Genomic DNA, 115,343 nt, shown 5'->3' on the forward strand with positions numbered 1-115,343 from the left:
GGTTTTGCCCAACGATTTTGTGATTCAGATGGTGGGCATTAAAGATAAAAACGTTGTTAGCCAATTTATTGCACAGCATAACTTGCAAGCAGTTACCCGGCAGTATGTGACTACACGGTATGGCGGTGATTGGCATGTGGTGGTTTTTCATCAACCATTTAAATCACTCACTGACGCGCGTGCTGCGCTATCCGCTTTACCGGATTATCCGACTAAAAACGAAGCGTTCATTAAACGTGGGCAGCAAATTTTAGACGAAATGGCGCTGGAAGCTGGCGAATAATAGTACGTTGTGCCCATTGTACTGACTTCAAACAAAAGAAAAGCCGTCAGCTTTACGTTTCATGGTTGTTCCATCGTATGAGGAAAGATACAATCTATCTTTAGCGTGGTATTGCGAGATAATTGCAGCGCCACTCCCCAGAATTACGCCAAACTCGGCGAGTACCGGAATGACAACCGTCTATATTCCGTGCAGGTAGTAACGTTTACGCATGATGCAGAAAAAAAACCGGGCCTTTTTAAAGTGGGCCGGTGGCAAGTACAGCCTAGTAGAGCATATTCAGGCAAGGTTACCTCAAGCAAACAAACTTATTGAACCGTTTGTAGGCGCGGGGTCAGTGTTTCTGAATACTCAGTATAAGCGGTATTTGCTGAACGACATCAATCCTGACCTTATAAACCTGTACAACTTCTTAAAAGTTCAGCCCGATGCCATCATCCACGACGCACGCAGTTTTTTTAGCGGCGAGCGTAACGATGAGAAAATGTACTATGCATTGCGAGAAGAATTTAATGCAACCGAAGACGAGTACTACCGCGCTATTTTATTCCTATACCTTAATAGGCATGGGTACAATGGATTATGTCGCTATAGTTTAGCGGGCAGGTTCAACGTACCATTTGGGCGCTATAAAAAGCCCTACTTCCCTGAGCATGAAATGTTTGTGTTTGCCGAGAAGGCGCAAAAAGCCACGTTCACTTGTTTACCCTTTGAAAAAGTCTTTACTCGCGCTCGCCGTGGAAATGTCATTTATTGTGACCCGCCCTACGCGCCTATCAGTAAAACCGCTGCGTTTACCAGCTATGCTGCACGTAGTTTTGGGCAAGAATCGCAAGAAAAGCTAGCAGAATTAGCCATGCGTGCAGCGAAGAAGCGTGGCATACCGGTATTGGTATCGAATCACGATCTACCTCTCACTCGTTCTTTATATAAAGGCGCAGACTTTAGCATGTTGTCGGTAAAGCGCTCCATTAGTCAAAATGGTGCGACTAGAAAGCCCGTAGATGAAATTTTGGCGTACTTCCCACCTAGCGCAGTAGTAAAAAAGCCAAAACGAATCCAACGCAAAAGTGTTGAAGCGAAAAAATAACTAATAACCGGTTAGCCACTTCACAAACATCATTAAAGATACCACCATCATGGCAACTAAAATTATGCCAATGATCAGAAAGCTAACGAAGGTTCCTTTGGTAAAATCACGCTCATAGTTTTTATGGCTTTGCACACCGAACACACCAGCAACAACACTCATAAGCACTGACCAGAAGCCGGTACCCGGTTGTTGACTCATTACTGATAAGTCTTTTGTTGGGAAACTGCGATGCTACTTGCTGTCATCATTATGAAGTAACTCAAGCAAATCGAGAAAATGAAACTGAAATGAAGGAGACTTTCCAGCAATCCATGACAGCCAACTGACTTCAGCAACACCGTCTCTGTCTCTGGCGCACTGATTCTGTACATGACTAGCAGGTAACTTAGGGTTAAAACTAGAAGAGGGTTGAAACTCGCACACTGAGGCTTCCGAGCCCGAACGTGGATAGACTGCTACGCTAACTAGCGCAACCATGCCGCATACTGCATAAAATGGAAGTACTTTCATCCTGAACACTCCTTGCGCTATTTTGCATTGAACTTCATTATAAATAAAACCTTATTAGTCACAAGATAATATTCACTAATGATGAATATAATTACTGTTTCCAACAGTAAAAAAAGCCTGACACGTACGCATCAGGCTTTTAATTTCAGACATCAACAACAATTAATTCATTGTTTTCGAGGTCATTTTGAACTTACAGTTCGAAGTCCATGCTGTAAGCAACAGTGAATTTAACCGCATCGTTATCTAGTGAATCATCATCACCACTATCATCTAAATCAGTACCAGTTACCGCAAAGCTAAATCCATCTTTCGCAATAGACACACCCCAATCTGCGTAACCGCCAACTACACCGTTGAAATCTTCCGCAAAATCACCTTGGTGGTAACCAACGTGGAAACCTAGTTCCGAACCATTTAGTACTTCTAAACCATAATCGAGAGAAACATAAGTCGCTTCACCAAAACCGTAATCACGGTTATCAGCTTCATCCGCTTCGGTATGAGCAAGAACAGAAAGGGTCAGGCTTAGTCCACCCATACCAACAGAGCCGTAAACTTCAGCAAAATCGAAGTTCGCTGCAGCATCATAGTTGTAATAAAGGTAACCGAAGTCGTAGGAGATATCGTTAGATTCACCAGAGAATCCGAAATACATATCGTGCTCATACGAATAATTGTCGTCTGAACCGTATTTCACGTTCGATGCCCAAGTACCTGCATAAAAGCCACTTTCGTGTGCGTAGTCAATTCCGCCCTGAACGGCAGCTTCATTCATTGTTTGCGTTAAACCACGCCAAATGTAGTTACTTGTCGCGCCGGCGTTAGCCGTAACTTCTGCGTAACTAGGTAGCGCAGTAAATAGGCAAGCTGACGATACAGCAACGGCAAGCAGTGTGCTTTTAGTAGATAATTTCATGTGTGTGTTCTCCGTGAAGTTCCAAAACTTGTTGTAATTAATTTTTCTGTCTTGATTTTTCTTATATTTGGGTTGGTTTACGCAAGAGTGATGCCCACTTAATGCACAAATACCACAATGGCCAAAATACACATAACAACTTGATTTTAGTAACAAAAACAAAAATAAAAAAATTAGATATAATTTTACCGCAAAGTTTAAGGGCGCTAAATTGCACCAATAATAGGCACAACACCCAACATGGTGCAATTATTTTAATCTTTTTAACCCCTTATTTTTACTTACCTTTAACACTAGTGGTAATGTAATCAGCGCTGTTTTCAACTGCTAACTTTCGGTAAACTTCCCCTTTAGAAGTACGCTCCTCACCATGAACAGGGAAAACTAATGAAACCATTTTTGATTGCCCCCTCTATTCTTTCAGCCGATTTCGCTCGACTAGGAGAAGAAGTAGAGAATGTACTCAACTCTGGTGCAGATGTAGTCCATTTTGATGTAATGGATAATCACTATGTGCCCAACCTCACATTTGGTCCTATGATATGCGAGGCTTTACGAAAGTATGGCATTACTGCACCTATTGATGTGCATTTGATGGTGAAGCCGGTTGATGACTTAATCGAAAAATTTGCCGATGCCGGTGCCAGTTATATTAGTTTTCACCCTGAAGCATCCGAGCATATCGATCGCTCATTACAGCTTATAATTGATGCTGGCTGTAAACCTGGGTTGGTGTTTAACCCTGCCACGCCTTTGCATTATCTGGATCATGTCATGGACAAGTTACACCATATCCTTATTATGTCGGTCAATCCGGGCTTTGGTGGACAAAAGTTTATCCCTAGCACATTAGATAAAGTGCGCGCCGTTAAGCAACGCGTGTTAGAAAGTGGTCACGATATAAGAATAGAAATTGACGGTGGCGTAAAAGTCGATAACATTCGCGACATTGCTGAAGCTGGCGCGGATATGTTCGTAGCCGGTTCTGCTATTTTTTCTGAAGCCGATTATCGCGCAGTTATTGATGACATGCGCACTGAATTATCTCGCCTTTCTAAGGCGTAACTAAACAACGTTAACGTACAGGTACACATTATGAGTAACAAGCCTATTGTATTAAGTGGCTGTCAGCCTTCTGGACAACTTACCCTTGGTAATTACATGGGTGCGCTTAAGCAGTGGGTTTCCATGCAAGACGATCATGATTGCCTATACATGTTAGTGGATTTGCATGCCATAACGGTTAGGCAAGATCCTAAGCAATTGTTTGAGGCCTGCCTCGATGGCTTGGCGTTATACCTAGCTTGCGGTATCGATCCAGAAAAAAGCACCTTATTCGTGCAGTCTCATGTACCTCAACATGCCCAGCTTTCATGGGTACTTAATTGCTACACCCAAATGGGTGAGCTAAATCGCATGACGCAATTTAAAGATAAGTCAGCGAAGAACGAAAACAATATTAATGTTGGCCTTTATGGCTATCCGGTATTGATGGCAGCAGACATTCTAATGTACCAAGCTGATAAAGTGCCTGTAGGTGATGATCAAAAACAGCATTTAGAGCTTACCCGTGATATCGCTAACCGTATGAACAACTTGTATGGCGACATTTTACGTGTACCAGAACCTCATATTCCTGAGTTTGGTGCTCGTATCATGAGCCTACAAGAGCCAGAAAAGAAAATGTCGAAGTCTGACGTTAATCCAAACAACTTCATTGGCTTGCTTGAAGATCCTAAAAAGATTACCAAGAAAATTAAACGTGCGGTAACCGATTCAGACGAACAAGCCAACATTTACTTCAACCCACAAGAAAAGCCTGGGGTATCAAACCTGCTTACCCTATTGTCATTATCGACAGGAAAGTCGATAGATGAATTAGTACCGGCATACGAAGATAAAATGTATGGTCACTTGAAGGGTGATGTAGCGGAAGCGGTAGTGGGCCTATTAGAGCCAATTCAGCAACGCTATGCCGACATTCGCACCAATCGTGACTACTTAAACGATGTGATGCGAAATGGCGCTGAAAAAGCATCGGCCCGCGCAGAAGAAACCCTTAAAAAGGTTTATGAAGCCGTTGGTTTTATTCCAAAGCCTTAATTAGCGTTGTATTGAACAGGTCAGGTTGTCGTGTTGCTGTTAATTGATAATTTCGATTCATTTACTCACAACCTTGCCCGTTATCTTACCGAATTAGGTGCATGCGTTAAGGTGATGAGAAACAATGCCCTTACTATTGCCGATATAGAAGCCTTATCACCAAGTCATTTAGTGATTTCACCAGGCCCCTGTACACCCAATGAGTCGGGAATTAGCGTAGAGGCTATTAAGCATTTTGCTGGGAAGATCCCCTTACTTGGCGTGTGCTTAGGCCATCAAGCCATAGGGCAGGTATTTGGCGCTTCAGTTATTGGAGCAAAAGAAATTAAGCACGGCAAAACTTCCGCGCTCTTTCATAAAAATCGAGGCTTATTTAACGGGTTTGAGCAAGGTTACGCGGTAACCCGCTATCACTCGTTAGTGCTTGATGAAAGCCAATTTCCTGAAACCTTAAATATCGATGCGTGGTGCGTAACTGATGACGGGGAAAAAGAGATTATGGGGATCTCTCATAACGCTCTCCCTATATGGGGTGTACAATTTCACCCTGAATCTCTGCTCACCGAATACGGCCATGACATTTTAAGTGCTTTTCTAAACGCCTAGGGTGTAACCCTTATTTATTCTGCCAACGCTTCAGAATAAACTTAAGCTATAGGGCTTCCTGCCGATAAAAAGTTCTGTAATTATTCGCATTGGGCGTTGTTTTTGTTTACTTTTTATAGGTTAATCAACAAAGCGCCTTTGTAAGTATATATTTAGGAAGTAGGGCGACCCAATGCACGGCATCTATGAACAGACGCACGAACAGTTACTTAGCAGGAGCTACTTTAAGATGACGACCCAAGCATCGACCCCGCCGCCTATCGATGAGCGCTTTGAGAGCCTATTAATCTCTCCAGAACTCGCGATGAAAATGCTGGGGAAACGTGGTCCTGGTGAAGTCAGCTTTGAGCAATCTGAACAAGGTGACGCCCGCAGACAATTACTTCACGTCGAAAAAGTCGCTATCGAGAATAAGCGCCTAAAAGCGCAGTCTGATGCTTCATATACCGAAACCGTTAATCATTACTTACATGAAGTTTTGTTAGGTGAGCTTACTGAGCAGTTATCGTTTACCTCAGACGTATTTAACAACACATTGAATTTAAGTGACGACACCGGTGCATTACTCGATGCGCTTTCGGTACGCGCGGCATCGGTATCTAAACTAGAACCTATTGCAGCTAATTTACCTTGGCTTTATGACGAGTTAATGCAAGTCGTGAACTCTCCCGCTTTTAGAAGACGGGATTCCAAAGGCCGGGTAATCGTGGTTGAAACCTTCAGGACGGCGCTTAGCTTTTTAGGCATTGAGAATTTACGCCTGCTTATTCCTTCTCTTGTAGTAAAACGCGCCATGCCTCAGGTAACCGACCCATACCCTTGCATCAAACTTAAACTCACTCAGTTTGCGCACGGCACGGCGGTTACGGCTAGGCATCTTGCACCACACTACAAGCTCAACCCCGTTCAGGCTTATAGTTTCGGTATGCTCAGTCAATTAGGTCGCTGTGCCATCATCCGATTGTACTTCAAGTTATTTGATAAGGTGCAGCTTCACCTTTTAACCGAATGCCAAAAAGACAAAGAGCGCATGCGCCATGAAGCCTTGTTAAAGCTGGCGCCGTCGGCAAATTACCTGATTGCATTACAAGATGAATATGCCGATGCGGTATCAGCCGACCTCATTGAAAATATGATGTTGAAACGCTTATTTATTGGTGATGCGATGCGCCAATGTGCCACCAGAGAACCCTGTGAAGTAGGCTCGATGCCCAAACTTCTACACCAAGCTCGCACTTATTCGAAAGTAAGAATGCTACACCAATCACGCATGGTTGAAGTAGCAGAGGTAAAACCAATGATTAAAGAGCAGGAATATCCATCAGGAGCATTGGAACAACTAAGATCTGTTGATATTTTCACCCTTCCCTTATCTCGGGAAGAAGAAAGCAGCTAATTTTTTGTGGATATTCATGCAAAGTCGCCAAATATCTTCTTTTACCCTTATTTGACCCACGCTAGATCAGCGCGCTCTGGCTGTGAGATTACACACCTAATTCACCTTTTAATTACACTATTCCTAAACAATATGGCTTAGTAGTAAATAGTTATTCACTTTTCCTGCAAATTAAGCCAGAGTCCTTGTATATAAAGGGCTGCAGCCATTCACAAACAAGACAAACCCTTAAAAAAATGGCATACTCATCGGTAATTTCGTTTATTTTTCCGCCTGTTCGAGGTCTATTGTACCGACACAGGCGCTTAAAACAGAGGTAACAAAAATGACAGTAACTCGCGCAACGTTTGATGAAGTGATGGTGCCTAACTACAATCCTGCGGGCATGGTACCCGTACGCGGTGAAGGTTCACGTGTATGGGATCAAGATGGTGCTGAGTATATCGACTTCGCTGGCGGTATTGCCGTGAACGTACTAGGTCATTGTCACCCTGAGCTCGTTAAGGCGCTTAACGAACAAGGCAACAAGTTGTGGCACTTGAGCAACGTATTCACCAATGAACCAGCACTTCGCTTAGCGTCTAAACTGGTCAATGCTACGTTTGCAGAGAAAGTATACTTTGCTAACTCAGGCGCAGAAGCCAATGAAGCCGCATTAAAATTGGCCCGTCGTTTCGCATTAGATAACTACGGTGAAGACAAAAACCAAATCATCGCTTTCAACAAAGGTTTTCACGGTCGTACTTTCTTTACCGTAACCGTTGGTGGACAAGCTGCATATTCTGATGGTTTTGGCCCTAAGCCTGGCGCTGTTGAGCATTGCGATTATAACGATTTAGCTGCATTTGAAGCACTAATCTCTGACAAGACATGTGCCGTTATGATGGAGCCGCTTCAAGGTGAAGGCGGAATCATCTCTCCTGACGTTGAATTTATCAAAGGTGTGCGTGAGTTGTGTGATAAGCACAATGCCTTGCTCATTTTTGATGAAGTGCAATCGGGTGTTGGTCGTACTGGTCACCTATATGCTTACATGGGCTTAGGTGTAACACCTGACATTTTAACTACCGCAAAATCGTTAGGCGGTGGCTTCCCTATTGGTGCCATGTTAACGACGACTGCGATTGCCGCGCATTTAAAAGCGGGGACTCACGGCAGCACTTACGGTGGTAATCCGCTAGCTTGCGCCGTGGCTGAAAAAGCCTTTGATATTGTTAACCAGCCTGAAGTACTTGAAGGCGTGTTACACAAAGAAGCCTTGTACCGTGAGCTACTTACAGCCATTAACGACAAGTATGATGTATTTTCTGAAGTACGTGGACAAGGCATGTTGCTTGGTTGCGCGTTAAACGAAAAATACCAAGGCCGCGCTCGCGACTTTATGATGGCGGCAACGAAAGAGCATCTTATGTGCTTAATTGCCGGTGCTAATGTTATTCGTTTCGCCCCTTCACTGGTAATTCCTGATGAAGATATCAAAGAAGGCTTAGCCCGATTTGAACGTGCCGTTGCCGCTGTTGTGAACGCCGAATAAACGCCAAATTAGCGAGTAGCGAACATGAATATAATTCGCCCTATTACACAAGCTGATTACAAGGCCTTGTACGACATTGCAGTGGAATCAGGTATCGGATTTACCTCGTTACCTGTTAACGATGATCTGCTGCATAGGAAAGTCGACCGTGCGCAAGACGCTTTCACTAAAGCTAACGTGACCCAACCGGGTGATGAGTCGTACCTTTTTGTTATGGAAGATACGACCACTGGTGAAGTAGTAGGTACGTCAGGTATTGAAGCCGCTGTTGGTATTGATGATGCGTTTTACCACTATCATTTGAGTAAAGTGGTGCACGCCTCTCGCGAGCTAAACATTCACAATACGGTTGAAATTCTCACCTTTTGTAATGACTACACGGGCGTAACTGAGATTTGTACGTTGTTTTTAAGAGAGCAGGCCCGTGGTGGCATTAACGGCCGTTTTCTATCGAAAGTACGCTTCTTATTTATGATGGAGCACCGTGAGCGCTTCTCTGAAACTATCATTGCCGAAATGCGTGGTGTGAGTGATGAAGAAGGTCGTTCGCCTTTCTGGGAATGGCTTGAAACCCACTTTTTCTCAATGGACTTCCCTACGGCTGATTACCTTACCGGTATTGGCAATAAGGTGTTTATTGCAGAACTGATGCCTAAATACCCTATATACGTCAATCTATTGAGCAAAGAAGCACAGGCGGTTATTGGACAGGTTCATGAAAAAACCCGCCCCGCCTTGCAATTGCTTGAAGGTGAAGGGTTTAGCTGTCGCGGTTACGTTGATATTTTTGATGCGGGCCCTACGGTAGAGGCCAACCTCAGTCATATCCGAACGGCGCAATCTAGCTTAAAAATGCCAATTGTTATTGATGATGCGGCGGCCGCACAAGGCCAAACCCATTACATCATAAACACCTCTGTTGCAGATTTTCGCGCGGTAGCCACCGAAATAGGTGTTAACGAAGAGCAAAATATTGCCGTGCTTTCGCGTCAGGCCGCTGCTGCTCTGAATGTGCAAGAGGGCGACCACGTTCGTCTTGCACCTGTAAAGTTCAGAGATTAATTGAAGGACACTTTTTATGTTACATACACATTTTATCGACGGACAATGGGTTACCGGTGAAGGGCACGACTTAGCTTCAATCGACCCAGCTAAGAACCAAGTTATTTGGGAAGGTAAGTCAGCCTCCCCTAGCCAGATTGACTTAGCGGTAAAAGCCGCTCGCGCTGCGGCTCCTGCTTGGGGAATGATGACAGTTGAAGAACGTTTAAACATCATTAAAGTTTACGGCGAAAAGCTAGGCGAAGCGAAAGAGCACCTAGCTAAAGTGATGGCGAAAGAAACCGGTAAACCAGAGTGGGAAACTGCCACAGAAGTAGGTGCCATGATGGGTAAAATCGCTATTTCTGAAAAAGCTTATTTCGAGCGTACCGGCAACGTTGAAAATCCTATGCCTGTAGGTAAAGCTTTCATTCGCCATAAAGCCCATGGTGTTGTAGCAGTATTCGGCCCGTATAATTTCCCAGGCCACTTGCCCAATGGTCACATTGTACCTGCGCTTATTGCTGGTAATACTGTGGTATTTAAACCTAGCGATCTTACCCCTATGGTTGCCGAAGAAATGGTTAAGCTATGGGAACAAGCGGGCTTGCCTGCCGGCGTACTTAACCTGGTTCAAGGTGAAGTTGAAACCGGTAAAGCACTAGCGTCGCACAATGGTATTGATGGGTTATTCTTTACCGGAAGTTCACGCACTGGCAAAATTTTGCACGAACAGTTTGCGGGACACCCAGGCAAAATTTTGGCCCTTGAAATGGGCGGAAATAACCCGTTAATCGTGAAAGACGTTGCCGATATTGATGGTGCGGTTCACGATATCGTGCAGTCAGCCTTTATTACGTCGGGTCAACGCTGCACCTGTGCGCGCCGTTTGTTTTTACCTGCCAATGCTCAAGGTGATGCCACATTAGCTCGTCTGCTTGAAGTCACTAAAAATATCAAAATTGATGACTATGATGCCGATGATCAGCCTTTCATGGGGGCAATGATTTCAGCAAACGCTGCAGCATCTATGGTTAAAGCGCAGCAAGAACTTGAAGCCCTAGGCGGCAAGGTGTTATTGCGATTAGAACAGCCTGATACCCAAAAGGGTTTCGCCACCCCAGGTATTATTGATGTGACTGACATGCTATCTGAATTGCCTGATGAAGAGCACTTCGGCCCATTGCTTAAGGTTATTCGCTACACCGACTTTGATAGCGCAATTGAAGAAGCGAACAACACGAGCTTTGGCTTATCTGCAGGATTGCTAGCGGATAACGAAGAAGACTACCGTTATTTCTTTGCACGTATTCGTGCAGGTATCGTTAACTGGAACCGCCCTATAACGGGTGCAAGCAGTGCAGCACCCTTTGGTGGCATTGGTGAAAGTGGAAATCATCGCGCCAGTGCATTTTATGCCGCCGACTATTGTGCGTTCCCAGTCGCCTCGGTAGAGCTTGAAAAAGTAACCTTGCCAGGTAAGTTAAGCCCAGGTCTAACACTTTAAATAAACCAATACAGACAAAGCCGCTATTAATAGCGGCTTTATTTATAGGACACCCCTCATGCATAACAATATCGATACACTCTTTGCCAATATGTGGGACGATTATGTTGCAATTACCCCTTCAGCTCACAAAATCCATGCCCTTCTTGCCGATGAAGAAAGCACGAATAACATTGTGAACGACCATGTTGCTTTTAGAACCTTTGCATTAGATAAAACCGCGCTTGAAAAATTGGCTGCTCACTTTCTTGCCCTTGGTTATAGCGAAATGGGTGATTACAATTTTAAAGCGAAGAAGCTAACCGCTAAGCACTTCGAACACCCTGATGACACTAAACCAAAAGTTTTCATCAGTGAGTTGAGAGTGAACGAACTGTCTGACAATGCACAAGCTATAATTCAAAAGCTCGTAACACAAATGGATGCCGATGTAGTGACCGCCGACAATTTCCTTTATTCAGGACGTCACTGGGATATCAGTAAAGCCGATTATGATGCCCTGCTCAGCGAATCAGAATATGCTGCATGGTTAGCGGCATGGGGCTTTCGCGCTAATCACTTTACGGTGAGCGTTAATCATTTGGGGCAAACTGATGAGCTTTCAGACGTCAATACGCGTCTTAAAGAAGCCGGTTTTCTGCTAAATACCTCTGGCGGCGAAATAAAAGGCGGACCTGAGGTCTTCCTCGCGCAGTCTTCTACTATGGCCGACCGCGCTCCTGTGGGTTTTTCTGATGAGACCGCCGCTATTCCTAGCTGCTTTTACGAATTCGCTCAGCGTTATAACATGCCTAATGGCAAGCGTTACCAAGGCTTTGTGGCAGCGTCTGCAGATAAGATTTTTGAAAGCACTAACGCCAGTTAAGTTATTTACGCGTTAAATTAGCGCGCATTGAACGAAAAACAAGAACAGATATGCGACAAATAAAAGGGCGAACGCCCTTTTATTTTCTGTCAGGAAAAGTATCTGACGGGTTCGTATGCCTTGCCAGGAACTGATCATAGGGCATGGGTTTATCGAAATAGAAACCCTGCATTAAATTCACGTCAGCATTTTCCATAAAGGGCAAGTAAGACTCCTGCTCTACCCCTTCCACCACAATTTCAATCTGCAATCTATTGAGCATGGCCACCAATCCGCAAAAAAGCGAATTCGCTTTACTGTTGTTATGAATATCCTTAACCAAGCTTCTATCCACTTTAACGACTTCAAAATGAAAGTTTCGAAGATAACTTAAGGAAGAAAACCCACTGCCAAAATCGTCTAGTGAAAGGCGAAAGCCGACTTCACGCAGACTATTTAGCGCAACAAGCGCAGCTTTCTCATCACGGATAAAAATAGACTCAGTAAGCTCAAGTTCAATCATGTCAGTGCGCACTGAACAGTCACCACAAATTTTGGTGGCTTGGGCGGGGAAATCGGTGTCGAGCATTTGGTTAACGCTGATATTAATTGAAAGCGGTATGCTCTCTCCTTGCTGCGCTTCCATCATGGCGATATAGTCGCATGCAGCTTCCAGCGCTTGCAACCCAATCTGGCGGTCTAGGTCGTGCTCTTCCGCAATAGGAATGAATACCACAGGAGGTACAACACCGTGTAAACCAGATATCCACCTACAAAGTACTTCTCCGCCTTTCAAAGTACCCTGCAAGTCATACTTGCCTTGAATATAGTAATCGAGCAAATTGTTTTCAATAGCCTTACGCAAGTCATTCACCATACTGACCTGTTGCGACATTCTCTCGTGAAGCCCTTCTTCGTATACATTCACTTGGCCTTTGCCAAGCTTTTTGGCTTGATACATCGCTGCATCTGCACATTGGACAACGCCTTCAATACTGTCATTGTCTTCGGGAAATTTGGCAATACCAATACTTGCTGACAGTTTTAATTCGACCTTTTTGGTCACCACAAAATCTTCTTCTATGAGCCCAATAAGCGCTTCGGATTGCTCCACCGCCCAGTCAATATCTTGTCGTGGAAGTACAGCGATAAACTCATCGCCTCCCCACCGCGCCACATCGCCGTGCGGACCAAAAGAAGCAGTTAGCAGAGCAGCAACACGCTGAAGCTCGGTATCTCCTTTCTCGTGCCCAGCGGTATCATTAATAGCTTTGAACCCATCAAGGTCGATAAACACCACTAAAAAGTTTGTTTGGCTGTCGAAAAGGTGCCGGAAAATATCTCGTAGGGCGCTGCGATTATTGAGCCCGGTTAATTCATCGTACAGGGCAAGTTGCTGCAACCGCGCTTCGCTTCGTTTACGTTCACTGATATCCCGCATAGTAGCGATAAGCGACGACGAAGCTTGTAGGTAATTATCGAAAACCGATACAGAAATATCTACCGGAGTGTTTTTACCGACTCTAGGCACAATAACAGATTCAAACCTAAGCTGTTTGTTGTGGTGCAGGCTGTTTGTATTAACTTTTTCCCCCATCAGCAAATCATTGAGATTAAGATTGATACAAGCCTTCTTATCTGCTGCGCCCACTAACTTCACAAACGCCTCATTGCACTCGTTTATGCTTAAGCTAGGTGATAATACCAACATGGGTTCGCGGGAATTCGCAAAGGCTGATGCCATTAGTTGGAAGGATTGTTCTGCTTGCCTTTGCTGCGTAATGTCTCTGGTGGTGCCCACTATTTGCAAGGCTTCACCGCTACTACCACGCTTAAGCACACGCCCTCTCAAACGAATCCATTGCAACTTACCTTGTATGCTCATACGAAAGGAAAGTTCTATGCGTTCGCGGCCGCCATGAAGCGCCATCGTCCATTGAAACTGTAAGTTTTCCATGTCGTCTTCATGCACTAACGCCATTAAGTCGATTGGCGTTCCTGACCAGGTAGATTCACTTTCTGAATTGAGCGAAAACGCTCGAATATCAATGATGTCATGGCTTGCTTGCCAATCCCAAAATGACGCTTGCGATGCCCACAAAGCGAGCTCTAATTTTTTCTGTGATTGCTGACTGAAAAGTAGTGCGTTATATAGCTCGTCAGACTTTAGCAGCAGCAAGGATTCAGCGTTTTCTCTGGCCGCTTTTTCACGCTGAAGCCGCCTTTCTAAGCTCTGTAGTTTTTTCTCTAGAGGATCTAGATTGGCGCCCACCGGCTACACAACCTGAATACTAAATTCGTACGTATGAGGGAATGACATCTGATGAGTTTCACGTTCTAGGGTGCAGCCGAAATGTACCGCTGCGGCATCCATTAGCCCTTCAGCAAGGGGATATAACTCTCGTTCAGAGAAGTAGCGCAAGCGCATACCGGTATCAGTTCTAGATATCACGGTAAAGCGCGGTAAATCAGCATCTGGATAGAGTTTTCGCACTTGTACATGAATGTCACCATCTAGGTGTTCTAGCAACTGCAAAATGTCTTTTGTGTCTGCAAGTACATTGCCGTGTACTGCTGCTAACTTACCAAAAAGGTAAACCCCAAAATCGTAAAGCAGTTCATTGACTGACTTACCGGTTTTCGCGGCAAGAATAGATAAAATTTTCTGCATTTCTTCAAAAGGGTAATAGCCGACCGCAGTATAGGCACCATCATTAGTTAACTCAGCTTCTACTATCACTTCGTCAGCAAATTCAGGCGATACCTTTTCTTCTAGCATGTCTATAAGCGAAGTAAATACAATCCCTAACATACGGTCTCCTTATACGATTAATAATAGTGTAGTTCAGTCCCACTCAACGACAACCATTGTTTAGGAAATATCGTTGTCCTGGCCCTCTGGACTATCATCACTTGGGGCACTTTGACTTTGTACCACTTCAACACCATCAACCCGCTGTAAACCGCGTGGTAATTTGTTTCCTCTGCGTCCTCGCTCTCCATAATAATGTTCCAAATCTGAAGCAGATAAGGTCATATTACGTTTACCCGCAGTCACTTTTAATGAAGCCCCATCAGGCACTACAGCTAACACCGTCACAAATTCTTCGCGGGATTGTGCTTTGGCACCAGGAATATTAATTAGTTTGTTCCCTTTTCCTTTACCTAAGCTAGGTAAGTCTTTAAGCGGGAACAACAACATACGCCCTTCGTTAGAAATGGTTAAGCACCAATCTGATTCAGGGTTAGTAACAGGTTTAGGGATCATTACCTTGGCTGCGGTTGGCAAAGAAAGGTAGGCTTTCCCTGCTTTATTCTTGCTCACCATGTCTTTAAATGTGCCAAGGAAGCCGTAGCCTGCATCGGAGCCTACCAAAAACTTAGCTTCGTCGGATGCCATAATAACGTGCTCAAACGACTCACCACCTACCAAGGAAAAACGCCCGGTAAGCGGTTCTCCCTGACTTCGCGCCGATGGCAAACCATGGGCATCACATGAGAAAGTCCGTCCCGAGGTATCCATAAATACCGCAGGCTGATTACTTTTCCCTTCTGCGCTTGATAGATATCCATCACCCGCTTTATAGCTCAATCCTTCGGCATCAATGTCATGGCCTTTAGCACAACGTGCCCAACCCTTTTCCGATAACACCACGGTAACCGATTCGGCTGGCACAAGTTCTTTTTCAGATAATGCTTTCGCTTCACCGCGCTCAACAATAGGTGAACGTCTATCATCACCATACTTTTCAGCATCCGCTAAAATTTCTTTCTTGATAAGGGTTTTTAAGCGGCAATCTGAACCTAACAAGGTTTGCAATTTATCACGCTCTGCTGCCAGTTCGTCTTGCTCACCCTTAATTTTCATTTCTTCAAGCTTGGCTAAATGACGAAGCTTTAATTCTAGTATTGCTTCTGCTTGCTTATCGCTAAGCGAGAATCGTGAGATTAATTCTTGCTTGGGTTTTTCGTAAGTACGAATAATTTCGATAACTTCGTCGATATTCAAAAAGGCAATGAGCAAACCTTCAAGAATGTGTAAGCGAGCGAGTACTTTGTCTAGGCGGTACTGAAGACGGCGCGTCACCGTCTCTTTTCGGTAAATCAACCATTCAGATAATATAGTACGAAGGTCTTTAACTTTAGGGCGACCGTCCAAACCAATCATGTTTAGGTTTACGCGATAGTTCTTTTCTAAATCCGTAGTTGCAAACAAATGCTGCATTAACTGCGCGGTATCGATACGGTTTGAACGCGGCGTAATAATTAAACGGGTAGGATTTTCGTGGTCTGACTCGTCACGCAAGTCACTCACCATTGGCAGCTTCTTAGCTTGCATCTGCCCTGCAATTTGCTCTAGGATTTTACCGCCTGAAGCTTGGTGAGGTAGCGCAGTGACAACAATATCGCCATTTTCTTCATGGAATACCGCACGCATTTTAATTGAGCCGCGACCGGTTTCATACAGTTTACGAATATCAGCTTTAGGCGTAATAACTTCAGCTTCGGTAGGGTAATCCGGCCCGTTAACGTGCTCTAACACGTCGCTAAGCTCTGCTTTGCTGTTATCGAGCAACATGGCACAGGCATAGGCCAATTCACGCACATTATGTGGTGGAATATCTGTTGCCATACCAACAGCAATACCCGTTACGCCATTAAGCAAGATATGCGGCAAACGAGCGGGTAACACACAAGGCTCTTCTAATGTGCCATCGAAATTGGGGGTCCAATCAACGGTGCCTTGGCCTAATTCATCCAGTAATACTTCTGAAAAACGAGAAAGTTTAGCCTCGGTGTATCGCATGGCAGCGAAAGATTTAGGATCGTCCGGTGCTCCCCAGTTTCCTTGCCCATCGACTAGCGGATAGCGGTAAGAAAAGGGCTGCGCCATCAAAACCATCGCTTCATAACACGCGGAATCGCCATGAGGGTGAAACTTACCTAGTACATCACCTACCGTTCTGGCTGACTTTTTATATTTAGCATTGGCGCTCAGTCCTAAGTCAGACATAGCGTATATAATGCGTCTTTGTACGGGTTTTAGGCCATCTGCAATATGAGGTAGGGCACGGTCCATGATGACGTACATGGAATAATTTAAGTAAGCGTCTTCGGTAAAGCGCCTTAAAGGCAGTTGTTCTACACCGTCACGGTTAATAATAATGTCGTCGCTCATGATAATTTTTTCGTTTTGTTATTTTCACAATACAGCGTTAATGCAAAGCCTTTAGTTTTTTAGACAGGTGGCAGCGTTAACGAACGGCGTGTTTATGTGGAAGAGTTTAACCACAAAGGAGGACTTTTTATTAAGCCTTCAATGTTTCTATTGTGGGGGAAACTAGGGGCTAGTGCAATAATCACTATTAGGTTAACTCACTATGACGATAGACGTTAATGCCTCAATCTTTTGTACAATTGTCCGCCAGAGTGGTTTAATAACAATAGAAGAAGATTAAGAAGCTATTCAGGATGTATTTGTTTCGAATTTTTACACTGCTGTGCGCACTACTTTGGCTTATCGCCCCTCAACCAAGTCACGCTCAGCACATTGAGCAACTTTTCGATGAAGATGCTTCTTTAGACCTCTCCGACTCCCTGTACTATTTATACGAAGCCAATCTACCACTCACAATAAATGATGTGAGTAGAAGACGCAGCGACTTTCGCATGCATCCTTATAGCAACCCCAACTTCGGCTTTAGAGACAAAGGAATGTGGTTGTTAACTTCATTTTCCAACGTGTCAAACCAAGAGAACTGGGTATTTTCTATCAATTTTAGTCAACTAGACAAGGTCGACTTCTATTTGGTTAAAAATGGCGAAGTATTGCAACAAAGCCATCAGGGTAAATCTCAAAAAGAACAAATTTTTCGCATACCCACATTACGGGTAACGCTAGCCAACGCCGAACGGGTCGATCTATTTATACGTGTTGAAAGCCAATCATCAAGCCTTATTACACCATTAAAAGTGCAACCTGAGCCTGTTCACAGCAGTTCGTTCCAAATGGACAGCCTGATGTGGGGGCTCTTTTACGGCGGCTTGCTGATACTGGCTGTTTATAACCTTGTGCTTTATTTCGGGGTTCACGAGCGCAGCCTGATTGCTTACGTAGGCTATATATGCGCCGTTATTCTTTGGCAGTTTGTTTGGGGCGGCCATATACACCTGTTGTTTTCAGGGGGGATACCCTATTGGCTTGTTGGTCACACCGAACTGATTTTTGTGATTATAGGTATTTCGTCCGGTTTGTTTACCGTGAGCTTCCTAGAGACCAAGAAGAACGCCAAGGCCGCACACCCCGTCATTGTGCTGTTATTGGCGGTGCAAATAGTTATTGGGGTAATTTGTTTTCTGGGGTTACTTCCCTCAATTTGGAAGAACAACCTAGTTTACGGCGTAGGTCTTATTGCTATTTGTAGTTATATATTTGCCGGTATCGAGGCCTTCGTTAACCGTTTCCAACCTGCTCGGTACTTTATATTTGCATGGGGAATGCTGGCAACAGGTGCCATTATTGGCATGCTAAGTCTAGTTGGGGTACTCCCTTCAAACGACTTCACCACATACTGTTTCCAAGTGGGCGTATTTTTAGAATCTGGGCTGTTTTCATTCGCGCTAATGGAAAAAAGCAGAAGCCAACTTGAACACGAAGTTGAGCAAGCTACCGATGATCTACGCAACAATATGGAGCTCATTGAAGAGCAAAATGCGCGCTTAGATATTGCTCGTAAAGATGCCATTAAAGCCAGTAATGTGAAATCGCAATTTCTTGCCAATATGAGCCATGAAATACGTACGCCTCTTAACGGTATTCTAGGGTTTAGCCGAGAACTGACCCATGCTTCTTTACCATCCGATCAACAAGAGCAAGTGCGAATTATTAATACTGCCGCTGATAACTTGCTGACTATAGTCAACGATGTATTAGACTTCTCTAAGATTGAAGCGGGTAAACTTCAAATTAACAACCAACCATTTTCACCCAATACTTTATTGGAAGAAATGGTGACGATTATGGCGAAGTCTTCCCATAGTAAAAAGTTAGAATTTGTTTTCGACCTGTCGCCTTTACCGGAAAAATTAATCGGTGATGTTTTCAGAATAAAGCAAATTTTGAATAACCTGCTTAGCAACGCCTTAAAATTCACGCCTTCGGGTACTATTACCCTTGCGGTCAAAGGCCGCCCGCTTTTACACGGAATTCATGAAATTGAAATCATCGTTGAAGATACGGGTATAGGCATAAACCGACAGGACAGAAAGAAACTCTTCAATGCGTTTTCCCAAGTGGATGACTCAATAAACCGCAATTATCAAGGTACAGGATTAGGCTTGGTGATTAGTCGTGAGCTAGTTCGACTCATGCGAGGCGACTTAACCCTCAAAAGTACGCCAAGGCAAGGCTCCACCTTTGTGGTTACCCTTAGAACCAATCATTTAAGCCAGAAATATGCATTAAGTGCTGATACTGAATGGCATGGAAAGCATGTGGTTATCTTCGACCCCATTCCTGCCACGCGCCGAGCCAGTGCCTCTATGTTGAAGCAACTGGGAGCTAAAGTGACCACTGTTGAATCCGTTGATTATCTTTCTAGACTGTCGCTACAGTCATCTTCCACTGACTTCTTTATGGCAACAGTGCCGGTATCAAAAATGGACAAGCGGGATGAGTTCTTAAGCCGCTTTGTACAGTTTAATGCGACTAAGCGCGTACTTTGGTATTCGGGCCCTGAGCCTTTTACTCAATACCCGAGTTTGTCTCAGCATTTTCATACTCAAATACGCATGCCGATGACGTTGAGTAAACTCGATGGCTTAGTGAACAATAAGAAAGCAGTACCACGAAACCCCCTTCAAGATAAGTTGAATTCCCTTCCACGGGCAAGAATTTTAGCCGTGGATGATATGGATATGAACCTCAAGTTACTGCATACCTGGCTTGATAATTCACCGATATCATTAGTAACCACAACAAGTGGCGAAGACGCGGTTAATCAATGCCAAACCCAAGAGTTCGACTTGATATTAATGGATGTGCAAATGCCCATCATGGATGGGCTTCAAGCGTCCCGTGCAATTAGAAAAACCACGCTGAATATGGGCACGCCAATTATTGCGGTAACCGCCCATGCATTTAAAGAAGAGCAAGAAAGGTTATTGGCTTCGGGTATGGACGACTATTTGCCCAAACCCATTGAGATTGGGTTACTGGTAGACCTTATTCGTTCTTGGTGCCATACCACTGAGCCGGGGCACATATTACTGCCTTCATTAGACTGGCAGCTGGCCTTAAAGCGCGCACATCAGAACCATGAAGCGGCCAAAGAGCTACTTGAAGACTTTATTACCATGGCGCCAGACATGCTGACGACTTTAAAAGCGCTGTGGAATGAAAAAGATTACGCTGAGCTTAAGCTCGAAATTCACAAATTACATGGGGCCTGCTGTTACATAGGTGCGCCGCGACTGCAAAGCTTAGCCGATGAGCTAGAAAGCGCCCTAAAATTAGGGCAACATTTTTTAGTGGCTGAACATCTGCCGTTGTTACTCGATGAAATTGAGCGAGTCTGTTCAGAAGGCCAGACACGCACAGGCTAGCCTAACTAAAGTTATTCAGCGTTATTGGTTCTACGGGCGGCTTGGCATTGAGAGATAAGCGCAGCAAACTCTTCTGGAGTTCTGTCTATATCAGAGGTGGCAATAAACACGTCATAACCAAGGCGCTTGCGAAGCTCTGCCATGCGATTGGCCAACATGGCTTTTACGCCGGTGAGTACAGTGCCATTGTTTAACGTAAAATGATTGTCATCGAACATAGACTCTTCGTAGCAACTTCCCGTGGCACACCCTTCATTCGTGTTATGCAGCAACAAAGGCCGCTGCTCCATCAGCAAATGGGTGGCTAAACGTGGCGATATACTGGTTAGAAACTCGGTATAGTCTTTTAATTTGAAGCCCACGGTTTCAAGCCCTACATGATCTAAACCTTGTCGTACTCTAGGGCAGTCTGCCCGCTGTAGGTTTTCCCAATGTATTCGCCAGCTGCCTAAACGATGGCGATAGGTGATAACGTCCGTGGTCATTTCTAGGCTGAATTCAGGTTCGCGAATTTTAAAGTAGCCCACCAGCAAGGTAACTAACGCCGCACTGGTGATCAGAATACCCGCTAAAAATAGCCAATCAGGGAGCAATACAAACCAAAGCGCAGCAAACACTAACCCTGCGCAACCAATAACAATACTGGTTATGCCGTTACTTTTTGACGCGGCTCGAATAAGAATAGGTTCAGGGTTATTGCCAGACATACAGGTACACAACCAACATAATTAAGGCCCACAGCACATAAAGTCGAATTCGCTGGCAGACGGCACAGTCTGTCTTCCACCAGCTAAAATGGCGTGTTGGCGCATTTCGTTTATTCTGATCTTTACGCATAAACAGGCAAACAGATTAATAATAAATACAGTTTACCTGTTTATAACTCGTGTTGTTAGGCCAGATGTCGATAGCGGTATCGCTGAAATGCTGCCACCAAGGTGGGTGTGAACACTAACGATAATATGACAGAAAAGCCTACGCCACCGGCTAGCACGACCGCAAGGGGCGGCCAGAAGCTGCCTTCGCTGAAGAGTAATAGCGGGATTAACCCACCTACTGTCGTAAAGGTGGTGGAAAGAATGTGCCTGCTACAGCCCATAGTTTCCTGCACGATAGCAGCAATGTTTCCATGTTTAGCTTCTGTGTTTGCATTTATCGCCGCAATAACCACGATGGAGCCATTTATTGCAACCCCAATTAGCCCTGCAGATCCTAATAGGGGGTTAAAGCCTATCGGTAAACCTGATAACCATAAGCTAAACATGCCAAGTCCTACCGAGAGTATGGCTACCAATACAATCACCCCTGCCATACGCAAGCTCGTAAAGGTTAGAATTAGGGTAGTTAGCATAAGTACAAGGAGCACTGGCGCGTAAGTTCCTAGCTGCCCCATTGCCCGTCGCTGTTCGTCGGCATCTCCTGCAAGATGAATACGATACCCTTCTGGCAAGGCTAAGCTTTCGTTTAGCTTCTGTCTTAAAGTATTACTGGCATCAACAGGAGGAATATTCGGCAATAGGTAAGCCTGAATACGATTGACCCGCTCACCATCTTGGCGGGTAATACTGCTGATAGATGGTGCGAGTGTTAACGAAGCCACCGCACCTAACGACGACCAATTTATAGCGCTGTTTACCGAACTGTCCCCCGCCACGGGAATAGGCATGGCGTTTATGCCCGCGACATCTTGCCTGAAACTATCTGATAATCTCACCCGCACAGGAATTTCTTCCGTACTTTCCAACACTGAACCACCAGCAAGCCCTGAAAAGTTAATTTGCATCTGACTGGCTAAATCGGACAGGCTCAGGCCAAGGTACGACAATGTATCACTTGAAGCATCCACATTTAGTTCCGGCTCACCCATAGTGATACTCGCTGTTGATTGGGAAATTCCGGGCACTTGTGACATTAAAAATCGAACCTGCTGACCCAATTCATTCAAGATGTCTAAATCAGGCCCGAAGATTTCTACTTCTACCGGCGCAGCAATAGGCGGTCCTTGTCCAAAGGCGCGCACCACAATTTGAACTTCAGGGAAGGTATCATCAAGGTGACGTTGCAAACGGCTGATTAAATTCGCGGCCTCTTCTACTGTGTGTGTCGTGACTACAGCATTAGAAAAGTTGGGTAAATTATCCCGTGTCATGACTTGGTTGTAATATACCGATGGGGCAGAACCTCCTACTAACCATGTCACCTGCTTCACCCCTTCACTTTCGCGGATAACACTGTCGACTTTGTGGGTGTAAGTGAGGGTGTTATCTATGCTGCTACCCTCTTTTGTCCACATGTAAACTTCGAACTGATCTCTATCAGCACTAGGGAAAAATACGTTAGCCAGCGTGCCTGAAAGTACAAAACCAGAGATACAAAAAACAAGCACTAGCGGTAGAACTAAAATGGGTCGTGCAATCCACGCGGCTAAATGTACGCGAAACGCTTGGCTTAATTTAGGGGCTTGTAACCCTACTTGCCACCAATGTTTATTCCCTACATTCTCAGCTTCTTCTCCTTTAGGAAGAAAGCGAGCCGCTAATGCCGCTATTACGGTTAGGGATATAAACAACGAGCCAATTAATGCCATCACCACGCTTATAGCAATAGGCCCAACAAAATCACCAATATTACCGTTTAGCAGGAAAATAGGCATGAAGCCTAATATGGTGGTAAGTGTTGAGGCGAGTAAAGGCGCAAAAAGGTGAGAAACGCTTTTGGCCATCGCTCCAACGCGAGTAGCAGATGGGTCTTGTAAGTTAATCCGAATTTCATCGGTAATAACAATGGCGTTGTCGATTAACAGTCCGATGGCGATAATCATGCCGAAAATGGACATTTGGTGAATTTGTTCGTTATAAAAGTTTAAAGAGAACAGCGCAAAAGATGCACACAAAGGAAGCGCTAACCCCACAATCCATGACGCTTTAAACCCCATAAAGAGTAAAATAACTAACATGACTACCGCACAGCCCATCAATAGGTTGCCCGATAGTTCGGCTAGGCGATTGCCGGTATATTTATTCTGCTCAAAAGCGATGTCAGCTGTTACCGTGCCTTTGAATTCCTGATTAAAGCTATCCACCACGCTTAGCACATCGTTAGTCCATACATCGGCACGTAGCGAGGTTTGCATACGGGCAGCAACAAAGATAACTTCTTCTCCGTCGAGCACACCAATGTCAGAACGTGGCGTTACATAGCCGCGGGATACCTTTGCAACGTCTTCTACCCGTAAATAACGCCCCTCTTGATTAACCAATGGAATAGCAGACACCATCGCCACTCCGTCTAATCCTTTCGCCACAGTGAAGCGTAAATTTGTGCTTTCAGTGTCAAGCACACCTGCAGGAAGTTTAGGATCGGCGCTACTAATAATATTGCTGACTTGTCCAAGATTTAGGCCGGTGGCCGCGAGTTTATCCGGGGAGATACTTACGCTAATTTCTTCTTCCGGCGCACCATAAATACGCACTAACTCGGTGCCATGTACATTACGAAGTCTATCGGTGAGTTCTTCCGCTAACCGCCCCGTAAGAGTAAGCGATGTGGTATCGGGGTGTGAGGCTTTTAAAGCCAGTAATAACGTGAATGCCGTGGCTCCGCGCTTTTCATCAAAAATAGGCGAGCCTATACCTTCAGGGAAACCTGCTGATGCTTCGCCTATAGCGTCTCGTATTTCACTGAATAACTGTTCGTTACTACTGCTATCAATCCAATCTTGAGTTTCAATATTGATGACCGATATACCAGCTCTTGAAGTTGATTTAACTTCCTTTATTTCAAAGATTTCGCGTAGCTTATCTTCTATTACATCACTGACAAGGGCTTCCACCCTTTCTGCCGAAGCACCTGGGTAGGCAGTAATTACTAAGGCATTTCGGGTATCAATTCTAGGGTCTTCTAAACGCGGTAAGTTACCTAGCGCAGACATACCTGCGACAAGTAATATCACTAAGCTTAAAACGAGTAAGTGAGGGCGCCGGTAAAATAACGTATACCATGGATATTTTTTATCAGTATCAAATAGCATAGGGTTCATTGCGTTGCTCCCTCGGCGCTATTCACACTCCCCTCACTTAATTTAACCGATTGCCCTGGCGACAGCTTATGCGTACCACCTGTTACTAAGCGGTCGCCATCACTTAAGGCACCGCGTACAAAGGCACGCTCACCGTTGGTGTAAATAACTTCAACGGTTCTGCTTTCAAGGGTAAGTCCTTCTTGTTCTGTCACGACAAAGACTCGCCATAGGCCTCGTAAACCATTGCTAAGGGCACTAGCAGGTATCCAACTGCCGGTGCTATCGCCGTGACGTTGCCCTAATAAGGTAGCAAGATCGCCTGGTCTTAGGCCTGCATTGCTCGATAGATTTACGAGGATATCAACAGTACGGGTTTGTCTGTTGCGCACAGGGGAAAGCTGGCTCACCGTTGCTTCAATATTTAACGCATCAACATTAAGGGCTACCTTTTCACCTACCCGAAATAGAGAGACCATATCTGCTGGCACCGCAAAGCGAGCTTGTAAGGGAGCATCGCTAGTAAGACTCAGCAAGGCAGTCCCTGCCGCAACAACACTACCTTCATCAAAGTAACGCGCGCTAATTGTGCCTGAGAAAGGCGCGAGCAATTTTGTTTTAGTTTGCTCTACATCTAGACTTTCAATGCTTGCTTCAATTTCTTTTACCTGCGCACTGGCAGCAGCGGTATTGGCTTTAACCTCATCTAATCGTTGCGACGATTCTAGTTTTTTCTCCACCAGCACAGTGACCCGCTTTTCGCTTAGCTCTGCCAAGGTTAAATCTGCACGGGTACGTTCTAATGTTGCGTTTAATTCCACAAGGCGCGCAGTCAATCTGTCATTGTCTAGCTTGGCTAGTACCTCACCTTTTTGAACCGTATCCCCTTCATCAACGAAAATTGCCATGACTTGGCCACTGGTATCAAAAGACACATCAGCTGCTTTGGGAGATTCAATTAATCCATAAATTTTTACCGGCATTTCAAAACCGCTTTGCAGCGTAACTCGCTGAGTGGAAACCGCGGTAGGTGGATGGTCGGTGAGTGTTTGTGTGGCGCCATTAAGCCCGGCAGCAAACAGCAGAAGCGTTAATCCAACAACGAAGATAGTGATAGCAGCATACAATGCTGTCGATGCCCCTTTTCCTTGTTCAGTGGACTCAATTGTCATTTCATTTTCCTTGCTTCTGCAGGCCTATTAGCCGAGGCATATTTGGTATACTATTTTTACTATGCTAGATTATAAATACTAGACCGTCTAGTTTGATATTATAAATTTAAGTGAGATTCCATTGTCTGAGCAAAAAAACAAACGACAAGGCCGCCCAAAAAGCGAAGAAAAACATAACCTTATTCTTCATTCAGCGTCGTGCTTATTTATAGAGAATGGTTTCGCAAATACTTCAATGGACAATATTGCTAAGGCATCTGGGGTATCAAAACAAACGGTTTACTCTCATTTCGATAATAAAGACGCCTTGTTTAAGGCTGCTATTACAAAGAAGTGCCAATCTTACCAACTCGATACCAACCAATTGATGCAGGGCACAAATGCTAACCTACCGCTAAACCATTATTTAAAGCAGGTAGGTGCGCAATTCATCAGGTTAATTCAAGACCCAGAAGCGGTTGCTGTTTTCAGGCTGGTCATTGGTGAAGCGCAAAGCACCCCTCATGTAGCAAAACTATTTTATGATGCTGGGCCTGGTGCATCGATAGAAGCTTTCTCTGAAATGTTTTTCTTTTATGGCAAAGGCGCGCTAACGAAAGCTAACAGCGTACAGTTGGCCATAGACTATTGTTCATTGCTACAAAGTGAATTTCACAACAAATTGCTGTGCGGTGTACAGGTGGCAATGCCCGATAAAGCCATTAGCGCCCATGTAGAAATTGCTGTCGAGAAAACCTTACTGCTATTTAATACTTATTGTACAAATAAAGACGAATAACTCCCCCTCAAGACGGCGACGAAGGATTACTTATTTCCTCGTTTGTTATACACTACAGCCGTTTTCGTTGATGATTGAGTGACATATGTCTGACTTTACCGGTAACCACATTCTTTCGGTTAATCAATTCGATCGTGAGGCTATTGAGAAAGTATTCTCAGTTGCAGATTCTATGCAGCCTTATGCGAAACGCCAAAAGCGCACCACTGTGCTTGAAGGCGCTATTCTTGGTAATTTATTTTTCGAACCTAGCACCCGTACTCGCGTCAGTTTCGGTACTGCGTTTAACCTTTTAGGTGGCGAAGTACGTGAGACCACCGGCATGGCGAGTTCAGCTTTAGCTAAAGGCGAATCACTCTATGATACCGCCCGCGTACTAAGCGGTTACTCAGACATTATTGCCATGCGTCACCCTGCTGCCGGATCGGTAGCCGAGTTTGCAGAAGGCAGTCGTGTACCAGTGATTAACGGTGGTGATGGCGCTAATGAACACCCTACTCAAGCCTTGCTCGACCTATTCACCATTAAACGTGAACTGGAATATCATGGGCATGGTATTGACGGATTGCATATCGCCATGATTGGCGACCTTCGTTATGGCAGAACCGTACACTCGTTATCTCGCCTATTGTGCTTATTTAAAAATGTGCGCTTTACGCTAATATCTCCCAAAGAGTTAGCCATGCCACAGCCGATTATCGATACAATTGAAAATGCGGGGCATCAGCTCAATATTACTGAAACACTTGAAGGCAGTATGGATGCCGACATTTGTTACCAAACCCGCATTCAGGAAGAGCGCTTTCCTTCTCAAGAAGAAGCGAATAAATACCGTGGAAAATTTCGTTTAAACCACTCTATTTATACTCGCCATTTCCAGTCTAAAACCGTCATTATGCATCCACTTCCTCGGGATTCTCGTATAGAGGCTAACGAGTTAGATAACGACCTAAATTTAAATCCAAACCTTGCCATATTCAGACAAACTGACAACGGTGTTCTAGTACGCATGGCGCTATTTGCGCTTACGTTAGGCGTTGAAGAGTTATTGACTAAATATGAACGTGAAGTGGTATGGTTCAGCAACAAGAGCAATGAATTACATGCAAAAATCTGAAGTCCTTTTTACCCGCGCCCAAAAAACAATTCCTGGCGGTGTTAATTCTCCCGTTCGCGCCTTTAAAGCCGTTGGCGGAACACCTCGCTTTATTACCAAGGCTGATGGCCCTTACATGTGGGACGCCGACGGTAAACAGTATATCGATTACGTGCAATCATGGGGTCCCATGGTATTGGGTCATAACAACCCACAAATTCGTCAAGCAGTCATCGATGCCTCTGAATTCGGCCTTTCATTCGGTGCGCCTACCGAGGCTGAAATCATTATGGCTGAAACAGTCAGTAAATTGGTGCCGTCGATGGAAATGGTACGCATGGTAAATTCAGGAACTGAAGCCACCATGTCGGCTATTCGCTTATCTCGTGGCTACACGGGTCGCAATAAAATCGTTAAATTTGAAGGCTGTTACCACGGCCATGCCGACTCTTTGCTAGTAAAAGCAGGTTCTGGGGCATTGACCATGGGCGTGCCAAGCTCTCCTGGGGTACCCGCTAACGTGGCCGAGCACACCCTTACTGTCGAATATAACAATATCGATAGTGTAAAAGAGGTGTTTAATGCTCACGGAAACGACATTGCCTGTATAATTGTTGAGCCAGTTGCTGGTAATATGAACTGTATTCCACCTGTTGAAGGCTTTTTAGAAGGTCTTCGTGAAGTGTGTGACGAATACGGTAGTCTTCTGATATTTGATGAAGTGATGACTGGTTTTCGGGTATCCCGCGGCGGAGCCCAAGAACGTTATGGCATAAAACCCGACTTAACTTGCTTAGGTAAAGTAATTGGCGGCGGAATGCCGGTAGGTTGCTTTGGTGGTAGAAGAGACATTCTTACCCATATTGCCCCTACAGGTCCTGTTTACCAAGCTGGTACGCTTTCTGGTAACCCAGTGGCGATGGCAGCCGGTTTGGCCGCCATGCAGCAAATTCAAGAAGAAGGTCTTTACGAAGGCATCTTTGAAAATACCCAAGCGCTCGCTGATGGTATGCAAGCTCTTGCCAATAAGCATGGCATTAAACTAAGTACTAATGTTGCCGGCAGTATGTTTGGGATATTCTTTACCGACATTGAGCGCGTTACTAATTATCAGCAGGCCATTAACTGCAACACAGAGCAGTTCAACAAATTTTACCACGGCATGTTGGAGCAAGGTGTTTACTTGGCACCTGCCTCATACGAAGCTGGATTTGTATCGAAAGCGCATGATAAGGATATCATTGCTAAAACTTTAGAAGCAGCTGACAAGGTGTTTGCAATGCTCAAATAACAATAATGGATAGGTATTTTGACGACAACGGATTGGTTACTACTAAGTGTCTTGTTTTTAGTTTTTGCTTACAGTGTTGTCGTTACCGCTGTGCTGGTGAAGTATCGCCGGCACAGACTCAATAGACTTGTATACCGACAACGAGTTAGAGCAAAATTAAAATCAGATCCCTCAACCGATCAGCATAATCAACACGTTGCTGATGAAGCGTTAAAGTTATCTCAAGCCTTTCAAAAGTTCGTCCCCCAACAGTTTATCGACCACATTACAAAAACCGGTTCAGGCCATATTGAGCTTGGTTATGCCGATGAGCAAGATGTGGCAATTCTTTTTTGCGACATCCGCGGGTTTACCGGCTTATCAGAAAAAATGCGTCCTCAGGAACTCATGGGTTTTCTCAACTCGTATTTTCTGCGTATGAATAAACCCATCCACGAGAACGGCGGGTTTATCGATAAGTTTATCGGCGATGCCATGATGGCATTGTTTGATCACCCTGGTGGTACTCCGCAAGATAAAGCAATTGACGCGATTAACGCTGCGATGGAATTACGCAAAACCCTCGATTTTTATAATATTCGTCGTAAACGTAAGGGCTTTGTTCCCATTAATGTGGGCGTGGGAATACATTATGGTCCTGTGGTAATGGGAACGGTAGGTTCCGACGATAGAATGGATACCACAGTTATTGGCGACAGCGTTAATATTGCCTGTCGTTTAGAAGCGCTAGCGCCAAAATACGGTGCTGACATTATTGTCAGTGCACAAGTACTTGAAGGAATGGGAGATAAGTTCCCTATTAAAACACGGCTTCTTGACTGGGTTCGGGTAAAAGGGCGCAAATCCCCCATCCGAATTTATGAAGTGCTTAGCCATTTGCCATATGAACAGCAGGAAGAACGGTTTTCGGTTCAATCTAAAATCGCCGCTGGCTTAGCTTGTCGAATAGATAAAGAGTGGGATTTGGCCATCGCGCACTTTGAAGCGGCGCTAGCTATTCTTCCTCAAGATTCCTTGGCAAAGCACCACATCGATGTGTGTCGTATATATCAAAACATGCTGCTGCCAGATGACTGGGATGGCGCGTTAAATATTCAGTAACGCCTCACCGAGGTTATTCAGATTCTGTATTTTTCGCCTGCTCGCGAATAAAGGTTACAGACGGCGCAAAAAAGGCAGCACCTGTTTCCGCATTGGTGAAATCTAACCAGCGGTCGTAATCTCCGTCACCATTGCCATATATTTGGCTATGCAGCATAGCTTTAAAGGGTCTAGCACTGGCCGAACAACTTACAAACAGCAGCCCTTGCGACACCATATCGCCATAAGGCATACCTTGTTTTATCAGCCCTGCTTTACCACTTTCAGTGGTAATTATGTTGGCGCGTACACTATGAGAAGATTCAGATTGTTCTGCACTCACCAAGTTATGCTGCTGAGTTGTCCCCATCACTTGTTCTTGCTGCCGTGATGAGAGGCTGTGCCAACGGCGTAAGTCATGCTTGTAGCGCTGTACGTGAAGATAACTTCCACCGCTAAAATCAGGATCGTTTTCGCTTACGATGGCAACCTCTCTGCGCTTCATTCCACGCGGGTTGTCAGCAGCATACAAGTACCCGGTAAGATCCCGTCCATCGAGGTAACGAAAACCACGTATTTGTTCTACCATTTCTACGTGTAATCGCAGTAAATCCATCACTTCGATACCGATGGCATGACAAATATCTAACCGATCAGCCCTAATTTGAATAAACAAATCACAGGGCATAGTAGGCGCACTTCTGTCCTCACACTGCATATCAGGGAAAGGCATCAGTTCTACTGGAATTAACCCTGGGTACACTTCAGTCCAATAACCGGTTCCAATTGCCACAACGCCGGTCACCATGGCTTCGTAGTGCTCTGACTCAAAGTGTTCGAATATATCCAACACCCGGGCAAGCTTCGCCCTTACCGCCTCACAATCGTCATCAATAACGTTAAGCAGTAAATATTGCGCATGTAAATTAGGTTCTGCGCAAATCCCTTTTTGTGGTTGTGTCATGGGCACTCTTATTGTTATTTAACCATGGCGAACAATGAAACAAGTGTGTATTAATAACCCGCTGCTTGTCCATCTTTTCGGCTTTCAGAAGCCCCAAAGTAAACCTTTCGCTTATCATCCCACATTATGGCTTGATAACCCCCAAAAGCGCCAACAACACGCTGCAATGTGTGTCCCCGCTCCATTAACTCTCGCTGCACTGTTTCATCGAAGCCAGATTCAAGGCTGATATAACCGCCATCACGCATCAACTTACCCGTTGGAGTACTAGAGCCACTATGTAAAATACGCGGCGCATCACCAGCTTCTTGTAAATTCATGCCGAAATCGAGCATATTCACGATAATTTGTGCATGCATTTGAGGCTGTGTGCCTCCGCCCATAACGCCAAAGCTTAAAAACGGCGCACCATTACGAGTAACAAATGCAGGGATAATTGTATGAAATGGGCGCTTTTCAGGCTTAAGTTCGTTGAAATGCCCTTCTTCTAGCGTAAACATCTCACCTCGATTTTGTAGTACAAAACCAAGCCCTGGCGGTGTCATACCTGACCCCATACCGCGATAATTACTTTGAATGAGCGATACCATGTTACCGTCTTTATCGGCCACCGTTAAATAAACTGTATCGCCATCGTAAATACCTGCATCTACACGCTTTGCGGCCCTATCATCGTTAATAAGCTGCTGGCGTTTGGTGGCGTAATCTTTGGAAATTAACCACTCAACGGGAATGTCATTAAATGCGGGATCAGCATAAAATTTTGCGCGATCTTCAAACGCTAACTTTTTAGCTTCTACGAAGGTGTGGATGTAATCAGCAGAATTAAACCCCATGCCTTCAATGTCGTAGCGCTCTAATACATTGAGTATTTGTAATGCCGCAATGCCCTGCCCATTAGGGGGAAGCTCCCATACATCGTAGCCACGATAATTCGCCGATACCGGTTCTACCCACTCTGACGTATGCGATGCTAAATCGGCATAAGAAAGATAGCCACCTTGGGATTTCATATAGGCATCAATATTTTGCGCAATGTCACCCTTATAAAAAGCATCTCGCCCACCAGTTGCAATTTTTTCGTAGGTTACCGCAAGACCAGGGTTCTTAAATACATCCCCTTTTTTAGGGACTTTTCCATTAATAAGAAACGTTTCTGCAAAACCATCGTAATGACCAATTCTGTCATTGTTCATTGCTAAATAATAAGCAACCAGTTCAGAAACTGGAAAGCCATTCTTTGCATATTCAATGGCCGGCGTAAGCAAAGCCGTCATAGGCAATTTGCCAAACTTTTCATGGAGCATAAACCAGCCATCTACTGCCCCAGGCACAGACACTGGCAGTGGGCCGAATTTAGGTATTTGCGCTAAACCTCTATCGTTAAACACTTGTTTGGTCAGTAGCTTTGGAGAGCGGCCCGATGCGTTCAACCCAACTAACTTGTTTTCCTTGGCATCCCATACCATTGCGAATAGATCGCCGCCTACACCTGCCCCTGTAGGTTCAACAAGCCCCAGCATAGCGTTCGCAGCAATGGCAGCATCTACGGCGCTTCCGCCGCGTTTAAGCACGTCCAGAGCCACTTGGGTTGCAAGCGGTTGGCTCGTAGCGGCCATACCATGTTGCGCAATAACTTCTGAACGACTCGCAAAAGGCGCGCCGGTAACTCTATCGTACCCATAAGCCATTTGACTGACACACAGTAGTAACAAACATCGCAACAGCATGATTTATTATCCTAATAAGAGAACAAACCTAATTTAGCATTATTGCTAACTAAGTAAATTATCAATAGTTTAGCGTTATTTTTAACTTTATGAAAAACGAAAAAAGCCCCGCAGATGCGGGGCTTAAGATTGGTGATACAGGCATTATCGTTATTATAAGTAATTTTGCCTGTTCAGACTTCCTTACGTACGGCCGTTGGTGAAGTCAGGATAAGCTTCCAGACCACATTCACTCATATCAACACCGTCGAATTCTTCTTCTTCAGTTACACGAACACCAATGACGGCTTTAATCGCTAACCAAACAACTAGGCTTACTACAAACACCCAAACAAAGATGGTAGCAGCACCAATTAACTGACCAACGATGCTTGAACCGTCGTTAGTGAATGGAACAAGGATAAGACCAAGTAGACCAACAACACCGTGAACAGAGATAGCACCTACTGGATCATCAATTTTAAGTTTATCTAACGCTACAATGCTTAGTACTACTAAGATACCACCAAGGCCGCCGAATAAGGTTGCTTGTAGTGGCGTAGGAGTAGAAGGCTCAGCAGTAATAGCAACCAAACCAGCTAGTGCACCGTTAAGGGCCATAGTTAGGTCGGCTTTGCCAAACATAATGCGTGCTAAGATAAGCGCTGCAATACAACCACCCGCTGCTGCTGCGTTAGTATTCATAAATACAATCGCTACCGCGTTTGCACTTTCAACTGTTGCAGTAGCTAGTACTGAACCACCGTTAAAGCCAAACCAACCCATCCATAAAATGAATGTACCTAGTGTAGCTAGTGGAAGGTTAGCACCTGGAATAGCGTTAACTTTACCATCAGCAGTATATTTGCCTTTACGAGCGCCAAGTACCAATACACCAGCTAATGCTGCGGCAGCACCTGCCATGTGAACAATACCCGAACCTGCAAAGTCAGAGAAGCCAAGGTCACCAAGGGTGTACATGCCAAATACAGCTTCGCCGCCCCACGTCCAAGCACCTTCCATAGGATAGATGAAACCAGTCATTACAACAGCAAACGCTAAGAAAGCCCAAAGCTTCATACGCTCAGCCACTGCACCCGAAACAATAGACATTGCCGTTGCAACGAATACCACTTGGAAGAAGAAATCAGCAGAAGGTGCATACGTTGCTGCATCTTCAGCAACACCTGTTGCGCCGTCACCCATAATTCCACCTAGGAACGGGCTCCACTCGCCGCCACCATACATGATGCCGTAGCCGCAAATCATATACATGGTGCTAGCAATGGCAAATAACGCGATATTTTTAGTTAGAATTTCTGTCGTGTTTTTAGCGCGTACCAAGCCAGCTTCTAGCATGGCGAAACCTGCCGCCATCCACATAACTAGTGCACCGCAGATTAAGAAGTAAAAGGTATCTAGTGCATACCCGAGTTCAAATGTAATTTCCATTATGCTTTTCTCCGCAAATTAATCGTTTTGGCTTACAACGCGTCTGTGTCTGACTCGCCAGTTCGAATACGTACGGCTTGTTCAAGGTTGTAAACAAATACCTTACCGTCACCAATCTTGCCAGTCTTGGCTGCGCCAACGATGGCTTCTACCAAGCGATCTACCTGGTCGTCCTGAACAGCAATTTCCAGTTTGACTTTAGGTAAGAAATCCACTTGATATTCCGCTCCGCGGTAAAGTTCAGTGTGTCCTTTTTGACGTCCGAAACCTTTCACTTCGGTAACGGTAAGACCGTCAATTCCGATTTCTGAAATGGCTTCACGAACATCATCTAGCTTGAACGGCTTGATGATCGCTGTGACTAGTTTCATGAGTTGCTCCCAGTTTTTGTAATGGTTGTTTTGCACATTTCGTGTCTTGTACAGGGAAGTAAACCAAGAGATGTGCCACAAATAATTAGCAATTAAAAACAATAAGTTAACTAAAACGTGATGCATTTTGTTTACATTTATCGCACCATCATGGTGCATTGCGCCATCAATGCCCGATTTTAGAGCGTGGTGAGTTAAATTAACTGAAAATAGCGATGAAATTAGGATGGAACTAATTGGTGACCTTGCGGGTCAGTTATTAGGTATGACAATTATCACACCTATTATAGCGCCTGAGTATGTGCCTGAACGTGCGCAGGTTTTTAATGCGAATAATAAGAGGAAGCTCGCAAAAGGCTTACTTATCTCAACCCTTTTACACCTGATTGGGTTAGTCATAGTGATCTTCTCTACTACGTTTGAAAGCGGTGTGACACCAGTACATAAACCTGCTCCCATTAGTGCAACCTTGTATTTCCCAAAAGTCAGTGTAGAAACAACCATTACTGAGACACCTGAACCCGAAAAAACCACGCCTCCCGTTAGTGAGGCTAAAGCACAAGAACGCCCTCCAGAAAAAGTGATTGAAACTACCGAACAGCTAAAAGTAGTAGAGACTCAGCCAGTTGAAGCAACACCTACTGACGCTAAACCCACAGAAGCTAAACAAGACAAGTCTGCACCAACAGAAGCACTCGCGCCCACCATTTCCAATACTCAAGCTACTATCGACTCCTCAACGAGGAATCAGCAAGCTGGCAGTTTAAACTTGTCTCCACGAGCCAGTGCCTCGCAATTTTTTAATCAAAGAGAGCAAGAAGAAATTGCTGAGGAAGGCTTAAGAGCGGCTGAAGCACATAGGCAGAAAATAGAAAGCCCAGATCTTGTTGATACGCGAAAAGGCGAAGAGGACAGAAGCTATTATGAAAGGCCGGTGAAAAAAGTAAATTGTTCTGGCACTACTAACAAAGCGCTTACCGTTTTAAGTGGTTGGACGGGCGGTACACTTGAATGTAGCAAGGGCAGCGACTACGACCGCTTTATTGAGGCTCGCGTCGCTAAAGAACCTGTGAAAGACTAGCCGCTTAGGCTCTAAAACCCTTTGAGTTCTTTTGATTAATTAGGCTCTTGTCGCTTGGCGAAGACGATGCTTCATAATAAGCGCAGGCACAGCATTGCTAATTAGCGCGCCAATCATAATAAGCACTATTGCCATTGAAATTGCGGCAGACAGTGTACTTATTCCAAACAAAAATAACGCAATACTGGAAATGACAGGCGTGGCGAAGCTTAAGCTCGCTAATAATTGTCGATTACCAAATTTGAGCCCAATGTCCCATAAGTAAAAGGCGCCTCCTACAGGCCCAAGCCCTAATAGTATTGCACTTACCCAGGCGTAAAATGAAAGATCCCAGTGGCTCGACTCTAGGGTTAGGTGGGAACCCAGCGCTAGCGCTGCCACGGCAATGGATATCCAGCCAATGTCTTCAACATCGCTCTTTGTGTCAGCCATAAACCACGAATAGCCAGACCAGATTAAGGCGCAGATTAATGCCAGCCCGTAGCCCAAAGTGTATTCGCTATTAAACTGAATGCTTTCACCCCCTGTGACTAAAATGCCGCAACCAATAAACCCTAATGCACCTCCTATCACTGCAAACACCCGTTGGTGCGCGTTAGCCACAGCAATACCCAGCATCAATGGCCAAAGGTAGGCAATAAGGCTTGCTTCAATGGGCGGTGCGTAGCGAAGGGCTAGGAAATAGCAAAAGTGAAACCCAAATAAACCACAGGTAGCCACTATCCATTGGGTAAGTGTTAATTTAGGTAATGTAAATAACGGCTCTCGCTTAATTAATCGCTTTAAAAAAAGTAATAACGCAGAAACTGAAAAGCAGATAAAAAGTAACTGGAAAGGCGGCACTGACGATGCGTAAACGCCCAACACTGCTAATACGCCCCATGAAATGATGGCTACAAGCCCTATAAACGTTGCCATTACTTGCTCATTGTTAAAATTAAAGAAGCCTAAGCATACCCGTAATTGCATATACATTCTGTGCAGAAAAGGCGGCATGATTGATTTGAAAGCCTGCTTTTCTGTTAAACGTTACTGTGTTTGTAAATGCTTCGCTTTAACCTATTTAGCCGCCAAATACTGCACTAATGAAAGGTGCTGATTAGAGTTAGCTACGAGGCTACTTTTATGGCTATCTTTGTGGCTATCGGCGTTTGAAGTGTGTAGGTGGCATGCCCACATGTTGTTTAAACCGACGAGTAAATGCCGACACATCGTCATACCCCACGTTTACAGCCACCGCAATAATAGGCATATCTGTGTTACTCAGTAAGGCCCGTGCTTTTTCCATACGCACATTAATCAGGTATTCCCTTAGCCCCATCCCCGTACTTGCGATAAAGCGCTTTTTGAATTGTGTTGCTCCCACACAGGCAATTTTAGCAAGCGACGCTATAGTGTGAGGATAAGCGACATCTTGGTGAATACAAGAAAGCACGGGAGTAATACGCTTATCAGTGGCAACACCCCGCTGCTGCTGGGCTAGAAGTGTCGAGAACAACCTTATCATGGCATCATTTTCATCATCACTTATATGATGCGTTAGCTGCACTTCCACGTACGCTAAAAACGCCTGCATGGGTGTGCTTATTCGAAAAGTGGGAGCGCCGCCAGCCAATAAAAAGCCTTTAGCGGGAAGAGAGCCATCAGCTGATATGGAGCCTTCAGCTGATATGGAGCCTTCAGCTGATATGGAGCCATCAGCAGATATGGAGCCATCTGCAATATTACTCGGCACTGTGTGTAAATCCGCTACAATAAATTTCGCCTGTTCATCAGCAGTAAAGCCATGTATGAACCCAGGTGCTATACAAATTCCCTCTCCTACTCCTACGCTCCCACTAAAAGTATCAAGTGCAATATCGATATGTCCGTTAAGCGGCAATACTAACTGGTAATAGTCATGAGCATGCTTACACATAGTGCGGGTATAGGAACGAATAGATAATGACGGCTTCACGTTACCTCACAGTCATGCATAGCGCTTTAAGTTTACGTGCCTCTTTTAAAAATCATTAGGGCACAAAACGCAATGCGTTAAAAATTAACGAATACTTTTTATACCTTAACATTGCCAAGCTATGACAGTGCAACGTATGCTGCATTTTTGGCTTTTTAAAGGAATGTGATGTGGCCGCTGCGAACTTATTAGCCCTTCTCGATGATATCGCGACATTAATGGATGACATTGCTGTTATGTCGAAAGTGGCAGCAAAGAAAACTGCTGGTGTTCTGGGTGATGATTTGGCGCTTAACGCTAACCAAGTACAGGGCGTGAAAGCTGACAGAGAATTACCCGTTGTGTGGGCCGTAGCGAAAGGCTCATTGCTGAACAAGGTTATCTTGGTTCCTGCCGCTTTGCTTATTAGCGCTTTTGTGCCTTCGTTGATCACCGTACTTCTTGTACTAGGTGGGCTGTATTTGTGCTTTGAAGGGGCTGAAAAGCTGCTTCATAAATACTTACCGCATGATGATGAGTCAGCAGAACGTGAAGCAAGAATAAACGCCCTAGCTGATGAAAAAGTAGATATGGTTGCGTTTGAAAAAGAGAAGATTAAAGGCGCTATTCGTACTGACTTCATACTTTCTGCGGAAATTATTGTTATTGCGCTAGGTAGCGTAACAGATGCGACTTTTACCACCCAAGTAGGCGTATTAGTAGCGCTTAGTATTGCTATTACGTTAGGGGTTTATGGGCTGGTGGCAGGTATTGTTAAGATGGATGATGTGGGGCTGTATTTACTGCGTAAATCACTCACGGGCACCATGAATAGCCTTCAACGCTTCTTTGGCCGTGCGCTATTAATTGCTGCGCCTATTTTAATGAAAACCCTTGCGATAGTCGGCACCATTGCCATGTTTTTGGTGGGCGGCGGCATTCTTACCCACAACATTGGTTTTTTGCATCACACCGCAGTGTGGTTCAGCGAACTCGCGCCATCGATTTTTACGGTAATGGCTATCATTGCTGATGGGCTTGCGGGCCTAATAGCAGGCGCTATTTTAGCAGTCACCTTCACCCTGGTTTCTCGGTTACGTAAAAACTAAATAGTTTGCTGAAGGGGCAAAGTCACCGCCCCTTCAGCTTATGTAGCCCACTATTAAACTACTTAGCTTGTCCATATTCTTTAATTTATTGTGTCCCGCTTTAATTTTCATTTCCCACCAGCCCAACGTTAGTCATTTTGACCAAAACATATTTATAAAATAACTAAATATTAGTTATTTCATTTATTTCAAAAACCCACCTAAAAATCATTAAAAATTAAAATTCATTGAAATCAGACACTTAATCCATTTTAAAAACATGGCACAACCCTCGCTATAAACTAATTGTTAATTGATAACGACTTAATAAATAACTGCCAAGCAGTCCGATTTAGTGCAGTGACTAACTTTTATTCATAGGAGATGAACCATGTTTACTAACAAAAAATTACTTACTGCGCTGATTCTAAGTACTGCATTTACTGCCACCACTGTGATGGCTGATGAACCAACAAGTAACCTAATATCGCAAACCGATTATTTAGTGGCTAATGCAATGGCTGATGTAAAGCAAGATATGACAATAGGTATCACTTACGACGTATTAACGGCCAGTCATACTTTTGAACCGAATGCAGCGAAAGCAAGCACGTTAATAGCAATAGCAGATATTACGATTACGCCAATGAAAAGTGACGAGTTTCAAAACGATAACGACGCGTAAGGAGGCAGGTATGCTAACCGCGAGCGCATTATTTATGCTGGTCTTAGCACCCGTAGCAGCATTTGCACTTAGCGTTGTCGTGTTTTCAACAGCGCGATACATGCTAGATCAGTTTTAGACCCAATTTTAAAGTTTAGCCTACTCCCTGGGGCTTTTTCAGGAGGCAATAAAAAGCATATTGAGTTGGATGCTTTTTACTGCCTACCTGTTTTTTTTATCCAAATATTCTTTCCCACCAGCTTTTCTTTTCGCCCTCTTTTTCTCCATCAGGCTTCACCGCTTTACCAGAGCAATCTTGTTGCGCAGGCGGCAACACATCGAGAATAGCAGGTACACTCATGCTGCCCGTACATCCGGCAATCACAACCGCGCCGGTCTTGGCATCAAAGTGCGCAATACCCAGTCCTTCAGGGAAGCGGCGAGATAAAGACTTAGGTGACTGAGACTTCATATAATTAATAAAAACTGGTAAGGCACCACTAGCACCGGTTAAATTCACTGGCAAGTTATCATCATTTCCTACCCACACAGTAACCACATTGTTGCGATCAAAGCCGCTGAACCAACTATCACGGTAATCATCTGTAGTACCGGTTTTACCTGCCATATTCACGTTACCAAAGTTCGCGCCTACTTGTTTTGCCGTCCCTTCTACTGTGACTTTATACAAGGCGTAATTTAGTAAATAAGTAGCGGCTTCATCGGTTCGCTGCGCGTAGAATTCAGCTTTTTTCCACAACAGTGCATTGTCAGCAGTGACAACGGAACTTACCGTATGCAGAGGCACATAGCGCCCACCGTTTGATAGCGTTTGGTACATTTGGTTAGTCACAAACGGCGTTAACTCAACTGCCCCTAACGTGAGAGAAGGCACCAAATTAACCTGAGAGGTAACGCCTAATCGCGCAATAGTGTCAGCAATAACATCAAGCCCCACTTGCATGCCTAAATTAACAGTAGGCACATTCAATGATTCAACCAACCCCTGAATAAGCGGCACCTGTCCTCTGAATTCTTTATCGTAATTTAACGGTGACCATTGCTGCCCATTGCGGCTTTCTAGCGTGATAGGTTGATCTTCCAGCGGCGTGGCTAAATTAAACTGGGTTGGATCTTCAAGTGCCGATAAATACACCGCAGGTTTTATTAATGAACCAATTGGACGCTTGGCCCCCAATGCTCGGTTAAACCCTTTAAATGAATAATCTTTACCACCCACTATCGCACGCACTTCCCCTTTCGCACTGTCGGTGACAACCATCGCGCCTTGAAGAGGATTTTTTCTATTCGTTTGTAAACTTGCAATCGTACCCGAAAGGGCTTTTTCAGCTCGGCGCTGGGCCACGATATCTAAGGTGGTAAACACTTTTACACCCGAGTCACGCAGGCTTGAGTCGGCTAGAATATCTGCAAGCTCTCGTCGTACTTGCTCCATAAAAGCAGGGTGTTTGCCGCTGGCTAAACTCGCGCCACTAGCCAAACCTAGCGGCATATTTATCGCCCGCTCATATTGGCTGCGGTCGATTTCATTTTCATCAAATAACATACGCAGCACCAAGTCTCGGCGCTCTTTAACGCGCTCGGGGTGTTTACGTGGATTATAATAAGAAGGGCCTTTGATAATCGCCACAAGTGTAGCAATTTCAGTTGTGCTCAATTCATTCGCTGGGCGGTCAAAATAAAAATAACTCGCCAGTCCGAAACCGTGTACCGCCATGTCACCATTTTGCCCTAAGAAAACTTCATTTAAATAGGCTTGAATGATTTCCGACTTGGAATATCTGGCATCTATAATCACCGCCATAATGGCTTCTTTCGCTTTACGCACAATTGAGCGCTCGCGAGTTAGAAACATATTTTTGACTAATTGCTGGGTAAGCGTGCTACCACCTTGTACGGTTCTGCCCGCTGCAATATTGGCTAATAGCGCCCGCAATATAGATAAAGGCGCCACACCATGGTGATTATAAAAGTTGCGATCTTCAACCAAGGTTAGCGCTTTTGGCAGCATGTCGGGAATAGTGTCCAGTGTGACCAACATTCTGTCTTCCTGACTACCACTTACCATGCGCGTAACTAACCATGGTTCAAGCTTTATCGTGCCGAAAGGACGAGTTTGAGTTCTATCCTGAATTAGGCTAATTCGACTGCCTTGCCACGTGATCTCTATATGACGAAGCCCTTCAGCGCCTTCTGGGAAGTGAAAAGCCCGGCGCTGAATATTTAAGATACCATTTCGATAACTGTATTCACCGCTACTATCTGCCTCGTTAACTTTGCGGTATCCCAACAAGGTTAATTCATCAATCACTTCTGTGGGGGTAATTTCTTGCCCTTTACTCAGCGCTAACGGGCGAGCAAAAATCTGAGCGGGGACTTCCCATTTGTTGCCTGAAAATTCATGTTTGATCTGCGCATCTAAATAAAAAGCATAGGCACCCAGTACCACTACGCCTATCAAAAATACGCGTAAGAATAGTTTCATTATTGAAAAAGATTTTGGTTTGGATGCCGCTTTAGTCTGTTTTTTTGCCACTTTTTTTGCCACTGAGAATGCCATGATATGAAGCTGAAAAAATTGTGCAGCTTTCTACACACAATTTCCAGCGAATGCTGAAGAATTTTGTAGCAGCATATGAACAACTACGTGCTGCACACTCTGAAGTTAGCGAACACTACCACTGCTCCCCCTCGGCAACAACTACAAAAATAGCACCACCTTAAAATCAATCGTTTCAATGATGCCACCCGTAGTAATGTTGAATGCTTACACTCAAGGAGTAATTATGACATCTGAAAATAGGGCGAGTTCTATTGCCAATATGGAAGGGTTACAATCGGCTATCGTAGCGGGAGAAACGGCCAGAGTGAAAGAGTTACTGGAGGGGCGTTCATTAGATGAACTCCAAAAAGGATATTTAATTGAGCTTGCTGAGTTAAATAATGATGGCGAAATTATTGGAATTCTAAAACAAGCGCCAACGGCATAGTTTCACACGGCAGGTTTACGTTTAATTGCCTCTTATCAGCCATAAACCTTAGGGCATCATTGAATTATACTCGCGTTTTACAGTCACATTGAGATAGCATGTGTGCTCGCAATACAGGAATTGAATTATGGGTTTTAAGGGTAAAGGGAAGCAGTGGGTTACTGCTGTATCAATGATGTCGGCACTGCTTTCAGGGCTTTGCAGCACTTCTGCAATAGCCGATGAGGCATTTTCCACGTGTACCACTGAACTTGCTAACAAAGCACTTGAGCAAGGTGTGAGTCAAGAAACTGTTGATGCCATTTTCCCCACATTAGCATACCAAGCACGTGTTATTGAGCTTGATAGAAGCCAACCAGAATTCGTTCAAACCTTTCCAGGCTACTTTAGTAAACGTGTAACCGATTGGCGCACGAACAAGGGCAAGGAAATGTATGAAAAGCACAAGGACTTGCTGCACAAATTAAGTGACAAGTACGGTGTGCCGCCACACTATTTGCTAGCGTTTTGGGGTCTTGAAACTAACTTTGGTAATTACAAAGGCAAAATGCCCGTTCTCGATTCGTTAGCCACGCTGGCTTGCGATCCCCGTAGAAGCAAATACTTTACACAAGAGCTTTTAGTGGCAGTAAAGTTATTTGAGCGTGAGTCACTCACCCGTGAAGAAATGGTCGGCTCTTGGGCTGGTGCTATGGGTCATACTCAATTTATGCCATCGGCTTATACCCATTACGCGGTAGATGGCGACAATGATGGTCAAATTAACTTATGGAACAGTGAAGAAGATGCCCTAACCTCTGCGGCCAACTTTCTTGCGAGTTTAGGCTGGCAACGAGGCTTTCGTTGGGGCCGTGAAGTGCAGCTTCCAGAGAATTTTGACTATCAACTCTCTGGGTATAAAAACCGCCGCACTATCGCTCAGTGGAATGAACTTGGCGTAAAGCAAGCCGATGCAAGCCCGTTGGGTGAAGACGACACCAAAGCGTACGTGGTAGTGCCTGCAGGTCATGCCGGCCCCGCGTTTGTGGGTTACCAAAACTTTCGCGTGATCATGCGTTGGAACAATTCAGAATTTTACGCCATTGCCGTAGGCGTGTTAGCCGATAGGATTTCTGGGGCATCCGGCATTATTGCTCCCCTGCCTGATTTACCGGCTTACAGCAGAAACGATATTATTGGTTTACAGAAAAAACTGAACGATCGCGGCTTCGATGTTGGCACCCCAGATGGAATAATTGGCCCTGCCACCCGTGAAGGTATTCGCAACTATCAAATTGCAAACGAGATGATTGCTGATGGCTTCCCAGGCCTTAACGTGATGCAGTCGTTAAACTTGGTTGATAAGAGTGCCTAGCGCCTTTTTAAAGAATTAACTTGCCCCGTTAACCCATCGCCTTCTTTGTTCTGGCGGTGGGTGTAGCTGTGGCCGGTTCATCTGGCCAAAAGTGCTTGGGATAACGCCCTTTCATTTCTTTTTGAATCGCTAAATAACTTCCCGTCCAAAATCCTGCTAAATCTTTAGTGGTTTGAAGCGGGCGCCCTGCTGGCGACAATAACTCATACACAATATTGGTTTTGCCACCGGCTACCGTAAGCGAAGCAGTTTGGCTATACATCTCTTGCATTCTAACTGCCAACACCACATCACCATTATCACGATACTCAAGTGCGGCATCTCGTCCTGTGGGTATAGCAATATGGGTTGGTAATAGTGAAGCTAGGGCATCTTGTTGCGGCCAGCTTAGTGCATTATTCAGCGTGTTTTTCCATGGCAATTTTTGTAGTTTCGTCAACGACTCACATCGGCTTAGAGGCTCAATTAATGCCTCTTTTGCGCTGTGCATTAATGCCGGCAAAGACTGTGGCCAAGGGTCTGACTTATCGAACGCCTGCGGCTGAGGTAAATTTAACGAGGCTGCCAGTTTGAGTCTATTCCACCATTGCCAGTCACCATCAGTTAGTGGCCACTCACTTACTGGGATATTCTCTAAATATTCAAACCAAGCATGAGCAGTCTGTTTTTTCCAAAAGCTATTATCTTGTTGCTTCTCTTGCCCTGACACAGGTTCACTGGCTAAGTCGATGGCGTGAAAACCGGTAATAACTCGTGCTTCCATGGCCTTTTTCGTTATATTGAAACGTACTTGTTTTTTATGAGTAAACTCATCTGGGAACACAGCGCGAAGCAGCGCTTCATCAATAGGCTGGGCCAACCTGAATTTCACCGTATTTCCGGTTTGCTGACCATGTAAAACTGCCAACCACTGAGGGGGAGAATGCTGCTCTAACTCACCGCCCTTGCCACTGGCGAGCTTATATCCGCTTTGTTGAAATTCACCTTGTGTAGTCTTTTGTCTAGCCCCTTGTCCTTTTTGTTTTCCATTTACCCCTCCGTTCGCCTTGTCAGAACCTAGACCGCGATAAAACGCCACCCGCTGAGGAAAGGCAATAGCAATACAAAGCGCCAATGCGTCTTCATCTATTCCGTTAATGTCCAAATCGTTCTGATTAACACCAACATATTTAGCATATTTAGATGCTTGCTGATGAAGCTGCTTGCGCGTTTGACCATCAAGATTCAACAGCGCATCAATAACATAAGTTTGTGTAAACTGCCCACCTAGGTTTTCGGCCAATGCCACCACGATGGGCGCAGCACATTTAAGTTTCCTTTGCATTGCTGGCCCTACCCCTTGCACACCTTGCTCGCAGCGTACTAATAAATTCGCCAAATTCGGATGACAGGGTATGTTAGACAATGTTCTGCCATAAGGGGTTATTATTTGGCTGTCATCATGGGCTTTAAGGGCATCAATGGCGGTTAAATTATAACGAGCCACCTTTAACTGCGCAGGGCTTGGCTGAGTTAACATTGCCAACGATGAGGGTGTAGCGCCCCATTGCAACGCATCAAGTAATAAGGACGACACATCTTCTCGTAATACCTGCGGGGCGTTATGTTGCGCCATACGCTCAAAACTGCTTTGGCTACATAGCCGGTAGCAATCACCTTCGCTAACTCGCCCTGCTCGCCCCGCCCGTTGAATAGCCGAGGCACGGGATATACGTTGCTGCATTAACTGAGTAAAGCCACTGGAAGGATTATATTGCGCTTGGTTCTCCCACATGCTGTCTACCACCACCTTAACCCCTTCTATGGTTAAACTAGTTTCGGCAATATTGGTGGCAAGAATAATCTTACGTCGCCCTTGTGGGTCGGGATTAATCGCAGCTTGCTGGGCGTCTTTGCCCATCGCGCCAAAGAGTGAGTGCAATGCCACGTCATATTTATCTACCAACGTAGAGAGTCGTTGTGCCACGCCTCGAATGGCCCCGCTTCCTGGCAAGAAAACCAACACATCACCTTGATGCTGAGAAAAGGCTCGGGTCGTCATTTCAGCGGTAGCGCTAACCACTTCATGGGCAAGCACATCTTTGCTGTAATGCATATTAACGGGGAAAGTTCGCCCTTCAGCATTGAGGTTAATTGCAGGCACAGCCCCGTGATTATCCATTAATGCAGTCAGCGGCTCTACATCAAGGGTGGCAGACATTACCACTAGGCGGAGATCTTCCCGCAAGCCCCCTTGCACATCGAGTGCTAAGGCTAAACCGAAGTCGCTATGAATGCTGCGTTCATGAAATTCATCAAATACAATGGCCGATACCCCAGTCAGTTCAGGGTCAGACTGAATCATTCTGGCGAGTATACCTTCGGTAATAAGTTCGAGGCGGGTGTTCTTTCCTACTTTGCTTTCACCTTTAATTCGATAACCTACTGTGTCGCCCACGTTTTCATTGAGTATACCTGCCAGGTAATTCGCCAAATTCCTTACGACTACGCGGCGAGGCTGCATCAACAACACTTTGCCCTGTGGTATCGCGCTTAATAGAGAAAGTGGGAGAACCGTCGACTTACCTGCACCCGGCGGGGCACCTATGATAAGGTTATTATTACTAATCGCCGTGTGAACGGGCTCTATTAGCTGGGCGGCAGGTAAATGTAGTAACGGCTGTAACATAAAGGTTTGCAATACCTAGATAAACTTCTCACACTATTGTACTTGAATTTACCCGTAGCAGAAGTTCTGCAGCGCCCTAAATAGGCTCGGCTAGATAAAGGCACCTGACGAAATGTCCATTGGGTTTGAATCATTTTCTATTAACCCGGGCGTGTCGACCTAATTGCACGTAGATAGAGGAGTGGGTATGCGTTGTTTCATTGGTTTAGATTTACATTCAACAGAAAAGTTAGCCCTTGATAGTTGGCGGCAACAAGCCCTTCCAGAGGTGACAGCCCGCAACATGTTCACTCTTTCTGAGGGCCGAGCCCAAAACGAAGGTAGAAGGAAAAAAGGTAAAGAAAGTAAAGGTAAAAGGCGTGACTCAGGTGCATCCCAACCTTATGCGGTAAACGCAGCCAATTACCATATGACCTTAAGTTTTCTTGGCCATATTACTCACCGTCAGCATGAGGCGTTAGTCGCTGAACTCGATACGCTAGTACATTCACCATTTTCCCTAACGTTAGACACTACCGGTATTTGGAATGGCCCAAAGATTCTCTTCGCCGCACCAGAGTCACCACCAGCAGAGCTTATGGCGTTGGCTAAATCGACTCGTAAAGCCGCCAGAGCGGCAGCGATAGAAGTGGATGGCAAAGGATTTTCGCCCCATGTCACTGTTATTCGAAAAGCCACAGTGGCGCTACCTGTGCCTTTGTATACACCTCATGTAGAAATGCACGCCTCGGCGTTTCACTTGTTTGAATCAGTCTCAACACCGCAAGGGGTTACGTACCCAATTAGGCAAAGTTGGAATTTAAGGCACAATATGTCGGTGCGTGAAAAGCTACGCCGAGGAATTAATGATGAGTAGTTCGGCAACCATCATTCATCGGGTGATATTATTTATAGCCAAATAGCCTATTTCAGTTAGGCTTTTTCACCCTAAAAGCCTTTACTTCACTGGCGTAGCTGGGTAAAAAGGGGGTCTTATTTAGTGAGACCTCAATTCCATGCAACAAACGTTTCGATTAGTAATAGATTGCCCTGACCAAATTGGCTTAGTTGCCAGTGTTTCTCAGTTTTTAGCTAGCCATGGTGCCACCATTGTTGAAGCTAACCATCACACCGATTTACAAACCGGTAGATTCTTTATGCGCCACGAAATTGGTGCCGATTCTATTGGGTTAGATTACGACAGCTTTTTAGCAGAATTTGCGCCTTTGGCTAACGAATTCCAAATGAATTGGAAGCTCTCTGATTCAGGCAAGAAGCAGCGCGTTGCCTTGCTAGGCAGTGTGGAATCTCACTGTATGGTTGATTTACTGCATCGCTGGCACACCGGTGAGCTTGATTGCGATATTCCGTGCATTATTGGTAACCACCCGCAAATGAAGCAATTTGCTGATTGGTACAAAGTACCGTTTCACTGGGTAGACTTTAAAGCTCTTGGTAAAGAAGCGGCGTTTGCGCAAATCTCAACCTTGTTGGAAGAGTATAAAATCGACCTGACGGTACTTGCCCGTTTTATGCAAATTTTGCCCGATACGCTATGCCAACAGCTTCAAGGTAAAGCCATTAATATTCACCATAGCTTTTTACCGAGCTTTGCTGGGGCTAAACCTTACCAACAGGCTTACGATCGCGGCGTTAAGTTAATTGGGGCAACCTGCCATTACGTCACAAAAGACCTAGACGAAGGCCCTATTATTGAGCAAAGCGTAAAGCGTATTAGTCACAGCGACAGCGCGGTTGATATGGTAAGAAAAGGCAAAGACTGTGAAGTAACCGCTCTTGCCCATGGCGTACGTTATCATTTAGAAGACCGCGTAATTATTCATCGCAATAAAACCGTGGTATTTGCGTAAGACACCGTTTTATCAATACGGCAATAAGATAAACAAAAAAGCCAGACGAGAGTGCAGTGTGTGAAGTGACTCGTCTGGCTTTTTTTAATTCTGCGCTTTAACGCGGCGCTGCCCCTTGATGTGAGGCTACCCCTTATTGTAATGCTAGTGCCGGGCACTTATTATAATTCTGGTCTGCCGCCTATCTAACGTTATACCGATAGCGCGGCAATTTGCCTGCGTAACTTAACGTAATACCACGCATTTGAAATAGCGAACAAGGCTTCGGTTATGGCCAGCCCCCAGGTTTGGGTAGCCACACCGTAAACCGTAAAGTTTATCGAGCCAATTATCATACAAATGCGCAACCCTGCTTCTTTGCAATGTAACTCGCCAAAGCGATACACCATAAACGTCAGTACTGGCATAAGTTCTAGCAAACCCGTCTTACCCGTAAGGGTATTGATACTTGCCACAAGCACCGTCATTAAAGCCAAAATAATGTAGGTGGCATAGGCAGGTAATAGCTTTTGAGTGACTACTCGATAGGTGGTACTCATCCCCGCCACCATAATCACTACTACCCCGCCCCAAGCTTGTTCAAAAGCAAGCAGGCTGGCTAGCGCCACACACAATCCTAAATTCAATAATAAAAGTTTGCGCTCTGTGTTGGACCAAAACGATCCAATAGCAAACAATACCGGAATTGCATGAAGCAACAATTCGAACACGCCAATACTCCTTACACGATGACAAATTAGTGATAAGTGGGAATTTCAATGGTGCGAAGTGTATTGGTTAAGGCAAAATTTTCAATTGGTTTTATTCTCTTTTCGATGAGTGTCATATAGGCGCTATTACTCGCATACTCGTTGGTCTAGCGGCTTAATACGTTAAGAGACATTTAAGTTAGTTTTGCTATGACATAGTATGGGTAGGGAATGAACGTAAGGTAGATAAAGCGAGAGTCTATCCTACCCTATAGTGGTGAAAACAAGCTTGCTTTACAGAGCGATAAGAAAAGATTAAAAAGAAAACATAACCATAATAAGACAGGAATAAATAATGGGAAAATTTAAAACTTCACTCACCGCCATGGCGGTAGTGGTTGCACTTAGTGCTTGTTCTGAGCAAAAAGCCCCTCAGACAACTTCAGTAGACACTACTGAAGCAGCCGCAACAGAAACTCAGCAGTTCGACAATGTGCTACTGCAAGAATTTAAAGGCCCGTACGGCGGCGTTCCCGCTTTCGATGAAATGAAACTCGAAGACCTAAAGCCGGCCCTTGAAAAAGCCATGGAACTCAATCTTAAAGAGATTGATGAAATTGCGAATAACCCTGAGCCTCCTACGTTTGAAAACGTTATTGTGGAGATGGAACGTTCAGGTAGCGAGCTTAGCCGCGTATTTCGTTACTACGGCATTTGGAGTGCGAATAAATCAAGCCCTGAATTTCGTGCTATCCAAGTAGAAATGTCACCCAAGTTGTCAGCATTTTCTACCAAAATAACCCAGAACGAAAAGTTGTTTGAACGTGTTAAAGCGGTATATGAGTCTGAAGAATTATCGACGCTTACCGAAGAAGAGCAGCGTATTGCCTGGATGACCTACAACGAATTCGCACGCAATGGCGCCACCTTAGACAGCGAAGCGAAAAAGCGCTATGCCGCAATCAACGAAGAGTTAGCTACCCTTTATACGTCGTTCTCAAATAACGTACTGGCGGATGAAGAAAATTACGTAACGTATATTACTGAAGACCAACTAGATGGCTTGCCTGAGTCTTTCGTAAAAGGCGCTAAATCTGCAGCAGAAAGTCGTGGTGAGTCGGGTAAATACGCAATTACCAATACCCGTTCTTCAATGGATCCTTTCCTAACGTACTCTACGAACCGTGAGCTACGTGAAAAAGTATGGAACACCTACTACAGTCGTGGCGACAACGCAGATGAGTTTGATAACAACGAAACCATTAAACGCATCCTCACATTGCGTGATGAGCGCGTAGAATTACTTGGGTATGAAAACTATGCCCAGTGGCGTTTAGAAGATCGCATGGCGAAGTCACCTGAAAACGCCATGGATCTTATGATGAAGGTTTGGCCTGCTGCCATTGCACGTGTTGAACAAGAAGTAGCCGATATGCAAGCCATAGCTGATGCTGAAGGTGCTGATATCACAATTGCACCTTGGGACTATCGCTTTTATGCAGAAAAAGTTCGCCAAGCAAAGTACGACCTAGACTCGAACGAAGTGAAGCAATACTTGCAGTTAGATAAGCTTCGCGATGCTATGTTCTATGTGGCTGGTCGTTTGTTTAACTTCAACTTTACGCCTGTAGAAGAAGGCAAAGTACCGGTATTCCACGAAGACGTTAAAGTATGGGAAGTGACCGACAAAGATTCTGGTGAACACATTGGTTTGTGGTACTTAGATCCGTTCTCTCGTAAAGGGAAGCGTTCTGGGGCATGGGCAACAACCTATCGTTCATCAACAACCTTCGACGGCAAAAAGACCGTGTTGTCTTCTAACAACTCTAACTTCGTAAAAGGGGCTGAAGGCGAACCTACACTTATTTCATTTGATGATGCAGAAACCTATTTCCACGAATTTGGACACGCACTGCATTTCTTATCTGCTGACGTGAAATACCCTTCTTCGCACTCGGGCGTACGTGATTACACTGAGTTCCAGTCGCAACTATTAGAGCGTTGGTTAACCACCGACGAAGTCATTAATCAGTTCTTAGTACATTATGAAACCGGTGAGCCTATCCCTGCTGAGCTGGTTGCTAAGATTAAGAAGGCATCAACCTTTAATGAAGGTTTCAAAACCACTGAGTATATGGCCTCTGCCATTATGGATTTGAAATACCATACGACTGATCCAGCTAATATTGAGCCAGATACCTTTGAACGTGAAGAGCTTACAAAGCTAGGCATGCCAGAAGAGATTGTTATGCGTCACCGCACACCTCACTTTGGTCACGTATTCTCGGGTGAAGGTTATGCCGCAGCCTATTACGGCTATATGTGGGCAGAAGTACTTACCGCTGATGCATCAGAAGCCTTTATGGAAGCACCGGGTGGATTTTACGACAAAGAAGTGGGCGATCGCTTAGTGAAGTATCTCTTTTCAGTTCGTAATGCGATGGATCCAGCAAAAGCCTATCGCAAATTCCGCGGCCGTGATGCCAAAGTTGACGCGTTAATGCGTGACCGAGGTTTCCCTATCCCTGAAGATAAAAGCGAAGATTAATCGCTAAACCTCTCTAAATAAGCCGCGATATTGAGAATATTCATCTCATTTCGCGGCTTTTTCTTGACCTTTCGGTCAATTTAACCTCAAAATCATCTTATCGGCTTTTATACGTCGAAAGTATAATAATTCGCGATTGTCAGCCGATATAAACACAATAATAAAAAAACTAGTGCGCACTACCTCTCCTCGTGTTTCATGAAGTGATTAATAACCTGCAACTAAGCAGCTACGTAGACGCTAACAGTAATAACCCAACGCCCAAGACGTGACTGTGCCTGCAGTGCAGCGTCGTTATTTCAGCAGTCAAAATATGGTCGGAAGTTATGACTTTGAGTATTAAACAAAAACTGATTATTTCACTAATGGTGGCCGTATTGGCAGCCTCTATCTTGGTAGGCTCGATTAGCCAATGGATAGCCCGAGACTTAGTAAAAGAAAACATGGAGCAGCTTCAACTTCCTTCACTGTTGAAGCAAATAGGTAATCAGGTAGACAGAGAAGCCAGTGTGATGCTTTCTGTTGCCCATGGCATTGCATCCAACCCTGATATTTTAGCTTGGTCGGCAGCAGGCGCTGATAGTTCAGGTGAAAGGCGACTTATCGCTTATCTGAACGATATCGTGAATTTCAACGACTTAACCGTTGCCTCTTTCGTCGATAGAAAAACCACCAAGTATTGGAACCAAGACGGTTTTTTACGGGTGCTGAAAAACGATGAATTCGACGGCTGGTTTTTCGCTTACCGTGATAGTGGTACGCCAATTTCACTTAGCTTGTACAACGAACCTGGACAAGGTTATAGATTGTTCGCAAACTTCCAACAAACTGCAGGCCGAGGCATGTCAGGGGTAGCTAAGTCAGTGGACGAGCTACTAGACATAATAAACGCGGTAAAAATTGCCCAAACCGGTTTCGTGTATTTGGTTGATGGTGAAGGCACTATTATTGCCCACCCTGACACTAGTCTATTGGGAAAATCCAAACTGAGCGCGATTAGTGGCACAGATGCGTCACGGTCGTTACTGCAACAGCGTGACTTTGCGATGGCAACCAGTGAAGTAAACTCCGATAACGTCCTTTTTGCTAGCACGTATGTAGAAAAATCCGGTTGGTACGTGGTTGCCCAAGTACCAGAACAAGAGCTTTATGCCTCGTTAAATGCCGGCAGTCGACAAATCATTTTATGGTCTATTGCCATTGCGGGCTTGTTTGCCCTGCTTGGTATTTGGCTGGCATCGTCTCTTACAAAACCTATCGAATCACTGGCTGATATTTTCCAGCAACTTGGAAAAGGGCAAGGCGATTTACGTTCAAGAATTGACGTACCAGAACAAAAAGAAACCGCTCGACTGGTTGAAGGCTTCAATAGCTTTATTGATCACCTTCACAGTACGATTGCATCGGTAGCTAAAACTAGCCAAGCTCTTAAAGCGTCGGCTAAAGAAGTGGCTAGCCAATCGCAGCAAAATGAACGCTCTACGCGTAGTCAGCGTGACCAAACCATTCAGGCAGCAACAGCATTAACTGAAATGGGTAGTACGGTAACCGAGGTCGCACAGTCTGCTACTTATGCGGCGCAAAATGCGAATCGTGCCACTGAAAGCTCGCAAGAAGGCCGCCTATTTACCCAAAAAGCGGTGCACGCAATATCGAATCTTTCTACCCAAGTAGAAAGTGTGTCTGAGGTTATTCAATCTCTTGATGAGCACACTGCGGCTATTGGCGGCATACTTGATACTATTCGTAGTATTTCAGAGCAAACGAACTTGCTTGCGCTGAATGCAGCTATAGAAGCCGCTCGGGCTGGCGATCATGGTAGAGGCTTCTCAGTTGTGGCCGATGAAGTTCGTACCCTTGCTCAGCGTGCAGCTGTCGCCACTGATGAAATTCAGATCAAGATTGATAAGTTCCAGCTAGACTCCAAAACGGCAGTTTCTCAAATGCAAGACAGCAAAGCCCAAACCAAAGAAGTGGTTGGCGCTACCGATGATATCGATAAGCTGTTGCAGAAAATTGCCGAGGAAATCGTGCTGATTAACGATGTGAATACCCAAGTGGCCACCGCCACAGAACAACAAGCTACCGTCGTTGAAGATATTAGCCGGAGTATTAATGAGATAAGTTCATCGAGTGATGAAACTCTTAATGCTACACATGTGTTGGTAGGGGTTAGCGAGAAGCTCGACGAATTAGCCAACGAACTGGCTCAAGAAGTGAGTCAGTTTAAATTATAAAACGATAAATGCTATTAGCGTTAAAATGCGATGGCGTATTGGAGTTTTACCTGGTTGTCGTGGGCTTCGTTCCACGGCAACTGGATTGTTGCGCTGTCCGACTTCCATGACTCTCTAGAAGCCGCAACCGTCAGTGTGTGCCGTGCTTCCATTAACGGAACCTCAAAATACACACTCGCTGTAGTACTGGTAGGGAGTTGAATCACTTCGGCAACGGGAATAGAAATTTCATGTTCAGGACGAATTTTGTGGCTTAACCCAACCCGGTAACTTCCTTTATCCCACCAACTCACTACCTCAAATTCATGGCTTTTAACCCGCTGAGCGAGTACCCCATAATCGAGTAAGCCTTTGTTGTAGTGCACAATGGCTTCCAAATTGAAGCTTTTAGTGAATTGCTGATTGACCACTAACTGATATTGCTTCTGCTTACAGCCTTTAAATCTAATTTTGTTTTTAGATAATGCGATGGAAAAAGTATCATCCAAACTTACATATTCACTCAACCACTGTTCAGCATCTTCTATCGCTGAAGCAGATGCAGACATCGATACCCATGCACTTTGAAGCGCTGTAAGCATCACTATAAGCTGAGAGAATCTACGCATTAAACCGGTTACCTAATATGCAAAAGCAGAGTAGAACCTTATATAATCACGAAGTGTAAAGCGTGGGAATTAGCCATTATGCTAACCCCCTTTAAGTGATTAAAATATAGACGAATTTATTTTTGAATAATTTTAACTTCGGTAAGCGATGCCTTGCGATGCCCAGCAGCTTCTTCTGAAAACCAGTAATTGCCATTGTCATCTACACAGACACCTTCTACCTGTTTATAAGCAGGTAACGGCCAAATATTAATAGGAACAAACTGACTATCAACCTGTGCAATAAAAGTATCAAAGTTACCAAAAGGGTCTGATTTATAGCCCACAATCACGTAAAGGTTTCGTGCAGCATCGTAATCGGCTCCAGTAATAACGCCTGGTAAACCTTCGATTTGCGCAAACGCGGTTAATGTTTGTGGTTGGGTAGACTCGTTAACTTCATACACCTTGGCCACGCCAGTGCGCCAGCTTTTCGAAAATAAAATTAGCTTTCCGTTGGCATACACCATGGCCTCAGAATCAAAATCGTGGGCATAAGGCATATTGCTACTTGGCTCGTTACCTTCGTAGGTTACTGTCATCGTCACAATATCGTTAAGGTCGTTTTTATGAACCTTATAAATAGTAAGACTCTCGCGACGGCCTTTATTATTGCCAACATCTGCCACGTACCAATGGGTTGAACTTGCCGTAACCGCTTCCCAGTCGATGTTGTCTAACGCCAGTCTATCGGTTTTGACCATCTTTCCTTCATAAGATAAGTGAAACAATTCCGGCTTGTTGCCAGAGTCGTTCAAACTCACAAGTGTTGATGCATTACAAAACAGACCCGACGTTTCTTCCAACACATCAGGAAGTACCGTTAACTCACCCACTGATATTTTCGTTTGGGCTTCAGGGTATGAAGCAGCACAACCAGTAAGTAACGAGAGCGAAAAAAACGTAGCAACTGCTACAGGTAAAAATGAGTGATTAAGCAACGTTATAGTCCGTTGATAAGGCGCTCTTTGGCGCGTAATAAATGAAGTCTTAAAATACTACGCTTCCCCTTCCACGACAACGTTGAATATAAGCGAATTGATCCCTCATGGGCTAAACTCTGTTTTAATCATATTGCGCTTATACGAAAGTCTCTGTCGGCATGTAGATAAGTTGCTATATGATGGAACCGCATAACAATATAAGTATGGCTACATACTTAGCATTATAAAATAAGGGAACACGCATTGTCAGATCCACTCATGTCTTTGGTTGCCGTTGGCTTATTGTCGATTAGCTGCCAATATCTCGCGTACAAGGTTCGTTTACCTGCCATCTTACCGCTTTTGATTGTAGGCATTGTGGTTGGCCCTGTATTTGGTGTACTTAATGCAGACGCGCTGTTTGGCGACCTTTTATTTCCTGTTGTATCGCTTTCCGTTGCTATTATTCTGTTCGAAGGATCCCTTACCCTTAAGTTTGGCGATATTGCGGGCCATGGCAATATGGTACGTAATCTATGTAGTGTGGGTGTACTAGTCACCTGGGTCATTGCCGCAGTGGCGGCCCATTACAGCCTAGACTTGTCATGGCAACTCTCCTTCTTATTCGGCGCTATCGTGACGGTGACAGGCCCAACCGTGATTGTGCCCATGCTGCGTACTGTACGACCTAAATCTAACTTAGCCAGTATCTTACGGTGGGAAGGGATTGTTATCGACCCCATCGGCGCCCTGCTGGCCGTATTGGTATTTGAGTTTATTGTTGCTTCTCAAGGCAATGCGATTTCCCACACCTTTATCACCTTTGGCAAAACCATTGGCATTGGTTTCCTACTTGGGTTTAGTTCGGGTTACCTGCTAGGACTTTCTATTCGCAAAGATTGGATCCCACATTATTTATTAAACACCGCGGTGTTAACGATTATTCTAGGGGTGTTTGCAGCATCAAATTATGTTGCACATGAATCTGGACTATTGGCCGTTACCATCACAGGTATGGTGCTAGCCAACATGAAGAACGTGGAAGTAGAAGACATTCTAGAGTTCAAAGAAACCTTGAGTGTACTGCTTATCTCAGGCTTGTTCATATTACTTGCAACCCGTCTTAGCCTTCAATCTGTTGCGGATGTGGGCTGGGGAGCGCTTATTGTACTTGGCGCAATCATGTTTATTGCACGCCCATTATCGGTAGCAGCGTCTTCTATTGGCACTGGCCTTAAACTTAATGAGCTGGCCCTACTGAGCTGGATTGCTCCCCGCGGAATTGTGGCCGCAGCCGTATCTGCATTGTTTTCTTTAAAGCTTGAAGAAATTGGCTACGAAGGTGCTGGCATTATCGTGCCTATGGTCTTTCTTGTGATTATCGCGACCGTAGTGGTACAAAGCCTGACTTCTCGAAGTGTCGCGCAATTGCTGAAAGTAAGAGCCCCCGCCCCTACCGCTTACCTTATGTTCGGTGGCAGTAAATTTAACCGAATGCTCGCTGATGAGATGATTAAGCAAGAGCTAAACGTTACCGTTGCAGATACCAACTGGGATGCCATTCGTGAAGCTAGAATGATGGATATTCCTGTGTATTTTGGTAACCCTATGTCAGATCACGCAGCGCGCCATCTTGATATTGCCAGCTTTGGTACGGTGCTAATTATGTCACCTTACAAACAACTTAATCCCCCCATCGCTTATCACTTTGAAAATACCATGGGTAAAGACAAAGTGTGGGCACTGACAAGTAACGAACAGTCCACCCGTCCAAGTCACCAAGTAAGCGAACAATACGCTAAACGTCTTACCTTATTTGATGAAGGTGTGACTTATGGCTATTTAGCGTCTGCGATTGCCCGAGATGCTAGCGTGAAAACCACACGGCTGTCTGATGAATTCACGTTCGCGCAATACAATGAAAAGTATGGTGATAGAGCTACACCATTAATAGCCATAGATGTTGAAGGAAAAAGCTTCACGTTTGTGAATGGCAACAGCATTCACCCTAAAGCTGGATGGCGAGTAATTAGTTTGATTTTACCTGAAGGTGAAGCAGTGTAAGAAGATGCTAGCGGGTTAAGATGGCACCCTGCCTAAGCAGGGTGCATCTCCCTGGAGAACGCGTAATTCAGTGCTTCTTCGTGAGAAGCATAATTGTTTATTTTTTACCGTAACCACGCTGTCGGCGTTATAAAAGCAAAGAGCAGACCACTTTGTATTTCACTTATATTTTCAATACGTTATATATTTAATGGTAAATTAAAGGGCTGCCATAGGAGTGCAAAGAAAAACCTTGGTGCAATGCATGCCCAATTTTGGTGAGCTAAAATTAACCAATTGATATTTATAGGTAAGGCTAACCTACATTATGTTTTACAACCGCTAACGTTTTATCCAATGCACCACTGTTTTCCTCTAAAACTTTACGGCCGGCTTTTCCAGCTTCTTCTCGTTTCATCGGGTCGTTAATCCAAGTCTCACATTGCTGAGCAATTTCCTGTGCATTCTCTATTTTGGTAAGCGCACCACGTTCTGCCAAATACTCACAAATGACTGGGTTGTTATAGGTATGTGGCCCCATCATTATGGGAATTGAAAAAGCGGCTGGCTCTAACGCATTATGGCCACCTCGATTGGCAATCGAGCCACCTACAAACGCAAAACTAGCAACGCTATAAGCACTATTCAATTTGCCCATTTCATCAAGCAAGATAACTTTTGTTTCTGGGGATATAGCATCAATGTTACTTGTACGAACGTATTCAAGTTCGTTTTGCTCTAGAAGCTTAGCGACTGTGTCAAACCGTTCTGGATGACGAGGCACTAACAGTAGGCGAAGATTCACCGCACTTGATGAGCCAAGTATCTTCATGGCATCAATCATGGCTTGCTCTTCAAGATCGTGGGTACTGCCAGCAACTAATATTGGGCCATCTGTTAGTGAAAGGCCCATAAACCCTACACTTCTATCCGTTGTGGCAGCAGCTTGGTCAAACTTAATATTATTGGTTTGGGTCATACGTGTTTCAGGCATACCTAGCGCAAGGTAATTATCGTAATCACGCTGGCCTTGAGTACATATATGAGAAAGTTTGTTTAGCATAGGGCTAAATAGCTTACTTATCTTCATGTAGCGCTTAGCCGACCTATCCGTCATACGCGCATTAATCACCATTATCGGTATGTGACGCTTCCAGCAAGCATGTATAAAGTTAGGCCATAACTCGACTTCGGTAATAAGCACAGCTTTAGGTTTAATGCGCTTTATCATTGCAGCCATGGCCGTATGCAGGTCATAGGGCAAGTAAAAGTGGTGCACAGAGTTACCAAAAATATCACGCACTCTTGCCGACCCAGTGGGCGTAGTGGTGGTCACCGTAATTTGGGTATCTGGTTCAGCCTGAATAATGCGCTTTATTAAGCAAGATGCCGCCACCACTTCACCAACTGAAACGCAGTGAAACAGGTAACCACCCGTTTTATGAGGTCTCGCAACAAAACCGAATCGCTCAAACCGGCGTTGGTTATATTCTTTATTTCTCGTCGCACCACGGCGCATTAGTTGGATAAATGCGAAAGGGATAATGCAAAATAATACACAGGAGTAAAGCCAGCGACAGACATCTTCTAGTAATGTAGGTCTGTATTCGGCTTCTTTACCGCCTCTTATCATTAGTAATTCCTATTGTTATTCTTTGGTAGCCTGACTGGCTCACGACACAATAAATGAAATGCGTAGCGCTATGCTAGGTCGTCATCAAACTGACGTTATTATGTGTTTTACTCACCCATTATAACTCGTCTACATGTAAGTTTTATGTGCTCTACTGCAACCCAGCCGAACATACTTTTAATCAGGCTTAGCGCTATTGGTGACATTGTAATGGCCTCAGGGCTTCCGTCCAGCATAAAAGCAGCCCTACCTAATGCCAGAATTACTTGGTTAGTCGAAAAACCGTATGCTGGGCTAATACAGCAGCACCCTTTTGTTGATGAGATTCTTGTATGGCCGAAAAGCGAATGGAAAGCGTTTGGCAAGAAGCGCGCCTATTGGTCTTTGTTCAAATCCGTTCTGGCATTTAGGCGACAACTCCGCGATAAAGGCTTTACCCATGCCGTTGATGCCCAAGGCTTACTTAAAAGTGCCTTTTTAGCCTATCTCAGTGGCGCGGCTCACCGTATTGGTTTTAACAGTAAAGAGCAAAGCCAACGCTTTTTGACCGATACAATAGATAAACCAATATCAGAGGAAATCAGCAGCGAGTATCGATTTTTAGCAAAGCACATGGGCGCTGACGCTTATCAACTACATGTCGAGATGGGGGAAGCTGCCACACTACAATTGCGGCGCACACTAAATGCGTTGTCAGTGAATAGCAATTATATTGTACTAGCCCCCTTTACTACCCGACCGCAAAAGCACTGGCCAATTAATCACTGGAAGCAGCTTATCACCCTGATTCGTCAACACAGTGATATCTCTATTGTTATTCTAGGCGGCCCGTCAGATAGCTGTGATGCACAGTCACTAACCTTCAATGATGGTGATGTTTATTCATTAGCGGGGCATGTATCGTTAGCAGAATCAGCCGTGGCCGTGAAACAGTCTCAAGCCTTTATTGGCGTTGATACTGGCCTAACACACATGGCGGTCACTTTTCTTCGCCCTACAGTTGCTCTTTTTGGGTCTACCTGTCCGTATACATATACTGATAATACCAACACTCATGTATTATATAAAAACCTAGTCTGTGCGCCATGTAAGCGTAAACCAACGTGTAATGGTACATTTGACTGTATGGCATCCATTCGCCCAGAAGAAGTTTTTACCACTGTGAAGGAATACTTGTGAGCTTAAAGATTTTGCATATTGAATTGGGTCGAAACCTATATGGCGGCGCTAAACAAGTAGTCTACTTGTTAGATTCACTGAACCGTCAGTTTGATTACGAAAACCACTTAATATGCCCAGAAGACAGTAAAATTGCAGCGCTGGCCCTTTCAGGCTGCCAAACGCATACTATTGCTTATCGCGGTGAAACCGACTTATTTGCCGTAAAACGCATGGTGAATATTGCCCGTAAAATTAAAGCCGATGTCATCCATGTACATAGCCGCCGAGGGGCAGATGTATTCGGCGCCATGGTAGCTAAGATAACCGGCATTCCCGCTATATGCACCCGACGAGTAGATAATCCTGAGTCACTGTTTGCTACCTACAAATACAGCCAGTTTGCAGCTGTAGCGAGTATTTCTGAGGGCGTATTCAATGTGGTAAGCCATCACTGTGAAGCGGTAAAACACCAACCAGTTATTCACTCATCTGTAGACTTTAAAGAGTTTTCTAAGCCAGCAGACAAAGCGTGGCTAAGTGAAACCTTTTCCATCCCGTCAGATCATACAGTTATTGCCAATTTTGCTCAGCTTATATCTCGTAAAGGCCAAGCCGATATTATTTTGGCCATGGAAAAAGTGGTTCAAAATAATCCTCAAGTAAGCTGCTTACTCTTTGGCAAAGGGAATCTTAAAGAAAGCTATCAAGCGCTTATCGAACGACATTTGCTTACCGAACACGTGCATCTGTGCGGCTTTACCGATGAGGTCAGCAAGATTTTGCCCAGTGTTGATATTGTGGTTCACCCCGCTTATGCAGAGGGCTTGGGCGTTATTCTTCTTCAAGCGGGTGCCTGTAAGCGTGCAGTGGTATCAACACCGGTAGGCGGCATTCCAGAAATTATCGAGCATGATGAAACGGGATTAATGGTGACGCCAGGGAATATAGATGAAATAGCCGATGCGTTGATTAAGCTCGTAAATGATAAGCAAAGCCGAGATACCTTAGGCAATCAGTTGTATCAACATGTAAAAGGGCATTTCAGTACCAAGGAAATGGCGGCTAGTTATAGCGAGTTGTATTTGACCGTCACACAGCCATCATAATTTTGTATCGTTGAATTTTAGGCAATAAAAAAGCCGCTCAAGAGCGGCTTTTTCAATTGTAAGAAAAGTTAGCGATTAAACGCCAGCTTTTTCTACAACGCTAACCAATGTCCAATTTTTGCTTTTAGACAATGGACGACATTCACTAATAGTGACTACGTCGCCTTGGTTACATACGTTTTCTTCATCGTGGGCGTGAAGTTTAGTAGAACGTTTGATGAACTTCCCGTAGATAGGGTGTTTTACAAAACGCTCAACAACAACAGTAATGGTTTTATCCATCTTGTTGCTAACCACACGACCTTGCACTGTACGAACTTTTTGTTCAGTCATTACGCATCAGCCTTTTGAGTCAGAATGGTTTTAACACGCGCGATGTTACGACGTACAGTTCTCAATTGATCAGTCTTTTCAAGTTGACCAGTTGAGTGCTGCATGCGCAAGTTGAACTGTTCGCGTAGCAGGTTAATCAACTCTGCGTTCAGCTCTTCTACGCTTTTTTCTTTCAGTTCAGTCGCTTTCATTACATCACCGTCCGAGTTACAAAGGTTGTCTTAAATGGCAGTTTAGCCGCTGCCAATTCAAACGCTTCGCGTGCTAGAGATTCAGGAACACCTTCCATCTCATAAAGAACACGTCCAGGTTGAATTTGGCATACCCAGTACTCAACGTTACCTTTACCTTTACCTTGACGCACTTCAAGAGGCTTCTCAGTAATTGGCTTATCAGGGAAAACTCGAATCCAAATTTTACCTTGACGTTTAACGTGACGAGTCATAGCACGACGCGCTGCTTCGATTTGGCGAGCGGTCATACGACCACGGCCAACTGCTTTCAGGCCATAAGTACCGAAGCTTACCTTGCTCCCCGCAATGGCAAGACCACGGTTACGACCTTTATGCATTTTACGAAATTTCGTACGCTTTGGTTGTAACATGATTTAGCCCTCACGCTTAGAGTTGCGGCCTTTCTTCTTAGGTTGAGCAGGCGGAGCTTGCTCTTGAGTTGTAGGCAAACCGCCCAGAACTTCACCTTTGAAGATCCATACCTTCACACCAATAATACCGTAGGTAGTTGCAGCTTCTGAAGTTGCGTAATCGATATCTGCACGGAATGTGTGCAGAGGTACGCGACCTTCACGGTACCATTCAGAACGAGCAATTTCTGCTCCGCCCAAACGGCCACTAACTTCAACTTTAATACCCTTAGCACCAAGACGCATTGCGTTTTGTACCGCGCGCTTCATAGCACGACGGAACATTACACGACGCTCTAGCTGGCTAGAGATACTATCGGCAACCAGTTGTCCGTCAAGCTCAGGCTTGCGAACTTCTGCAATGTTAATCTGAGCTGGCACACCGGCTAGCTTAGAAACATAGGCGCGAAGCTTCTCTACATCTTCACCTTTTTTACCGATTACTACGCCTGGACGAGCAGTGTGAATAGTCACACGGATGCTCTTAGCAGGACGCTCGATCACGATTTTAGAAAGTGAAGCGCTTTTAAGCTGTTTAGTCAGATACTTACGTACCTGATGATCGTTATACAGGTTATCCGCATAGTCACCAGTATTAGCGTACCAGGTAGAAGTCCATGGTTTACTGATACCCAGGCGTATACCTGTAGGATGTACCTTCTGTCCCATTATCTACTCCTAGTTATCCGCTACAACCACAGTGATGTGACTGCTACGCTTAAAGATACGATCTGCACGGCCTTTGGCACGTGGCTTGATACGTTTCATAGTTGGACCTTCGTCAACGAAAACTTTGGCAACGACTAATTCGTCGATGTCAGCGCCTTCATTGTGTTCTGCATTTGCAATCGCAGATTCCAAAACTTTTTTAACCAGCGCTGCGCTTTTCTTCGGGCTGTACGTAAGAAGCTCAAGCGCTTTCTCAACGTGCATACCGCGAATTTGATCCGCTACCAAGCGTGCTTTTTGAGCAGACGAGCGGGCAAAACGGTGTTTAGCTAATGCTTCCATTTATCCTACCCCTTATCGTTTGCTTTTCTTATCCGCGACATGGCCGCGGTAAGTACGCGTTGGCGCAAATTCGCCCAACTTGTGGCCGACCATTTCATCGCTGATGATGACTGGAACGTGCTGGCGACCGTTATGGACCGCAATGGTCAACCCAATCATATCTGGGATGATCATAGAACGACGAGACCAAGTCTTAATTGGTTTACGTTCGTTCTTTTCCACTGCAGCCTCTACCTTCTTCAGCAAGTGAAGGTCAATAAATGGACCCTTCTTGAGAGAACGTGGCATGGTGAATCCTCGCTGTTACTTATTACGACGACGTACGATAAGTTTATCGGTACGCTTGTTACTTCGGGTTTTCTTACCTTTAGTAGGAACACCCCAAGGAGATACTGGATGACGACCACCCGACGTGCGTCCTTCACCACCACCGTGTGGGTGGTCTACTGGGTTCATGGCAACACCACGAACTGTAGGACGAACACCACGCCAGCGGGTTGCACCGGCTTTACCCAGTGAACGCAGCATGTGCTCTGCATTGCCTACTTCACCAATGGTGGCGCGGCAATCAGATAGTACTTTACGCATTTCGCCAGAACGTAGACGCAAGGTAACGTAGTTTCCGTCACGTGCTAGGATCTGAGCATAAGCACCGGCAGAACGTGCAATTTGTGCACCTTTACCAGGCTTCATTTCAATTGCGTGTACAACAGAACCTACTGGGATATTACGCATTGGCAATGTGTTACCAGACTTGATCGGAGCATCCGAACCAGACTGGATTGCATCACCAGCTTTCATACCCTTTGGAGCCAGAATGTAACGACGCTCACCATCTGCATACAATACTAGTGCAATGTTAGCAGAACGGTTAGGATCGTATTCTAAACGCTCAACAGCGGCTGGAATGCCGTCTTTGTTGCGTTTAAAGTCAATCACACGGTAGTGTTGTTTATGACCACCACCAATATGACGAGTTGTAATACGACCATGGTTGTTACGACCGCCAGATTTGCTGTTCTTTTCAAGCAAAGGTGCGTAAGGCGCGCCTTTGTGAAGGTCAGGGTTAGTAACCTGAACAACGTGACGACGACCGGCAGAAGTTGGCTTAGCTTTCAATAATGGCATTTCTAATCCCCTTCTTACTCAGCGCCACCGACAAAGTCGATGTCCTGACCTTCTTTAAGAACCACGTAGGCCTTTTTCCAGTCACTGCGTTTACCGAAAGACTGACCGTGACGCTTGGTTTTACCCTTAACGTTTACAGTACGAACACCTTCAACCTCAACTTCAAACAGTTTTTCAACTGCAGCTTTGATTTCAGCTTTGTTCGAATCTTTCGCTACTTTAAATACAACCGTGTTGCTTGCTTCAGCAGCCATAGTAGACTTTTCTGAAACATGCGGTGCTAAAAGCACCTTCAGTAGACGTTCTTCTTTCATGCTAACGCCTCCTCAAGTTGTTTAACCGCATCAGCTGTAATTAGCACTTTTTCAAATGCAATCAAACTTACTGGGTCGATGCCTGCAACATCACGTACGTCAACTTTGTACAAGTTGCGTGCCGCTAGGAACAAGTTCTCATCAACATCAGCAGTAACGATAAGAACATCATTTAGTTCATAGTCGTTAAGCTTAGCAATAAGTTCTTTTGTCTTAGGTGCTTCCACACCAAACTTCTCTACCACAACCAAACGGTCTTGACGGATTAGTTCAGACAAGATGCTTTTTAAAGCACCACGATACATTTTCTTGTTAACTTTTTGATCAAAGTCACGAGGCTTGGCTGCGAATGCACGACCACCACCAACCCAAATTGGGCTGCGGATAGTACCAGCACGAGCACGGCCTGTGCCTTTTTGACGCCATGGCTTCTTACCACCACCACGTACTTCAGCGCGAGTCTTCTGCGCCTTTGTACCCTGACGAGCACCTGCACCGTAAGCTACAACGACTTGGTGTACCAAGGCTTCGTTGAATTCACGTCCAAAGGTCGCTTCGGATACTTCAAGAGCGCTTTGCGCATCTTTCAATGTTAATTCCATCAGTTCACTCCCCAGACGTTACGCTTTAACAGCTGGCTTAACGATTACATCGCCGCCAGTTGCGCCAGGTACGGCACCTTTAACAAGGATTAGGCTGTTTTCTACGTCTACACGTACCACTTCCAAAGATTGGGTAGTCACTTGCTTGTTACCAAGCTGACCAGCCATTTTCTTACCTTTGAAAACTTTACCAGGTGATTGGTTTTGGCCAATCGAACCAGGTGCACGGTGAGACAAAGAGTTACCGTGAGTCATACGTTGTGAACTAAAGTTCCAACGTTTGATCGCGCCAGCAAAACCTTTACCTTTTGATGTACCAGTGACATCAATCTTTTTAGTGTCGTTAAAGATTTCAACAGTGATTTCACTGCCTACTTCAATATCGCCACCTTCGTTATCTTCCAGGCGGAATTCTACTAGAGCACGACCTGCTTCAACACCAGCTTTAGCAAAATGACCTGCTTCAGCTTTGTTAACGCGGTTCGTTTTCTTGCTTCCAGTAGTAACCTGAAGAGCGCGATAACCGTCAAGTTCTTCAGTGCGTAACTGAGTAACACGGTTTGGGGTCGCTTCAATAACAGTCACAGGGATAGACGTACCATCTTCAGTGAAGATGCGAGTCATACCCACTTTACGACCGACTAGACCAATCGCCATTGTTATTACCCTCTCTTGTTAGCCCAGGCTGATTTGAACATCAACACCGGCAGCCAAGTCCAAACGCATTAATGCGTCAACTGTTTTATCAGTTGGCTCAATAATGTCTACTAAACGCTTGTGAGTACGAATCTCATATTGATCACGTGCATCTTTATTTACGTGAGGAGATGTCAATACTGTATAGCGTTCTTTGCGAGTAGGCAGAGGAATAGGACCGCTGACCTGAGCACCAGTACGTTTCGCCGTTTCAACGATTTCAGCCGTAGACTGATCGATCAACTTGTGATCAAACGCTTTCAAACGAATACGAATTCTTTGATTTGGCATCGATTAAGCTCCAATCGAAAGAACAAAAAAATTCACCTTTTCTCTTCCATTTTATTCTGGAAAGAAAAGATGTGCGTAAACCGATGGTTCCCAATTGGAACCCTGTTCTTTTTCCTAACACGCCTGTAGCAGTCTTATCTTATCGATTTCGCTTGCTACGCTGGCAACCACCCTAAAAGCAGTGAGGTCGCGGCTAGAAACATTGCCCTATTTGGGCAGTGGGCGCGAATTATACAGAAGGCAGGATTCATTGCAACCGCTAGATCGCTTTTTGTACACATTAATTGCAAATATATGACTTTAGTACAGCTGCTTCTTGTTAACAGGTAATGTAAAATTACGCTATTGTTGAACCACCTTAATGTAAGTTGTATTGCCGTTAATGCGCTATATGTATAAGGTGGTAAAACGTATGCCACAATGTTTAATCAAATTTGGATATAGCAGCGTTACGCTGTGCTAAGAACACTATGGAAGTAGAAGACAGTCAGCATATTTTCACCCATGTTAAACGCATTCTGAATAATCACTCGTCTTTATTAGACGCTTACAGTTTGCTTGAGCCCATCATCCTTAACATGTTTGGTGCTACCCGTATGAGCATCTTTCAGCGTCGCCGACAACACCAAGACTTGGTCGCTCGGTTTAAAACGGGTAAAGAAACCTTAGAGATTAAAGTGCCTATTAGCCCGATGTCTATTGCAGGCTATGTTGCTATCTCACAACTGCCTTTACTCATAGCCGACCCCTATAACGCCGCTGAGCTGAAAGCTATTCATCCTCGTTTACGGTTTGCTGATAAGTTCGATAAAGACAACGACTTCAAAACCACTAACATTTTATGTGTGCCTATTCTTAATGCCGGTGTATTGATGGGCGTGATGCAAATTATCAATAAACAAAACGGCAGTTTTGACGATAACGATTTAGCCCGCGCCAACGACTTAGCATTAGTGTTAGGGGCTAAATTCCGTTATGAACTTGGTGGTACAAACAATCCATTTGATTCTTTATTACATAAAGGCTTAATAAACGAACCTGCGTTAAAAGCACTGCTATCTACCTCTAAAGACACTCGTACTATCGTGCAGGGTTTGATGTCTGAACATCGCGTTCCCGAACATGAAATTGGGCATTCCCTTTCTATTCATTACCAGGTTCCCTTTATTGGTTATCTACCCGATAAGTACCATCGTTATGAAGGTGAAAGTAAACTAAACCTGTCTTACCTTAAACGTAACCATGTTGCAGTTATTTCTGATGTGGAAGGTAATCCCATTGTGTTAATGGCAGAGCCTAATAACGCTGCGCTGTTGATGGAAACGGAAAGCGCGTTGGGTATAGAGAGCTACGAAATTGCGGTTGGTTTACCTCACCACATATTACAGTATTTAGGTGAAGGTGGCGGCGGTGCTGCCCCAGGCGACATGAATGAGATCCTTGATGAAATTGGTCTATCAAGTGAGGAAAACGACGAGCTTGTCGATGAACTTTCTGACGATGCCCCTGCGGTAGTACGTTTGGTTAGTCGTGTATTACACGATGCAAAACGCCTTGGCGCATCTGATATTCATATCGACCCAGAGAAGAATGCCCCTACTCGAGTAAGAATGCGGGTTGATGGTGTGTGCCGCGACATGAACAAGGTGCCTAACTCACACCATAATGCGGTTATTGCCCGTATTAAAATTATGTCTAACCTAAACATTGCAGAAAAGCGTGTACCTCAAGACGGTAAGTTAGCGTTCAAGATGAATGGGCAGTTGGTAGAAGTGCGTGTTGCCACCATTCCTACCGTGGCCGGTGAAGGTGTTGTTATGCGTTTGCTGGCGTCTGGCGGCGCTATGCCTATCGAGAAAATGAACTTAGCGCCTACCAATTTGAAACGCTTAGAAGACATGATTAAAAAGCCCCATGGCATCTTATTAGTGGTGGGTCCAACAGGTTCCGGTAAAACCACCACCTTGCATGCTATTTTGGGTTACTTAAACACGCCTGAGAAAAAAATATGGACCGCAGAAGACCCGGTAGAGATTACTCAGCCCGGTTTGCAGCAGGTTCAGGTAAGCCCCAAAATAGGCTTCACATTTGCTAACGCATTAAGGGCATTTTTGCGGGCCGACCCCGATATCATTCTTATTGGTGAGATGCGTGACAAAGAAACAGCCCACGCTGGCATTGAAGCCTCGCTTACTGGTCACTTGGTGTTATCTACCTTGCATACCAACTCCGCCCCTGAAACCATTACTCGTCTGCTAGATTTAGGGCTAGATCCTGTGAATTTCTCAGATGCCTGTGTAGGTATATTAGCCCAGCGCCTTATTCGAACCCTTTGTGGTAAGTGTAAGGAAGAGTACGTAGCGAGTGATACTGACATGGCCTTCATTGAAAGACAGTACGGTGCGCAGATGTTAGATGAATTAGCGTTGCCTTCTCCGCTAAAACTCTACAGAGCAAAAGGCTGTGAAGAATGTGGTAATACAGGCTATAAAGGTAGAACAGGGGTTCATGAGCTTCTAGGAATGACGCCTGAGTTACGCTCGTTGGTTTACAAAGAAGCCAGTGTGTCAGAGATGAAAAAGCAAGCCACTCAAGACGGTATGCGCACCTTAGTACAAGATGCCATTTTTAAAGTCATTAAGGGCGATACTGACATTCCACAGGTGCAAATTGTCGGCGGCGACTAACCATGAAATATTTACTAACACTCTAATTTTGTAGATTTAAGCGATTCAGTATTAAATATAGCTAATACATTTATTAATAAGGGAAAGGAAACCAATATGAAAGCAATAGTTTTTGCATTGTTATTTACAGGCACACTAATATCAACGGCAGTAGACGCCCAATCACGAACGAAAGATCACATGTGGAAAACTGAGTACCTTTCGATTGTTGAAAGTGGGTTGTTCGCACTAAAAGCTGAAAACTACCAAGAAGCCCATACTAAGCTATTAGAAGGTGCCAAGCTAGGTAACAAGCAATCACAGTATTACTTGGCTCAAATGTATTTTCAGGGCTGGGGTGCCGAACCTAATTATGAAGAGGGTTGGTTGTGGTTAACTGTCGCAATGGAACAAAAAACCGCGGAGTGGAATCGTTCTTTTCGCTCAATTCGCGATGCTTTACCTGAAGACTTTAGAACTGCGATGGAACCTTTCGTAGAAGAACACATTGCAATGTACGGCGCGAAAGCTCAAGACTTACGCTGCGAAAAGCGTGCGGCAATTGGCTCAAACATTAAAGAGATAATCTGCACTAAGCGATTCTACTAATTAATTTGTTAATTCATAAAAAAGCCCGATAATTATCGGGCTTTTTTACTTTTAGCCCATAGCGCACTAAAACGCTAAACGCCAATTTTAACCAATCACTATTTCTTTAAGTATTGGCGAATTACATAATGCAAAATACCGCCGTTTTCGAAATAAGTGAACTCGTTTGAGGTATCGATACGAATATCCATCGAGAACGTTTGCGACTCGCCTGCATCAGACGTTACGGTTACATCTACTTCTTTTTGGTCGCGACTTACTGCACCAATTGAGAAAGTTTCGTTCCCTTTAATTCCTAAGCTACTTGCACTGTCACCAGGCTTAAACTGCAACGGTAATATGCCCATGCCAATTAAGTTAGAACGGTGAATACGCTCATAGCTTTCCACCATTACCGCTTTCACGCCCATTAATGAGGGCCCTTTCGCCGCCCAATCTCGGCTAGAGCCTGTACCGTATTCTTTACCGCCGACGACTACAGCACCAACACCTTCCTCTTTATAACGCATAGCAGCATGGTAAATAGACATGGCATCACCGCTTGGATAGTGGGTAGTAGCACTGCCTTTTGTTCCCGGTGCCAACTGATTCTGCAAACGAACATTAGCAAAAGTACCCCGCATCATTACTTCATGGTTACCTCGCCTAGACCCGTAAGAATTAAAGTCTTTGGTATCTACACCCTCTGCTTGCAAGTATTCACCTGCTGGACTGTCTGGCGCTATCGCGCCTGCCGGAGAAATATGATCTGTGGTGATTGAATCGCCCACTTTAACCAAGCATCTCGCGTTCTCGATAGCACTAAGTGCTTCAGGTTGTTCGCCCATGGTTTGGAAAAACGGAGGATGTTTAATATAGGTAGAGTCGGGCCAATCGTATACCGATGTTGGGCTAACCGTTAGGTCATTCCACACACCGCTTCCTTTAAATACGTCGGCGTATTTTGCTTTGAAGATATCACTAGTAACATGTTCGGCAATATGGCTTTGAATTTCATCTTCACTTGGCCAGATATCTTTTAAATATACTGGCTCGCCATTGCTGCCTAACCCTAGCGGCTCTTTAGTAATATCAATATTCATATTACCGGCTAACGCATAAGCCACTACCAATGGTGGTGAGGCTAAATAGTTGGCTGCAACATCTGAATGAATACGACCTTCGAAGTTACGGTTCCCCGATAGAACAGAGGTAACAGTAAGTTTGGCCTTTTTAATTGCATCGCTAATAGCATCAGGCAAGGGCCCTGAGTTACCGATACAAGTTGTACAACCATAACCCACAAGGTTGAAACCGAGTGCTTCAAGTGGGTCCATCAAGTTTGCATCTTCAAGATATTGCGTCACCACCTGCGAACCAGGGGCTAAAGACGTTTTTACCCAAGGCTTTCGGGTTAACCCTTTTTCTGCCGCTTTTTTCGCAAGTAACCCAGCACCGATAAGCACTGAAGGGTTTGATGTATTGGTACAACTCGTAATGGCCGCAATAACAATAGCGCCATCTTCTAAGTTAAATTTATTGCCACGGAATTCTACATACGAATCATGCTCTTCGTTCACTTCAGGCACTGCACCGCCTTCTGCGACAAATTCCGTTTCTTCGTCTAGCACTTTCACATCAATTTGCGTGCGATGCCATTCGTTAAATGCCTTTGATGCGTTATCTAGTGCAATTCTATCTTGAGGACGTTTAGGCCCTGCAATAGAAGGCACAACGTCGTTTAAGTCGAGTTCTAACGTTTCGTGGTATTGTGCATCTTTACTGAAGTCATCGTGCCATAGCGAACTTTCCTTCGCATATGCTTCAACAAGTTCAATCTGCGATTCGTCACGCCCGGTTAGGCGCAAATAATCTAGCGCCACTGCATCGATAGGGAAGATACCGCAGGTTGCACCATATTCTGGTGCCATGTTAGCAATGGTGGCGCGATCGGCTGTGGTTAAATGCTTCAAGCCCGGACCATAGAATTCAACAAATTTACCCACTACACCATGAGCACGAAGTTGCTGAGTGATTGTTAACACCATATCTGTTGCTGTTACGCCAGTTGGCAGTTCACCGTCTAATCGAAAACCCACTACTTTAGGTAGAAGCATGGTAACGGGTTGACCTAACATGGCCGCTTCCGCTTCAATACCGCCTACACCCCAGCCTAATACGCCAAGCCCATTAATCATGGTGGTGTGTGAATCGGTACCTACAAGGGTATCTGGATATACTAACGTGTCGTCACCTTCTTGCTTAGTGAAAGCAACACGGGCAAGGTATTCAAGGTTAACTTGGTGGACTATTCCTCGACCAGGAGGAACAACTTTGAAGTTATCGAAGCTTGATTGCCCCCATTTTAAAAACTGGTAACGCTCTTTATTTCGCTCAATTTCAACGTCGGTGTTTTTCTCTAACGCGTTTTCTTCTGCGAAGAAATCAACCATTACTGAATGGTCAATGACCAATTCTACTGGGTTTAGCGGGTTGATAGCCTGAGCATCGCCGCCTAACTTGTTAACTGCATCGCGCATAGCGGCCAAATCAACAATAGCTGGTACGCCAGTAAAATCCTGCAAGATTACGCGGGCAGGAACAAAAGAAACTTCATGCTCGACATGATTTTCGGTGTTCCAAGTAGCAACTTGTTCAATGTCGTCACTGGTCACAAACTCTTCATTTTCGTGACGCAGTAAGTTTTCTAGAAGAATTTTAATACAATACGGTAATCGGTCGAGCGCAAAGTTCTCATTTACTTTGTCAAAGCTAATGGCCTTGAAGGAATTGCCATCGACATCGATATTGGAAAAAGATTGATATTTCACGCGCTCACCATCCTTATTTGCCTGTCATAAATATAGTTTTAGGAGCAAATTAGGAAACGCTAACCATTATTTATATTGCAGTGCTATTAGTCACTTCTATTTTCCACCGCAATGATTTGGCGCTCCTACTTACTCTCACTTATAGCTGTATACGGTAACAAAGTGAAAAAAAGTTCATGTTGATTTCATACCCTTGCCCTAGCAGTTTACGTTGCAACTCAAAGGGTCTACTTTGCTACTTCGCTTGTCTTACCTGTTAAACTTGGCTTTTCGAAACTGGATTTTTGGTTGCCGATCAACGATGATAGCGTTCATCTTTTTTCGTATCCGTCTGACGCACCATTTCATTGGCATTCGTCGGGCATTTTCACTTTAACGCCGCAGGTAACCTTACTATGTATAAACTGGTACTTATTCGTCATGGAGAAAGTCAGTGGAACCTTGAAAATCGTTTCACTGGTTGGCACGACGTCGACTTAACTGATACAGGGGTAGCACAAGCTAAAACCGCTGGTCAGTTAATGAAAGATGCAGGTTTTGAATTCGATCAGGCTTACACGTCTGTATTGCTTCGTGCTATCAAAACGCTAAATATCTCTTTGGAAGAAATGGGTCAACATTACCTACCTGTTGAACGTCACTGGCGTTTGAACGAGCGTCACTACGGTGCGCTTACAGGATTAGACAAAGCTGAAACTGCTGCTAAGCACGGCGAAGAGCAAGTTAAAGTGTGGCGTCGTAGTTTCGACATTCCACCACCAGCAGTAGATACTGACAGCGAACACTTCCCAGGGGTAGATCGCCGTTACAATAACGTTGATGCCGAGATTCTTCCTCGCGGTGAAAGCTTGAAGATGACCATCGAGCGTGTACTTCCTTACTGGCACGATGTTATTCGTCCAGATATTCAAGCGGGCAAGCGCGTTATTATTGCTGCTCACGGCAACAGCCTTCGTGCATTGGTTAAATACTTAGATGGCATGTCTGATGAAGACGTACTAAGCCTAAATATTCCAACTGGTGTACCTTTGGTATACGAGCTAGACGAAAACTTGAAGCCTATCTCTAAAGAATACTTAGGCGATCCAGAAGCGATTAAAGCGATGATGGATGCCGTTGCTAAGCAAGGCAAAGCTAAGTAATCAAAAGCTTAGTAAACGAAGACTTAGTAATCGAAAGCCAAGTAATAGAAAGCTGACTATTAGCGCGACGACTAAAAACCGCAAACATGGTTTGCGGTTTTTTTATGCCACTTGTTTTCAGTTCAATGCTCTAAAACGCTTACCTTTTCCACCATCATCATTGTTACTAATTTGTAAATACTTGCTATTCCCACTACATTGGCATCAAGCTCAGTTTTTACATCAGGTGTGCTATGCAGGTATCGGTCTTCAAATCAGCCAATAAACTCATTACTGGTGAGGGAGCCTTAGCGAATCTTGCCGCCGAGCTTTCAAGGTTAAACATTAAAGCGCCTGCCATTATCACCGACAAGGGCGTAAGCCAATCTGGTGCACTTGAACGTGTCACTGGCTTGCTGAATGTAGAATGCCCTATTGTGATAGACGATATCCCGCCTGAACCTGAAATAAGCATTATTGAGCAAAGGCTTACTCGACTGAAGCAACATAAGGTAGACGGAATTATTGCCGTTGGCGGAGGGAGTGCAATCGACAGCGCTAAAGTGCTTGCGGCTACGTTCGATTACACGGGCAACATTGCAGACTTGTTCGGTGAGAACTTAGTGCCAGGGCGCACGTTACCCCTTATTGCTATTCCAACCACGGCGGGTACGGGCTCAGAAGTGACGAATATTGCTATTTTGGCCGACCCTATCGCGCAGGTTAAAAAAGGAATCGTGAGCGATTACCTATTGCCTGATATTGCGATTGTGACGCCTGAAATGACTTTAAGCTGCCCCAAACACATTACTGCCGCCAGTGGTATAGATGCGTTTGTACATGCATTAGAGGCCTACCTATCGGTTAATGCCAGCCCTATTACTGATGCTTTGGCTAGCAAGGCTATGATTCTTATTTATCATTCTTTGCCGCTTGCCTATGCAAATTCCAACGATGTTAAAGCACGTGAAGATATGGCAACCGGAAGTTTAATGGCAGGTTTGGCGTTTGGTAACGCGGGCGTTGGCGCCGTGCATGCGCTAGCTTATCCGCTAGGCGGTCGCTTTCATTTATCTCACGGCATGAGCAATGCGGTTATGTTGCCCCATGTTATGCGCTGGAATATAGGGGCTTGCCAACAGCGCTTTGTGGATGTGGCGGGCTTTTTACATTTGCCTATTTCTGATAAAACGCAGTTAGAAATTGCTAATCAGGTAGTAGATGCCATTGAAGCACTGTGCAGAAAAGTGGAAATACCTGCCACACTGCGCAACTTTGACATTAGCGAAGACGCTATTCCTTTATTGGCAGAAGAAGCGAGTAAAGTAACTCGTTTGCTGCGTAACAACCCAAGAGTATTAAGCAAACAAGATATCGCCCAGATATACAAAGAGGCGTTTTAAACGCCTCATCGGTAATACTTAACTACCTAATTGGGTGATCGCTATTTACTTAATTGGTTTACGATAGCCTCTGCAACCGCGTGAGCACTTGCTGGATTTTGACCAGTGATAACACGCTCATCTTCAATCACATGTACATTCCATGGTTGAACTTTACTGAATTTAGCGGCTTTACGGGCTAATGCTTCTTCGAGTAAAAACGGAATATCGTTAATGGTGCCGTAATCCACTTCTTCTTCGCGGGTAAAACCAGTAATTGCTTTACTGGCAATTAGGTCTTCGCCGTTACTAAGCTTAATAGGTAACAGTGCTGCTGGGCCGTGACATACCGCGCCAACAATACCGCCATTTTCATAATGGGTAGCAGATAGCTTAGCAAAGTCTTCGTTGCTGGCGAGGTCGGACAATAGTCCGAAGCCACCTGGATAGAACACAGCATCATATTCATTAATGTTCACGTTTGAAACGCTCATGCTGTTGCTGGTGCGCTTTTTGAAGTCTTCGTTGTTTAACACCGCGGCATTAACGTCGTCGCCTTCAATGTCGGTACCGTAAATAGGAATAGCACCGCCTTCAATTGACGCGATATCGTACTCTACGCCGTGTTTATTAAAAACATCGATTGCATGGGTAATCTCCGGCGAATAAGTACCGTTCGCTTGATCAGTAGTACCTAGTGTTGCGTGGTTTGTTACTGGGATAAGTATCTTTTTCATGGTTTCTTCCTATGCGTAAGACACATTAGCTGTGCCGTAGTAATCATGTGCATACACTATAGAATATCCCTGATAATTTGATAATATGCGAAATAGTTAAATCACTATTGCCATATAGCAACAATAGTAATTTTTTACTCACACATCACGAGTGAAATAAATGGAAAGCTTCGAAGGCATTGTAGAATTTGTGGCCGTGGCTGAACGCAAAGGTTTTTCAGCAGCAGCAAAGCAACTAGGTTGCAGCACCAGTCACATCAGTAGACAAATTGCTCGGCTTGAAGCGCGTGTAGGCTGTATTTTACTAGCTCGTTCTACCCGCCAAGTCAATTTAACCGAGAACGGCGCACTTTATTACCAGCACGCTAAAGACCTGCTCATTGGCCTTCAACAGGCCAATGAGCAGGTAAGCCTTCAGCAGATAACACTTGATGGCGTGCTGCGAGTAAGTGCCGCAGGCGGATTTGCCGAGCATGCCGTGGCTCCCGCGTTAATGCAATTTGCGTTAGAGCACCCAGAGTTAACCATTGATATGGACTTTAATAGTCGCATGGTTAACTTTGTGGAAGACGATGTAGACTTTGTTATTCGCTACGGCGAACTGGCCGACTCTAGCCTGATTGCGCGTAAATTAATTGAAAGGCCCATGATGGCGGTTGCCACCCGGGAATATTTAGCGCAATTTGGCGAACCTTTACACCCCAGTGATTTGAAAAAGCATAGCTGCGTTATTTCTAATAACGATGTATGGAAGTTTTCAAACAATGGCGCACAAGAAAATATAAAAGTGAAAGGCCGTTGGCGCAGTAATAATGCGAATGCGGTACTTGATGCCTGTGAACGAGGTTTGGGTATTGGCTACATGCCTAAAAGTACCTTTAGTGCATCGGTTGAAGCTGGGAAGTTACAGCCTATATTGCAACCTTACTGGGGCGACGGGGCAAGCAGTTGGATTGTGTATCAGAACAAGCGATTCATGCCCCTTAGGGTACGAATGGCCATTGATTATTTGGTGCAATATTTTGCAGACTGGGAAGACAAAGGGCTTTGAGGGTATTCATAACGTTAATCGCTAACCGTGGCGCTTGGCAAAATTACACCACGGAAGAAAACCGGCCATAAAACATGCTCAAAAAAACTGCCAGAAGATATTTCATTAATGTACCTGCTGGCAGTATGTATTGATTGCTTATGTTTAGCGTTTAGCTGTATATCAGCAAAGCTTGCGCTTTTTGCTTACAACTCTCGCACCCACATGTTTCTAAAGCTGACTAAATTACCATGATCTTGTAGCTGAAGGGGCTCACAACCATGGGCGTTATATTTAGGTGCACCAATCCACTCGGTAGTGCCCTGAATCTCTACATGATTTTGTACCACCACTCCGTTGTGGATAACGGTTATGTACCCAGGCGATTCAAGCGCCTCGCCATCGAATACCGGTGCTTTGAAAATAATATCGTATTCTTGCCATTCACCTGGCGCGCGCATAGCGTTTACCAGTGGAATGGTCTGCTTATACACACTACCCGCTTGCCCATTTGGGTAGGTGGCATTGTTGTAGGAATCTAGCACCTGAATTTCATAGCGTTGCTGAAAGAAAATACCGCTATTATTTCGTTGTTGCCCTTCCATATCAGGCTCTGGTTGCGGTACCTTCCATTCAAGGTGGAGCTGAACATCACAAAAGCTTTGCTTGGTTTTAATATCGCCAGCGCCCGGCTTTACTGTCAGTTCACCGTCTGAAAATTGCCAATTGGCTTCTCCGCCTTTCACCGACTCCCACGCCGACAAATCACCAGTCAACAATGCTATAGCATCGGAAGGAACTTCATTCTTTTTAGCACTTACCACTGCGGGTACTGGTTCCCATACTTCTGTTTTAGCCGCTTGCTTTTCGCGCTCAAGACGCTCTGCACTCTCAGTATTATCAGCAAAAGCCAAAGGCGCCATTAATATTGCTAGTAAAGCAGCTAATGCTATTGAAGAAGCTGCTTTAATAGAAAAGCCGGTATTAGGCTCTGCGTTTTTCTGTAATGTCATGTATTTTCCCTGCACTATTTGTTTGGTTAGCGGTTAACTATTTTTACGTATAGTCTCTATGTAGCCCATGCTTTGTCGCCTTTTTTATAAGGCAATTCGCCATTGTAGTAACCGGGAATGGCGACGTAGCGCAGTACCTTGGTAGAACCAACTTTAGAGGTAAAAAAGGTATACAAGGTAAGCTGCTTAAGTAGCGTAAAATAGTGCGGAATAGGCCCTTCGTTACCCGGTTCCCATTGGCTCGGTTTTGCTGTTGGAATACCGTTACTGATACCTTCAGCCAAATTAGCGGCTTTCGCTTCTGTATCTAGCGTTGAAAACAAGGTTTCACGCTGCGTACTACTTAATAACAGAAAGTCTTTTTGGAATGTTGCATGACTACGTGCATTTATAGTCTTCATGCCCTCTTTGAACGCTTTTTGTAGCTTAGGGGTATAACAATCGGCAACAATCACCGGAATAACTGTACCCACATTAGCCGCTTTTGCGCCTGGCGTGTCAGTTTGCGGAATAATAACTTCCGCCATTTCATTAATGAGTGCCACATCTTCTTTTGAAAACCCCGTTTCCATCAAAGGCACAGGGGCAACAATGTCATAAGCAAATGCTTTACCGCCTACAAGCGCGGTGCCCGTAGCAGTAGCAATGAGTTTCAATAAATCTCTACGTTCCATTACAAGTTCCTCCGCTTTAACTCTTCCACGGCAAAATTTGCAGCACGCGCCGTTAACGCCATATAGGTTAGAGAGGGATTTACGCAGCTTGCAGAAGTCATGCACGCCCCGTCGGTAACAAACACATTCGGTGCATCCCACACTTGGTTATGACCATTTAGAACCGATGTTTTAGCATCACGTCCCATACGTGCAGTACCCATTTCATGGATACCCATACCTGGTGCATAATCTGCGTCCCAACCATTCACATTTTTAAGCCCAGCGGCCTCAAACATATCTATGGCGTCTTGCTGCATGTCTTTACGCATTTTCAGTTCGTTTTCTTTTATCTCAACATCCATAGCAAGGACGGGCAAACCCCATTTGTCTTTTACGTCTTTGTTCAGATAAATACGATTTGAATGGTCAGGCAACATTTCACCAAAGGCAGTCATGCCTATTGTCCATCCACCTGGCTCTGACATCGCTTCTTTTAACCCTGCCCCAACCCCTAATTCGGCGACATCTTGTCTCCAACCTGAGCGGCCAGCGCCACCTTGATAGCCAAACCCTCGTAGGTAGTCTCGTTTGTCATCGCCCCAGTTTCTAAAGCGCGGTACATAGAATCCACTTGGGCGGCGACCATAGGTATATTTGTCGTCGTACCCTTCAACTTGCGCAGAAGCTCCAACGCGGAAGTGGTGATCCATTACGTTATGACCTAGCTCGCCACTGCTGCTGCCTAAACCGCCATCCCATACATCGGTAGCCGAGTTCATTAGTACCCAGGCAGAGTTAAGTGCCGAAGCATTAACGAACACGATTTTGCTTTTAAAAACGTAAGTCTCGTTCGTTTCAGCATCAATAATTTCAACACCAGTCGCGCGCTTTTTGTCTTTATCGTACAAAACCTCTTTCACGATAGAGAACGGACGCAAAGTTAAATTACCGGTTTTCATTGCCGCAGGTAGGGTAGAAGATTGCGTACTAAAATAGCCCCCAAAAGGACAACCCAACCAGCACTTGTTACGGTATTGACAGTTAGTACGCCCATGTTCAGGCTTAGGCTCTGTCATGTTAGCAGTACGGCCTGGAATAATGTGCCGTGCACCGCCATAGGTTTTTTGTACTCGCGCGGCTACGTCTTTTTCAACGCAGTTTAATGCCATAGCAGGCTGATAAATACCATCAGGCAGCACATCTAAGCCGTCGCGGTTCCCGCTAATACCCGCAAATTTTTCTACGTAGTCATACCACGGTGCCACATCTTCATATCGAATAGGCCAGTCAACGGCTACGCCTTCTTTACCATTTGCTTCAAAGTCAGCTTTGTTTAAACGATAGCTTTGACGACCCCATAACAGTGAACGCCCACCTACGTGATAGCCTCTAAACCAATCGAAACGCTTATCTTCTGAGTAAGGGTTTGCAACTTCGTTGGCCCACATACCATGCGTAGACTCGTTAAGCGGGTAATCTCGCTTAAGTACTGGATAATCTACTTTCATTGCCTGTGTAGGTAGGTCGCGGTGTGGGTAGTCCCACGCTTCTTTGTGCGCGTTTTTGTAGTCTTTAACGTGTTCAATGTTTTTACCACGCTCAAGCATTAGTACCTTTAGGCCTTTTTCGGTGAGTTCTTTGGCCGCCCAGCCTCCGCTAATACCAGAACCTATTACGATTGCATCGTATTCGTTCGTTGCCATGTTATGTCCCCTTAAACACGTACTTCATGTATGGTGTTTGGTTGTAAAGTCATACGTCGCAGATAGATATCGCTTCTTTAAGCGACTCAATTCTGCCTGCTTTTGTATCTGGTGTTGGAATAAACTCTTGCGCTAAATACCCATCGAAACCTGTGTCTAAAATAGCCTTAGCAATGGCTGGATAATACAGCTCTTGAGTGCTACCAATTTCGTTTCGCCCTGGCACACCGGCGGTGTGGTAGTGGCCAAAATAAGGATGGAAATCTCGGATGGTACGAATAATATCGCCCTCGTTAATTTGCATATGATAGATGTCGTACAGCAATGAAAAGTGCTTGCTATCAAGGCGTTTGCATAGCTGAACACCCCATTTTGAACTATCGGCCATGTAGTCAGGGTGATCTATTTTGCTATTAAACAGCTCCATAAATATCACCACACCACGCTTCTGGGCATGAGGTAAAATACGCTTTAAACCTGCCACCGCATTGTTCAACCCTTCCTCTTTACTCATCCCACGGGCATTGCCGCTAAAACAAATAAGGTTGGTGTAGCCAGCATCAGCGACAAGGTCGATATGCTTTAAGTATCGGGCTTCTAATTCGTCGTGTAGTTCACTGTGAATGAAGCCATCTTCAAGGCTTATTTCAGCGCCATTACACATAGAAGAATCAATCCCGTGTTGCTTTAATACAGGCCAATCTTCAGGCCCCACTAAATCAATCGCCGAAAAGTTAAGCTCTTTCACTGTATTACACAGCTCTTCTATAGAAAGGTCGCCGTAAGTCCAGCGACTAACAGAATGATTAATATTGCCTTTTAGCGATGACTGCTTCAGGCCACTTCCTGTATTACTTGATTCTCCGCCTGATATTTCGCCCGCTTTTGCGCCGTAAAAGGCAGAAGGTGCCAAAACACCAGCGCCCGTCAGCGCCATTGCTTTTATTAAACTGCGTCTGCTTTCGTTATGCATCAGTGCTGACCTTTTCTGACTTAAACAACACCAAGAAAATAATTAATACAACAGCCGCAAAGCCTGCTGGGAATAGCCAAATATCCTGCCAACTGTGAGATGTTGCCGTGGTGTACTCATCAGTTATTTTCCCCGCTACGGCAAAACCAATCAGCATACCTACACCATATGTGGCTAAAGTTATTAACCCTTGCGCCGCACTTTTAATACGCTCGCCTGCTTTCGCATCGGTATAAATCTGCCCAGACACAAAGAAAAAGTCGTAACAAATACCATGCAAGGCTATGCCCACAATCAGCATAAACAGCCCTTCGTCTGCATCACCAAAAGCGAACAAGGAGTAACGTAATACCCAAGCAGCCATACCAATTAACAAGGTTGCTTTAATGCCAAATTTGTTTAGAAAAACAGGTAATGCAAGCATGAATAACACTTCAGACACTTGGCCTAAGGTCATTTTTCCGGTGGCATTTTCAACCCCAATTTCGGTTAAAAACGGATTGGCGTTTTGGTAGTAAAACGCAAGTGGAATACAAATAAGCACAGAAGATAAAAAGAAGATAAAGAAGTTTTTATCTTTAAGCAGCGCTAGCGCATCTAACCCTAATACATCGCGTAAACCTGTCTTTTGACCCGCCGCTTTAGGTGGTGTGGCAGGTAAGGTAAAGCTGAATATGCCTAAGGCTAACGATGCTATTGCACATAGCATAAAGGTGTTTCTAAGCATGCCATCGGCAATGGCCGAGGTGGAATCCCAAGAAAACACGTAACTAATAAGTAAACCTGCAACAATCCAACCTACTGTGCCCCATACACGAATTTTTCCAAACTCTTTTGAAGGGTTAGCCATTTGGCCAAAAGCCACTGAATTCACTAACGCGAGGGTTGGCATATAGGCAATCATGTAACCCAACACATACGGATAAAAGGTGGTGAAGTCGTTCGCCTGATACATCATATACATGAGTACCGCGCCACATAAATGCAGCACACCCAAAATACGCTCGGCGTTAAAGAACCTATCGGCAATTAACCCCACTATAAAGGGGGCAATAATTGCTCCCCAACTTTGGGTAGAAAATGCCATTCCAATTTGACCACCACTGGCCGACAAAGTGCCGGCTAAGTAAGTCCCAAGGGTGACAAACCAGCCGCCCCAAATAAAGAACTGCAAAAACATCATGGTGCTAAGACGTAGGGTTATCATGGTTGTTATTATCCTGTGTCTGCGGGAAAGCGTTATTCGCTTATACCCAAAATGAGGTTGTTTTTCGTTTCACTTACCTCGCCACCGGCGAAATCATCGAACGCGTAGCGGGTTGGCTGAATAATATGCTCAGCGATGAATGGCGCGCCTTCAGCCGCACCTTGCGCAGAGTCTTTTAAGCAACACTCCCATTCAAGTACTGCCCATCCGCAAAACCCATATTGAGTAAGCTTGCTGAAAATACCTTTAAAATCGACTTGGCCATCACCTAACGAGCGAAAACGCCCAGGGCGATCTTTCCAATCTTGATAACCGCCGTAAACGCCACTTCTGCCATTAGGATTGAACTCGGCATCTTTCACATGGAACATTTTTATACGGCTGTGGTATCTGTCGATAAAATCAAGATAATCGAGCTGCTGCAGCACAAAGTGACTAGGATCGAACAATATATTGGCGCGAGGGTGGTTATCTACCGCAGCTAAAAACATTTCAAAAGTAGCGCCATCATGCAAATCTTCACCTGGGTGAATTTCGTAACATACGTCTACGCCCGCATCATCGAAGGCATCCAAAATAGGAAGCCAGCGTTTGGCTAACTCCGCAAACCCTTGTTCAACCAATCCAGCCGGACGCTGTGGCCACGGGTACACTAAATGCCACATTAAGGCACCTGAGAACGTAGCATGCGCGTTTAGCCCTAACCGTTTGCTGGCAATAGCGGCACACTTAAGTTGGTTAACCGCCCATTCAGTTCGCGCTTTTGGCTGGCCGTGTAAATGTGCTGGCGCGAAATTATCAAATAGCTCATCGTAAGCGGGATGCACTGCCACCAGCTGTCCCTGCAAGTGCGTTGATAACTCGGTAATTTCTACGCCCGCGGCTCTACAAGTAGCGGCGATTTCGTCACAGTATTCTTGGCTTTGTGCTGCTTTTTCTAAATCGAACAAAGCAGGATCGGTGGGCACTTGAATACCTTTATACCCTAATGACGCTGCCCACTTGGCCATATTTTCAAGTGTATTGAAGGGGGCATCTTTACCCATAAATTGGGCTAAAAATACAGCTGGGCCTTTAATTGGCATAGCTTCTTTGGCTGGTTGTTCATTTGCTTGCTGTTCTTTTGCTTGTTGTTCCATTGCCATATGCTCCACTTACTCTGTGCCAACTGGGCTGACGGTTTCCCACTTAGTATCACTGTCGCTACTGGCCAACATGGCATCAATAAACGCCATGCCGCGAAGACCAGATTTAATGCCAGGCACTCCATTTGCTTTGCTGCTTGTTTGGTTTGTATCGCTACGAACCGCTTTGGCAAAATCGTTATATAAATTTGCCATGGCTTCTAGGTAGCCTTCGGGGTGTCCGCCTGGAATACGGCAACGATTAACAGCTTCATCACACAAACCGGGTTGCCCTAGTCCAGCACGGAATACTTGATATGGCTGGCCTATAGGGCGATACACCACAGAGTTCGGCTCCATTTGATGCCACTCCAATCCGCCTTTATCGCCATACACTTTTATCTTTAAGGCGTTTTCTTCACCTGCGCACACTTGGCTGGCAATCAACACACCAGTAGCACCTTTCTTGGTTTTAATCAGCGCTGCGCCATCGTCATCTAACTGCCTGTCATCAATGTGCGTATAAAGCTGACCACACAAGGCGGTAATAGCATCGTCTAAAACAAATTCAGCCAGCCCAAACGCGTGGGTACCAATGTCGCCCATACAGCCGCTACCGCCAGCTAAACTTGGGTCGGTACGCCACTTGGCCTGTTTATTATGGGTTTCTTCATTTGCCGATAACCACCCTTGTGGGTACTCAACAAACACTTTACGAATGTTACCTAGCATGCCGCTTTCAACCATATGGCGCGCTTGCCACACCATGGGATAACCCAAATAGGTGTGCGCTAAGCCGTATAATCTGTCGGTACTATGAAGTAAGTCTTGTAAGTCTTTTACCTCGCCCAAGCCAACACCGGCGGGCTTTTCGCAGAACACGTGAAAACCCGCTTTTATTGCGGCCATTGAAATAGGTACGTGTAAATGATTCGGTGTAACAATAGACACCACCTGCATGCGTTGCTGCTCTGGAAGCGCAGCTTCTTTTTCTAGCAGGTCTTCCCACGAGGCATAAGTACGGCTAGGTTCTACACCTAAACTATCTGCCGTGTTCTCGTTATTGCTGGAGTCGCGACTAAAAGCGCCACATACCAAATCGTACTGACCGTCTAGCCCAAATGCGTTGCGATGAACCGCACCAATAAATGCGCCCTCACCACCACCAATCATACCTAATCTTACTTTTTGCATTTTCGCCATGCTGCGTAGCTCCTGTTGTGGTGCAGTGCTTAACCGGTAAACCTTACCAGTATCACGCTCGCTTATTGCAAACTTGTTGCATTATTGTAACCATATTTAAAATGTAACGGATTACATTTTTGTCTGTCAATGTATTTGGGCGTTTTTTGTTAAACTTAAGTTTAAGAAGATAAGCTAAATAGTCTTAAAACAAACGTATTTTGGTTTAAAACAGCGAATGAACGGGTTAAGACGCCAAAACCATTTACAAAAAATATACACTTAGCACTGGATTTTTTAAGAAAGATACGTATTCTAAATTCCAAATGATATCGGTTACATCAATTCAATTAATTCGCAGATAAGCGAATAAAGATAAGACACGAGTAAATGGCAAATATTAGAGATGTTGCTGATAGCGCTGGTGTATCGGTAGCAACGGTGTCTCGGGCTCTTCAACAACCCGAGCGCGTTTCTCCGAAAACCCGCTCAAAAGTGATGACGGCAGTTGAGCTAGTCGGTTACAAGCCTAACTTAATGGCGGTAAAATTTCGTTCCGGAAAAACCCATAACCTTGTTGTGTTGGTTCCTACTGTCGCGAATGTGTTTTTTGCGCGTGTTATAAGTGGTATGCAAGAAACGGCAGCAGAATTGGGTTACTCAATTTTACTGGCAAACACCTTGGGTAACCCTGATATTGAAAGCCATTACGCAAAAATGGTAAGTACTTCTCAGGCCGATGGATTAATTCAGCTACGAGCATTAAATCCTTTCGACGACAGCATGATCAACGACAATGGGCTGCTGCCTATGGTAAACGCCTGTGAAGTTATTGATGAAGGTAAATACCCTACCGTAGCACTTGATAACCGTGCCGCGGCAAAAGCCATGACTGAACATTTGTTAGGGTTGGGCCATACTCGAATTGCGATGATAAAAGGCCCTCAGTCAAGCCCGCTTACGCAAGACCGTTTGTTGGGGTATAAGGATGCGTTAAACGATGCCAATATTACTTTCGACGACAGCCTGCTATTTCCTGGCGACTTCACGCTACAAGCGGGCTATAACGCAGGCGTAACTATTGCCCAACAAGCGCAAAAGCCGACTGCTATATTTTGTGAAAACGACGAAACAGCAATAGGTGCTATGCAAGCATTTAAACAAGCAGGTTTGCGTATTCCTCAAGATATTTCGGTAGCGGGATTTGACGATATTGCCTTTTCGGCATTTTGCGACCCACCGTTAACCACGATTGCCCAACCAGCCGAAGAATTCGGCCGAACGGCAGTAAGCTTATTGATAGACCTCATTAACGGCAAAATTCGTAAAGCACCAAAAGTTATTATGCCGTTTGAACTCATTGCTAGAGGCAGTACTGGCCCAGCTCACATTGTGTAACAGCGCATAATGGCGCGTTAAGGAGAATGCTATGTTTACCCCTTCCACCTTCACCCGCAGGCAGTTTATTCGCGCTGCAACCATAGGTGCAGGCTGCGCCGCAATACCCAGCGTATTTGCACATTCACATACAGCTAAGTCGTTAAACTCAAATGGTATGGCGAGCAATAGTATTGGATTACAGCTTTATACCCTGCGCGATATTATGAAAGTTAGCGTGCCTGCCACATTAAAATTAGTAGGCGCGGTGGGCTACAACGAACTTGAGTTCGCCGGTTACTTTGGCCATAGCGCCAAAGAAATTAGTACTATTCTAAAAGGCGAAGGATTAACAGCGCCGTCTGCTCACATTCAACTTGATGACTTCGATAATAACTTAGAGCAAGTGCTAGAAGATGCGCAAACCGTAGGTCATAAATACCTTGTGGTACCTTGGCTTAGCGAAGCGCAGCGCGGCGTGGGCATAGCGCCTTACAAAGCGCTTGCTGAAAAACTTAACATAATTGGTGAAGCCTGTAGTAAAGCCAATATTACATTGGCTTATCACAACCACGATTTTGAATTTGAAGTGCGTGATGGTGAAATACCGCTAGATGTACTTATTACTGAAACCGACTCTGATTTAGTATCTATGGAGCTAGATTTGTACTGGGCAGTTAAAGCCGGAAAAGACCCCGTAGATTACTTTAAGCAATACCCTGGTCGTTTTAAACTGTGGCATGTAAAAGATATGGCGACAGACGGTAGTTTTGCCGATGTGGGCACAGGCGTTATCGACTTTGAAACGATTTTTGCGAATGGAAAGCTGGCTGGAATTGAGCATAAATTTGTAGAGCGGGATCAAACCGGCGATCGTATTGCCACTATTGAACAAGGCTATAAAGCGGTAAGTATGCTAAACAATACTTTGTAGCAAGACACTTGTAGCAAAGCGCTTTAGCAAAACCGTATATATCGTTATGATAACGCCACCTTTATGTTGTAGGTGTCGTTATCATGAGTAATGCCGTATGAACGAACTGTTCAGTGCCCTATCCCGCACGTTAAGCCCTTATTACGCCGAAATGAGCATCATGCTCATGGCTACCATTTTAGTGGTGTACGGCGATATTATTAATAGTCATATAAAGCGTATTTTGGCTCCCTATCATTTCATACTTCGGGTTAGCCTTTTTGTAGTGCTATGTGCCTTTGGTTATGGCGCATTAACCCTTTATGGCGCCCCTTTTCTGCATCACATCATTGCTTACCTTCCTTGGCAGTACCAAGGTGCAGGTTTTGTATTTGCTTTTATGTTTATTGGTTTTTTGGCTGAGCGTAGAAGATACATATAAAAAGCGAAGCCAACTGGCTTCGCCCTTCTATTTTCTAAGCGTACTTACTGTGCGTATTAATCTACATTTCGAATGTAGTTAATGCTTGAAAAGGTAAGCAAGCTTTCAGTAATACCTTCACTGGCATAAAACGCTGCCCAGTCGTCTGAGTCATCTACGTCTTCCCTTGTTTCAGGATCTTGTGCTTGTAAGTAGTTACCGAATTTCAGGTAAGAATCTGTGCTGTCTTCAATGGTTCGCGAAAAAGACTCACCAAACGCTGAAACCGTCACATAACCATGGTCGTTAATAACTCTGAAATCGAAATTTTGACCGCTTACCATAGTGCCTAACAACTGCTTGTCTTCACCGGAACCGTCTTCTCGTGCCAGGCGCACGTACACATCAAAAATACCATTACGAGCTACGCTGTCACTTTCTACGCCAGCATTTGTTGGAGTGAACCCTCCTTCGCTGGTATCAGAAACGTATAACTTCATAATAGTGCCTGTGTCACTAGCATGATGCTGGGCAACAATAGCTTTTGAGCCATCGGACATTTCCACTTTTATGTTCGCTTGAAAGTCTTCAAACACGGCGGTCATTGCCACCCTTTTTTCTTGTTTTATTTTAAGCTCGTGACGCCAGCCGTTGCCGTTTGGCGTAACATGTTGCTCGCGTAAGGCATCAAACTCCATGGTGTCGCCAACACGTGGATCGGCACCCTCCATGTCCCAATCGCTCATATCAAAATTACCGGGAGTAGGGGTTGGTGTAGGCGTTGGATCAGGGGTGTTGTCAGTATCACCGCCGCAACCATAAATGTTGGTTTCAACAATGCTGTTCCACGTATTCGCTGAATTCTCTAACCCAGTAATACGAACATAACGGGCATCAGAATCGGTCACATCATGGGTTTCATAACCTGAACTTGAACCGCTTGACGCGCCTGAAAGTAACACGGCATTCCAGTTACTGTTATTGGTAGACGTATGTACGTTAAAAAATGAACTACGGGTATTACCCTTAAACCATTTAACTTGTAATGCTTTTACCGTAGCCACTTCACCTAAATCGTAAGTAATCGTTTTGCCAGTGCCGTTGGACGACCAACGGGACTCATCAGTTAAGTCATTGTCGATGGTATTTAATGGCCCATGTCCATCGTTGGTGCCATTGTCGATTGCAGTACTAATGCTTAAGTTGTCATTCCCTGAACACGTGGAATTACCCGGCGGCGTTGTAGAGCCAGCACTTTCTAGCGTGAAGTTGTCGAATCGACCTTCGCCGCCATAATAATTTGCATAAATTTTAACCGAGGTTGCAGAGCCTGAATTAAAGCTTACCGATACAGGTTCAAAATCGCTGCCACCACCGGTTCTGTTAAAGCGAGTGCCGTTTACATCGGCACCAACTTTACCAATACCTTTTACGTAGGCTTTCAAGGTGTAATCGGTATTAGCGGTAACATCAACATATTGCTCTACTTTGCCATTCGCACCGGAAATTTTAGCAGAGCTACTTCCTGCATAGGCGTTACCAGATACCGCGGAAGGGTCGGTATCGGTCCAACCATCGAACCCACTTTCAAACCCTGGGTTATCGATGGCTACCGACGCCCCATATACAAATGACGTGCCTGCTAAAGTAAGCGCGGTACCTACTACAAAAGAGAGTGATGTTTTTCGTGTCCTGATGTTCATGCAATTTGTCCTGTAATTAATGGTTTGGTAAACCAATTAAAGTAATCGCAACAAAATAAATTGTGATTAAAAACGAAATTCATTTTTCGATACAGGCTAGAAATAAAGCTTACCAAAATGGTAATACCAATGATCCAACCCACATGTAAAATGATTGACCAAAAAACTAATAAGATCAACACAAACCATTAACAAAATACTTACCAAAAAGTAAATTGATAGACTAAGGACTACTCAAAAGTGCAAAGACAACCAAACAAAATAAATATAAATCATAAAGATAATTGCAACCTTTAAATTAATGTTCGAAAAATAGAAATGAGAATTATTTATAATAATAATTAACAAACTGGGCATAGTGGAAACGTTTACAAGGCAAGAATCAGATAAAAAGAAATATAAATAACAACCAAAAACATTACCAATAAGTGCAAAATTGGTTAATAAAATTAATGTATGCGCTTTAATCTGACTTTTGTAGGAGGAATTTCGGTAATTAGACCTGATGTTCTGAACTATGAGGTTCTACTAATGTGCTGGAGTACTGTTTAGGTGGTATACCCATGATGCGTTTGAATGTGGTCGAAAAATAGGACGGTCCAGCAAAGCCTACGCTTGTAGCTACCGAAATAACGGAGGCACCATTGGCTAGTAGCGCTTTGGATTTGTCTATTCTGAATCGCGAGAGAAACTCGCTGAAGTTGTAGTCAAATAGCTCTGAAAGCTTTCGGTTTAAACTTCTGGGGCTTATTAGCAATAAATCAGCAGCTTTATCTCTGGTGAAATATTCATCTTGATAATTTTTTTCTAAAACAGAGATAAAGTTAAGGTAAAAAGCCATATCTTTTTCTGACAAAAGCTCTGGCAATAAAATACAACTGTCTTCGCTTTTATTCATGTCTGACGACGAGAGATTGTTTGATGGGGCTCGTTTTAATGCTACAAGATGCCTTACTCTGAGCATTAATTCTTCATCAGCGATAGGCTTAGTGAGCAAACAGTCTACATTCGCCTGTAAGGCTCTTTCTTTTGATTCATCATCTACTTTTGCCGTTAAAACAATAATGGGTAAATAATTTAAAGCATCAGTATCACGCAATTTTTCCACAAAGTTCAGCCCACCCATAACCGGCATCATAAGAATCGGTTATGACTAGGTTAACTTTGTGAGTCTGTAGAATATCTAGAGCCTGCTTTCCGTCTCTAGCCACAAGGCATTTGTAGGTCGAAGAGAATAACTTAAAAAGGTGATTACGAAGTTGACGGCTATCATCCACTAACAAGATAGCTGGCTTGTCTTCCCAATTACTATCAGTACTCTCATCTAAGTTTTGACTATTTAAAAGCTGTATATCATCTATGGGGAAAGTCGCTATAAACTTGGTACCTTTGCCTAGCGCACTGTCGACAGATATTTCGCCCTGATTCATAGCCACCAACTCTTTAACTAAAGACAAACCAATTCCCTCGCCTGTGGCTTCTGGAGATGGATCTATCCTTTTGTAACGCTTAAAAATTTCTTGGTGGTTAGACTCATCGATGCCTTTCCCATTATCCCGAACGCTAAGTGTTAGATTATCTTCGTCAAAAACGGCTGAAAATTTAATTATTCCATTGTTTTCGGTAAATTTAACAGCGTTAGTAATGAGGTTCCCAATAATCGACTCTAAGCTACCTTTTAAAAGTGAAATAGTGCCTGTGCCTCGTGTACTTACATCGAGTACTTGGCGCTTTGTTTTCACTAATGAGTCTAAACTTGAAGCTATAATTTTAATATCATCTACAGAGTACAACCTAAAGTTTTCTAGCGTTGAAGTACCCAGTTTGTCTACCGTATTCACTTGATCTAATAAGTTTTCCATTCTTTGAACATTGTGGACTAACGCCGTGATATTGAGCTTTTCTTTCTCTGAATCACTTTTCTTCGAATCACCTAACTCGCTCATAATGAGTTGCAGTGGCGTGCGAAGCTCGTGCGAGACATTACTGAAAAGCCGAATTTTGTTTTGTGCTAATGCTTCTATTTTATTCTTATGCTCAGCACCGTACCTACCTAATACCTTCTGTACCAGTGAAGTGTTAATAACCATAGAGGCCACTAGTTTTAGATAGCCTTTTCGATATAAATAAACACACATAATCATAAGGATGGCATATAGAAAGTAGGCGTAGTGACTTAAGTAGAACGGTGGATTTATTTTGAAATGCAGAGAATTGATGGGGTATTCTAGGTTGCTATAGGGTGACTGTACCCGAGCTTGCAATTCAAAACTGCCATAGCCAATATCAGAAATAGCCAAATTCATACTTGATGCGTTATGAGTTTGCCAATCTTCAATATACCCGAGTATTCTAAATTCTAGTTTATGCTTGTAGCTTTCCACGTAACTATTTGATGCGACACTGAAATCAAGTGTCTGATAGCTGCTATCAATAGTAAATTCAGAGTTCGAAAAAATAGGATATAAGGAGTCTACTTCACCCTCTTCATTGAACCATTCGGCTTTGAGGAAAGATATTTGAGGTGCAACATTTGCATCACTCAAACTTTTGATAATTGCTTTCTCATTGATGCTATAAGCAAATCTATCCCCCTCGATAATGATAGTATCATTTAGCTCGTGAATTCCTCCGAAATCAAAGTCGACATCCCAAATACCATTGTCGCTATCTAATTGATACAAATTGTCGTCACTCGTACTATAAAGAAAGAGCCCAATATTTGTAGTAAACCAGAAATTTCCATTGCTACTTAAAAGCCCCGCTCGAACAAATCTAATATCGGAATTATTTAGTAATTTACTTTTTGAAATGTCACCAGTAGTACTATCAATTTCATTGAGTCCACTGCCAGAGGAGCACACCAAATAAGTATTATTAAATTCTATGATGCAAGTGATTCTGCTCCATCCTGTCTCTGAGGGAGGCAAAACCTTCCAATTAAACTTAGACAGCTGAATGTGTATGGAACTGTCCGCGTCGAATCCCATTAGCTCGCCAGAAGATAAGACAATAGAACTTTTTAGAAATGGGGGCGCATCAAATTCATCTAAAATTGAGGTTAAATCAGCTAGGTAATATTTCCATCCATCATCTGTGAGGGCATAAGCATAGTATTTATCGTCACTTAAATTAATAATGTGATTGTGCGGGTTTGAGCAAAAACTTATTTCCCCTCTCTCTTTCAAATAAATTTCTTCAAATTTAACTTCGTAACTATCTAGACATTTCGCGGCTTTAAAAGTGTGGGGACTTAAGGAGCCATTTTGGGTTTTCAACAAATAGCTATTACTAGCATCTTTTATATACCCAACTCCCTCTGTCGTTATACCTGTTGATCTAATATTCTTTTGATAGATAACTTCATTTAAACTTAGATAGTTAACTGCCTTTTGAGAATCTGAAAACGCAATCACCCCTAATTGTGTTGATGCTAGAATCAACTCTCCGTTTCTTAGTTTATTGATTGCTACTATCGAGTGTATTGCATCTGATGTGATAATTGGATTCATCCAATTAATCGCCGTAATAGTATTTCCAATAACTTTGTATAGCCCGCCTGCAGCAATCCAGATATTTTCATCGTCAGCGATAAAAATTTTACTCAGTGGCTTTCTTATTGTTAAAGCCGAATCAAAAGGATAAAAATTCTTCGTGTTTTTTTGCTCATCTATTATGTAGATACCTTCAGGCCCACCAAGATATTGCTTGAAACCAGAATAAGAAATAGCAGTCAACTTTGATAATTTGGGATAATCTTTTGTTAAAGGGTTTAGCTTCACACTCTGACCAGCTAGATCTATCTCGATATGATAAGCTTCCGAAATCGCGTGTACTTTAGTTTGATTGTCAGAAACTAATGAATAGGCACCAGCTAAAGATTTAGATGAAATTTCATCTGCCCAATGTTGTATTTCCCTCGTCGTTCTATCAACAACATATATACCGTTGATTAATGAAAACACTAAATAGTCAGATGTTATGGCTAAATTCCAAACACTTTTTAGATCTGAGGAATGAGAAACAAACTGTTCTGAAACTCCTGTTTCTAGATTGTATTTGAAAACACCAACCCCAAATTCACTTACCCAAAGATAGCCTTTCTCATAAGCCACATCAGAAATTATGCCCGTCTTTGAACTAGACTGGTTATAACTAACTTTTTGGGATACTTGTCCAACAATCTGAAAAACGCCATTTTCTGCAGCAAGGAATATAGCTTCATCAACAACCTCTATATCCCATATTACACCTGCAGGGGTTCCCGCAAATACACTACGTCCGTGGAAGCTTTCGCTTCCCCCTGATGCAAAAGCATCAATACTTAGCAACGAAAAAACAACAATTGAGCCAAAAAACGAGCTCTTGACCCATTTCATTTATATGTCCCTATATTCATATTCAATGTTCGTAGTTATTTATTATTCTCTAATTGCTGAACTAGCAACACCGATTAAAATTAATACTACAAGAGTGATAACACTATGAATATCGAACAAAAAACAAACATTCAAGGGCTGAACGAGCAAGATTATACTAATGTCTATGGTGGAATGAGTTCTTTTGCGGTTTTTCCAAAGCCGGGTTATAAAATTGAGCCAGAAAATCCAACTCCACCGGGCATTGGTCTAGACTCACTACACCAACAACCACTGCATACCGGCATTTTCGGCAGCTAATTGGTCGTAAATAAAGTCACCCACATACAGGCAGTCTTCGGGTTGTAGCTGCCAGTGTTGGGCTATATGTAGCAGTGCTGTGGGGTCTGGCTTAGCGGGAGCATCTTCTCGGGTAAGTACAAACTCTATGGGAATGCGGTTATTAACTATTTTAATAGCGGTGGCCTCTCGGCAATTGCGGGTTACAATGGCGATGGGTAAATTGTTTGCAAGTACCTTATCTACCATTTGCTTACCAAGGGGTAGCCATTTTGCGTTTTGGGCATCAACTAATTCATGTTGCAATATGGCGTAGTTGGCTTTCGCTTTATCTTGTTCGCACGGCATATTGTCGATAAACGTAAGAATGTCTTCGTCTTGTGGGCAGCCTATGTCTGCTCTCATTTGCGTGAAGTTAAGGCTAGACTCAACCAAGGTGCCATCTAAATCAAAAATAACACCTTTAATACCGCTTAAATCCATTCTTTGTACTCTTTAATTGCGTTTACGATTAGGCAGAACTGCTTCTCTATTTCATTCACATTGCCAGAAAGTGGGCTGTGTTTCCGTTAACTTTTAGTTAGTTGACCTATTTTCTGAACTCAAATTCCTTAATATCTACTAACATACGCATTCACTTTCATTTAGCATAGCCGCTCTTTTTTTATGCTTCACATTTTTATAGGTTACTAATGGGTGTATTCGCAGCACTAGGTACGGCACTTTGTTGGGCAATAGCCGCCCGTTTGTTTCGCGGCACTGGCAACGCATTCTCCCCCCTTACCATGAATTTTTGGAAGGGCCTTATCTCTATTGCTATTTTGGCTGTCGTTATTGCGGTAGTGCAGCCAAACGCTTATGAAACCAATGCCGTACTTTGGCTACTACTAAGTGGTTTTATTGGCATTGGCATAGGCGACACTTGCTTTTTTAAGGCACTAAAATCGATAGGCGATAGCCAAGCGGTATTAGTAGCCGAAACCTTAGCGCCTTTATTTACTGCGCTTTTTGCCATGGCGTTTATTGGTGAATGGATAACTTGGCAACAGTGGGTAGGTATTGCGATCGTGTTATTGTCGGTCGACATGGTAATAAAGGCTCGTAAACGAAATACCACACATGTATTCGCTACTTCAGGCTATATGTATGGCGTTGGGGCTGCTTTATGCCAAGCCGTAGGTGCGGTTGTTAGCCGCGACATTTTAGGCAGTGGTGATATAGATGCCGCCAGTGCTGCCTTCTTGCGCTTGGTGGGGGGAATGTTGTTTGTAGTGCCGTTAATAGTGATCACCCGTACAAAATGGTTACCGGTATTAGCAACCAATCAACGGGTGTGGCCTGCCTTTGTACTTGCCACCTTATTGGGCACTACCGCCGCTATTTACCTTCAAATGTTTGCCTTTGCCTATGCCAAAGCTGCTGTGGTGCAAACCCTTATCGCCACCAGTGCATTGATGTCGTTGGGTGTTGCATGGGTAATGGGCGAAAAAGCCACTAAGGCTACACTATTATGGTCGGTTATTGCGTTGGTGGGCGTGGGTATTTTGGTAAGCTTCGGTACGCCGTTATAGTATAAAAAGGCGTTTTGGCATTCAGTATATAGCTAATGCTTTTGGAATCAGCGCTAAATGCAGACTGTGCCTAGCGCCGCTAACCCTGTTTTGTATCTTTTAATTTACCAATCAAAGATAAAGGTATTAGCGGAACTAGCGGCTTCTCGTTTAGCCTTGCATAGTTTTAAAGCGAGTATAAACGCCGTTAGTCCAACCAAACCCTAACTGAACTTCGTACTCTCCGCCGCTTGCCGTTTTGTCAGGCTCGCACACATTATACTTTTCTAGCATTACGCCAGTTCGCGCAAAATGATCGTCAACGGTTTGCGTAAAGCGATTAATAATGTCGCTCGCCTCATCGGTAAAACCATAATTAAGTAGCCCTTTCACCGCAAACCATTGCAAAGGTGCCCACCCATTGGGAGCATCCCATTGCTGCGTGGTAGTATTGGCTGTGGTAACTATTCCGCCACAGGCTAGCAAGTCTGTTTGAAGGGCGTTTTTCACGCCAACCGCCTGTGCATCGGTAGCAAGCTCTACGAACAAAGGTACGCTTACTGCGGCTGAAAGTATGCTAGTTTGCGTTGCAGTAGGATAGTGATAATCATAAAAGCAGGCTTTATCTTCATTCCACAAGTAGGTGTTTATTGCCTGCTTTCGATTAGTACAGGCATCACGGTATTTGCTTGCGCTTGCTTCAGTACTAACTCGTGCTAACGTATTTTCAACAAAATACAGTAGCGCGTTCAAATCAACAGGCACTATTTCAGTAGTGCGAATGCTAGACAGTGCGTTTTTATCGGCAAGCCAACGGGAACTGAAATCCCAACCAGATTCACAGGCCGCTCTTATGTGGCGATAAAACTCTACTGATTTCGCACCTACCAATTCTGCCGTTTCAATATCTTCTCTGTACGACTCTGGACGTGGCGAAGCTTCGCTATCGTAATATCGGTTGAGTAATGCGCCATTGGGCATGCGTACTAGGTGCTCACTTGCCTGCTTAGCGTCTTGCGTGTCGCTTATGCTTTGCGCACCACTCATCCAAAAAGCATATTCTTTTTCGATGCCTGCTATAGCCCTTTGACGCTGTGTTTCACTTAACTTTTCCTCTACTAACGAGAACATAAGTGCCAGTACAGGTGGCTGACTGCGAGTGTAATAATAGGCGCGATTCCCATTCGGAATACAGCCCACTTCATCTAATATGTCTAAGAAGTTTTCCAACATGTTAATTACCATGTCAGCTTTTCCAGAATCAATTAACCCTAATGCGGTAAAGTAACTATCCCAGTAATAAATTTCGCGAAATCTTCCGCCAGGTACAATGTATGGGCGTGATAGGCTAATTAAGCTATCTACATTATTTGCATCTGGTGTACGGGTAAGCACATCCCACATATGTCGCACATACTCTGGTACAGAATTAAAAGCTACACCTGCACTACTTGCCACCATGTCCGGCATTTTGAAATAAGTTTCAACGAAGCGCGACAAACTAAAGCCTTCGTTATTTCTCTGCTGCTCGTATTGGCTTATCACGTTCTGCCAACCACCTAATACAATGGCATCGGCAAAAGTTTTGCTATCTTCAAATAAAGCCGCGTTTTGTACATCTTTAAACAAATTGCTTTTAAAGAATGGCAAGCAGTTCCGCCAGCCACTTGTTGTTAATGCCATATTACGCGGTATCCTTTAACACTAGTGAAGATGTTGCTCGTTTAAAAAAGAACAGGGTAACAAGCAATGCACCTATGGGAATAAGCGATAAATAGAACGCTTGCTGCCCGCCCATTGCTTCAAATACATAACCGGTAATAATAGAGCCCGTCGTACCGCCAAGTGCCGAGAACACAACAATTAGGCCGGTCATAGGGGCATGCTGTACTTTGGGCAACGCACTCAACATTACAGAATTAATAACCGGGTAAATGGGTGCCATCATTAACCCAATAAGCGGAATAAGGTACGCCGCTATTGGTGCATCTACCCAGCTAGCAACAAGGTTCTCATCTACCTTTTCAGCTAAAGGTAAGCTTAATAGCATGACGGCGGCCATCCCCACTAAACATGCATTCATGAAGGGATACCAACTTACTCTTGCTAGCACCACTCCAGCTAATAGACGACCAACCGCAAGCGCTACCGCGAAAATACTGGTAATTTGAATACTCACTTGGGTAGGCAAACCAAGCACTTCTCGGTTAAAAGTAGGTAACCAAGACCCTATGCCCTGTTCAATCAATACATACAGGAATACGGAAATAATAAAGATGAGCACCAAAGGTTTGTAGGCAAGTTTAAGCATATCGATAAACGCAGTACTTACCCCAACTTCTTTGTTTACCTCTGGTTTTTGAATGGGCGCGGCTAGCACCAATAAAATAGTCACGGCAACTAGAGCGGCAATTAAGTAATACACATTTAACCACGAAAGAGATGCTTCATTCGTGGGGTCGATAAAGCCAGCAAACACCCAATAACCAGACAGTACACCCAACATGAAAATACCTTCAACGGTATTCATCAGCGAGCTGTGTGCTTTGGTGTTAGAAGAGAGTTGCCCAATGATGGCATAAACCGACACTTTCACTAACGCAAAAGCGGTGCCTATGCCTGCGAACAGGAGCTTTATTATCCAGAAGCTGCCAATGCTAGGGGTAATAGCACACAACGCAGCCACCAAAATAAGCCCGAATAGCATTGAGATCTTGTAGCCAATACGAGGGATAAAACTAGCTACAAGAAAAGACACCAGCGCGATGGATAAGTCTTTAAAACCTTCAAGGGTGCTGGCTTCTGGTTTCGACACATCGAAACTGTTTATCGATTGCAATATAACCGTACCCACACTGTTTAGCAGTATGGCAAACACATAATAGCTAACGGCTATTGCAGCGATAATCAACAATCGGGACATGTGTAAACACTCTGTTAACTAAATTAAGCCGGAGTGTAGACGGATAAAAACAAAAATGCAAACGTTTGCATTAACCTTTTATTTTCTCTTACCAACCCACATTTAAGCACATTAATCGTGTTTACTTGAACGGCGAACCACCAGTTGGGTATCTACTACGTAACTACTCGTTTCATGCCCTTCAAACTGGCGAAGCAATTGCTCTACCATGGCTGACGCGGCTTGTTGAGTGTTCTGACGTACGGTTGTTAACGCCGGATGCATAAGTTCAGCTAGCGAAATATCATCGTATCCAACAATACCCACATCGCTTGGAATTCCCACGTAGCGCTCTTTCAACGCTTTAAGTGCACCAAGCGCTACCATGTCGCTTGAACACACTATACCGTCGAAATCTAAGCCGTTCGCTTTTACTCTTTGATTTATATACTCGTAGGCCGCTTTAGACGTTATATCGATAGTGCAGGTACAGTCGCTGCTCATTGAAATATTGGCATTTTGATGCGCGTGTATGTATCCCTTGTAACGCTCTTGCATCTCGGCATGCTCTGCATCACCTAAAAACAACACACGCTTAGCGCCCTTTTGCAGCAAATGAGTGGTCGCGTCAAATCCACCCTGATAATTGTCTCCGCCAACAATAGGATAATTAGCCTGGCTTTTAGGGTCGCCCCATACCACTAGCGGTACACCTGCTTCAGCGGCACGGTCAATTTTTTTAGTCGATTTGCCCTGACCAATTACAATCATGCCATCGGCGCGCTGACTGTGAATAAAGTAGTTGGCCCAATCATCTGATGCCATAAAGGAATTTGATAGCAACAGCTCGTAGCCTTTGGCGTTAAGCGCTTGGTTCAACTCCCCTACCAGTTTCAGCAAGAAAGGATCGGTGGTGCTTTGTTCGGTATGGTCAATTAAGTTTAAAATTACCGCGATAACATGAGTCTTTTGCGTACGTAGCCGGCTAGCTGCGGCATTTACACTGTAATTGTGTTCCTTTGCCAAAGCCTGCACTTTGTTTCGCGTTTCCTGCTTAATTAGCGGGTTATCCTTTAACGCTCTTGAAGCTGTAGAAGTAGAAACCCCTGCTAACTTAGCTAGCTTGGCCAACGTTAATTTTGTTTCTGAACTCACGTTATTTAGCTCTCTCTTTTTTTCAAACTATACCGAGAAATACGTAAAAAGCCTATGCTCAAGGCATTACAGCCTAAGTCTCTGTATCTCAAGTTAATTGTTTAGCCTAACCAAATATCATCATCAAGCGGGTTTGCCAACAAATGTTAACACGCTTAAACAAATATTTTGCAATCGATTGTATTTTACCCTTGCAATCGTTTGCAAAGAGATCTATTTTGTTGCTCATTCCCGAAGCGAGTGACATTTATTTAACCTGTTTCACGCATTCGGTTAACAACGCCCAAAACTTATTTTCAGGAGCACACACCATGAAAACGTTGTTCACAAAAGGAATGCTAGCCAGTGCAATTTCTTTAGCGTTAACCCAAACAGCCTTTGCACAAGAAGAAACAAAACAGGCTACTGCAGAAAACACTGAAGTTATTGTAGTGAGTGGGACGCCAGGCGGCGCAGGAATAAGAAAAATTGATGCAAGCTTCGCTGTCACCAATATTGATGCCAGCGACATTGAAAAATTAGCGCCTAAATCTACTGCAGATTTGTTCAAAGCCATTCCAGGGGTTTGGGTAGAAAGCTCTGGCGGTGAGTCGGGGGCAAACGTATTTGTTCGAGGCTTTCCAGGTGGCGGCGATGCACCGTTCCTTACCATTGCACTAGAAGGCTCACCTATTTACCCCGCTTCTACTTTGTCGTTCTTAGAAAACTCTCAGATGTTTAGAATAGACGATACCATCGAAATGGTAGAAGGCTTACGGGGTGGACCAAACCCTGTAGTCAGTAACGGCCAACCTGGTTTAACCACGAATTTTCGTTTAAAACGTGGCGGTGAAGACACAGAAGCCAGCGTAAAATATACGGTATCTGATTACGGTTTGAATCGGGTTGATCTTGTACTTAGCGGTGCATTGGCCGACGACCTGTACTACATGGTAGGCGGATACGTAAAAAGTTCTGATGGTATTCGCGATGCTGGGTTTAGCTCTGAAGAGGGTAACCAATTCACGGTAAATCTAACCAAAATTTTTGATAAAGGTGAGTTAAACCTTTATACCCGTCAAACGGACGATCACGGTACATGGTACTTACCTACCCCGCTTAATGTAGATGGCATTGATGCAAACTATACGCAAATAGGTCCGTTAAACCGTCAAGCCACCATCAACTACGGTCCAGACAATGCTACCTCTGAGTCTTTCGACTTTGGCGATGGTCGCGGCTGGGATGGTCATGTGAGTGGTGGTAGCTTAAAGCTTGAATTAGGTGGCGGCTGGCATTTAGTTGACCGATTCAACCTGACTAAAGGCGCAGCAAACACCTTTGGCTTAGTGCCAGATGGTTCTGCTGTTACTGTGGCCGATGTGGCTGATAATGGTGAAAGCGCTACAGGTGCGGTTACTGGAAACACCTACGACGGCGATACTCCTATCCAACAAATAGGCCGCTGGGTTGTATTGAAAGATGTTGAGTCTTTCACTAACGACTTAGCAGTATCTAAATCGTGGGACAATTTCGATACCTCTTTCGGTATTTACAGTGCCACCACCAAAGCAGAAGACTGGTGGAGCATTGGTAACCAAGCTTACTATGCATTAGTGCCTGGCGGCGAAATGCTTGACGGTATAGCTTGTAATAACAGTGCTGAAGGCTGTGGCTGGAGCTACGATATAAACTCGGTAGGCGATGCCAGCACATTTGCACTGTATGCCACCAGCACCTGGTACGCCACTGAAGACTTAAGCATCGACTTAGGCCTACGTCGTGAAAACCATGAAGTCAGCTATTCAGTAGATGAAGGCTTAGATGGCGTAATAAACAAAGCATTAGAGTATGACGAAAACAAAACCTCGTGGACGTTAGGTGCTAACTACGCACTTAATGATTTTAGCGGCGTGTTTGTTCGTATGAACCGTGGCTACAAGATGCCTTATTTCGATGACTTTCGTGACAACTGGGGTGCTTATACAGGCGGTAACGATTTAATTAAAGAAGTTACCCAAGGCGAGCTTGGCTATAAATACATGAATGACAATATTCAGTTTTTTGCCACGGCGTTTGCCAACGAAGTGAAAGGCGATACCTTTGTACGTCTTCCAGGAGCTCCCGCTGAAATTTTAACAAATGAGGCTTATGGTGTTGAGTTTGATGGTAAATATACTAACGACTCAGGTTTCTCACTCAGCGTAAATGCAACGCTACAGGAAACAGAAATTACCGCAAGTGCAACCAATGAAGGCAATGAAGCACAGCGTCAACCCGGTTGGCAAGTGCGTATGACCCCAAGCTATGGCTTCGATGTAGGTGACATGTATGCCACTGTATATGGCACATTTTCGGCAGTAGACGACCGTTTTGGCGATAACGAAAACACAGTAGTGTTAGAAGGCTATGAGAAAGTTGATGTAGGCATGACTCTTGAGCCAACTGATGCACTTCGTGTTCAACTATCTATAGATAACCTAACAGATGAACAAGGTATTACCGAGGGCGATCCTAGGAATCCTGATTCACCCAATGGGCGCTACATTATGCCAAGAAGCATGAAGCTTAGCGTTTCTTACCTGTTCTTTTAATTTACAGGCTATAAACTATTAAACCAAAGCCGATGATATTTATCATCGGCTTTTTTAATTGCCCCTCTTTGAAGCGCAATATTTTGCCACCATAATATACCTATCGCATAGTTTCGATTTACTTTTTGTAGAGGCACATTATGAAACGGGTTTTCTTATTCCTTGTCACCAACTTAGCCGTAGTGTTAGTACTGGGTGTGGTGCTGAATATTGTATTTGCTGCGTTTGGTATTGATAACCGCAGCATGACAGGCTTGTTAGTTTTTTCTGCCATTTTTGGTTTTGGCGGAGCACTTATCTCTTTAGCAATGTCGAAATGGATTGCCAAGCGAAGCACAGGGGCACAGGTGATTGATAACCCCACTACACCCACTGAACATTGGCTAATTAATATGGTGTCTGCCCAGGCTAAAAAAGCGAATATTGGTATGCCAGAGGTAGCAATTTACGACTCCCCTGAAATAAACGCCTTCGCTACCGGTATGAATAAGAACAATGCCCTAGTTGCGGTAAGCAGTGGTTTATTAAATAGCATGAGCGAGGATGAAGCGGAAGCTGTGCTTGCTCACGAAGTATCGCACATTGCTAATGGAGACATGGTTACCCTTACGTTAATTCAAGGTGTAGTAAACACCTTCGTTATCTTTTTAGCGCGCGTGATTGCGGGTGCTATTTCGAATGCTACCCGCAGTAGTAATGGCGCAGGAAACGCATTAGGGGGCTTTGCATACTATGGCATTGTGTTTGTTCTAGAGATGCTATTTGGTGTTTTAGCTAGCATAATTGTGATGTGGTTTTCCCGTCAGCGTGAATATCGTGCCGATGCGGGTTCAGCCAAATTAGTGGGCAGACAAAAAATGATAGCGGCGTTAACGCGTTTAAAATCGAATAGTGAAAGCCAGTTAGATGGCACCATGATGGCCTTTGGTATTTCAGGCAAGTCAGCATTTTCAGAATTATTTATGAGCCACCCACCGCTAGATAAACGTATAGATATGCTCAGACGTCGCGCGAAAGCGCAATAATAAAGGGAATGATTACTATGACAGCACCTAAAGCGCTTTTTTTCGATATTAATGAAACCTTGCTTGATATGGCAGAAATGAAGCATGGCTTAGCACCATTACTCGGTGGCAATGAAGACTTAGTCGATTTGTGGTTTGCGAATCTTCTACATCACTCTCTTGTCGATATTGCGTCTAACCAGTTTAACGATTTTATCAACATTGGGGCGGCCGCCTTGGTGATGGTGGCACATAGTAAAGGCTTTACGGTTTCAGAAGATGAAGCCCTTAACGCTATAAAAAGCCACATTACCAAGCTTCCTGCACATGATGATGTAAAGCCCACACTGTCAAAGCTTCAATCGTTAAACGTACCTTTGGTGGCGCTATCAAATTCGTCTATTGATGGGTTAAAAGCGCAGCTTGAGTTTGCGGGTATTAGCGAATGCTTTACACATGTATTAAGCACAGAACAAATTAAAACGTACAAGCCTTATCCAGACGTTTATCGCTGGGCATGCAAAGAGGTTGGCGTTGAGCCTAAAGATGCCATGATGGTAGCGGCGCACGGGTGGGATGTGAGTGGTGCTAAGGCTGTAGGTATGCAAACCACGTTTGTAAGCAGGCCTGGCAAAATGATGTACCCGTTAGGGCTTACACCCGACTTGAACGTGGAAAGCTTAACTGAGCTTGTACAAGAAATGAAAAAGGGTGCATAAAACACCCTTGATATAAAAAGTGTGGCAGGCGTTAGTTATCAGTTTTAGCAACTAATTGTCTGCCTTTAAACCCATTTGTCGAACAAGATGAGCGCTTTGTTTCTAGCGCACCTAACTGGCGCTTTAACCACGACTTTTGAATTCCCGATTTAGCTGCATCCATTTCACCACTGACCCGTGAAATTTCTTTACCCACATTCACGCACGCTTTAGCAGTAGGCTGAAATCCTTCATTTGCCAAGGCTGCAGATGATAATACCATTGCGATAGATGCGATTAGAGCTTGCTGTTTCATACATGTCCCCAACGGCCTGATATAGTTCAAGCTCATTTATTTTCGGTAGAGAAAGGCGATGTAATGCCTTGAGTTTGTTTTGAAACTATAGCAATTAAGATCTTTTTTTTAGGTGTTAGGAATTATACCTAATGATAATAAATTCAGGTATATCGTAACGTCCTATGCCTTTTATTTCCCCATCATGTATTCGTATTGCTCATGATTTTTAGGGGTGTTGCTAATGTTTCTTATATGGTTATCGGTCTATTATAGCAATCACGAAAACCCTTCCGTAGTTGAGGTTACAGTAACAGCTTTCTGTAACAGCATTGTTATCGTGACGACCGATCTGCTTTATTAAAACATCAATTAAATCAGCTAACAAGCTAAGTGCAAACTTAGTAACAACATAAATTAAACAACCGTCTTATTAAAGCCGTGTACCCACGCCAATCGACTCTAATGTATCAAGTATAGCATCTGCTAGCGAAGCGAGCGGCGTAACATGGCAAGCTGCGTTTAATTCTATCGCCACCTTAGGCATTCCAAACACAACACAGCTTTTTTCATCTTGGCAGAACGTTGTGGCTCCTTGTTGTTTCATTTGCAATAAGCCGTTCGCACCATCTCTGCCCATACCGGTTAGCAGCACGCCAACCGCATTGGCACCTGCATTGGTCGCTAATGAATTAAAAAGCACATCTACAGAAGGCTTGTGCCCCGACTCCCTAGCACCATCATGCAGCGCTATGCGATAATCAGCGCCGCTGCGCTCAACAATAAGATGCTTATCACCCGGAGCTAAATAGGCATGCCCTGGCAATAAACGCTCTCCCCCCTTTGCTTCACTTACCTCTATTTCACACAAGCTATTTAGTCTGCGGGCATAGGTTGTGGTGAAGCCCGGCGGCATGTGCTGCGTAATAACCGTGGCGGGCGCATTACGGGGAAAATGCATAAGCACGTCTTTAATTGCTTCGGTGCCACCAGTAGACGCCCCTATCCCTATCACTTTTTCACTGCCCGTATAGCGCATGGCAGCATGTTGTGAAACTCGTGATTGCGTAGGAGCACTTAGTGTGGAATGCGCCGCCATTCTGATTTTTTCCGTTATTACCGAGCGATAATCTTCCATACCTTGAGCCACACCTAACTTGGGTTTTGGTACAAAGTCTACTGCGCCAAGTTCTAACGAACGAAGTGTTGCATCTGCGCCTTTTTCCGTTAACGTCGACACCATCACTACCGGAGTGGGGCATGCTTTCATCATGACTTCTAAAAACCTTAGGCCATCCACCTTAGGCATTTCAATATCAAGGGTGATCACGTCAGGCTTAAACTCTTGTACCATTTTTTTCGCTACGAACGCATCGGGTGCAGCGCCAACCAAAAGCATGTCAGCTTCTTTTTTAATAATTTCAGATAACACCTGCCTGATAAGTGCAGAGTCATCTACCACGAGAACTTTGATGGGCATTGTCAGGCTCCGTTAGCGAGAAATCATCGGGATTGGCTTTTTGAGACAGCAGTACTCGGTGGTTAGATTCACGCTCATACAAACTGGTATTATTAAAGTTTCTAATTCGCTTCATATATACATTACCTTCATCGGGCAAAAAGTATATTTTGCGGGCGTAATCTGACATTAAGTCGCTATTTAATAGGGGGATGTTTTCTCTCGTTAAATAGTTAACAACAAACTCGGCGTTAATTCTGCCAATATCTTGTTGTACAAACCCCGCCAGCACTTTGCCGCCGCCGAAAGCTTTGGCCACCAGCTTTTCCTTTCGTGCGCCTAGCGTAATGAGTTTTTCAATCAGCATATCCATCGCGTGCACACCATATTTAGAGGCAAGATTGCTGTCTAGTTCACTGGCTAAATTCAATTCCGGCAACATGAAATGATTCATGCCGCCAATCTTTTTTTCTGGATCGTAAATACACGCGGCCACGCAGGAACCTAAAATAGTTACCAATACCTTGTTAGACGCGGTGGCAACGTACTGCCCTGGTAATAATTTAACGGCTTCTTTTCTAAATCGGTTGTCGAAGTAACTGATAGGTTGTTCATCTTGGCTCATACTGCTAACTCCTTTTAAATGACTGGCCGATATATAGTTTTACCCATAGGCCGTACCAACTCTGGGTACATAGTGAAGTTTTCAGAATGACCGGCTACATACATTCCCTCAGGTGTCATTAACTTAACCATTCGGGATAAAATTTTGCGCTGCGTGTCTCGATCGAAGTAGATCATGACGTTTCGACAAAAAATAATATCAATTGGGCTTTCAATGTCCCATGTGGGCGACATCAGATTTAGAGTTTCAAACTGCACCATTCGCCTTAGTTCATCAGCCACTCGCACTTTTCCTAGCTGCGCGCCTTTGCCTTTATAGAAAAATTGTTGGCGATAATCAGGGGGTAACTGTTCAATACCACTAGCGCTATAAACCCCTAATGCGGCTTTTTGCAGTACACGGCTGTCGATATCAGTAGCAACGATAGACACTGGAGGAGTAAAAGTGCCAAATACCGATGCCACTGTCATTGCAATGGAATAAGGCTCTTCCCCCGTACTGCTGGCCGAGCACCAAATACGTTTGGTATTAGGATGTTGTTTTAAATATGTTGAAAGCGCATCGAAATGATGAGGCTCTCTGAAAAATGAGGTTAAATTGGTAGTAAGCGCATTAACGAAGTGCTCTTGCTCTTGATGGTTGTCAGCCACCACTGCCAAGTAGTCTTTAAAACGGGTTAATTTTAAAATGCGTAAACGCCGCGCTAAACGGCTATACACCATGGCATCTTTAGAATCAGCGAGCCGAATACCGGCACGCTCAAACAGTAGACGCCTGATTATATCGAAGTCTCGCCGACTGTAGGCAAACTCCCTTTGCGCCACTACTTCGTGTAACTCCGTCATACACTAAAAGGCCTCCCACTCTGCGTCATCAGGCGAAGTTGGGTTTAACGCAACCCTTGGCTTAGATGGCCCTGGCCCCGTTATTGCCCTTGGGGCGGATGTAGGAAACGACGTCATCCCACTCGACGGCACAGAGGCTGAACTAAAATTTTGTTGCCCTACTTTAAATACTGCTACCCGCTGTGCAAGTTGACCGGATTGTTGTCTCATACTGTCTGCGGCAGCCGCCGCCTCTTCTACGAGCGCTGCATTTTGCTGGGTCATTTCATCCATTTGTACGACAGCGTTATTCACCTCTTGAATACCAGTGGCTTGTTCGGAACTGGCCGCAGCAATTTCTGACATAATATCGTTTACCCGCTTAATCGCCGTCACGATATCGGCCATGGTTTCTCCCGATTTATTTACCAACACATTGCCGTTGGTGATCTTCTCTACTGAGGTGGAAATAAGACCTTTAATATCTTTAGCTGCTTCTGCTGAACGCTGAGCTAACGTGCGTACTTCCGATGCGACCACGGCGAACCCGCGGCCTTGCTCGCCAGCTCGTGCAGCTTCTACCGCTGCATTTAGAGCCAAAATGTTGGTTTGAAATGCAATACCGTCGATAACGCCAATAATGTCGGAAATGCGCTGTGCCGAATCGTTAATTTCACCCATGGTATGAACCACTTTTTCAATCACCTTTCCGCCCTCTGACGCTACATCAGACGCTTGGCTGGCAAGGCCCTTCGCTTGGTCAGCATTTTCTGCATTCAGTTTTACCGTACCTGTTAGCTCTTCCATTGCGGATGCCGTTTCTTCTAAGCTAGACGCTTGCTGCTCAGTTCGACTTGATAAGTCGGCGTTGCCAGTCGCAATTTCATTAGAGGCGGTATCAATAGTTTCCACCGCATCATGAATTTTGACGATAGTGTCGCGAAGCTCATCCACGAACTGATTGATTGACTCGCCGAGTATTTTAAAATCGCCATCTAGAGGTTCTTCAATCTTATGCAGTAAATCTCCTTCGGTAAGCTTAGACATCACGGTTTTAATGCTGTCTACCGTCAACGTACGCCCCGTAATATCCGTGGCGTACTTCACTACCCTAAACGGTTTACCATTTTGGTCTAGAATGGGGTTATAAGAAGCCTGAATATAGACAGCATTGCCTAGTTTGCTAATACGTTTGTACTCGCCACTGGCGTAAATACCTTTACGTAATTGCTCCCAAAACGCTGCGTACTCTGGGCTGTTTTTAAAAGCAGGATCTACGAATATGCTGTGATGCTTCCCTTTCACTTCATCCAGGGTATAACCAAGTGCCGATAAGAAGTTACTGTTGGCGTCTAAAATCACCCCATCTAAATCAAATTCGATAACAGCTTGGGATTTGCTTATGGCAGTTAATTGCCCTTCAAAGTAGGCATTTTTAGCTTTTTGCGCAGTAATATCGGTGGCGAATTTTACGACCTTAAAAGGTTGCCCATTGCTGTCAAATATAGGGTTGTAAGAAGCTTGGATCCAAATTTCGCTGCCCCCCTTGCCTAACCTTTTAAATTCACCGGTTCGATAATTACCCGCTTGCAAATCTTTCCAGAATGCAGCGTATTCAGGGCTAAGTTTTACCTCCCTTTCTACGAAGGTACTGTGGTGCTTGCCTTTTACTTCCTCTAAGGAATACCCCATCACACTAAGAAAATTATCATTTGCGGTAAGAATATTGCCTTGCATATCGAATTCGATAACGGCTTGCGACTTACTAATAGCGTTAATTTGCCCTTGGTAATCGGCGTTCTGTGCTTTCTCAGCGGTGATATCAATAGCAAATTTCACAATAGCGGTTACCTTGCCATTGTGGTCAAAAATAGGGTTGTAAGAAGCTTGGATCCAAACCTCTTCGCCTTTGTTATTTACCCGGCAAAACTCACCGCTGTGCGCCTCACCGCTTCGCAATACAGACCAAAAGTCTTTGTATTCTTGGCTACTGGCGTATTCACGAGTAACAAACAAGCTATGGTGTTTACCTTCAATATCACTTTGCGAGTACCCCATAGCAGAAAGAAAATTTTCATTCGCTTTGACTATACTGCCATCAGGAGAAAAAAGGATAACAGCTTGGCTTCGGTCAATAGCATTGACCATACCCGTACGCTGATCTTCGTTTTCGTTATCGTTCCATTGCACAACATATTGCGCAGGGTTGGAACTTGATGTGTTGAGCGCAGTAATATTTAACGTAAACACAGTGTCGGCCAACTGCGCATAAAAGCTTGCTTCGCTACACTGTAAAATTTGATTCAACAGCTGGGTATTACCTTTCACAATCGTGGATAAATTTTGCCCCTTCAAAGAAGCATGGCCGCCGTGAATAGATACTGTAAAATCATCAGCGTAATGCTGCGCCAACGCTAAAAAAGCAGGGTTGTGATACACAATATTACCCGCGCTATCAATTACCATAATACTTGCGGTGCTTGCATCGAGGATTTGCGTTTTTAGCTGCGCCTCGTGCTGTGCAGCTTTAAGCTCGTCATTGTTGAGAAAGTTAAACACGCCCATAACCAGTTCATCCTAAATTTGCGAAATTTGTTACCGTTGCAGTCTTAGTTGTTACGCGTCTTCGTTAACGCTTGGGGGAGCAACTAAGCCCATTTCTTCGCTGGTGATAAGGCTTTCAATATTCACCAGAATAACCATCTGACCATCTACATCTGCTAAGCCGTGTAAGTAACGGCTATCAAAAGCCACACCAAATTCAGGCGGCGCTAAAATTTGCTCTTCCATTAGCCGAATAACATCCGACACACCGTCTACCACAATACCTACAATGCGATCTTGAATATTGAGCATAATCACGATGGTAAATTCGGTATAAGTGGCTTCGCCAACATTGAATTTAAGGCGTAAATCCACAATAGGCACAATGTCCCCTCGTAAATTGATTACTCCTTTGATAAAGGCTGGTGCATTAGCAATTTTAGTGACTTGCTCGTAACCACGAATTTCCTTTACAGTTTTAATATCCAAAGCGTAGTGTTCATCGGCAAGTACGAAACTTAAATATTCTTTGTCATCGCCCCCGATAACAGCTTGATGTAATGCGGTATCACTCATGCGAGCATGTCCTCTAATTGACTTGAGGTATAAGTAGTTGCGATAGAGTCGGCATCGATAATGAGTGCAACTTTTCCGTCGCCCATGATGGTAGCGCCTGCAATTCCAGCTACTTTTCGGTAGTGATCTTCTAAGCTTTTTATTACCACTTGCTGCTGACCAACTAAGGCGTCTACCAGCACCCCAAAGCGCTTTTTACTGCTTTCGAGTAATACAACAATGGCTTCTGTGGGCTGCCGTTTGGCGTTTTCTACATCCATATAATCGTGAAGAGGGACAAGCGGCCAGTATTGGTCGCGAATATAAAGTACCGTATCGTTGCCCAAGGTTTTAAGCTGACTGGTTGTGGGCTGAAAAGACTCCACAATGTTGAGCAAAGGGATAACAAAAATCTGATTCCCCACCGTCACGCACATTCCATCAACGATAGCGAGGGTGAGTGGCAGATGTATAAAGAAGCCCGAACCTTCTCCTAGTGAAGACTCTATTTCAATGCGCCCGCCTATGGCTTCAATATTCCGTCTTACCACGTCCATACCCACACCACGACCAGACACATCGGTTACCGCTTCGGCAGTAGAAAACCCGGCTTGAAAGATGAGCTGCCACACTTCGCTATCTGGCATCTCATCGCTAACAGCTAATCCATTGGCGCGGGCTTTATCTAAAATGCGGGCTCTATTCAATCCGCCGCCATCATCGATAATGCTAATAATAATACTGCCGCCTTTTTGCTCAGCGCCTAGTATGACAGTGCCCGACTCTGGCTTACCCGCAGCACGTCGTTTTTCGGGCAATTCAATACCATGATCGATACTGTTTCTAACCAAATGCGTTAACGGGTCTACCAACTTTTCAATCAAGCTTTTGTCAATTTCTGTGTGGGCGCCTTGCAAGACTAAATCGACCTTTTTATCTAGCTTGCCAGCTAAATCACGCACCAACCTAGGGAACCGATTGAATGTCGCGGTTAGTGGTAACATTCTGACCGACATTACCGACTCTTGAATTTCACGAGTATTGCGCTGCAATTCGTCTATCGCCACTTGCAAACGCTCGCCTACCTGCCCATCTACTTCCTGCCCAATCAGAGACAACATAGATTGGGTAATAACAAGTTCACCAACGAGGTTGACCATGGCGTCTATCTTGCCTGTGTCTACTCGAATAGAGGCACTATCTCGGCCACCCGCTTTTCTTGCTGGTCTAGCTGGTGACTTTGAAATATTGGGCGATGGCGTAGTCGACTTATTTACATCGATATCTGGGGCAGAAGAACGCGGTTCAAGTGGTGTGGGCATCGCTGTAGCCGCAGAAACGTTCTCTTTTGCACTTGGCTCAGGTATATCTAGGGTATCGAAAAAACCAAAACTTTCGTCACTGGCTACCGTCGTTATTACGGGTACTTCTGGCTCATCAAAAAAACCGAAGCCATCATCTTCCGCGCTAGGCATTGGTTCGGTGGGAATATCATCAAAGAACCCAAAACCATCAGTATTTTGTGTCGCCCCCTCATCGTCACTGGTCGCGCTTTGCTGGCTGGTATCTGCGGCGGTGACAGGCTCGTCATCAAAAAAGCCAAAGGCGTCGCTGTCAGGTTCATCTTCAAAAAAACCAAACGCGTCGCTGTTGGCATCGCCTCCATCATTGCTATTGCTACCACAAGTGCTGTCGAAGCTGCCATTACCGTTATTAGCATCGCTACGGCTAGAAGCCTCAATATGCGTATTAGATGCTGCTGTATCTTGGGTTTCTGTTAGCGCTTTTTCCAGCTTGGTAATACTCACTGCAATAGCTTGTTCTGGCACATCGACCTGATCGCGATAGGCCGCTAATGTCGCTTTTAATACATCAAGGGTTTCTAGTAACAGGTTAACGATATTAGTGGTAACAGATAGCTCTTGATTACGGGCCTTATCTAACAGGTTTTCCATTACATGGGTAAGATTCATTAAGGCATTGAAGCCAAAAATGCCACTTCCCCCTTTAATAGAATGGGCTGCGCGGAAAATACTGTTTAGTTCTTCCGAGTCAGGCGAGTCTACATCAAGGCTAATTAGCAGTTGTTCCATGTCGTCGAGATGCTCATCGCTCTCGTCAAAAAACACGCCGTGAAACTGCTCAATATCAATGCTCATTCTGAATCCTTCCAGGCCGGTAAGATGTGAAGAGGATTAGCCCAAAACGCGCTTTGTCACATCTAGCAGCTTATTAGGATCGAAAGGTTTCACCATCCAACCTGTAGCGCCCGCCGCTTTCCCTTTGGCTTTCATCTCTGGGCCCGCTTCCGTGGTGAGCATGACAATAGGCGTGCGATTAAAACCGCTTAAACTACGCAAGTTTTTGATAAGTGTTAAACCGTCCATGCGGGGCATGTTTTGATCGGTCAATACAAATCCAAATTGCTGAGACTTACACTTGTCTAATGCTTCTTGACCATCTTGTGCGGTGGTAACTGTGTAGCCAGCACCTTTTAAGGTCATCTCTACCATCTGACGAATTGATATAGAATCGTCGACTACTAAAATATGCTTGCTCATACTTTTTATTCCCTAACTGCCTAAAAGTAATAACTTTTGATGTCAAAATCCTTTGTACCCTAGAATAACTCTACCTCTCCGGACTGCATGGATGTTGCAGAAACCGGGTTGTGGTCGGTTTTTCCTCGTTGGGCAAGTGCTTGTTGGTAAGCCTTTAATTCAGAAGCAAAAGCCTCCAAATTTTCAGGCTCTAGTTGTTGGAGTCGCTCGATAATAAATTTTACAATATCTTTCGTATAATCAATGTGCTGGCCATTTATATCGCCAAACTGCATACCTCTTATCGCGTTATTTATTGCATCATCTAGTTGTTGTCCAATACCCTCTAGTTGCTTGGTGGTAACTTGGTCTGACTCTGCTTTGCGAATAATGTCTTTTAGCTCTTTACTGATATGGTCTTTGGCTTCAACCACATGGGAAATATCTTGAGAAGCAACAAACTCAGCGGTTTCGGTGAGCTTGTCTACCAAGCCTTTTATATTTTCTACCTGCTTCTTAATAACGTCACTGAACTGGGTTGAACGAGTAGACAGCGCCCGCACTTCATCGGCCACCACGGCAAAGCCTCTTCCAGCTTCACCCGCTCGCGCTGCTTCAATGGCTGCGTTAAGCGCTAACAAATTAGTTTGTGCAGAAATATCATCTATTCCACTAAGCGCATCAATAACCGTAGGCATTGCTTGTTGAATGGTTTGTACTTGGCTCATTAAATGCTGTGTTGAAGACGACATTTTTTCAGTGGAATCGATAAAACTCACAAGGGTGCTGTCGGTGTCTTGAGCAAAATTGCGCATTTTATCTGAGTAAGCGGTATGGTTTGTTGCATCGACGCTAAGCAGGGCATCAATACAATTAACCTGTGCTGCCACTAGGTCTTTTAAGCTGGTAAAGGCTTGGCTAAGGGTAACAACCGCATCATCTTGGGTTGTTTTAATAGAAGACAGGTTTCCCTCACATATTGATAGCGAGTGAGCAATTTCTCCCCCTGCTAATGCAATATGATCTTCCACATGAGCTGTGCCGGAATGTGTTTCTTCAATAGAGGAATTGGCATCAGACGATTTGCTCTTACTTGATGCGTAAGCGACAAATCCTATTAGCACCACCGTAAGCAAAATGAAGCCGAAAAGCGCTGAGCCAAAAAAGAACAGCGCCCAAGACGCCAATAGCCCTGCCACTGCGCCTACTAAATAAATATTAGTGCTACTTTCTGATTGTGTAGATGAACTTTCCACGTTTGAATGCAAAAGGATCTCCTTATACCCTGCCACTACTCCTTCATCACTCCAGATTTAACCGAGTGAAATATGCATGACGTGTGTTCAATGTCATAAAGGTACTTACTCTTAATTTGATAAGGAGTAAGTAGGCAACGCGTTAGTCAATGTTGATTACAATATGGACTAAGCGTAGTACCCAATTTGGAAAGTTGGCAAGTAACGAGATGCGAAAAACTGCTATATGTGCAAAAAAACCTATGAAAGTCGGCGAACTCTAGATGTAACCTGTGGATATGAACTCAAATAACCTAGTTCAATTACTTACTGCATGAATACGATTGGTTTTGAAGGCTAAGAACGGCTGAATTCCCCTTGTTCCAAAATTCGGTATTCATTCCGATATAACGCGCCCCTGAGGCTGAACGCGTACGCTGCAATATATGAATATTACCTTTTTCAGATAGCTTGATTGTTTCTGGGCTTAAAAAGCGCACCACAATGTTTCCTGCGGTTGCACAATTAAACTGATGCGTTCCCGTGGTTGCCGCATCCATTTTTTCATTCTTCGCAGTGTCTTGTGCTGACATTCTTATTAACTTAAGCCTTTGTTTACCGGCGTTATCATAAATAACCAACCAAGTGCCCTTTTGAATTTCGTAACGACTTGCCATTTCTAGGGCTTTCACAAAGCGCTGCTCTTGCGCTGACATGGCACCTACACATGCGCGGCGCGTCGTTACCAATTTAGACGTTGCAAACTCACCTTCTGCTAATTCGCCCGGTTTTAAATTAAGTATGCCCGAAAATTGGTTACAGCCAGTAAAGCCTGAAATTCGATTTTTCGTTACCAACTCCACAGTCATCATGCTGCTATCGATAATGCCGCCCATGTCGATGCTTTCCACTTGCCAAGTACCGGTTAGGGTAATTGCAGATTCGTCGTCGGTCATTGAAGTCCCGTCGCTTGACGTTTGCGTAGGGCTATTACTGCAGCCAGCAACGGTAAAAAGTAAGCTCAAGACAATAAAAAGTGAATTACGAAAATGAGAGGGCATTACTAGTCCTTGCCGTTTTAAGATGAAGATAAAAGATAAAAGTACGAGTGTACAATATTGCGTAACGTGAGCTGAAAGTAGCAAATATGCTCAATGTTTGGAAGCGATACCTCAACCAACTTGCAAATAAGAACAATTATCAATAGCATGTAGACTCACAACTTTGGTACTTATTATGTCTGCCGCTCGCATTTTAATAATAGAAGACGATATAACCCTTAGCGATCAGGTAGCTAGGCTGCTAAAAGAAAAAGGGTTTACCACTACGCAGTGCTTAGATGGCCAGAAAGGCTTATTAACGGCGTTGCAGGAAAGCTTCGATCTCATTCTACTCGATATCTTACTGCCTTCGCTCAATGGCTTGGCAGTTTTGAATCAAATTCGAAAAGTTAAGCACACTCCTGTGATGATGATTACCGCCAGTGGTGCAGAACAAGAGCGCATTGAAGGCTATAGAAAAGGCGCTGATGATTACTTACCTAAGCCATTTAATTTCACCGAAATGATGCTTAGAATAGAGGCTCTGTTGCGCCGTAGCCAGCGAGACACAACTCCCCCAAAACAAGCTTCACAGTTAATCATTGATGCGCTTCAACTAAACCGAATTAAGCAAGATGTTCGCTTTTCAGGGAACGGCGTTGAACTCACTCCTATTCAATTTAAGTTACTTTGGGTGCTATTAGAAAACCACCATGAAGTGATGACCAAAGCCTTCTTATATCAAAGCGTGCTTAACCGGCCTTTTAGTCGTTATGATAGAAGTTTAGACATGCACATTAGCCGTGTACGTAAAAAGCTAGTAGAAGCAGGTATGCCGCCAGAAAGACTTTCTACCTTGCATGGCAAAGGCTATCGCTTCTCATGAAATACACCCTGTTTTGGCGTATGTGTACTGTAATTGGCGTAGGTACCGTACTGCTTTTTTGGGCCATAGACTGGTTAACTAATCATACCGAATCTAGCATGAGCTTTATTGCACAAGAGCATCAGCAACAATTGCTAGATTACGG

Annotated in this window: 100 protein-coding genes (2 of these 100 running past the window's edge); 42 read left to right on the forward strand and 58 right to left on the reverse strand. The window is 44.4% G+C overall.

What is annotated here, in order from left to right; genetic code table 11:
• On the forward strand, window positions 1-283 hold the end of the coding sequence (locus tag R1T43_RS18625) for an SPOR domain-containing protein (protein WP_317350939.1). The gene continues 1,199 nt to the left of window position 1, outside the view; 283 of the gene's 1,482 nt are visible here — the last part of the coding sequence; its start codon lies off the left edge, out of view; it ends in the stop codon at window positions 281-283.
• A 211-nt stretch (window positions 284-494) separates the two neighbouring features.
• Complete coding sequence (locus R1T43_RS18630; RefSeq protein ID WP_211068993.1) at window positions 495-1,373, forward strand: Dam family site-specific DNA-(adenine-N6)-methyltransferase; 879 nt, start codon at window positions 495-497, stop codon at window positions 1,371-1,373.
• Here the strand turns inward: R1T43_RS18630 and R1T43_RS18635 are convergent, their stop codons facing one another.
• From R1T43_RS18635 to R1T43_RS18645, 3 genes are all read right to left on the reverse strand, one after another.
• The gene (locus R1T43_RS18635) at window positions 1,374-1,574 is read right to left on the reverse strand and encodes a DUF2970 domain-containing protein (protein WP_013785669.1); all 201 of its coding nucleotides are present in this window, start codon (window positions 1,572-1,574) and stop codon (window positions 1,374-1,376) included.
• A 33-nt stretch (window positions 1,575-1,607) separates the two neighbouring features.
• Window positions 1,608-1,886 (reverse strand): hypothetical protein, encoded by a 279-nt coding sequence (locus R1T43_RS18640; RefSeq protein ID WP_057794379.1) that lies wholly within the window; start codon window positions 1,884-1,886, stop codon window positions 1,608-1,610.
• Window positions 1,887-2,079: 193 nt separating this feature from the next.
• Complete coding sequence (locus tag R1T43_RS18645) at window positions 2,080-2,805, reverse strand: TorF family putative porin (protein ID WP_317350946.1); 726 nt, start codon at window positions 2,803-2,805, stop codon at window positions 2,080-2,082.
• Between the two features lie 387 nt (window positions 2,806-3,192).
• Here R1T43_RS18645 and rpe point away from each other — a divergent pair, with 387 nt between their 5' ends.
• The 8 genes from rpe to R1T43_RS18685 all read left to right on the forward strand — a co-directional run bounded on the left by rpe (window position 3,193) and on the right by R1T43_RS18685 (window position 11,857).
• Entirely contained in the window at window positions 3,193-3,870 is a 678-nt protein-coding gene (gene rpe, locus R1T43_RS18650; RefSeq protein WP_317350948.1) for a ribulose-phosphate 3-epimerase, read from the forward strand.
• Between the two features lie 30 nt (window positions 3,871-3,900).
• Window positions 3,901-4,908, forward strand: coding sequence for a tryptophan--tRNA ligase (gene trpS / locus R1T43_RS18655; RefSeq protein WP_013785674.1), 1,008 nt, complete (start codon window positions 3,901-3,903; stop codon window positions 4,906-4,908).
• A gap of 30 nt (window positions 4,909-4,938) precedes the next feature.
• On the forward strand, window positions 4,939-5,514 hold the full coding sequence (locus R1T43_RS18660) for an anthranilate synthase component II (RefSeq protein WP_211068996.1): 576 nt from the start codon (window positions 4,939-4,941) through the stop codon (window positions 5,512-5,514).
• A gap of 229 nt (window positions 5,515-5,743) precedes the next feature.
• A complete protein-coding gene (locus tag R1T43_RS18665; RefSeq protein WP_317350952.1) occupies window positions 5,744-6,910 on the forward strand; it encodes an HDOD domain-containing protein in 1,167 nt (388 codons plus the stop codon).
• A gap of 325 nt (window positions 6,911-7,235) precedes the next feature.
• Window positions 7,236-8,444, forward strand: coding sequence for an aspartate aminotransferase family protein (locus R1T43_RS18670; protein WP_211068998.1), 1,209 nt, complete (start codon window positions 7,236-7,238; stop codon window positions 8,442-8,444).
• 24 nt (window positions 8,445-8,468) lie between these two features.
• Window positions 8,469-9,506, forward strand: a complete 1,038-nt coding sequence (gene astA, locus R1T43_RS18675; protein WP_211068999.1) for an arginine N-succinyltransferase — start codon at window positions 8,469-8,471, stop codon at window positions 9,504-9,506.
• Window positions 9,507-9,522: 16 nt separating this feature from the next.
• The gene (astD, locus tag R1T43_RS18680; protein ID WP_317350956.1) at window positions 9,523-10,992 is read left to right on the forward strand and encodes a succinylglutamate-semialdehyde dehydrogenase; all 1,470 of its coding nucleotides are present in this window, start codon (window positions 9,523-9,525) and stop codon (window positions 10,990-10,992) included.
• Between the two features lie 58 nt (window positions 10,993-11,050).
• Window positions 11,051-11,857 (forward strand): DUF1338 domain-containing protein, encoded by an 807-nt coding sequence (locus R1T43_RS18685; RefSeq protein WP_317350957.1) that lies wholly within the window; start codon window positions 11,051-11,053, stop codon window positions 11,855-11,857.
• Between the two features lie 79 nt (window positions 11,858-11,936).
• On the opposite strand, the gene R1T43_RS18690 is transcribed toward R1T43_RS18685, so the two are convergent.
• The 3 genes from R1T43_RS18690 to parC are packed head-to-tail and all read right to left on the reverse strand — an operon-like array spanning window position 11,937 to window position 17,015.
• Entirely contained in the window at window positions 11,937-14,108 is a 2,172-nt protein-coding gene (locus tag R1T43_RS18690; protein ID WP_317350959.1) for a putative bifunctional diguanylate cyclase/phosphodiesterase, read from the reverse strand.
• A gap of 3 nt (window positions 14,109-14,111) precedes the next feature.
• Window positions 14,112-14,648 (reverse strand): heme NO-binding domain-containing protein, encoded by a 537-nt coding sequence (locus R1T43_RS18695; protein WP_211069003.1) that lies wholly within the window; start codon window positions 14,646-14,648, stop codon window positions 14,112-14,114.
• Between the two features lie 60 nt (window positions 14,649-14,708).
• Window positions 14,709-17,015 carry a DNA topoisomerase IV subunit A gene (gene parC, locus R1T43_RS18700; protein ID WP_317350960.1) on the reverse strand — a complete coding sequence of 769 codons (2,307 nt, stop codon included), beginning with the start codon at window positions 17,013-17,015 and terminating at the stop codon, window positions 14,709-14,711.
• Between the two features lie 293 nt (window positions 17,016-17,308).
• Between parC and R1T43_RS18705 the strand changes: the two genes are divergently transcribed.
• Complete coding sequence (locus R1T43_RS18705; RefSeq protein ID WP_317350962.1) at window positions 17,309-20,440, forward strand: hybrid sensor histidine kinase/response regulator; 3,132 nt, start codon at window positions 17,309-17,311, stop codon at window positions 20,438-20,440.
• A gap of 11 nt (window positions 20,441-20,451) precedes the next feature.
• Here R1T43_RS18705 and R1T43_RS18710 read toward each other — a convergent pair whose 3' ends face one another.
• From R1T43_RS18710 to R1T43_RS18720, 3 genes are all read right to left on the reverse strand, one after another.
• Window positions 20,452-21,147 (reverse strand): DUF2982 domain-containing protein, encoded by a 696-nt coding sequence (locus R1T43_RS18710; RefSeq protein ID WP_317350964.1) that lies wholly within the window; start codon window positions 21,145-21,147, stop codon window positions 20,452-20,454.
• Window positions 21,148-21,332: 185 nt separating this feature from the next.
• Window positions 21,333-24,479: an efflux RND transporter permease subunit gene (locus R1T43_RS18715; RefSeq protein ID WP_317350966.1), complete on the reverse strand. Its 3,147-nt coding sequence runs from the start codon at window positions 24,477-24,479 to the stop codon at window positions 21,333-21,335.
• Window positions 24,476-25,630 (reverse strand): efflux RND transporter periplasmic adaptor subunit, encoded by a 1,155-nt coding sequence (locus R1T43_RS18720; protein WP_317350968.1) that lies wholly within the window; start codon window positions 25,628-25,630, stop codon window positions 24,476-24,478. Before R1T43_RS18720 ends, R1T43_RS18715 begins: the two co-directional genes overlap by 4 nt.
• 121 nt (window positions 25,631-25,751) lie before the next feature.
• Between R1T43_RS18720 and R1T43_RS18725 the strand changes: the two genes are divergently transcribed.
• The 4 genes from R1T43_RS18725 to R1T43_RS18740 all read left to right on the forward strand — a co-directional run bounded on the left by R1T43_RS18725 (window position 25,752) and on the right by R1T43_RS18740 (window position 29,896).
• Window positions 25,752-26,408: a TetR/AcrR family transcriptional regulator gene (locus tag R1T43_RS18725; RefSeq protein ID WP_317350970.1), complete on the forward strand. Its 657-nt coding sequence runs from the start codon at window positions 25,752-25,754 to the stop codon at window positions 26,406-26,408.
• Window positions 26,409-26,493: 85 nt separating this feature from the next.
• Complete coding sequence (locus tag R1T43_RS18730) at window positions 26,494-27,525, forward strand: aspartate carbamoyltransferase (RefSeq protein ID WP_057794414.1); 1,032 nt, start codon at window positions 26,494-26,496, stop codon at window positions 27,523-27,525.
• Window positions 27,512-28,795, forward strand: coding sequence for a glutamate-1-semialdehyde 2,1-aminomutase (hemL, locus tag R1T43_RS18735; RefSeq protein ID WP_317350973.1), 1,284 nt, complete (start codon window positions 27,512-27,514; stop codon window positions 28,793-28,795). The genes R1T43_RS18730 and hemL overlap by 14 nt, the downstream gene beginning before the upstream one ends.
• 18 nt (window positions 28,796-28,813) lie before the next feature.
• Window positions 28,814-29,896 carry an adenylate/guanylate cyclase domain-containing protein gene (locus tag R1T43_RS18740; protein WP_211069011.1) on the forward strand — a complete coding sequence of 361 codons (1,083 nt, stop codon included), beginning with the start codon at window positions 28,814-28,816 and terminating at the stop codon, window positions 29,894-29,896.
• Window positions 29,897-29,909: 13 nt separating this feature from the next.
• On the opposite strand, the gene R1T43_RS18745 is transcribed toward R1T43_RS18740, so the two are convergent.
• The 4 genes from R1T43_RS18745 to glnK form a co-directional block, all read right to left on the reverse strand.
• A complete protein-coding gene (locus R1T43_RS18745; RefSeq protein ID WP_211069012.1) occupies window positions 29,910-30,839 on the reverse strand; it encodes a Dyp-type peroxidase in 930 nt (309 codons plus the stop codon).
• Between the two features lie 50 nt (window positions 30,840-30,889).
• On the reverse strand, window positions 30,890-32,569 hold the full coding sequence (ggt, locus tag R1T43_RS18750) for a gamma-glutamyltransferase (protein WP_317350977.1): 1,680 nt from the start codon (window positions 32,567-32,569) through the stop codon (window positions 30,890-30,892).
• Window positions 32,570-32,752: 183 nt separating this feature from the next.
• Window positions 32,753-34,000 carry an ammonium transporter gene (locus tag R1T43_RS18755; RefSeq protein ID WP_013785694.1) on the reverse strand — a complete coding sequence of 416 codons (1,248 nt, stop codon included), beginning with the start codon at window positions 33,998-34,000 and terminating at the stop codon, window positions 32,753-32,755.
• A gap of 32 nt (window positions 34,001-34,032) precedes the next feature.
• Entirely contained in the window at window positions 34,033-34,371 is a 339-nt protein-coding gene (gene glnK / locus R1T43_RS18760; RefSeq protein ID WP_211069014.1) for a P-II family nitrogen regulator, read from the reverse strand.
• A gap of 226 nt (window positions 34,372-34,597) precedes the next feature.
• Here glnK and R1T43_RS18765 point away from each other — a divergent pair, with 226 nt between their 5' ends.
• The gene (locus tag R1T43_RS18765) at window positions 34,598-35,452 is read left to right on the forward strand and encodes a hypothetical protein (protein WP_317350981.1); all 855 of its coding nucleotides are present in this window, start codon (window positions 34,598-34,600) and stop codon (window positions 35,450-35,452) included.
• 39 nt (window positions 35,453-35,491) lie between these two features.
• On the opposite strand, the gene R1T43_RS18770 is transcribed toward R1T43_RS18765, so the two are convergent.
• Window positions 35,492-36,370, reverse strand: a complete 879-nt coding sequence (locus R1T43_RS18770) for a DMT family transporter (protein WP_317350983.1) — start codon at window positions 36,368-36,370, stop codon at window positions 35,492-35,494.
• A 223-nt stretch (window positions 36,371-36,593) separates the two neighbouring features.
• Window positions 36,594-37,409, reverse strand: a complete 816-nt coding sequence (locus R1T43_RS18775) for an AraC family transcriptional regulator (RefSeq protein WP_317350985.1) — start codon at window positions 37,407-37,409, stop codon at window positions 36,594-36,596.
• A gap of 170 nt (window positions 37,410-37,579) precedes the next feature.
• Here R1T43_RS18775 and R1T43_RS18780 point away from each other — a divergent pair, with 170 nt between their 5' ends.
• Together R1T43_RS18780 and R1T43_RS18785 are read left to right on the forward strand one after the other, a co-directional pair.
• On the forward strand, window positions 37,580-38,497 hold the full coding sequence (locus R1T43_RS18780; protein ID WP_317350987.1) for a DUF808 domain-containing protein: 918 nt from the start codon (window positions 37,580-37,582) through the stop codon (window positions 38,495-38,497).
• A gap of 370 nt (window positions 38,498-38,867) precedes the next feature.
• Entirely contained in the window at window positions 38,868-39,161 is a 294-nt protein-coding gene (locus R1T43_RS18785) for a hypothetical protein (RefSeq protein WP_317350988.1), read from the forward strand.
• A 214-nt stretch (window positions 39,162-39,375) separates the two neighbouring features.
• Here the strand turns inward: R1T43_RS18785 and mrcB are convergent, their stop codons facing one another.
• Window positions 39,376-41,721 (reverse strand): penicillin-binding protein 1B, encoded by a 2,346-nt coding sequence (gene mrcB / locus R1T43_RS18790; protein WP_410548982.1) that lies wholly within the window; start codon window positions 41,719-41,721, stop codon window positions 39,376-39,378.
• A gap of 226 nt (window positions 41,722-41,947) precedes the next feature.
• Between mrcB and R1T43_RS18795 the strand changes: the two genes are divergently transcribed.
• Both R1T43_RS18795 and R1T43_RS18800 read left to right on the forward strand, forming a co-directional pair.
• Window positions 41,948-42,151, forward strand: coding sequence for a hypothetical protein (locus tag R1T43_RS18795; protein ID WP_159528239.1), 204 nt, complete (start codon window positions 41,948-41,950; stop codon window positions 42,149-42,151).
• A 127-nt stretch (window positions 42,152-42,278) separates the two neighbouring features.
• The gene (locus R1T43_RS18800) at window positions 42,279-43,505 is read left to right on the forward strand and encodes a lytic murein transglycosylase (protein WP_317350994.1); all 1,227 of its coding nucleotides are present in this window, start codon (window positions 42,279-42,281) and stop codon (window positions 43,503-43,505) included.
• Between the two features lie 28 nt (window positions 43,506-43,533).
• On the opposite strand, the gene R1T43_RS18805 is transcribed toward R1T43_RS18800, so the two are convergent.
• Window positions 43,534-46,173: an ATP-dependent RNA helicase gene (locus tag R1T43_RS18805; protein WP_317350996.1), complete on the reverse strand. Its 2,640-nt coding sequence runs from the start codon at window positions 46,171-46,173 to the stop codon at window positions 43,534-43,536.
• A gap of 187 nt (window positions 46,174-46,360) precedes the next feature.
• Between R1T43_RS18805 and thpR the strand changes: the two genes are divergently transcribed.
• Both thpR and purU read left to right on the forward strand, forming a co-directional pair.
• Complete coding sequence (gene thpR / locus R1T43_RS18810) at window positions 46,361-47,029, forward strand: RNA 2',3'-cyclic phosphodiesterase (protein WP_317350998.1); 669 nt, start codon at window positions 46,361-46,363, stop codon at window positions 47,027-47,029.
• Between the two features lie 139 nt (window positions 47,030-47,168).
• The gene (gene purU, locus R1T43_RS18815; protein WP_126872973.1) at window positions 47,169-48,023 is read left to right on the forward strand and encodes a formyltetrahydrofolate deformylase; all 855 of its coding nucleotides are present in this window, start codon (window positions 47,169-47,171) and stop codon (window positions 48,021-48,023) included.
• A 191-nt stretch (window positions 48,024-48,214) separates the two neighbouring features.
• Here purU and R1T43_RS18820 read toward each other — a convergent pair whose 3' ends face one another.
• On the reverse strand, window positions 48,215-48,733 hold the full coding sequence (locus R1T43_RS18820; RefSeq protein WP_211069024.1) for a YgjV family protein: 519 nt from the start codon (window positions 48,731-48,733) through the stop codon (window positions 48,215-48,217).
• A gap of 334 nt (window positions 48,734-49,067) precedes the next feature.
• On the opposite strand from R1T43_RS18820, the gene R1T43_RS18825 reads away from it, so the two are divergent.
• Window positions 49,068-51,260 (forward strand): M3 family metallopeptidase, encoded by a 2,193-nt coding sequence (locus tag R1T43_RS18825; protein WP_317351003.1) that lies wholly within the window; start codon window positions 49,068-49,070, stop codon window positions 51,258-51,260.
• A 326-nt stretch (window positions 51,261-51,586) separates the two neighbouring features.
• Complete coding sequence (locus tag R1T43_RS18830) at window positions 51,587-53,497, forward strand: methyl-accepting chemotaxis protein (RefSeq protein ID WP_317351005.1); 1,911 nt, start codon at window positions 51,587-51,589, stop codon at window positions 53,495-53,497.
• A gap of 20 nt (window positions 53,498-53,517) precedes the next feature.
• Here R1T43_RS18830 and R1T43_RS18835 read toward each other — a convergent pair whose 3' ends face one another.
• A complete protein-coding gene (locus tag R1T43_RS18835) occupies window positions 53,518-54,105 on the reverse strand; it encodes a hypothetical protein (protein ID WP_211069027.1) in 588 nt (195 codons plus the stop codon).
• 116 nt (window positions 54,106-54,221) lie between these two features.
• The gene (locus tag R1T43_RS18840) at window positions 54,222-55,085 is read right to left on the reverse strand and encodes a hypothetical protein (protein ID WP_317351008.1); all 864 of its coding nucleotides are present in this window, start codon (window positions 55,083-55,085) and stop codon (window positions 54,222-54,224) included.
• Window positions 55,086-55,331: 246 nt separating this feature from the next.
• Between R1T43_RS18840 and R1T43_RS18845 the strand changes: the two genes are divergently transcribed.
• Window positions 55,332-57,131, forward strand: a complete 1,800-nt coding sequence (locus R1T43_RS18845) for a cation:proton antiporter (RefSeq protein WP_211069029.1) — start codon at window positions 55,332-55,334, stop codon at window positions 57,129-57,131.
• Window positions 57,132-57,426: 295 nt separating this feature from the next.
• On the opposite strand, the gene R1T43_RS18850 is transcribed toward R1T43_RS18845, so the two are convergent.
• Window positions 57,427-58,743, reverse strand: a complete 1,317-nt coding sequence (locus R1T43_RS18850) for a 3-deoxy-D-manno-octulosonic acid transferase (RefSeq protein ID WP_317351011.1) — start codon at window positions 58,741-58,743, stop codon at window positions 57,427-57,429.
• A gap of 210 nt (window positions 58,744-58,953) precedes the next feature.
• Between R1T43_RS18850 and R1T43_RS18855 the strand changes: the two genes are divergently transcribed.
• Complete coding sequence (locus R1T43_RS18855) at window positions 58,954-59,922, forward strand: glycosyltransferase family 9 protein (protein ID WP_317351013.1); 969 nt, start codon at window positions 58,954-58,956, stop codon at window positions 59,920-59,922.
• A complete protein-coding gene (locus R1T43_RS18860) occupies window positions 59,919-61,010 on the forward strand; it encodes a glycosyltransferase (RefSeq protein WP_317351015.1) in 1,092 nt (363 codons plus the stop codon). Before R1T43_RS18855 ends, R1T43_RS18860 begins: the two co-directional genes overlap by 4 nt.
• A 75-nt stretch (window positions 61,011-61,085) precedes the next feature.
• Here the strand turns inward: R1T43_RS18860 and rpsQ are convergent, their stop codons facing one another.
• The 11 genes from rpsQ to rpsJ are packed head-to-tail and all read right to left on the reverse strand — an operon-like array spanning window position 61,086 to window position 66,028.
• Window positions 61,086-61,343 (reverse strand): 30S ribosomal protein S17, encoded by a 258-nt coding sequence (gene rpsQ, locus R1T43_RS18865; protein ID WP_013785726.1) that lies wholly within the window; start codon window positions 61,341-61,343, stop codon window positions 61,086-61,088.
• On the reverse strand, window positions 61,343-61,534 hold the full coding sequence (gene rpmC, locus R1T43_RS18870; protein ID WP_013785727.1) for a 50S ribosomal protein L29: 192 nt from the start codon (window positions 61,532-61,534) through the stop codon (window positions 61,343-61,345). Before rpmC ends, rpsQ begins: the two co-directional genes overlap by 1 nt.
• Window positions 61,534-61,947 carry a 50S ribosomal protein L16 gene (gene rplP, locus R1T43_RS18875; RefSeq protein ID WP_013785728.1) on the reverse strand — a complete coding sequence of 138 codons (414 nt, stop codon included), beginning with the start codon at window positions 61,945-61,947 and terminating at the stop codon, window positions 61,534-61,536. Before rplP ends, rpmC begins: the two co-directional genes overlap by 1 nt.
• A gap of 3 nt (window positions 61,948-61,950) precedes the next feature.
• Window positions 61,951-62,655, reverse strand: coding sequence for a 30S ribosomal protein S3 (gene rpsC / locus R1T43_RS18880; RefSeq protein ID WP_013785729.1), 705 nt, complete (start codon window positions 62,653-62,655; stop codon window positions 61,951-61,953).
• A gap of 9 nt (window positions 62,656-62,664) precedes the next feature.
• Window positions 62,665-62,997 carry a 50S ribosomal protein L22 gene (rplV, locus tag R1T43_RS18885; protein ID WP_013785730.1) on the reverse strand — a complete coding sequence of 111 codons (333 nt, stop codon included), beginning with the start codon at window positions 62,995-62,997 and terminating at the stop codon, window positions 62,665-62,667.
• Window positions 62,998-63,009: 12 nt separating this feature from the next.
• Complete coding sequence (gene rpsS, locus R1T43_RS18890; protein ID WP_013785731.1) at window positions 63,010-63,285, reverse strand: 30S ribosomal protein S19; 276 nt, start codon at window positions 63,283-63,285, stop codon at window positions 63,010-63,012.
• 15 nt (window positions 63,286-63,300) lie between these two features.
• Window positions 63,301-64,125, reverse strand: a complete 825-nt coding sequence (rplB, locus tag R1T43_RS18895) for a 50S ribosomal protein L2 (RefSeq protein ID WP_057794456.1) — start codon at window positions 64,123-64,125, stop codon at window positions 63,301-63,303.
• 14 nt (window positions 64,126-64,139) lie between these two features.
• Entirely contained in the window at window positions 64,140-64,439 is a 300-nt protein-coding gene (gene rplW / locus R1T43_RS18900; protein ID WP_013785733.1) for a 50S ribosomal protein L23, read from the reverse strand.
• Window positions 64,436-65,041, reverse strand: a complete 606-nt coding sequence (gene rplD / locus R1T43_RS18905) for a 50S ribosomal protein L4 (protein WP_126872982.1) — start codon at window positions 65,039-65,041, stop codon at window positions 64,436-64,438. The genes rplW and rplD overlap by 4 nt, the downstream gene beginning before the upstream one ends.
• An 18-nt stretch (window positions 65,042-65,059) precedes the next feature.
• A complete protein-coding gene (gene rplC, locus R1T43_RS18910) occupies window positions 65,060-65,698 on the reverse strand; it encodes a 50S ribosomal protein L3 (RefSeq protein WP_013785735.1) in 639 nt (212 codons plus the stop codon).
• An 18-nt stretch (window positions 65,699-65,716) separates the two neighbouring features.
• On the reverse strand, window positions 65,717-66,028 hold the full coding sequence (gene rpsJ, locus R1T43_RS18915; RefSeq protein WP_006012796.1) for a 30S ribosomal protein S10: 312 nt from the start codon (window positions 66,026-66,028) through the stop codon (window positions 65,717-65,719).
• Between the two features lie 470 nt (window positions 66,029-66,498).
• On the opposite strand from rpsJ, the gene R1T43_RS18920 reads away from it, so the two are divergent.
• On the forward strand, window positions 66,499-68,715 hold the full coding sequence (locus R1T43_RS18920; RefSeq protein ID WP_211069033.1) for a GspE/PulE family protein: 2,217 nt from the start codon (window positions 66,499-66,501) through the stop codon (window positions 68,713-68,715).
• Window positions 68,716-68,811: 96 nt separating this feature from the next.
• A complete protein-coding gene (locus R1T43_RS18925; protein WP_317351026.1) occupies window positions 68,812-69,303 on the forward strand; it encodes a hypothetical protein in 492 nt (163 codons plus the stop codon).
• 98 nt (window positions 69,304-69,401) lie between these two features.
• On the opposite strand, the gene acnA is transcribed toward R1T43_RS18925, so the two are convergent.
• Window positions 69,402-72,113, reverse strand: coding sequence for an aconitate hydratase AcnA (acnA, locus tag R1T43_RS18930; protein WP_317351028.1), 2,712 nt, complete (start codon window positions 72,111-72,113; stop codon window positions 69,402-69,404).
• Window positions 72,114-72,508: 395 nt separating this feature from the next.
• Here acnA and gpmA point away from each other — a divergent pair, with 395 nt between their 5' ends.
• Both gpmA and R1T43_RS18940 read left to right on the forward strand, forming a co-directional pair.
• On the forward strand, window positions 72,509-73,255 hold the full coding sequence (gene gpmA / locus R1T43_RS18935; protein ID WP_057794463.1) for a 2,3-diphosphoglycerate-dependent phosphoglycerate mutase: 747 nt from the start codon (window positions 72,509-72,511) through the stop codon (window positions 73,253-73,255).
• 233 nt (window positions 73,256-73,488) lie between these two features.
• Window positions 73,489-74,637 carry an iron-containing alcohol dehydrogenase gene (locus R1T43_RS18940; protein ID WP_317351031.1) on the forward strand — a complete coding sequence of 383 codons (1,149 nt, stop codon included), beginning with the start codon at window positions 73,489-73,491 and terminating at the stop codon, window positions 74,635-74,637.
• Between the two features lie 41 nt (window positions 74,638-74,678).
• Here R1T43_RS18940 and R1T43_RS18945 read toward each other — a convergent pair whose 3' ends face one another.
• Window positions 74,679-75,353 (reverse strand): type 1 glutamine amidotransferase domain-containing protein, encoded by a 675-nt coding sequence (locus tag R1T43_RS18945; protein ID WP_317351033.1) that lies wholly within the window; start codon window positions 75,351-75,353, stop codon window positions 74,679-74,681.
• A 160-nt stretch (window positions 75,354-75,513) separates the two neighbouring features.
• On the opposite strand from R1T43_RS18945, the gene R1T43_RS18950 reads away from it, so the two are divergent.
• Window positions 75,514-76,404: a LysR family transcriptional regulator gene (locus R1T43_RS18950; RefSeq protein WP_317351034.1), complete on the forward strand. Its 891-nt coding sequence runs from the start codon at window positions 75,514-75,516 to the stop codon at window positions 76,402-76,404.
• 185 nt (window positions 76,405-76,589) lie between these two features.
• Here the strand turns inward: R1T43_RS18950 and R1T43_RS18955 are convergent, their stop codons facing one another.
• From R1T43_RS18955 to R1T43_RS18985, 7 genes are read right to left on the reverse strand one after another with little or no spacing between them, the layout of a single operon-like run.
• Entirely contained in the window at window positions 76,590-77,396 is an 807-nt protein-coding gene (locus R1T43_RS18955; RefSeq protein WP_410548983.1) for a DUF1080 domain-containing protein, read from the reverse strand.
• Window positions 77,397-77,452: 56 nt separating this feature from the next.
• On the reverse strand, window positions 77,453-78,070 hold the full coding sequence (locus tag R1T43_RS18960; RefSeq protein WP_317351036.1) for a gluconate 2-dehydrogenase subunit 3 family protein: 618 nt from the start codon (window positions 78,068-78,070) through the stop codon (window positions 77,453-77,455).
• On the reverse strand, window positions 78,070-79,755 hold the full coding sequence (locus tag R1T43_RS18965; protein WP_317351038.1) for a GMC family oxidoreductase: 1,686 nt from the start codon (window positions 79,753-79,755) through the stop codon (window positions 78,070-78,072). The genes R1T43_RS18960 and R1T43_RS18965 overlap by 1 nt, the downstream gene beginning before the upstream one ends.
• Window positions 79,756-79,804: 49 nt before the next feature.
• A complete protein-coding gene (locus R1T43_RS18970) occupies window positions 79,805-80,728 on the reverse strand; it encodes a hydroxypyruvate isomerase family protein (RefSeq protein ID WP_317351039.1) in 924 nt (307 codons plus the stop codon).
• On the reverse strand, window positions 80,721-81,935 hold the full coding sequence (locus R1T43_RS18975; protein WP_317351041.1) for a nucleoside permease: 1,215 nt from the start codon (window positions 81,933-81,935) through the stop codon (window positions 80,721-80,723). The genes R1T43_RS18970 and R1T43_RS18975 overlap by 8 nt, the downstream gene beginning before the upstream one ends.
• Window positions 81,936-81,967: 32 nt before the next feature.
• Entirely contained in the window at window positions 81,968-83,074 is a 1,107-nt protein-coding gene (locus R1T43_RS18980) for a sugar phosphate isomerase/epimerase family protein (RefSeq protein ID WP_410548984.1), read from the reverse strand.
• A 15-nt stretch (window positions 83,075-83,089) separates the two neighbouring features.
• Window positions 83,090-84,253 (reverse strand): Gfo/Idh/MocA family oxidoreductase, encoded by a 1,164-nt coding sequence (locus R1T43_RS18985; RefSeq protein WP_317355910.1) that lies wholly within the window; start codon window positions 84,251-84,253, stop codon window positions 83,090-83,092.
• A 378-nt stretch (window positions 84,254-84,631) separates the two neighbouring features.
• On the opposite strand from R1T43_RS18985, the gene R1T43_RS18990 reads away from it, so the two are divergent.
• The 3 genes from R1T43_RS18990 (at window position 84,632) to R1T43_RS19000 (ending at window position 86,973) form a co-directional block, all read left to right on the forward strand.
• Complete coding sequence (locus R1T43_RS18990) at window positions 84,632-85,639, forward strand: LacI family DNA-binding transcriptional regulator (RefSeq protein ID WP_317351043.1); 1,008 nt, start codon at window positions 84,632-84,634, stop codon at window positions 85,637-85,639.
• Window positions 85,640-85,670: 31 nt separating this feature from the next.
• On the forward strand, window positions 85,671-86,552 hold the full coding sequence (locus R1T43_RS18995) for a sugar phosphate isomerase/epimerase (protein ID WP_317351045.1): 882 nt from the start codon (window positions 85,671-85,673) through the stop codon (window positions 86,550-86,552).
• Between the two features lie 97 nt (window positions 86,553-86,649).
• Entirely contained in the window at window positions 86,650-86,973 is a 324-nt protein-coding gene (locus tag R1T43_RS19000; protein WP_126872998.1) for a DUF3392 family protein, read from the forward strand.
• 56 nt (window positions 86,974-87,029) lie between these two features.
• Here R1T43_RS19000 and R1T43_RS19005 read toward each other — a convergent pair whose 3' ends face one another.
• The 3 genes from R1T43_RS19005 to R1T43_RS19015 all read right to left on the reverse strand — a co-directional run bounded on the left by R1T43_RS19005 (window position 87,030) and on the right by R1T43_RS19015 (window position 93,034).
• A complete protein-coding gene (locus R1T43_RS19005; RefSeq protein ID WP_317351048.1) occupies window positions 87,030-88,655 on the reverse strand; it encodes a polysaccharide lyase family 7 protein in 1,626 nt (541 codons plus the stop codon).
• 496 nt (window positions 88,656-89,151) lie between these two features.
• The gene (locus R1T43_RS19010; protein WP_317351051.1) at window positions 89,152-89,763 is read right to left on the reverse strand and encodes a helix-turn-helix domain-containing protein; all 612 of its coding nucleotides are present in this window, start codon (window positions 89,761-89,763) and stop codon (window positions 89,152-89,154) included.
• Window positions 89,747-93,034, reverse strand: a complete 3,288-nt coding sequence (locus R1T43_RS19015; protein ID WP_317351053.1) for a hybrid sensor histidine kinase/response regulator — start codon at window positions 93,032-93,034, stop codon at window positions 89,747-89,749. Before R1T43_RS19015 ends, R1T43_RS19010 begins: the two co-directional genes overlap by 17 nt.
• 105 nt (window positions 93,035-93,139) lie before the next feature.
• Between R1T43_RS19015 and R1T43_RS19020 the strand changes: the two genes are divergently transcribed.
• A complete protein-coding gene (locus tag R1T43_RS19020) occupies window positions 93,140-93,334 on the forward strand; it encodes a hypothetical protein (protein WP_317351055.1) in 195 nt (64 codons plus the stop codon).
• Here the strand turns inward: R1T43_RS19020 and R1T43_RS19025 are convergent.
• Entirely contained in the window at window positions 93,293-93,796 is a 504-nt protein-coding gene (locus tag R1T43_RS19025) for an HAD-IA family hydrolase (protein ID WP_317351057.1), read from the reverse strand. The genes R1T43_RS19020 and R1T43_RS19025 overlap by 42 nt on opposite strands.
• A gap of 209 nt (window positions 93,797-94,005) precedes the next feature.
• Between R1T43_RS19025 and R1T43_RS19030 the strand changes: the two genes are divergently transcribed.
• Window positions 94,006-94,884, forward strand: a complete 879-nt coding sequence (locus R1T43_RS19030) for a DMT family transporter (RefSeq protein ID WP_317351059.1) — start codon at window positions 94,006-94,008, stop codon at window positions 94,882-94,884.
• A gap of 150 nt (window positions 94,885-95,034) precedes the next feature.
• Here R1T43_RS19030 and treF read toward each other — a convergent pair whose 3' ends face one another.
• From treF to R1T43_RS19045, 3 genes are all read right to left on the reverse strand, one after another.
• Entirely contained in the window at window positions 95,035-96,546 is a 1,512-nt protein-coding gene (gene treF / locus R1T43_RS19035; protein ID WP_317351061.1) for an alpha,alpha-trehalase TreF, read from the reverse strand.
• 1 nt (window position 96,547) lies between these two features.
• Window positions 96,548-97,786: an MFS transporter gene (locus R1T43_RS19040; RefSeq protein ID WP_317351063.1), complete on the reverse strand. Its 1,239-nt coding sequence runs from the start codon at window positions 97,784-97,786 to the stop codon at window positions 96,548-96,550.
• Between the two features lie 111 nt (window positions 97,787-97,897).
• The gene (locus R1T43_RS19045) at window positions 97,898-98,920 is read right to left on the reverse strand and encodes a LacI family DNA-binding transcriptional regulator (RefSeq protein WP_317351065.1); all 1,023 of its coding nucleotides are present in this window, start codon (window positions 98,918-98,920) and stop codon (window positions 97,898-97,900) included.
• A 311-nt stretch (window positions 98,921-99,231) separates the two neighbouring features.
• Here R1T43_RS19045 and R1T43_RS19050 point away from each other — a divergent pair, with 311 nt between their 5' ends.
• The 3 genes from R1T43_RS19050 to R1T43_RS19060 all read left to right on the forward strand — a co-directional run bounded on the left by R1T43_RS19050 (window position 99,232) and on the right by R1T43_RS19060 (window position 103,216).
• Window positions 99,232-101,493, forward strand: a complete 2,262-nt coding sequence (locus R1T43_RS19050; RefSeq protein WP_317351067.1) for a TonB-dependent receptor — start codon at window positions 99,232-99,234, stop codon at window positions 101,491-101,493.
• 140 nt (window positions 101,494-101,633) lie between these two features.
• Window positions 101,634-102,518, forward strand: coding sequence for a protease HtpX (htpX, locus tag R1T43_RS19055; RefSeq protein WP_317351068.1), 885 nt, complete (start codon window positions 101,634-101,636; stop codon window positions 102,516-102,518).
• A gap of 17 nt (window positions 102,519-102,535) precedes the next feature.
• Window positions 102,536-103,216, forward strand: a complete 681-nt coding sequence (locus R1T43_RS19060; RefSeq protein ID WP_317351071.1) for a haloacid dehalogenase type II — start codon at window positions 102,536-102,538, stop codon at window positions 103,214-103,216.
• A 31-nt stretch (window positions 103,217-103,247) separates the two neighbouring features.
• Here the strand turns inward: R1T43_RS19060 and R1T43_RS19065 are convergent, their stop codons facing one another.
• From R1T43_RS19065 to R1T43_RS19110, 10 genes are all read right to left on the reverse strand, one after another.
• On the reverse strand, window positions 103,248-103,511 hold the full coding sequence (locus R1T43_RS19065) for a hypothetical protein (protein WP_317351073.1): 264 nt from the start codon (window positions 103,509-103,511) through the stop codon (window positions 103,248-103,250).
• A 412-nt stretch (window positions 103,512-103,923) separates the two neighbouring features.
• Window positions 103,924-104,970 (reverse strand): chemotaxis response regulator protein-glutamate methylesterase, encoded by a 1,047-nt coding sequence (locus tag R1T43_RS19070; protein WP_317351074.1) that lies wholly within the window; start codon window positions 104,968-104,970, stop codon window positions 103,924-103,926.
• Window positions 104,942-105,574: a chemoreceptor glutamine deamidase CheD gene (cheD, locus tag R1T43_RS19075; protein WP_317351076.1), complete on the reverse strand. Its 633-nt coding sequence runs from the start codon at window positions 105,572-105,574 to the stop codon at window positions 104,942-104,944. Before cheD ends, R1T43_RS19070 begins: the two co-directional genes overlap by 29 nt.
• Window positions 105,575-105,588: 14 nt before the next feature.
• Window positions 105,589-106,419 carry a CheR family methyltransferase gene (locus R1T43_RS19080; protein ID WP_317351078.1) on the reverse strand — a complete coding sequence of 277 codons (831 nt, stop codon included), beginning with the start codon at window positions 106,417-106,419 and terminating at the stop codon, window positions 105,589-105,591.
• A 3-nt stretch (window positions 106,420-106,422) separates the two neighbouring features.
• Window positions 106,423-108,963 (reverse strand): methyl-accepting chemotaxis protein, encoded by a 2,541-nt coding sequence (locus R1T43_RS19085; protein WP_317351080.1) that lies wholly within the window; start codon window positions 108,961-108,963, stop codon window positions 106,423-106,425.
• A gap of 51 nt (window positions 108,964-109,014) precedes the next feature.
• The gene (locus tag R1T43_RS19090; RefSeq protein WP_317351082.1) at window positions 109,015-109,518 is read right to left on the reverse strand and encodes a chemotaxis protein CheW; all 504 of its coding nucleotides are present in this window, start codon (window positions 109,516-109,518) and stop codon (window positions 109,015-109,017) included.
• Window positions 109,515-111,656 (reverse strand): chemotaxis protein CheW, encoded by a 2,142-nt coding sequence (locus R1T43_RS19095; protein ID WP_317351084.1) that lies wholly within the window; start codon window positions 111,654-111,656, stop codon window positions 109,515-109,517. Before R1T43_RS19095 ends, R1T43_RS19090 begins: the two co-directional genes overlap by 4 nt.
• Before the next feature lie 36 nt (window positions 111,657-111,692).
• Window positions 111,693-112,058 carry a response regulator gene (locus tag R1T43_RS19100; RefSeq protein ID WP_013785776.1) on the reverse strand — a complete coding sequence of 122 codons (366 nt, stop codon included), beginning with the start codon at window positions 112,056-112,058 and terminating at the stop codon, window positions 111,693-111,695.
• 59 nt (window positions 112,059-112,117) lie between these two features.
• The gene (locus R1T43_RS19105; RefSeq protein ID WP_317351087.1) at window positions 112,118-113,305 is read right to left on the reverse strand and encodes a methyl-accepting chemotaxis protein; all 1,188 of its coding nucleotides are present in this window, start codon (window positions 113,303-113,305) and stop codon (window positions 112,118-112,120) included.
• A 290-nt stretch (window positions 113,306-113,595) separates the two neighbouring features.
• Entirely contained in the window at window positions 113,596-114,333 is a 738-nt protein-coding gene (locus tag R1T43_RS19110; RefSeq protein WP_317351089.1) for an META domain-containing protein, read from the reverse strand.
• A 175-nt stretch (window positions 114,334-114,508) separates the two neighbouring features.
• Here R1T43_RS19110 and R1T43_RS19115 point away from each other — a divergent pair, with 175 nt between their 5' ends.
• Together R1T43_RS19115 and R1T43_RS19120 are read left to right on the forward strand one after the other, a co-directional pair.
• Window positions 114,509-115,198, forward strand: a complete 690-nt coding sequence (locus R1T43_RS19115) for a response regulator transcription factor (protein ID WP_211069060.1) — start codon at window positions 114,509-114,511, stop codon at window positions 115,196-115,198.
• Window positions 115,195-115,343 carry the 5' portion of a sensor histidine kinase gene (locus R1T43_RS19120; RefSeq protein ID WP_317351092.1) on the forward strand. It continues 1,309 nt past the right edge of the window, so the window shows 149 of its 1,458 coding nt (coding positions 1-149); it begins with the start codon at window positions 115,195-115,197; the stop codon falls past the right edge of the window. Before R1T43_RS19115 ends, R1T43_RS19120 begins: the two co-directional genes overlap by 4 nt.

Source organism: Alteromonas sp. CI.11.F.A3, from assembly GCF_032925565.1.
Taxonomy (GTDB): domain Bacteria; phylum Pseudomonadota; class Gammaproteobacteria; order Enterobacterales; family Alteromonadaceae; genus Alteromonas.

Excerpts from the sequence above, each read along its gene's own strand:
- R1T43_RS18950 (WP_317351034.1), top strand. The coding sequence starts at position 75,514 with ATGGAAAGCTTCGAAGGCATTGTAGAATTTGTGGCCGTGGCTGAACGC.
- R1T43_RS19085 (WP_317351080.1), bottom strand. The coding sequence starts at position 108,963 with ATGGGCGTGTTTAACTTTCTCAACAATGACGAGCTTAAAGCTGCACAG.
- R1T43_RS18765 (WP_317350981.1), top strand. The coding sequence starts at position 34,598 with ATGGAACTAATTGGTGACCTTGCGGGTCAGTTATTAGGTATGACAATT.
- R1T43_RS18720 (WP_317350968.1), bottom strand. The coding sequence starts at position 25,630 with ATGACAATTGAGTCCACTGAACAAGGAAAAGGGGCATCGACAGCATTG.
- rpe (WP_317350948.1), top strand. The coding sequence starts at position 3,193 with ATGAAACCATTTTTGATTGCCCCCTCTATTCTTTCAGCCGATTTCGCT.
- R1T43_RS18825 (WP_317351003.1), top strand. The coding sequence starts at position 49,068 with ATGGGAAAATTTAAAACTTCACTCACCGCCATGGCGGTAGTGGTTGCA.
- rplV (WP_013785730.1), bottom strand. The coding sequence starts at position 62,997 with ATGGAAGCATTAGCTAAACACCGTTTTGCCCGCTCGTCTGCTCAAAAA.
- R1T43_RS18925 (WP_317351026.1), top strand. The coding sequence starts at position 68,812 with ATGAAAGCAATAGTTTTTGCATTGTTATTTACAGGCACACTAATATCA.
- R1T43_RS19050 (WP_317351067.1), top strand. The coding sequence starts at position 99,232 with ATGAAAACGTTGTTCACAAAAGGAATGCTAGCCAGTGCAATTTCTTTA.
- cheD (WP_317351076.1), bottom strand. The coding sequence starts at position 105,574 with ATGAGCCAAGATGAACAACCTATCAGTTACTTCGACAACCGATTTAGA.
- R1T43_RS19005 (WP_317351048.1), bottom strand. The coding sequence starts at position 88,655 with ATGAACATCAGGACACGAAAAACATCACTCTCTTTTGTAGTAGGTACC.
- R1T43_RS18955 (WP_410548983.1), bottom strand. The coding sequence starts at position 77,396 with ATGACATTACAGAAAAACGCAGAGCCTAATACCGGCTTTTCTATTAAA.
- R1T43_RS18785 (WP_317350988.1), top strand. The coding sequence starts at position 38,868 with ATGTTTACTAACAAAAAATTACTTACTGCGCTGATTCTAAGTACTGCA.
- R1T43_RS19070 (WP_317351074.1), bottom strand. The coding sequence starts at position 104,970 with ATGCCCATCAAAGTTCTCGTGGTAGATGACTCTGCACTTATCAGGCAG.
- rpsQ (WP_013785726.1), bottom strand. The coding sequence starts at position 61,343 with ATGACTGAACAAAAAGTTCGTACAGTGCAAGGTCGTGTGGTTAGCAAC.
- hemL (WP_317350973.1), top strand. The coding sequence starts at position 27,512 with ATGCAAAAATCTGAAGTCCTTTTTACCCGCGCCCAAAAAACAATTCCT.
- rplC (WP_013785735.1), bottom strand. The coding sequence starts at position 65,698 with ATGGCGATTGGTCTAGTCGGTCGTAAAGTGGGTATGACTCGCATCTTC.
- R1T43_RS18685 (WP_317350957.1), top strand. The coding sequence starts at position 11,051 with ATGCATAACAATATCGATACACTCTTTGCCAATATGTGGGACGATTAT.
- R1T43_RS18965 (WP_317351038.1), bottom strand. The coding sequence starts at position 79,755 with ATGGCAACGAACGAATACGATGCAATCGTAATAGGTTCTGGTATTAGC.
- rpmC (WP_013785727.1), bottom strand. The coding sequence starts at position 61,534 with ATGAAAGCGACTGAACTGAAAGAAAAAAGCGTAGAAGAGCTGAACGCA.
- R1T43_RS18670 (WP_211068998.1), top strand. The coding sequence starts at position 7,236 with ATGACAGTAACTCGCGCAACGTTTGATGAAGTGATGGTGCCTAACTAC.
- rplD (WP_126872982.1), bottom strand. The coding sequence starts at position 65,041 with ATGGAATTAACATTGAAAGATGCGCAAAGCGCTCTTGAAGTATCCGAA.
- R1T43_RS19065 (WP_317351073.1), bottom strand. The coding sequence starts at position 103,511 with ATGAAACAGCAAGCTCTAATCGCATCTATCGCAATGGTATTATCATCT.
- R1T43_RS18710 (WP_317350964.1), bottom strand. The coding sequence starts at position 21,147 with ATGTCTGGCAATAACCCTGAACCTATTCTTATTCGAGCCGCGTCAAAA.
- rpsJ (WP_006012796.1), bottom strand. The coding sequence starts at position 66,028 with ATGCCAAATCAAAGAATTCGTATTCGTTTGAAAGCGTTTGATCACAAG.
- R1T43_RS18805 (WP_317350996.1), bottom strand. The coding sequence starts at position 46,173 with ATGTTACAGCCGTTACTACATTTACCTGCCGCCCAGCTAATAGAGCCC.
- R1T43_RS19000 (WP_126872998.1), top strand. The coding sequence starts at position 86,650 with ATGAACGAACTGTTCAGTGCCCTATCCCGCACGTTAAGCCCTTATTAC.
- R1T43_RS18970 (WP_317351039.1), bottom strand. The coding sequence starts at position 80,728 with ATGCATAACGAAAGCAGACGCAGTTTAATAAAAGCAATGGCGCTGACG.
- R1T43_RS18665 (WP_317350952.1), top strand. The coding sequence starts at position 5,744 with ATGACGACCCAAGCATCGACCCCGCCGCCTATCGATGAGCGCTTTGAG.
- trpS (WP_013785674.1), top strand. The coding sequence starts at position 3,901 with ATGAGTAACAAGCCTATTGTATTAAGTGGCTGTCAGCCTTCTGGACAA.
- R1T43_RS18695 (WP_211069003.1), bottom strand. The coding sequence starts at position 14,648 with ATGTTAGGGATTGTATTTACTTCGCTTATAGACATGCTAGAAGAAAAG.
- rplW (WP_013785733.1), bottom strand. The coding sequence starts at position 64,439 with ATGAAAGAAGAACGTCTACTGAAGGTGCTTTTAGCACCGCATGTTTCA.
- R1T43_RS18755 (WP_013785694.1), bottom strand. The coding sequence starts at position 34,000 with ATGGAAATTACATTTGAACTCGGGTATGCACTAGATACCTTTTACTTC.
- R1T43_RS19030 (WP_317351059.1), top strand. The coding sequence starts at position 94,006 with ATGGGTGTATTCGCAGCACTAGGTACGGCACTTTGTTGGGCAATAGCC.
- R1T43_RS18940 (WP_317351031.1), top strand. The coding sequence starts at position 73,489 with ATGCAGGTATCGGTCTTCAAATCAGCCAATAAACTCATTACTGGTGAG.
- htpX (WP_317351068.1), top strand. The coding sequence starts at position 101,634 with ATGAAACGGGTTTTCTTATTCCTTGTCACCAACTTAGCCGTAGTGTTA.
- R1T43_RS18770 (WP_317350983.1), bottom strand. The coding sequence starts at position 36,370 with ATGGCAACGTTTATAGGGCTTGTAGCCATCATTTCATGGGGCGTATTA.
- astA (WP_211068999.1), top strand. The coding sequence starts at position 8,469 with ATGAATATAATTCGCCCTATTACACAAGCTGATTACAAGGCCTTGTAC.
- R1T43_RS19040 (WP_317351063.1), bottom strand. The coding sequence starts at position 97,786 with ATGTCCCGATTGTTGATTATCGCTGCAATAGCCGTTAGCTATTATGTG.
- glnK (WP_211069014.1), bottom strand. The coding sequence starts at position 34,371 with ATGAAACTAGTCACAGCGATCATCAAGCCGTTCAAGCTAGATGATGTT.
- R1T43_RS19095 (WP_317351084.1), bottom strand. The coding sequence starts at position 111,656 with ATGAGCATTGATATTGAGCAGTTTCACGGCGTGTTTTTTGACGAGAGC.
- treF (WP_317351061.1), bottom strand. The coding sequence starts at position 96,546 with ATGGCATTAACAACAAGTGGCTGGCGGAACTGCTTGCCATTCTTTAAA.
- R1T43_RS18705 (WP_317350962.1), top strand. The coding sequence starts at position 17,309 with ATGTATTTGTTTCGAATTTTTACACTGCTGTGCGCACTACTTTGGCTT.
- R1T43_RS18645 (WP_317350946.1), bottom strand. The coding sequence starts at position 2,805 with ATGAAATTATCTACTAAAAGCACACTGCTTGCCGTTGCTGTATCGTCA.
- R1T43_RS19080 (WP_317351078.1), bottom strand. The coding sequence starts at position 106,419 with ATGACGGAGTTACACGAAGTAGTGGCGCAAAGGGAGTTTGCCTACAGT.
- R1T43_RS18830 (WP_317351005.1), top strand. The coding sequence starts at position 51,587 with ATGACTTTGAGTATTAAACAAAAACTGATTATTTCACTAATGGTGGCC.
- R1T43_RS18975 (WP_317351041.1), bottom strand. The coding sequence starts at position 81,935 with ATGATAACCCTACGTCTTAGCACCATGATGTTTTTGCAGTTCTTTATT.
- R1T43_RS18730 (WP_057794414.1), top strand. The coding sequence starts at position 26,494 with ATGTCTGACTTTACCGGTAACCACATTCTTTCGGTTAATCAATTCGAT.
- R1T43_RS18960 (WP_317351036.1), bottom strand. The coding sequence starts at position 78,070 with ATGGAACGTAGAGATTTATTGAAACTCATTGCTACTGCTACGGGCACC.
- R1T43_RS18640 (WP_057794379.1), bottom strand. The coding sequence starts at position 1,886 with ATGAAAGTACTTCCATTTTATGCAGTATGCGGCATGGTTGCGCTAGTT.
- R1T43_RS18795 (WP_159528239.1), top strand. The coding sequence starts at position 41,948 with ATGACATCTGAAAATAGGGCGAGTTCTATTGCCAATATGGAAGGGTTA.
- R1T43_RS18855 (WP_317351013.1), top strand. The coding sequence starts at position 58,954 with ATGGCCTCAGGGCTTCCGTCCAGCATAAAAGCAGCCCTACCTAATGCC.
- R1T43_RS18920 (WP_211069033.1), top strand. The coding sequence starts at position 66,499 with ATGGAAGTAGAAGACAGTCAGCATATTTTCACCCATGTTAAACGCATT.
- R1T43_RS18800 (WP_317350994.1), top strand. The coding sequence starts at position 42,279 with ATGGGTTTTAAGGGTAAAGGGAAGCAGTGGGTTACTGCTGTATCAATG.
- R1T43_RS19115 (WP_211069060.1), top strand. The coding sequence starts at position 114,509 with ATGTCTGCCGCTCGCATTTTAATAATAGAAGACGATATAACCCTTAGC.
- R1T43_RS18835 (WP_211069027.1), bottom strand. The coding sequence starts at position 54,105 with ATGCGTAGATTCTCTCAGCTTATAGTGATGCTTACAGCGCTTCAAAGT.
- ggt (WP_317350977.1), bottom strand. The coding sequence starts at position 32,569 with ATGCTGTTGCGATGTTTGTTACTACTGTGTGTCAGTCAAATGGCTTAT.
- R1T43_RS18715 (WP_317350966.1), bottom strand. The coding sequence starts at position 24,479 with ATGAACCCTATGCTATTTGATACTGATAAAAAATATCCATGGTATACG.
- R1T43_RS18850 (WP_317351011.1), bottom strand. The coding sequence starts at position 58,743 with ATGATAAGAGGCGGTAAAGAAGCCGAATACAGACCTACATTACTAGAA.
- R1T43_RS18980 (WP_410548984.1), bottom strand. The coding sequence starts at position 83,074 with ATGGAACAACAAGCAAAAGAACAGCAAGCAAATGAACAACCAGCCAAA.
- R1T43_RS19015 (WP_317351053.1), bottom strand. The coding sequence starts at position 93,034 with ATGAAATGGGTCAAGAGCTCGTTTTTTGGCTCAATTGTTGTTTTTTCG.
- R1T43_RS19025 (WP_317351057.1), bottom strand. The coding sequence starts at position 93,796 with ATGGATTTAAGCGGTATTAAAGGTGTTATTTTTGATTTAGATGGCACC.
- R1T43_RS18630 (WP_211068993.1), top strand. The coding sequence starts at position 495 with ATGATGCAGAAAAAAAACCGGGCCTTTTTAAAGTGGGCCGGTGGCAAG.
- R1T43_RS19020 (WP_317351055.1), top strand. The coding sequence starts at position 93,140 with ATGAATATCGAACAAAAAACAAACATTCAAGGGCTGAACGAGCAAGAT.
- thpR (WP_317350998.1), top strand. The coding sequence starts at position 46,361 with ATGCGTTGTTTCATTGGTTTAGATTTACATTCAACAGAAAAGTTAGCC.
- R1T43_RS18985 (WP_317355910.1), bottom strand. The coding sequence starts at position 84,253 with ATGCAAAAAGTAAGATTAGGTATGATTGGTGGTGGTGAGGGCGCATTT.
- mrcB (WP_410548982.1), bottom strand. The coding sequence starts at position 41,721 with ATGGCATTCTCAGTGGCAAAAAAAGTGGCAAAAAAACAGACTAAAGCG.
- astD (WP_317350956.1), top strand. The coding sequence starts at position 9,523 with ATGTTACATACACATTTTATCGACGGACAATGGGTTACCGGTGAAGGG.
- R1T43_RS18990 (WP_317351043.1), top strand. The coding sequence starts at position 84,632 with ATGGCAAATATTAGAGATGTTGCTGATAGCGCTGGTGTATCGGTAGCA.
- R1T43_RS19110 (WP_317351089.1), bottom strand. The coding sequence starts at position 114,333 with ATGCCCTCTCATTTTCGTAATTCACTTTTTATTGTCTTGAGCTTACTT.
- rplB (WP_057794456.1), bottom strand. The coding sequence starts at position 64,125 with ATGCCATTATTGAAAGCTAAGCCAACTTCTGCCGGTCGTCGTCACGTT.
- gpmA (WP_057794463.1), top strand. The coding sequence starts at position 72,509 with ATGTATAAACTGGTACTTATTCGTCATGGAGAAAGTCAGTGGAACCTT.
- R1T43_RS19060 (WP_317351071.1), top strand. The coding sequence starts at position 102,536 with ATGACAGCACCTAAAGCGCTTTTTTTCGATATTAATGAAACCTTGCTT.
- parC (WP_317350960.1), bottom strand. The coding sequence starts at position 17,015 with ATGAGCGACGACATTATTATTAACCGTGACGGTGTAGAACAACTGCCT.
- rpsC (WP_013785729.1), bottom strand. The coding sequence starts at position 62,655 with ATGGGACAGAAGGTACATCCTACAGGTATACGCCTGGGTATCAGTAAA.
- R1T43_RS19100 (WP_013785776.1), bottom strand. The coding sequence starts at position 112,058 with ATGAGCAAGCATATTTTAGTAGTCGACGATTCTATATCAATTCGTCAG.
- R1T43_RS19090 (WP_317351082.1), bottom strand. The coding sequence starts at position 109,518 with ATGAGTGATACCGCATTACATCAAGCTGTTATCGGGGGCGATGACAAA.
- rpsS (WP_013785731.1), bottom strand. The coding sequence starts at position 63,285 with ATGCCACGTTCTCTCAAGAAGGGTCCATTTATTGACCTTCACTTGCTG.
- purU (WP_126872973.1), top strand. The coding sequence starts at position 47,169 with ATGCAACAAACGTTTCGATTAGTAATAGATTGCCCTGACCAAATTGGC.
- rplP (WP_013785728.1), bottom strand. The coding sequence starts at position 61,947 with ATGTTACAACCAAAGCGTACGAAATTTCGTAAAATGCATAAAGGTCGT.
- R1T43_RS18635 (WP_013785669.1), bottom strand. The coding sequence starts at position 1,574 with ATGAGTCAACAACCGGGTACCGGCTTCTGGTCAGTGCTTATGAGTGTT.
- R1T43_RS18745 (WP_211069012.1), bottom strand. The coding sequence starts at position 30,839 with ATGACACAACCACAAAAAGGGATTTGCGCAGAACCTAATTTACATGCG.
- R1T43_RS18995 (WP_317351045.1), top strand. The coding sequence starts at position 85,671 with ATGTTTACCCCTTCCACCTTCACCCGCAGGCAGTTTATTCGCGCTGCA.
- R1T43_RS18945 (WP_317351033.1), bottom strand. The coding sequence starts at position 75,353 with ATGAAAAAGATACTTATCCCAGTAACAAACCACGCAACACTAGGTACT.